The organism is Streptomyces sp. M-16 (assembly GCF_052114405.1).
In the GTDB taxonomy this organism is placed as follows: domain Bacteria; phylum Actinomycetota; class Actinomycetes; order Streptomycetales; family Streptomycetaceae; genus Streptomyces.
Genome location: NZ_JBFRER010000005.1, coordinates 53,054 through 158,802, shown reverse-complemented (window position 1 = coordinate 158,802; position 105,749 = coordinate 53,054). Strand labels below are relative to the sequence as shown.

Here is a 105,749-nt window from a genome sequence, read left to right as displayed (position 1 = left end):
CCGCAGACGCCGCCCCCTTCGGGCCCCTATGCCCAGCCGTCGATGCCACCGGGCTACCCGCCCCAGCCGTCCGCGCCGGGCCGCCCGACCGGGCGGCCGAGCATGGCCGTGGCGGTCGGGCTCGCCCTGGCGCTGCTCGCCGGCGGCGGCGTGTACCTCGTGAGCCGCAACTCCGGCACGGAAGAACAGGCCGCCGGGAAGGGGAAGGGGGCCTCGTCCACCCCGAACGCCTCGCAGTCGCCGGCCGGCGCGACCAAGGCGCCGGAGCCGGTCACCCGCACGGGCATCAACCTGCCGGAAAACTACACCCTGAGGTTCGGCGACGGTGAGCTGCGGCCGCAGGAGTCGGGCGGCTCCGCCGGCGACCTGGAGTTCGGCGGGCACTCGCTCCCGTACCGCGTGCGCACCCAGGCGGGCAACCACCTTGTGCTGCTCGACCCGGAGCAGGCCGGATCCCTGGAGACCTGCCGCGACGAGACGCGCTTCGCCGACTACATCCCCCTGGACAAGCTGTCCCCGGGCGCCCAGTTCTGCGTCCTCACCAAGGCGGGTCACATCGGTCTGATCACCTTCCGGGGGCAGACGGCCAACACCGACCCCGCCTTCCACGTCACCCTCGACGCCACCGTCTGGCGCCGGGCGGTCGCGCCCTCGTAGCCCGACTGACCCGCCCGCCGTAGCCCAGTCAGATCCCCGTCGGGGTACGGATTTCCTCCGCGACCACCGCCACCCGACGGAACAGCTTGAGGGCCTCCTGGCGGGCACGGGTGTGGTCGGTGGTTTCTGCCGTGGGATGCCCCTTTGCATGGTGGTGGTCGAAGGTGTGCCCCCCCACGCTCCCCCGGACAGCCCGTGAGGGGCGCCCGCGTCCGCCTTCGACTCGACGCCAAAGACGTCGGTCCAGGTCTGGAGTCACTCCCTGGCCTTGGCGAGGTCGGTGGTCATCGGGACGGGCGTCCAGGGGGCCGTCAGGGCGTGGTCGGTGAACAGGGTCTCCAGGCGGGTGCGGCGCTCGGCGGGCGGCGCCGCGAGTGCGGGCGGCGGCCCGGCGCTGTAACGCCCCGAACGTCAACCGGCCCTCTCCCGTGTCCAAGACGACCAGCTCAGCGTCCAGGACCAGGCCGCCGGGTCACCGGCCCGGCCGGCCCGGACGGTGTGGAGAGCAGCGTCCGGTGCCGTGGACTTCTGCTCGTAGGACACCCCGGCGCGTTCTCGTGGCGGCCCCCGCGTGCCCCGGTCAACGGGCCGGGCGTGCGTGATCTCCGGTTCCAGCCATGAAGCGGATGCTAGGCCGGGCCCTCGGCAGGAAAGCCGCCGGAGGCCGGCCTGGCCGAGGATTTCGACGGCGTGGCTCAGGACGGACAGGCTGCTGGAGCGGGGAGGATCGTGATCCTCTAGAAACCGCTGCCGCGACAAGTCCTCGCTGGTCAGGCGTGGTCGTCCGATGGCTGCCGGGCAGGCTGGACCGACCAGCTTGGGGGCTCGTCGTTGTCTGAGTCCTCGTCGCGCTCCGCATCGGCGGATGTCGCATGGATCTTGCCCGGCGCGTGGTGGACCGGCGCGTATACGGCGTAGAGCTGCAGGGTCTCGTCCCCGATGTTGGTGACGTTGTGCCACGTGCCGGCGGGCACGAAGATCGCCCAGCCATCCTCGACCTCCCGGTCGAAGTCGAGTTGATCCTTCGTGCGGCCCATCTGGAGGCGGCCCCGGCCCGCGTCGAGTCGCAGGAATTGGTCAGTCTCCGGGTGGGCCTCCAAGCCGATGTCCTTACCCACCGGGATCGACATGAGGGTCAACTGGAGGTACTTCCCGGACCAAGCGACGGTGCGATAGTTCGTGTTCTCGAGTGTCGCCTCCTCGAGGTCGAAGCTTTGAGGTTCCGGCCCGATGTCCTTGATGGTCATATTCTTCTCCCGGTCAACGAAGACGGTACGAGTTCGCGTTTTCGCCTCAGCCCACGTCAGCATTCCCAGAGCCCACCCAGTCTCCCGACTATGTCTTTAAATGTACCTTGCAGGCAAGTCTTCCTTGCCTAGCCTCGGCGCGGTCTTGTACGGCATGGATACGGTGACGGCATGACGACGATCCTGAGGCACCCCCGACCTGGATTCATGTGGGATTGGTGGGCAGTGGATACTCGGGGCTTCCTGGTGCAGTTCAGCGGCGGTCCAGCTCCTGAGCACCTGCTGGCGCAGGTGGATCGTGTCGATGCCGCAGCTGCGTGGGCAGAGGAGAACTGCCCTGCATGGTTCAACGATGGCCCCCCGCCGCTTCACGCCTTCAGCTGCAACGGCGAGCAGCCGACCTGCACACGCAACGCTGTCCCGGAGTCTCCACTACGGCTGTCCGACGCGCCGGCAGCCATCGCAGACGTAACATGACGAGTTTGCTGCTTTGATCATCAGGACCAACTACAACGATGAGACGGCCTGGCAGGCGGTGACAGCAGCCCTGCGTCAGCCATGCGGATACGACGGCGAGTTCGAAGCCGACGTTCATCTCGTCGAAGATCCTGTCTGGGCGGATGCCACGTCCGACGAGGTCCTCGCCGCGGTGAGCCGGGACGAGAACCTCAGTGTGGTGTTCATCGCCGACCGCGTCACGATGCAATCCGCCCATCTGGAGTACTAGGTGTATTGGTTCGACGGCCGAGGACCTGCAGATCGTGGACGACCTGATCGTCGCTGGCTGGCCAGCTGATGACGACACCGCCTTCACCAGTCATCCCAACCGCGTCTGGGCCGTCCACGACGCGACAACGGGCAAGGTCAAGGCGTCGGTCACCTGTGCTACCGACAGCCCCGCAGGAACCAATGCGCGCGACCCCTTCCACCCAGCCGTGGACGCGGACCACCGTTACCTCGTCTACGGCCCGCTGGCCTTCGACCTCGCCGGATGCCGGGGAACCTGCGCGATCGGCAGCTCCACCACCAAGGACGCCGCCTTCGTCTCCGTCGACCGCAACGGCACCGCCTACGGCCACACCACCACCCACAGTGGTGAGTCGGCCCCCGTCACCTTGACGATCGCTTCGGGAAATGTCACAGCCCTGCCTTCCGGCACCAAAATCCCGACCGTGCTCCTCAACGGGGCGGCGGTGTACATCGCGTCCGACGAGGATGACGACAAAGCCCCGTACAGCGTGGTGTCCTACCCGCGGCGCTGAATCCGCCGACGAGCCGCTGACAGTCTCACGACACAGGCTCGAACGTCGATCGGCCAGGAACACGTCCGGCGTGCCCCTGGGACGCCCGATCCGTCGAGGCACTCGTAACCAGGCCATGACCTGGGCGAATGTCGGTGGTCACCGGCCTGGCCGTGGGTGACGGCGAACGCCAGCGGGCGGCAGTGGCTGTCCGCGGCAAGGTGGATCTTCGTCGTCAGTTCTCCGCGCGACCGGCCGAAGGCGTGATCGTGCGGCTCGCCGGCCGGGGCCCCATTTGACGGGCCCCGGCCCTGCCGGGCAGGGCGGGATAGGGACCGATTCGCGCACTGGAGGGGTCCGGTTGGTTGTCCGTGGTCGGTGCGAGGCCTAGTACTCCAGCCGCACTTCGTGATGGGGCGTTGTGGGTCGGCCGGCTCGTATATCGAGGGTTCCTGCGGGTGCGGCTCGGTACGGTCGGGCCGTGCACCCTGATGAGAGCGGCCCTGTCGATCCGACACCTGTCCTGAACTGGCAGGACGGCTCCACGCTGCGCTGGATCGAACGGCCTGAGGCGGTCGATGCTGCGTTCAGCCGGGGCGAGCCGCTCGTTGGGGTGGCTGTGTTCGCGCTCGCTCTCAACCATGCGGACGCGAACGCGATCCTGCCCCGAGTCGGCAAGGCGCTGGAGGCGGGGGACCCGGAAATTCGCCGCCAAGGGGTCATCGCTCTGGCCCACGTCGCCCGTCTGCATCGGACCGTTGATCGACGATGTCTCGATCTCCTGCGCGGTTGCCCGCGTGGCAACGAAGCCGATGATGACCTTTGGTCCTTCGTCGCCCACCGACGGCTTCCCTGGTGGCTCTGGCGGCACCACTTCACGCAGCGGTTGACCTGGGTGTTCCGGGACAGATGGCGGGACTGACGCCGCCAGTGGCATACGGAGGGAACCGGTACAGCATTTCTTATCAGAGCGGTCCCGCCCGCCGGCGACCCACCAGCCGCCCGTAGCGATTGCGAATACGCCGTCCTCGGCTCGGTGGGGCGGTGAGAGCCGCCCGCGTGACGCTTTGCGGCCCCCGCAACCGAACCGGCCCATGCTTCGTGGCAGGGGCCGGTGCGCGTTCTCCGCCGCGTGGGCACGCTTTCGCGGTTCAGTCCTGGGGCGGGAAGAGCTCGACCAGGCGTTCGCGCTGCCGTTCACCCCGGCGCTGCACCCTTCGGCTGTCGGAGATGCCGAGGTCGATGAGGTGGCGGCGGGCACGGACCTCGCCGATGCCGGGAAGGGACTGCAGGAGGTGGAGGGCGCGGGTCTGGCGGGCGATGGAGAAGGTGTCGTGGCCGTCGAGTATCTCGTCCGGGAATGCCGTGTCCTGCTTGAGCGCGAGGGCGCCGCGGCACGGGGGGAGGTCGCCGGGGCACTGGATGCTCGACCAGCGCGGAAACCGGGACGGACGGCTCCGCGAGGCCGGATGGCCACCGAACCGCCTGCATGGCGCCGCTCCGGGGTGCGGGAGTCGGACTGCCGGCCTGCGCCGGTTCGTGCGGGTCGGGGCCACCGCCACGCACCCGCTTGTCCCACACAGGAGGTGTGAGATCCGCCCCGGCCGGTTATTCCGAGGGGAGATATATCAAGATTCCTGGACAAAGGGGCCCAACAGTGGCGCATCCAATGCCGGAGACCCGCTCCCGCGTCGGGCTGCATGTCAACGGCCGGCGACACGAGCTCGAGGTGGACCATCGGGTCACCCTCCTGGACCTGCTGCGGGAGCACCTCGGCCTGACCGGCGCCAAGAAGGGCTGTGACCACGGCCAGTGCGGGGCCTGCACCGTACTGGTCGACGGTCGGCGCGCCAACAGCTGCCTGCTTCTCGCCGTCGCCCACGACGGGGCGCGGGTCACCACCGTGGAGGGACTGGGCGGCGACGGAGCGGGCGGCCTGCATCCGTTGCAGGAGGCCTTCATGGAACGGGACGCCTTCCAGTGCGGCTACTGCACGCCCGGCCAGCTCTGCTCCGCCGCCGGTCTGCTCGCCGAGGCGGCCGCCGACCCCGGGGCCGCGGACCTCAGCCGCTCCGGGATCGCCGAGGCCATGAGCGGCAACCTGTGCCGCTGCGGCGCGTACCCCCGCATCGTGGACGCGGTACGGGACGTGGCCGCGATGCCACAGGCCGCTGCCCCGGTCCGAGCCCAGGCCCAGGCTCCCGGTGACGGGCAGGTGGGCGCGTGAAGCCGTTCGCGTACGTACGCGCCACCGGGCTCCCCGAGGCGATCGCCGCCCACGGCGCGCGGCCCGGCTCCCGCTACCTCGGCGGCGGCACCAACCTCGTGGATCTCATGAAGCTCGGGGTCGAGGCCCCCGACACCCTCGTCGACCTCGCCGGCCTACCCCTCGACTCCGTCGAGGAGACCGCGGACGGCGGTCTGCGGATCGGGGCCGGGGTGCGGGGCACCGATCTCGCGCTCCATCCTCTCGTCCGCACCCGCTACCCCGCCCTGTCCCAGGCGCTCCTGGCCGGTGCCTCGACCCAGTTGCGCAACGTCGCCACCACCGGCGGCAACCTGCTCCAGCGCACCCGCTGCCCCTACTTCCAGGACCTGGCCAAGCCCTGCAACAAGCGGGAGCCCGGCACCGGCTGCGGCGCCCGCGACGGAGTCCACCGGGACCACGCCGTTCTCGGCCACTCCCCGCAGTGCATCGCCACCCACCCGTCCGACATGGCCGTGGCACTCGTCGCGCTCGACACGGGCGTCGAACTCCAGGGTCCCGACGGCGCCCGTACGGTGCCCGCGACCGCATTCCACCGGCTGCCGGGCGACCAACCCGAACGGGACACCGTCATCGAGCCCGGCGAGATCCTCACGGCGGTCACACTCCCGCCGGAGCGCGCCGGCCTCCCGTCGCGCTACCGCAAGGCCCGCGACCGTGCCTCGTACTCCTTCGCGCTGGCCTCCGTCGCCGCCGTGCTCGACATCTCCGGGGGGCGCGTCCGCCATGTCGCGCTCGCGTTCGGCGGGCTCGCCCACCGTCCCTGGCGCGCCACGGCCGCCGAGGAACGGCTGCTGGGCGCCGCCCCCACCGAGAGCGCCGTACGGGAGGCGGTCGAAGCCGAGCTCGACTCGGCGGAGCCGCTGCGCGACAACGCGTTCAAGGTTCCCCTCGCCCGCAACCTGGCCTGCGACGTGCTCAACTCCCTCTCCGGGAGTCCCCGCTCCGGCGACTCCCGCTCCTGAAACGCCCCTCCGCCCCTCCGCTCCTCAGCCCCTCCCCCGATCGCGAGGACCGCCATGGACCCCAGCCCCGCCGCCCCGGCGCCCTCCCTCGGCAGCCCCACCCCCCGCCTGGAGGGCCGGGAGAAGGTCACAGGAAGAGCCCGCTACGCGGCCGAGTACGCACTGCCGGGCCGGGCGTACGCATGGCCGGTGCCCGCCACCGTGCCCCGCGGACGCGTCACCGCCGTCGACACCGCCGGCGCGCTCGCGCTGCCCGGCGTCCTCGCCGTTCTCACTCCCTCCGACGCGCCCAGGCTGGGCGCCTGCGACGACCCCACCCTCCGCGTGCTCCAGGACCTCGAAGTGCCCCACCGCGGCTGGTACGTGGCCCTGGCCGTCGCCGAGACCCCGGAGGCCGCGCGGGCCGCCGCCGCGGCCGTCCGCGTCCGCTACGCCGCCGAGCCCCACGACTGCGTGCTGCACACCGGCCACCCGGACGCTTACACCCCCGAACAGGCCAACGGCGGCTATCCGGCACACCGCGAGAAGGGCGACGCGGCCGCCGCGTTCGCCGCCGCCCCGGTACGCGTCGACTGCGCCTACTCCGTACCGCCACTGCACAACCACCCCATGGAACCGCATGCCGCCACCGCCCACTGGGACGCCGCCGCCAGCACCCTCACCGTGTACGACTCCAGCCAGGGATCCGGATTGGTACGCACCACCTTGGCGGACCTCTTCGCCCTGCCCGCGGACCGCGTCACGGTGGTCTCCGAGCACGTCGGTGGCGCCTTCGGCTGCAAGGGCACCCCGCGCCCGCACGTCGTCCTCGCCGTGATGGCCGCACGGCACACCGGCCGCCCCGTCACCCTCGCCCTGCCCCGGCGCCACCTCGCGGCCGTCGTCGGTCACCGCGCGCCGACTCTGCACCGCGTGCGCCTCGGCGCCCGTACGGACGGCACGCTCACCGCCCTCGCCCACGAGGTCACCACCCACACCTCCCGCGTGCGGGAGTTCGTCGAACAGGCAGCCGTCCCGGCCCGCGTCATGTACGCCGCGCCCGACCTTCTCACCACGCACCGCGTCGTGCCCCTCGACGTGCCCACTCCCTCCTGGATGCGGGCGCCCGGCGAGTGCCCCGGCATGTACGCCCTGGAGTCGGCCATGGACGAGCTGGCCTGCACCCTCGGCATCGACCCGGTCGAGCTGCGCGTCCGCAACGAGCCCGGCGCAGAACCCGACAGCGGCCACCCGTTCAGCAGCCGCCATCTCGTGGAATGCCTGCGCGAGGGGGCCGCCCGCTTCGACTGGGCCGCGCACCGCACGCCGCGCCGGGACGGGCCGCTGCTCATCGGCACCGGGGTCGCGGCCGCCACGTACCCGGTGTACGTCGCGCCCTCCTCGGCGCGGGCGTACGCCCTCCCCGACGGTACGTACCTCGTACAGACCAACGCCACCGACCTCGGCACCGGTGCCCGCACCGTCCTGGCGCAGGTCGCCGCCGACGCGCTGCGGGTCGCCCTGGACCGGGTGACGGTGGAGATCGGGCACTCCGCGCTGCCGCAAGGGGCGGTGGCCGGCGGCTCGGCCGGGACGGCTTCCTGGGGCTGGGCGGTCCACGACGCCTGCACGAGCCTGCTCGCCCTGCTCGCCCGCCGCTCAGGCCCGATCCCGGAGACCGGGGTGTCCGTCCCCGCCGATACGACGGCCTCCGCGAAGCAGAAGTCCCCGTACGCCAGGCACGCGTTCGGCGCCCACTTCGCGCAGGTGCAGGCCGACACCGTCACGGGCGAGGTCCGGGTCCGCAGACTCCTGGGCGTCTTCGCCGCGGGCCGCATCCTCAACCCGCTCACCGCCCGCTCCCAGTTCGTCGGCGGCATGGTCATGGGCCTGGGCATGGCCCTCACCGAACACAGCACCATGGACCCGGCTTTCGGGGACTTCACCGAGAACGACCTCGCCTCCTACCACGTCCCCGCCCACGCCGACGTGCCCGACATCGAGGTGCACTGGCTGGACGAGCACGACAAGCACCTCAATCCGGTGGGTGGCAAGGGCATCGGCGAGATCGGCATCGTCGGCACGGCGGCGGCCATCGGCAACGCCTTCCACCACGCGACCGGCCGCCGGATCCGCGAACTCCCGCTGACCCCGGACCGCGTCCTGGCGGCCCTCGGCTGAGGAGGACCGGCCGCCCGCGGAGCCGGCCCCGGTTCCGAAGGCCTCGTCGGCCTCGCACCCCTCACGCGTTGGCCCGGGCAGGCGCGGCCTTCTCCGCTCTCCTCAGACGATGGGACCGGCGTACCCGGGTTCTCCCTCGCGGGGTCAACCCTCGTAGCGGGTCGCCAGGGTCCGTGCGGTTTCGGCGATGCGGTCGCGCAGCCCGGCCGGTGCCATGACCTCGACGTCGGTGCCCATCCGCAGGAATTCTCCGTGGGCGTGGTCGATCGACTCGATGGGTACCCGGGCCTGCGTCCATCCATCACCCGTGGGCGTCACGCCGAGGCGGCGGGCCCCCTGCGGGGTGAGCCGCACCAGGGCCTCTCCCGTGTGCAGCCGCGCTCGGAAGTCGGCCAGGTGACTGTTCCAGTACCCGGCCAGGCCGAAGCCGTCAGGAATGGCGAACTGCTCCTCCAGCGGCCGGAGTCCGAGGATCTGGTCGATCCGGTAGGTGCGGATCCCGGACGGTCCGCCGGCGACCAGATACCAGCGGCCGGCCTTGAGCACGAGCCCGTACGGCTCCACCCGCCGCTCGATCTCTTCCGGAGCCCGCCAACGCCGGTACCTCAGTACCACCGCCCGCCGTGCCCACACCGCGGCGGCGACCGGGGCCAGGTGAGGCGTGCGGTCGGCATCGCCGTACCAGCCTGGGGCGTCGAGCAGGAAGTTCGTCTACTTCCTCATCACGTATCTCACGGGCCTGACGATGTTCTGGATCAAGTACCGCTGCGTGGTCGTCACCCAGAACGCCATCTATGTTGGAGAGCAGCAAACTCTCGGGTGGCGCCAAGCCGCGGTCGCTGGTGGCCACGCTGCCGCGCCACACGCCACTCGGCCCGGTGTCCGGGCGATGGGGCCGGTTGAACCTCCTCGGCGAGCGCCACTGGGTCCACAAGCACTTCCACGAGGAGGTCGCTGCCGCTGACCGTGAAGCCGGCCTGTCGCAATGAAGGAGCCGGCGAACCAGGCCTTCGGCCGGCCCGGCGCGGCCCGGCGGTGCCGGCCACGTCGTCGTCGTTACGGCGCCGCCGTGAGGAACTCTCGCAGGTCCACGGCCGCGTACCCCGCCTCCAGGGCCGCGTCGATGATCGGTGGCAGGGCCTCGGCGTCGAGTACCACCCCGTCGCCCGTGCTGCTCCCGACATGCAGCTGCAGGACGGCCCCGGGCTCCAGCGAGTCCACCGCCCTGCGGACCGCCTCGTGCACGGTCATGCCACCGGCCGACCCCAGGTAGCCGTTCGTGTCGTTGGTGAACTCGATCGCCGCATAGCCCAGGTCGTTGACGTCGGCAACCGAATCCTCGGTCGTGGAGCTGTACGGGAACCGGAAGAACGGCAGGGGCTCGGCCCCCGACGCCGTACGGATCGCCGCATCCGCCGCGCGGACCTCCCGCGCCCGCTCCCGCGTACTCAGGTCGTCGAAGTACGGGTGGCTGTAGGAGTGGTTGCCCAGCCCGTGCCCTGCCCCGGCCATCGCACGCACGGCCGCCGGACGGGCCTCGGCGTACATTCCCGTGGGGAAGAACGTGGCGGGTGCCTTCCGCCGGCACAGCTCCGCCAGGACCGTGTCCAGGCCGCTCTCGTCCCACGCGGCGTTGAAGGTGAGCGCCACCGCCCTGCGGGACGTGGGCAACCGCCGGATCTCCTGCCCGAGCAGCGCCGCCGGCGGCCGGGGACCCGCCACGGTATCGGCCCCGCGCCCCCGGGCGGCCGGCGAAGCCAGAGCGCTCGGGCCGGGCACCAGCCCCGCGGCCGACAGCGCCGCCGACGCGGCACGTCGTCCCACATCCACCACGGTCACTCCCTCGGACACCGCGCCGCACCGACGGGGCGGGCCCGGTGTGCCGGTGCGCTGACGTCTGCACCGGCGTTACGCGCGCAAGGCCGGGCACTTCCTCGGCGTTCGAGGCGAAGGTGCGCCCACGGGGCCGGCGCGGGCCGGCGAGCGCCGCCGTTCGCCGACCCCGTCGGGGTGCCCGCGTCCGACTAGCGGTTCACGGGCGCCAGTCGGCCTCCAGGTCATGGGAGTCGGTCTTGGTGAGCTGGGTCAGCGCGGTGCCGTCGGCCCGTACCAGGTAGAGGTGTTCGGGGTCCGCATCGTCAACGCCGCCTCTGGTGAAGACCAAGCTGTTGCCGTCCGGCGACCAGGACGGGTTCTTGTCGTTGGCGCGGGCCGCGGTGATGCGGTGGAGGCCGGTGCCGTCGGGGCGGACGAGGTAGAGGTGGGCGAAGCCGGAGGAGTCCACTCGGCTGAAGGCGATCCGGTTCCCGTGCGACCAGTCGGGCGTCCAGTCGTGGGAGCTCGGCCCGGTGACCGGCGTCTGGGCCAGCGTGGACAGCCGGATCTTCATCACCCGGCTGTGTCCGCCCGCGTCCGCTCGGTTGAACGCCAGGTACTTGCCGTCCGGGGACCACGTCGGATGGAGGTCGTCAGCCGCGGTATGAGTGAGCCGGGTGGCAGGAGTGCCGTCGATGTCGGCCACGTATATCTCGCGCTGGGTGCCGACCGGCTTGGCGTAGGCGATCCGCTTGCCGTCCGGGGACCACGCCGGGTCGGAGGCGCCCTTGGTGCCGGGGACGGCCTTCAGGTCGCTGCCCGTGGTGTTCATCGTCCAGATGCCGTCGATGGCGCCACCGGATCCGTAGCGGACGAAGGCGACCCGTTTGCCGTCCGGGGACCAACTGGGCATGACCTCGCTGACGGTGGGGGTGTGGGTGAGCTTGACGGTCGTGCCGCCACTGGGGGAGATCGCGTAGAGGTCCTCCGTGGGGGCTGCCGCGGTGTAGCGGGCGAAGACGATCGGGTGGTCCCCCGCCGCCCCCGCGTCTCCTGCGGCGCCGAGAGTCAGGGACGCGGCCATGGCGATTGCCGTGGCGGTCACCACCGCCCAGCTGCGCCGCGTCGTGCCGTTTGCTCTGGTCCGGCAGATTCCCTGCGCCCTTCCGGAGGTTCTTCCCTTACCAGTGGTGCGGTGTTGGCGGCGTGTCAAGGTGCCCACCCCATCCCTCCTTGCGGCCTGCGGCGGGCCGCTCCGGCCTGAAACATCCCACCGATGGGGCTCCGGGGAAAGCAACGGAACCTGGCCGTACGAGCCCTGTGACATGTTCCGTACACCGCTGTCACACGCGATGTACCAACCGACGGACAGCCGGCGCGACCCCGCCGGCCTCGATTCCCCCGGAGCACTCCAAGCGTGGTGCAGTCGACTCATCGGCCCGACCGCCGCGGGAGCATCGCCCGGCTGCGCCGGTTCGACCGGGCCGGTGACGACTTCCGACCGGCCCCTGCCGCAGTTGCCGAAGCCCGAGTTCGTCCTGATCCGCGTCGAGGCTCCACCCGAGGCGCCCGCCCAGGTCACTGTCGATCTCCGTGAGGTCGGCATCTCGGCAGGGTTGATCGGGTACGAGTACCGGCCGCTGAGTGAGCCGGTGTTCCTCGCGGGGGTCGGTGAGCGGGGGCTGGTCGCCATCGCGACGAGTGGCCTGTTCGGACGCAGACCCTGCACCCTAGCCTCTGATTGAAACGTTACGGAACGTTTCCTTGATCTCTTCGCGCAGAGAAGAAGACTACCCATGCACGTCATCACCGTCACCCGTCGCTGTGAGGCCCCGCCCGAGGCTGTCTGGCAGCTCTTCGCGGACGTGCCGGGCCGCACCCGGTGGGACGACGAGCTCGAACGCGGCAGCATCGACGGACCGTTCGTCAAGGGCGCCCGCGGCACGGTCAAGCTCAAGGGCCAGCCCGAGCGGAGGTTCGAGATCCTGGAGCGCGAGACGCCGGTGCGCTACACCGACCGCTACTTCCTGCCCATGGGAGGGAAGATGGACTGGGTGCACGCCGTGCGCGCCGTCGACGGCGGCTGCGACATCACCTTCGACATCTCGGTCAGCGGCCCCACCAGATTCCTCCTCGCGCCGATCACGAAGAAGATCCTCGGCCGCGCACTGCCGCCCACGGTGGAGAAACTGGCCGCCGTCGCTGCAAGGATGGACTCCTGATCATGTGATCACCTCCGAGTGGGTGTCGGAGTCCACCCACCGGCTTCGGGTCGATCGGCTTGGGCGTCACTTCGGCTGGCTGCTCGGCTGGGACGGCATCCTCGTGTCGGCCGGACGGGGCCGGCTCAGGTGTTGGTGTGCTGGGGCAGCCGCAGCTCGGCCAGCGTCCCACCGCCGGACGCCAGGGAGAGCCGGGCGGTGCCGCCGTGGAGTTCGGCCACCCAGCGGACGATGGCGAGGCCGGTGCCGGTGCCGGTGCTCGCCGGCCCGGTGACGCGGCGCTCGAAGACCCGGGTGCGGTCCTTGGCCGGGACACCGGGGCCGTGGTCCCGGACGACGACGCGGCCCGGGGTGACACGCACGTCGACCGGGGTTCCGCCGCCGTGTCGCAGGGCGTTCTCCACGAGGTTGCGGACGGCCTGGGCGAGCAGTTCGGGGTCGCCGTCGACGATGGCGGCCTCGGTGGTGAGGGTGACACCGGTGTGGTCGGGGAGTTCCTCGACGGTCTGTTCGACAAGCTGGTCGAGCCGTAGCGGGGTCAGCTCGATGTCCTGGGTGCCGGCCTCGATGCGGGCGCGGGCCAGCAGGCCGGTGACCAGGCGGCCCAGGCGGTCGATCAGTCGCACGGCCTCGTCCAGGGCGTCCGGTGCCCGGGCCGACGAGGTGCTGCCGCCTTCGACCACCAGCCGCAGGGTGGCCAGCGGGGTGCGCAGTTCGTGGGCTGCCTCGGCGAGGAACTGTTCCTGCTGTTCGAGTCCGCGCAGGGCGGGTCGCATGGCCACCCGCGGCGACCTCGTCGCCGACCTCAAGCGCCAGCTCGACGACGGCAGCTCCCGCGCGGCCAAGGACCCCTTCCGGGCCGGCGCCGTCTACACCGACTTCGACTCCGTGCCCTACGCCTTCGGCCTGGCCGCCACCGCCCAGCTGTACCAGCGTGTGACCGGCGACTCCCACTACGACGCGTTCGCCACCCAGCAGCGCAACTGGACGCTGGGCGCCAACGCCTGGGGCTCATCCTTCGTCATCGGAGCCGGCAGCACCTTCCCGCACTGCCCCGAACACCAGCCCGCCAACCTCGCCGGTGACCTCAACGGCGAAGGCGACATCCTCCGCGGCGGCGTCGTCAACGGCCCCAACGCGGCAGACAAGCTCAAGGAGCTCAACTCCTTCCCCGGCATGCGCAAGTGCCCGGCCAACGACGGCAACCCCTTCGCCGCGTTCGACGGCCGCGGCGGCGGCTTCATGGACCACGTAGGCGCCTGGCAGACCGTCGAATCCGCAGACGACTTCACCGCCACCGCACTGCTCTCCTTCACCCGCTCCGCCGCACCCGGCCCCGAGACCGCCCACCGCTGACACCGAGCCACAAGCAACACACCACCGCGCACCGGACGAGCTGATGTAACACCGCGGCAAGCCGATCCGGCCCTGTGCGCAACCGCATCAGTGAATGTGTGAACTGGCACGCCTGTGGCGGCCGGCCGTCCTCCTGATTGGCACCGGACGGCAGCAACTTCGTCACCTCGTGACAGCCATGATCACTACAACCGCCCAGCCTGAGCAGAAGACAGTCATCCCGCCCTGGCTGACGCCCATCCAGTGCCACCGCCGCACCCATTCACACGATCGGGCATGCCCGCGCACCATTATCGTCGATAGGACGATAATGAGCTATCGTCGCCACATGAACGAAGAACCCAACGAGAACACCGGCTCCATGGACGGCTCAGCAGCCGAGCACGCACAGCGGGTAGCGGCGCAGGTCACGGCCGAGGCGGCGGGTGACACGGCATGGAACCTGGCCGACGACCGCCTCAAGGGCATGTCCGATCCTCCGTGCGGATTAACTGGCCCAGGCGGACCGGCTTGGGAGCAGCTGCAGGACTGCGTCCACGGCGAGGGCTCCAGCAGCGGCCTGAGGGTCTTCGTCCTCATCGACGACGCTCGGCTGTTGCGGCCCCTGCCGGATCGCAGCTGAGGAAGAGCGCTTTGGGGACGTACCGCGGAGGGGGTACAGGCGCCCATTGCCGCGACAGCCAGGCATACGCCGCGCCCGAAAGGTCGAACACTGCTCCGATGTCAGTGACATCTGCCCTGCAGCTCTGTCTGGCACACCTGCTGACCACGCGGTGCTGGTCGCACCATGGCTGACCGCAACGCTCCCGTGTGGCCATGCCCGAGACCGGCATCGGCTTCGTCCCCGACGTCGGCGGCACCTGGCTGCTCGGCCGGGCGCCGGCGAGCTCGGCACCGACATGGCCCTCACCGGGGCCGCGTTGGGCGCCGCGGATGCGCTGCTGTGCGGGCTCGCCGACCACTTCGTACCGGCACCCCGGCTGCCGGAGCCGGTCGCCGGGCTGCGTCGGGGCACGGCCGCCGGGCTGCTGCCGCGGTACGGCGTGCCCGCCCCGGCGGGGGGGGGGGGAACTCGCCGCCGCCCGCGAGGAGATCGACCCCTGCTACTCCACCGACACCGTCGAGGAGATCGTCGAGCGGCTGCTCGCCCACGGCACGCCCGCCGCCAAGGAGGCGGCCGAGACGATCCCGGCGGAGTCACCCACCGCCCTGAAGATCACCCTCGGGAGACTCTGGAGCAGGAGTTCACGGTGTCCTGCGCGGCCCTGCGGGGCCTGCCGGACATGGTCGAGGGCATCCGCGCCCAGGTCATCGACACGGACCGGCACCCCCACTGGTCCCCGGCCACCCTTCAGTAGGTTGACGAGGCCACCGTGACGGCCTTCTCCACCCAGGCCGAGGGCGCGACGCGCGTCGCGCCGTGGCGGCCCGGGACCTGCCCTGTTCCGGTCCGGCCGGGAGCACGGTCGCTGAAGGGGTGTCAGGCCGCCTCCATTCGGCCGTGCCCCCTCCCGCATAATGACGGGGCCGCGGAACAGGAGGCGTCGGGTGCAGGTACGGGAACGGATCGAAGACCGTTATGAGCTGGAGGAATTGCTCGGCCGCGGAGGCTTCGGGGAGGTGTGGCGGGCATGGGACAACCGGGTCGGCCGGTGGGTCGCCGTCAAGATCGGATACCCGGGTACCGCCGATGACGTCCGCCGGCTGGAGCGGGAGGCGAACCTCGCAGGGAACCTCTCGCACCCGAACATCGCCACCGTCCACGACGTGGGCCGCGGCCTGCGGGAGGGCCAGGGCATGGTCTTCCTGGTCATGGAGCTGGTCCAGGGAGACACCCTCGCCACCGTCCTGAGAGCCGGCCTTCCCGAGGTCGCGGACGTCCTGGAGTGGGCCGTGCACATCGCCGACGCGCTCGGCGCCGCACACCGGGCGGGCATAGTGCACCGGGACGTCAAACCCGCCAACGTGATGGTCACCAAGAGCGGGATCGTGAAGGTCCTTGACTTCGGCATCGCCAAGGCGCAGGGCGGACCGGCGCCAGCCCTCACGAACCTGACGGCCACCGGCATGATCATCGGCTCGTTCCCCTACATGGCTCCGGAGCGCTGGACCGGCGGTGCGGACGGGGTGCCGGTGGACGGGCGGGCCGACCTCTACGCCTTGGGCTGCGTCCTGGCTGAACTGCTCACCGGACGGCTGCCGTTCACCGGCGGCGAGCTGCACGAGCTGCTGGCCCAGCACCTCCAGGTCCCGCCGCCCGCCCCGAGCGGCCTGCGTCCCGGGATTCCCGCCGCGCTCGACCGGCTGGTCCTGGACCTGCTCGCCAAGGACCCCCGGCAGCGTCCCGCCGACGCGGAGGAGGTGGTCCGCCGCCTGAGGAACATCGCGCACGCGCAGGCCGCCGCCCCGGCCGGGGCTGCTGCCGGCCTCCCGCCCGCGACCGTTGTGAACGCTCCCGGACCGATCCCGCCGCGCCCCGCCCACCTTCCGACGGTCCACGAGGCCGCACTCGACGTGCACGCCCCGGCCGACCCTGCAGGCAACCCGATCCGCCTCCTGCTGGACCGGCGTCTCGAGCAGCTCGTGGCGACCCGTCACGACAGTCCGGCCGATTACGGCGACCGGCTGCGCATACTCGCGCAGGACCTCACCGCAGAGCTCGGCCCCGACGACTGGCTGACCGTGGAGGCCACGACCCTCTGGGCGTGGGCCGTCCGCCGCGAGATGCCGGACGAGCTGGAACGGATCCTGCCGCGCATGATGCGGGTCTTCGGAGTGGACCACCGGGAGACCATCACCGCACGCGTCGTGTGCGTCGGCGAGGCGGCGGCATACGGCCCCGGCGACGGCCTCCGGTACGAGGGGGAGCTCCTTGAGATCATCGAGCAGGCCACCCGGGTGCTCGGCGCCTCCAACTCCGTCACCCTGGCGGCTCGCTACTACCTGGCCTGCGCCTCGTACCGCGGTTCCGGAGTTCTGGACGAGACGTGGGCGCGGCGCACTCCCGAGGAAGCAGCCCGGCAGTACGCACTGCTGGCGCCCCTCGTGCCGGAGCTGCTGCTGGCGGAAGACGGCCGGGGCGCGTCGGACGACCTGCGCTACCGGGTGGTCCACAACGCCTGGCTGACAGGCGATTTCCACACGGCCGCCGCCCTGTACCGCCAGATCTACTTGAACCTGGACGAGCTGGCCGAGCGGGGCGACGAGGAGATGGCGTACCGGGTGGCCCGCAGCATCGGTGAGGCGGGTGACCCGGAGCAGGCCCTGGCCATGATCCAGCCGCTGCTGCACCGGGTGGAAACCGCCTTTGGCGGCAGCCATTGGCTGACCCGGGAGGTGACGGAGGCCCGCAAGCAGTTCCGCAAGGCCATGCGGGAGCAGCGGCGTGCTTCCGGCTCGGGCCGCTCGTGGGGGTTCGGCCTGCGCTGACAGCATGGTCGATTCCCTCCCGGGCTCCAGGCACGCTCGAAGCCCCGCAGGTGTCCAGGCCCACGTGGGTGATCGCGTATCGACGCTCTGGCCCGCGCGCTGACATACGGATCACCCGAGACCCTGTGCGAACTGGCTGCCCGACGCCAGGAGGCGGGCGTCTTCGCTGAGACAGGACAGGGGGACCAGGCCGGTGACCTCGGCGGGGCACTCGCGCAACCCGCGCCCGTCCCGACCGGACCCTGCGTCCGCTGCCACGCCCAGACATGCAGGTACGGGGTGGATGCCTCTCCCTTGTACGCGTCGTGCAGGGACGCGCGAGCGGCGCAGTACGGGAAGCAGCGATGTCCAGCGCACCGCCTCCCGTCGGCGGTCCGCGGCTGGAACTTCTGCGTTTCCTTGAACGCGTCCAGCTCCAGGATCTCCAGCGGACCCGCGACTGGATAGCTGCCGAGGAGCAGCACCCTGTGGTCGAGGCGGCGCGCAGGCCTGCGCCGCCGTCTCCGGAGTGGCTGATCGAGTACGGGATCGGTGCCGGACGGCCGGCTGCTCGGGTGCACGTCGGCAGCTGCTGGGACACCCGCACCCGCTGCAAGGCCGCCACCGCCGATCTTGCCCGGCGCGCCCTTTCCGAGGGTGTAGAGGCCCGCCCGGCCTGCCGTCCCGACACCGCCCTGGGGGTGCTGGAATGACCGGCCGCCCCCGCGGTGGAGGAATAGGCCCAGGTCAGAGTACGACGGGGACCGGCACGCCGAGCGCGACGGCCGCACGGCGGCACCCGGCGCGCGCGGCGGCAAGCTCCGCCCGTGCCTCCGCCCCCGGCCGGCCCCGGGCGGCCGCCAACGCCCTGACGGCCGCCGCGTGGAGCTCCGCCCGCGCGAGCGGCCCGTCCCCGGGAAGAACCGTGAGCCCGGCGGCATCCGCCACCGCGGCCACCAGCCGCGCCACGTCCGCAGGCCCCCGCACCGACCGGTGCACATGAGCGCCCAGCAGCCGGGGCACCCATCCCGCGAGGGCGACCCGGACCTGCTCGCACAACCCGTCGAGACCCGCGTACCGGCAGACGGGCGCCATGCCGTCGTTCATCTCCCCATGGTCACTCCCACCACCGACACCACCCCCTGGGGGCGGGCGGACCGAGGCCCGCCCGGGGCGCTGGTTTCACCGCCGAAACGCCCCCTGCGCACCCTGTTACGGACCTCAGCTGGTGAGCTTCTCGGTCTTGCGTGCCGGTGTCTGGGCCCGCGTCCGGGCCCGCGCTGCCGCGCGCTGCGCCTCTCGATGGCGGGCGAGCGCGTCGGTGTTCGCCGCGTACGCCGTCTCCAGCCGCTCCGTCGCGGCCCGTGCGTCTTCCTCGGCCGCCGTCAGGGCAGCGGCCGCGCGGACCGCCAGCGCCTGCGCTGCGGTCTGCTCGGCCTCCAGGCGTTCCGCTGCGGCCAGCGCCTCGGCCGCCTCCGCCCGGGCCGCCTTCACGCGCTCGCGGCGTGCCTGCTCAGCCCGTGGGCCCGGCGCCGGAGGAGGCTGAGTGGGTTCTGCGGCGGGCCCGGCGGGCCGGGCCTGTGTGCGGCGGGGTGGGGTGGTGCCGGGCAGCGGTTCGAGGCCGGTGAACCCTCTGACCGCCTGCGGGGCCTTGACCAGACGGCCGGCCTCCCACTGTGCGGCACCCCCGCATCGGCGAGCACCGCATGCAGGATCTCCTCGACCTCGTGCAGCACCGGCTCACTCACCGCCTGACCGGCCTCGGCCGCCAGAGCGCGCGCCGTACGGGCGAGGCGCCCGATCACGACATGCTGATCATGCGAGAGCTTCCGCAGCTGCCCGGCGCCCAGCGTCTGGTGCGCCGCACGGAGCGCCTCGCCAAGCTCGGCCAGGCCATGCGCTTCCCTGGGCCGGCTGCGGGCCAGCTGCGCGGCCGTCCACGCCGCGAGCGTCGGCTTGCGCAGTGCCGCGGGACGACTCCCCGCAGTTCGAGCAGGTCCTGGAAGCAATCCGGGTGCCCAGGCTGCGCCTCGGCAGGACGCGCAACCGGCCGGACCGCGTCCGGGCCGACAAGGCGTACGACTCCCGCAGCAACCGCTCCTATCCTGCGCAGACGCGGGATCAAGGCCACCATCCCGGTGCCTGCGGACCGGGTCCGCAACCGGCTGAGGCGCGGATCGCGCGGCGGGCGGCCGCCGAAGTTCGACAAGAACCACTACAAGCAACGGCACGCGGTCGAGTGCGGCATCAACCGGCTCAAGCGCCACCGTGCCGTCGCCATGAGGTACCACGAACTCGCCGTCCGCTACGAAGCGACAGTGCTGGTCGCAGCGATCAATGAATGGCTGTGACCAGCACTGTCACAACATGCCCTAGGCCGAGACAGGCGTACGGGACAGGGCTGTGCGCAGCGCGAAGACGCCGAGCAGGCCACCTGCTCCGTACCGCTGGGCGGTCATCACGCGGGGCCGGGCGGCCAGGAGTCCCGAAACGCGTGCTGCCCCCAGCATGATCAGAGCGTTCACGGAGAGCCCCACGATGATCTGCACACCACCGAGTTGGAGCAGTTGTGCCCAGTCCGGACCCGCCTGCGGATCCATGAACTGGGGCAGAAGGGCGGCATACATGAGAGCGATCTTGGGGTTGAGCAGGTTGGTCAGGAGCCCCATCGAGAACAGGCGGACGTCGGAGACCACAGGCAGGTCCTGGGCCGGCGCGAAGGGCGAGCGGCCGCCCAGCTTGAGCATGCCCCAGGCCAGGTAGGCCAGGTAGGCGGCTCCGGCGAGCTTAACCACGGTGAACGCCAGCGGCACGGCGGCGAACAACGCGGACAATCCCGCGGCCGCGGCCAGCAGGTAGCACAGGAATCCAACGGCGGTCCCGCTCAGGCTGACCAGGCCCGCCCTACGGCCTTGGGTGATCGCTCGAGAGGCGAGGTGGATCATGTTCGGTCCCGGGGTCACGGCCATGCCCAGTTCGACCAGGGCCACTCCCCCTGCTGCGGCCAGACTGATCACTGGTCAACTCCTGATCGCTTGACGGGTATCTGATACCCGCGGTGGGGCACCGCCGTCTGCGACACACGGTGCGACGCGTCGGTAGTCCTTACGTCCTCCGCCTCAGGATACGGTCCTGCCATTCGCCATCTCCGTGCCCCCCAAGGGTTGTGCATCTCGCTAGCGTGTGCCCATGAGTGGGGACATGTGGGTGGGAGTACGGGAGCGGGTGCTTCGGGTAGTCGTTCTTGTCGAACTTCGGCGGCCGCCCGCCGCGCGATCCGCGCCTCGGCCGGTTGCGGACCCGGTCCGCAGGCACCGGGATGGTGGCCTTGATCCCGCGTCTGCGCAGGTAGGGCGGTTACTGCGGGAGTCGTACGCCTTGTCGGCCCGGACGCGGTCCGGCCGGTTGCGCGTCCTGCCCAGGCGCAGCCTGGGCACCCGGATTGCTTCCAGGACCTGCTCGAACTGCCGGGAGTCGCCCCGCTGCCCTGCGGTGATCACCACCGAGAGCGGTTTCTGTCCCTGCTCGACGGCACGGTGGATTTTGCTGGTCAGCCCGCCGCGGGACCCTCCGAGGCCGTGGTCGGCCGGCTCGACGAACACTCCGCCGGGCGGTTCCTTCTGGAGATCCCCCTTTCGCCGCCCCGGCGGCGTGCTGGTGGGCTCGGCAGACGGTGGAGTCGACGTTGACGTCCCGGGTGATCAGGCCCTTGGCATCCGCCTCGGCCTTGAGCCGTGTGAGGATCCTGGCCCAGGTCCCGTCCCGCTGCCAGCGCCGGAACAGGTCATAGACGGTCCCACGGCCCATGGCGTTTCGGCAGATCGCGCCATGGAGCACCGGAGCGGGTCCGCCACCGTATGCCGTCTGTCAGCTGCCGTCGCGTCCACACCTGCGGACGGCCCGGCTTGATACCCAAGGGCGGCGACGGCTCAAGCCGGGCTCACTGGCCGTTCGTCAGATCTCCACGTCCCACGACAGGTGATCACCAACGAACAAGATCCACTTTCGCAACAGGCCCTAGCCGCGCGGCCGTCCGCCCCGACCCCGACGGAGCCGCAACGCGAACCCACACGGCTGTGACCTCCCGCTTTCGTGACAGTGCGCGACGTGCGCATCTCTCACCTGATGGCAGTGGACAGTTCCCGATCTCTCACCTCAGTGACAGTGAGCACGAACGGCAGAAGGCTGTTCTGACCTGCACTTCAGTCGCAGCCAAGTGTGAACTGGCACGCCCATGGCAGCCAGCCGGCCGTGTGATTGGCATCGGACGGCAGCAGCTTGGTCACCTCGTGACAGCCATGATCACGACAGCTGCCGAGCCTAAGCAGGTGACAGCCACCCCACCCTGAGTGACGCCCGTCCAGTGCCACCGCCGCGCCCATTCACAACCAGAAATCCGCGTTCCGGAAGCGGGTCGGATTCCCTGCAAGGTCACCTGTGCCCCCGCAAGGAGCCCGGAGCCATCGTCTCCGCAACCGGATCGGGCAAGACGATCACCGCCACCGCGAGGGTGAACCAGCCGGTGCAGGGAATGCCCGTGACGGGACGGCCCGCGGCGTTCCCGGCAAGCAGGCGCGTCTTGCCCGTACCGGACATGCCGAGCAGCACCCGCAGTGGCTCCCCCCGTGGGTGGGGCTACCTGGGGTTGACTGCCACCACCGTGCTGACCACTGCGACGAACACCCCAACGCCCGTGAGGGCAAACGTCAGTGGCTGTGTAAGCACCGGGTAACGGTACGCCAGGCACGCAAGTCCACTGACGAACAACAAGCAGACCAGGGCCAGAAAACACGCACACCAAAGCAGTGACATCGGACACGCAAAGGCTCCTCTCTCATCGGGTGCCCTCTACCTACTGATCTTTTCGTAAGTTCGGTGGGTGTGGTGGGTGGATGGTCAGGCCGGCATGGGCGAGGAATGACCATGGCAGTCGGTTGGCGATGAGGGAACTCAGGTTGCCGAACTTCCCGTCGATGTCGGAGTTCACGACGATCACCAGGGTGGCACGGTCCTGCGGGAGGCGGACGGCGATGGTCTCGTAGCCGGGTAGCTCGCCGTTGTGGCCGATCCAGCCGGCGAAGTCGGCGATGCCGAGCCCGTAGCCCAGTCCTGGGTGCCCGGGGGGCAGCATGCGCAGCCGCTGGGCCTGGACGGCCGGTCCCAGCAGCCGGTCGCCGTCCGGCAGCCGCCCGCTGACCATGGCCGGAACCCAGGTGTGCAGGTCGTCGATGGTGGAGATCATCGCGCCGGCCGCCCAGCCCCAGGACGGGTCCCAACCGGAGGCGTCGACGGTCGCGCCGTCGGGGGTGAAGTTCGTGTGGCCGTGCACGTACGGGCCGGTGATCTCGGCGCCGGTCGGCAGCGAGGTCGCGTCCATGCCGGCCGGTGCGAAGACGTGCTGCTGCAGGTAGGTGTGCAGGGGCTGTCCGCTGATCTTCTCGACGAGCAGGCCGAGCAGGACTGTGTTGGTGTTGGAATACTCCCAGCGTGCCCCGGGCGGGAACTTCGCCGGGTGCCGGAAGGCAATGTCCAGCAGCTGCTGCGGGGTCCAGGCACGGTACGGGTCGGCCTTGAAGACGGCCAGCCAGCGCGGGTCCTCGGTGTAGTTGTAGAGGCCGCTGCGCATATCGGCGAGCTGCCGGACGGTGATGCGGTCGCCGCCGGGGACCCCGTCGAGGTACGTCGAGATCGGCGCGTCGAGCCGTACCTTCCCGTCGTCGACGAGCTGGAGGACGCCGGTGACAGTGAATGGCTTGGTGACGCTGCCGATGCGGGTGTGCATGTCGGTCTTGACGGGGGTGCCGGTGGTCTTGTCGGAGGTGCCGAAGGCGCGTACGTAGTCGTCGTCGCCGTCGATCTACAGGCCGACGCCCACACCGGGGATGCCGGCCTCGCGCATGGCCGCGGTGATCGCGTGGTCGAGCTTCTCGGCGATCACGTCGTCGATGCCGACCCGGCCCGGCGGGGTGGCGGCGGGGGCCTGGCCCGCGCACAGCGCGGTCAGCAGGAGGGAGGCGTCCCCTAAGCGCAGTTCGGTGGGCAGGTAGTCCACCGCCACATGCCCCGGCGGAACCCGCACCGCGGCCGGCCGAGGTCGCGGGGGGCCATCAGCGCGAGCAGTAGGTTCACACCAACGCGCTTGTGTCCCGAAGTGCTGCCGCCAATCGGCCGGACGAAGCGGTGGGCCGACGAGGCCGGCCAGGGTCGGGTCCGACGGCACGTACGTCCGCCCCGGGTACGGCCGGTGGAGGCGCTATTCGGCGCGATGGGCCTTGTGCGGGGCCACCCGAAGCTGCGCCTTCGCGGGAAGCTTCCGACCGGTGGACCGGCGGGCGCGTTCCAGCGGCCCTTCGCTCAGCGCCCGCAGGACGGGGCCGAGCTCGCTGCCGGGGGTGAGGGTGAGGTCGAGTTGGGCTTCGGGCCGGCTGGGCGGGCCGACCATGCGTGCACGGGCCTGGTGGACGCCGGGCAGGTGCCTGGCGTCGGCTGCGAGAGCGTCGCGGAGGGCGCGCTCGCGCAGTTCCACCCCGTCCACGGCAGGGGGGCCGCCCACAGGGGTGTGGCCGGGGCGGGCACGGCGCAGTTGCGCCAGCAGCCACCAGAGGGCGAGCAGGAGGACGACGGCCAGGACGGCGATGACGGCGGGCCACCACCAACTTTCGTCCGTCCAGCGGGTGCGGTCGGCGTCGTCGAGCAGGACTCCGCCGGGCGCGGTCAGGGGCCAGCCGTCGGGTGGTGTCAGGTGCCAGCGCCGGTACAGGTCGAAGCTGCCCGTAAGGACGAGGAGGCCGGTGCCGAGCAGGACGATGCCTGCCAGGGCCAGCAGGACTCGGTTGACGGCGGATTTCTTCTCCATGGGATCCCACTCCTGTCACTGGCTCGCCGGCGGCCGTCCGCGGACGGAGTACTTCAGGCCACTTCAGATCATTTCGGTCGGGTTCGGACCTGCACGGCGAGCCGAGGAGCGCGGGCAAGGGCGAACCGGTCGAGTTCCTCCCGCAGAGCCATCACGAGATCGCCCTTTACCTCAGCGGCGGGGCGGAAACGCACGTCCGCGCGCGCCCGGACACGGTGCTGGAAGACACGGATCCTGGCAGCGCTGACGCCGGGGACGCGCATCGCAGCGTCCCGCAGCAGGAGTGCCGCGGCGTCGCGGTCCAGCACGGCGCGCATCTGGGCGTCGGGAGTCTTCAGGGGGAGCTGGTTACGCAGGCCGGGGGTGAGTGCCAGGACGACCAGCCAGAGGCCGAGGACGGCGATGACGGCGGCGCCGATCCGTATCGAGACGTCATCCAACGGGCGGGTGGCCAGTTCGTCGGCCAGGCGCGTGCGCCAGGCCGCGGCCGGCCGGCCCGCCCGGACCCTGACGACGTCGAACAACAGGGTCCCGGCCGCAGCTGCGACGAGCAGGGCCGTCAGGGCGGCGGGTATGCGGCGCGCGGACCACGGGCGCCTGGCAGTCGGCTGCGCGCCGGCCGAAGGCTGCTTGGACAGCTGCCCCACGGTGCGGGAGGTGACCTGGTCGGCCGGGGTGTGCTGCTCGCCGTCGGTCGCGGTGGGCTGCTGGCGGTCGGTCGCGGTGGGTTGCCTCCGGTCGGCCGGGCGGTCTTGGTCCCGTTCCATGCCGGGCTCTCCTTCCGGTGGGGATGCGGACCGGTTCACTCCACGCGTCGATGTTCCAGGCCCTCGGAGGGAACCAGTCGCTCGATGGCGAGAGTGACTTCGGTGATGCGCATCCCGGTCAAATGGGCGACCCGCTCGGTGACGTACTGCTGCACCTCACGGGAGGCAGCGGCGAGGTCTATCGGGTAGGGCATCTCCAGAGTCAGTCCCAGCCGTGCCGTGCCGCTGCCGGCCGTGACCGACGCGTGGGGAGCGGCCAGTTTCGCGTGAACGGCTGAGGTGTCCGTCTGCGTGGCCAGTGCCTCCTGTGTGGCGCGGACGGCGATGCGGGCCACCACCTTGTCCGGGATCACCGTGGCACCGCGTTCGGCCAGGGACAGGACCGGCCGGGAGGGGCCTGGAACTCCCCGGGAGGGGGCGGGGGCCGGTTGCGGGGTCACAGCCGGTTCCGGGAACGCGTGAAGTCGGACATCTCCAGGTCACCCTGCAGCACGCGGCCGATGATCAGGCCCACCAGGCCCAGGAACGCCACGAGCAGGAACGCCCAGAAGCCGCCGAAGAATGCGGCGAAGCCCAGGGCCATGCCGGCCAGCAGGCCCACGGTTGCTGCGCTCATTTCACTCACCTGAATTTCGCGTCGGTTGTTTCTCGGCTTGGCGAGTCCGGGGGGATGCGAGGGTCACTGAACGCGCCCCTCGCCCGCCTCCTCGTCCTCGTCGTCGGGCAGGTAGACGTCGTCGACCGCGATGTTCACTTCCACGACCTCAAGGCCGGTCATACGTTCCACGGCGGTGATGACGCTGGTGCGGACGTCGGCAGCGATGTCCACGATGGCCACGCCGTACTCCACGACCACGTCGAGATCCACGGCGGCCTGCCGTTCGCCCACCTCGACCTTCACGCCGCGGGACACGCTGGGACGCCCGCCGGCGACCTTGTCGCTCACCGCCCCGAGCGTGCGGGCGATACCGGAGCCGAGGCTGTGAATGCCCGGTACCTCGCGGGTGGCCATTCCTGCGATCTTTTCGACGACGCTGTCGGCGATGGTCGTCCGACCCCGCGTCTCGGGGGCCGTCCCTGCGCCGGTGCGGCCCGTGAGGGTGCTGCCGGCAGCAGGTGACACGCTCCCGCCCGCGGTGGGGTTGATGGTGTCCGACATGAGAACCTCCCCAGGGGTCCATCCGGGCGCCGGTACGGCGCCCTCATTCCTTAGGACACCTCGCGCCGTCATTCCTCACACGGCTCGCGCAGCGCACACCGCCTACCATCGAGGAGTACGTGCGCGGGCCGCGACAGGCGTCTTCGGTAGGAAGCGAGCGGCAGATGCGTAACCGGATCGGCCCCCAGCCCCCACGCGGCGCAAGCCCCCCAACGCGGCCGCCAACGCTGCCGTCCGCCGGCGTCGCCGCAGAGCAGGCCCTTGCCGACGCCCTGGACGACGGCACGCTGGCGGTCCGGGCCTCGGAAGGGGATGAAGACGCCTTCGCCGTCCTTGTCCGCCGCCACAGCGGCCGACTGCTCGCCCTCGCCCAGCATCTCCTCGGCAATCGGACGGACGCCGAGGACGCGGTCCAGGAAGCCTTCCTCAGCGCCTGGAGGCGGCTGCCGGAATTCCGGCACAGCGCCTCGTTCGGCACCTGGATGTACCGGATCGTGACGAACCGATGCCTCAACACGCTGCGCCACCCGCCCCACCCGCTGCCCCTGGACACCCTCCCCGAACCCGCTGCCGTGGCCGCGGACAGCTCACCGCCCCGAATCGCCGAAACGGACGCAGCGGCGGCCGCCCTGACGAAAGCGCTCCTGGGATTGCGCCCCGAGCTTCGGGTGTGCTGGGTACTGCGGGAACTGCACGGCCTGCACTACGACGAGATCGCCCACGTGGTGGGCAGCAGCGAACAAACGGTGCGCGGCAGACTCTTTCGCGCACGACGCGCTTTGATGGAGGCGATGCGCCCATGGCGCTAGACGACCCGCACCCCACCTCCGGCGACGAGCCCGAAAGGGTGGGCGCCGCCAGGGCCGAAGCGCCTCTGCGCCCCGACGCCGAGCATCTGGCCGGCGCCGAGCTGCTGCCCTGCGGACGCCCCCTCGGCCGTGCCTGGAAACAGGCCCGCGACGCGGCCGACGCCGCAGATCCGCACAGCAGCCACTGCCCCTACTGCCGCGACGCAATCGAAGGCCTGACAGCCCTGGACCGGGCGACCAGGGCTCTGCGCGCCGAGGAACAGCCTGACGGCCAAAGCCTCGCCACCCGGGTCATCAATGCGGTCCGCTCCGAGGTGCGGCTGGGCACCGTGCTGCTACTGGACGACCCCGATCACGACCTGCGCATCTCCGAGAGCGCCGCCGCGAAAGTCCTGCGCCGGGCTGCCGACACGGTGCCCGGCGTCCGCGCCGCCAGCTGCCGCGTGATCCCCGCGAAGGGCAGCCACGCCGTCGCCATGACGTTGGCAGCCACACTCGACCAGCCATTGCGAGGACGAGCGGAGGGAGTACGCCGAGCCGTCCTTCATACGGCTGAGCACGTCCTCGGCATCGCCGTCACCACCGTGGACGTGGAAATCAACGCCGTGCTGGAACCCTCCCGCGTGCCGGTGGCGAACGGGCGGAGCTGAGCCGATAATGACCACCTCCCACCGCGAGAACATCCACCGAGCGGCAGCGAGGGCCGCCCTGGACGCACCCGGCGTGGCCGCGCTCCAGCCCACGCTCGCCGACCGGCTGGCGCTGGCGGCGTTGCACGTGCACCGGTCCCGGGCTGCAGGAACCACCCCGCACCGCGAGGCGGCCGGCATCCGCTGCGAACTCACTCCGGACAGCGGTTGGAACGTGGAGGTGCGGTGCGTGCTGCACGCGGACCGCCGCGTCGTCGATGTCGCCCGGCAGGTCCGCGAAGACGTGCGGACCGCCGTCACCGCCTACCTGGCCTGGCACGGCCCGGCTGTACCCGTCACCGTCATGGTCACCGTCACCCGCACCGTCTAGACCGATCGGTCGCGTCCGCTTGTTTTGTTGCGGGTCCGTGATCAGCGGACCGGTGTGGAGCGGATGCGCTTCTTGCCCGTCGGCTTCTTTTTCTCGGCCCACGCCAGCGGGGCGGCACTCCGGGCGCGGGCGGACCGGTAACCCGCAGAGGTACGGCTAGGGCGTGCGATCGCCGTGCGCCTGCCCGTCAGCCGACCCGGCGACCCTGCTTCGGCCGTGGAAGCGGGGCGCCGCACGGCGGGTGGACCTGGCCGGCAGTGCCCTCGTGGGTGAAGGGCCTGGCATGTTTGCAGAGGATTCGACGGGACAGTCGCCTCTTATGGAGGACACCCCGGCTCCCTCGAACAGGGACATGCGCGATGACAGCCGTCGGCCCGGCCCCGAAGCGGGCCCCGAGCAGCCCGCCCACGGCCCCGGCCCCGAACCCGATGTCGAGCGGAACGCTCCCGACGACCCTACGGACCTCCCGAAGAAGTCCTGGTCAGCGGTGCTGAAGCGGACGCTGAAGGAGTTCCAGGGCGACGAGCTGGCCGATCGGGCCGCCGCACTGACCTACTACAGCGTTCTGTCCCTCTTCCCCGCCCTTCTGGTGCTGGTGTCGCTACTCGGAGTGGCCGGCGCATCCACCACCCAATCCGTCCTGGACAACCTCCAGCGGCTGGCCCCGGGCGCCGCGCGTGACATCGTTTCGGGCGCGGTCCGCCAGCTCCAGGGCGGTCCGGGCGCCGGGTCGGTCCTGGCGGCGGTCGGCCTGGTCGCCGCGGTGTGGTCCGCCTCCGGATACGTCGCGGCGTTCATCCGTTCCTCGAACGTCGTCTACGACATTCCGGAAGGCCGACCGGTGTGGAAGGTGCTGCCCCTGCGGCTGGCCCTCACCGCCGCCCTGATGGTCATGGCGACGGTCAGCGCCCTGATCGTGGTCTTCACCGGCAGCCTCGCCCGCCGTGCGGGAGACATCCTCGGGCTCGGCGAAACGGCGGTCACCGTGTGGTCGATCGCGAAATGGCCCGTGCTGGTACTGCTGATCACCGTCATGATCGCCGTGCTGTACTGGGCGGCTCCGAACGCCAAGGGACGCGGCTTCCGCTGGGTCACCCCAGGCAGCTTCCTCGCGCTGGTGATCTGGATGGCCGCCTCCGCCGGCTTCGCCCTTTACACGGCCAACTTCGGCTCGTACAACAAGACGTACGGCACGTTGGCAGGCGTGATCATCTTCCTGATCTGGCTGTGGATCAGCAATCTCGCCATCCTCCTCGGCCTGGAATTCGACGCCGAGATGAGCCGCGAACGCGCCATCGTCGGCGGACTGCCCGAGCAGGAAGAGCCGTACGTGGAGCCGCGCGACACCCGCGAGTGGGATGAAAAGGAGAAGCAGCGTGCCATGTGACCGGGCCGAGCCGCTCGCTCACCGTGTCACCGGGCCGCGATCGGGGGCCTGGCCCGTATATGGAGCGCGCAGGCTGTCGCAGGCCGCGCACGGGACCGGGCGCCATCCCCTCACCCGGGTCGACCAGGATGCCGTCTTGCTGCGGCGGGCGGATGGGACAGGACCATCACCGTTCCGGGGCGCCGGCCCGATATATGATCTTGCTGTAGCTGGCGTGATCACGGCCCCCGAGCTGTCATGGACAGCTCGCTGTCATGGCAGCCAGGTTTGATAACCTGCGACGATGGACGAGGTATTGGACGAGGGGCCGTTCTTTCACGGCACAAAGGCCAAGCTACGGGTCGGCGATCACCTCACCGCGGGTTTCCGCTCCAACTACCGGCCCGACATCGTGATGAACCACATCTACTTCACTGCTTTGCGCGATGGCGCGGGACTCGCCGCCGAACTCGCCTCCGGGGAAGGGACCCCGCGAGTGTATGTCGTCGAACCGACCGGGAAGTTCGAGAACGACCCCAACGTCACCGACAAGAAGTTCCCTGGTAATCCCACCCGCTCCTATCGCAGCAGGGATCCGCTCCTGATCGTCGGCGAGGTCACCGACTGGAGGCGACAGACGCCCGAAGCTCTGCAGATGTGGCGAGACCGGCTGGCCGCAATCCGTCTGGATGACCGCGCCGAAATCATCAACTAAAGGTTGCCCCGTAACTGCTGGCCACGAGTGAGGTGATCTTGCTGTGGCTGGTGTGATCACGGCATCGGAGCCGTCCTGCATAGCCCCGTTCACCAGGCTGAGCCCGCGTGCCTTCGGGAAGCTGGTGCCGGTTTTGCGGCGTGAGGGTGCGGACGCGGTCCGCAAGGGCCGGCCATGGAGCCTTCCGCTGGAGGACCGGGCCCTACTGGCCCCCTCGGCACACGCTCGGATGGCCTGGACCAAGGAGTCGGTACGAGCCGCCGCGCGCGCCGCGAACGACACCGTCTTCGCCGGGCAGCTGCCCCACGCTCTGGAGGATGGAAGCGCCTAGCTGCTCCTGCACCATGTCACCCAGTGGATCTGGAGACTCTCAGGCGATATGGCTCGGCTCAGTTCACCGGACAAGAGCAGTGTGTCGGCGACCAGAGTCACTCGCTTCGCCAAGTCCTCGAATGCGGCAACATCAGCGGAGACCCCTACGTAATATCGGGACCGCGAGAGATTCTTCTGGTCCGTCAGTCTGGATCCGGCACGCCCCCACATGCGGCTCCGGTAGCGCACGGCAACTAGCTCAGAGTCATCTCGCTCGTCCGAAGACAGCTGGAGAAGAAACTCCGCATCGTCCGGGCAACGCAACGTCCTTGTCCTGAACCGGCTGGCGGCGTCGCATCATGGAGCGATTGTGCAGGACCAGTTGCGATGCTGGCGTCAGCTCCCGGTTCACGGCCCGGCACAACGCAGGTCCGCCCGAGCGAGTGCCCCAGCAGACTCCCGCCCGCCAGGGCACTGGCAACACCACGTCGTCCCCGTGGGTGAACTGGCACGCCCTTGGCAGCCGGTCGTCCTCCTGATCGACACCGGACGGCAGCAACTTCGTCGCCTCGTGACAGCCATGATCACTACAACCGCCCAGGCTGAGCAGGAGACAGTCATCCCGCCCTGGCTGACGCCGATCCAGTGCCACCGCCGCACCCATTCACACAGACTCTGTGCAGATTCGGTGATCCAGCACAGTCGGCAAGTCGCTCAGCCAACCTACACAACCCCGGGTCAGAAGCGTGACGACTACTCAGTTCACTGACCGGCCGCAGTCTCCGATCGGTGACGCTGCTCAACGCCCGGCTGCTACTCGGCGAAAATCACACCGCAGTTCGGCACTCATCTTCAGTACATCCTCGGCACCAACCCTTCAGGCACACTGCTGGAGTCCGGCGATCACGAGACCACCGTTAGCACGATCTTGCCTTGGAGGTGGCCCTGCGCGGCTCGTGTGTGTGCGCTGCCCGCCTCGGGCAGCGGGTAGGTGCTGTCCACCCCGACCTGGAGCTTGCCCTCGTCGAACAGGCGCCCGATCTCGGCGAGCTGGGGGCCGTTGGAACGCACCTGAGTGTCCGAGACTGTGATGCCCAGACTCGCCGTCTCTTCCGGGTCGTACTGGGCGAAGAACACCGGAAGCATGGTGCCGCCGCGCTTGAGCACGGTCAGGAAGCGTGAGCTGTGCGGGCCACCGACGGTGTCTATCACCAGGTCGACGCCGCTGACCACGTCCGCGGCCTGCGTCCTGGTGTAGTCGATGAACTCATCGGCGCCGAGCTTGCGCAGGAACTGCTCGTGCCGCCCCGAGGCCACCGCGATCACGTGTGCCCCCTTCCATTTCGCCAGCTGCACCGCGAAGTGGCCCACTCCACCGGCGGCCCCGTTGACCAGCACGGTCATCCCCGGCGTGATCGGCACCGGCTGGTGCACCTGGCCGGTGAAAGGAGACGGCACGTCGTGGCCGAGATCAACCAGGTACTGCCAGGCCGTAAGCACGGCCATCGGCGCCCCAGCCGCCTGTACGTGGTCGATACCGGTCGGCTTGTGAGCCAGGTCCGAAGCCGACGCGGCCACGTACTCGGCGTACGTCCGGCCGTCGAATCCGGGGAACCGCAGCATGCCGAAGACCTCGTCACCGACGGCGAACCCCAGCACGTCCGGAGCGACCGCCTGGACCACGCCTGACATGTCCGTTCCGGGGATCAGGGGGAACTCCAGCGCCGGCCTCATCTCGGCCGGCATGACCTTCATCCCCTCACGCAGGTACAAGTCCGGCGGGTTGATGCCCGCCGCGTGCACCCGGACGAGCACCTCGCCCGGGCCGATCTCGGGAAGCGGCACCTCGTCATACTGCAAAACTTCCGGGCCGCCCGCTTCGTGGAGCTGGATCGCCTTCATCGCACCTGTCGCTTTCTTGGGGAAACGTTGTTCCTTCAGTCAAGGCCCAGGACGGCATGGCCGTCCAAGACCGGTTCGGCAACTAGTCATTCCGAAACGGCATAACGCGTAGGCTGGAAGGGTGAACGATCTCGGACAGGACCTGGAACTGCGGCTGGTGCGCTACTTCACCGTGGTGGCGGCGCACCAGCACTTCGGCCGGGCCGCCACCGACTTGCACGTGGCCCAGCCGGCACTGAGCCGCCAGATTCAACGGCTCGAGAAGTATCTCGGCGTACGACTGCTGGACCGCGTACCCCAGGGGACCCGGCTCACTCCGGCTGGCCAGAGGTTCCTCCCCCAGGCCCAAGCCCTGCTGCAGGCCGCCCGCCAGGCCGAACTGGCCGTGCGTGAACAAGCCGAGACCGAACGAATCACCATCGGCTACGTTGAAGACCTGGTGATCACTGCCGCCGTACGGGAACTGCGCCGCCGTTACCCGGACGCCGAGATCGCCACCCGGTACCTGAGCTGCCGCGACGTCGGGGCGCTGGCCGACAAGCGCGTCGACGCCCTGATCGCGCGGGCCCCGCTGCCGCTTGCCGCCGACGACGTGTTCACCACTCCACTGTACGAGGAGCCCCGGATGCTCGTGGTCCCGCGCGGCCATCCCTTGGCCGACCGCGCTTCGGTGACCGCGGAAGAACTGGCCGGCGAGAAGGCGGCGCCGTGCGCGTTCGAAACCGCGGACTGGACTTCCTACCGGATCCTCGGAGCCGGCGTGCCGCCGGTCGAGAGCTACGAGGACAAGCTCGAACTCATCGCGAGTGGCAGGGCGATCGCCGTGCTACCGGTCGGCGATCGGCGTAGCTCACTGCGTCCCGACCTCGTCACCGTCCCGATCAAGGGCGCTCCCCCCAGCCAGGTCGTCCTGGTCAGCCGCAAGGGCGACCCGAATCCGATGGTCAGGAATCTCCGGCCGGCGGCCAAGGCCGTCCTGACCTCCCCGGCAGCCTGACCGGAAACAGCCGAGCCGCTCGGCGCTGAACTGCACCAAGCGGTGCTCACGCGCGCCGTGTTCGTCGCGCATCTGCCGGTATCGCTCGGGGCAAGCGTCGTACGTCCCCTGACCTGATGCATCTGTGTTCGTCGAGGGCTTCGGCTGGTGTCGAGCAGCCTTTTCAGAAGTGGAGCAAGGCCGCTTGCTGAGGAGTTCGAAGCCGACACGGCCGAACATCTGGCGCTTCAGCATCTTGATCCGCTTGACGTGCCCCTGGACGACTCCGGAGTTCCACTGCTGTGAGAGTCCGGCGGTGACGGAGCCGAGGTCCCGCTCCAGGTGCCGGCCGAATCGCTGGAGGCTGGGCAGGTCTGAGGTGGTCGCCGCTTCGATCCATGCCGGCAACCGGTGGCCCTGTAACTGGGTGAGCATGTGGGCGAAGGAGCGGACGTGTCCGGCGAGTGCGTCCAGTTCGGGGAGGTTCGCCAGTACGTCCTTGAGTTGGATCCGGTCCCTCTCGGTCAACCGCTTCGGGACGGGTGAGGGTCCAGCGGTGACGGCTCGGGCGGATGGCGGGCGGGGGCCGACTGGCTGGGTTTGTCGCGGAGCTTTCCGGCTGACGCAGGAAGCGCCGGACCCGCGCTCTCGTCGAGTGACCCGGTGACGCTGACCATGAGGAACAGGGCAGCATGATCCGCCGCTAGATCATCTGGCGAACAAGCGCGCTGCCGACGAACGCCTCCGCCAAGTCGCCCCCGGGGCGAACGTCGCCTGGCGCAGCCCTGGAGGGTCTGTCTCGCTGATGCGGCTGGGCCGCAAGCGAGACAGTATGTAAACTCTGGTTCCCATGCGAGGATTCGGAAACTATAGTTGTCGCATGATGGTCTCTGAGATCACCCCGGAAGAGCAGGCAGAACTCCACAAGGCGCTGTACGACGCCTTGAATCCGCTGGCCTCGGCGATTCGCTCCCAACAGACCGGATCGCCCGCAGACCGCATGTGGGAAGCACATCCCGTTGACGTGGCACTGTCCGTCCTGGCCGCTTGGAAGGTGATGGATGCCGAGGTCAGGCGATTGACCGCGCACGCGGCAGCAACCGCCGGCTCCTACGGTGCCAGTTACGAGCAGATGGGGGCTGTCTGGGGCATCACCCGGCAGGGTGCCCGTAAGAAATGGCCCGACGCCGTCAGCCGCTCAGCGCCCGCGACGGCGGGCAGGAGCACGCTCGCACTCTACGGGGGGACGGCCGAACTGGTGCAGGCGCCGTCCGGTGACTGGAGTTGGACAGGTGTGGGCGCTGATGGAGCATCCGCCGCGGTCACCGATGGGGCGCGCTACGCGACCGCGGAGGAAGCCGCAGCCCATGCGGGAGTTTTCCTCAAAGAACACGCCCTCGACGCAGTCGACCGTTCCTAGGGTCTGTCTGACAAACGGTCTTGGGCGGGTTCGCGGAGCCGGAGGATCAGTGAGGCGAGGTGGACTCCGGCCTTGTAGCGGGTGGCCAGTTGGTCGAAGCGGGTGGCGATCGCGCGAAACTGCTTGAGGCGGTTGAAGCAGCGTTCGACCACGTTGCGGGCCTGGTAGAGCTCTCGGTCGAAGGCCGGCGGCCTCCGCCGGTCTGTCCGCGCCGCACACGGTTGGCCTTCTGATCCGCCCGCTCCGCGATCACCGGCTTGGCGTGGAACCGCTACGCACACTGTCTTCCGAATCCGGCTCTACAGCAGGAGTCGCAACACCGGACTCCTCACCGTGGCAACAACCATTGCGGGGGTGACTGTGACGGCTGCGATCCTGCCCTTCATACAGTCACTCGCCACGCAGGCCGGTCAGCGAGCGTTCGAAGCAGCACGGCGACCGCCCGCCGCATGATCGGCCGACATGCAGGCGACGCCCCAGCCATCCATCGACAAGTGCAGGTAACCGTCGAGGAGACGGCCACTGGCTGCGCTTCCATCGTGCCGCCGCGTCTCCCCGACGTGCTCGCCGGTCTCAGCGGTCAACTCGGCTATGTACTGGTTGACTTCGTCCTTCAGTGCGGCGGCCGGCATCCGGCGGGCGCCCTCGCGGACGATCTCATCGATCAGGGAGCCGGAGTGGATGGAGCCGTCATCGGTGACTACGTTGAGCGCGGGCGTGTCTTCCCGACCCGCGCTGCAACGCGGGCCAACTCGGAGACCATCACAGGATCACTCGGGAAGGTAGGCCTCCCGCGTGCATTGCTCCGAGCCACGGCCAGCTCCTGATGCGGAGCGTCGGGCGCCCTGACGAGCCTGGCGGGCCCGAGACAACGATGGACCTTCTGTTCAAGCCCGTCGCAGTGGTGAAGGTCAGTACCGGCTACCGCGGCTCGGCGATCAGGTGCGCGACCGAGGCCGAGAGCGCGGAGGTCAAGGCCGACCACGCCAGCATTTCCTTCGGCCGGGAGCCGATCAGGCACCCAGAGCGGCTGCCTCCTGGGCGGTCCGGTTGAAGGTGTGGATGTGAGCGGTCGTGTCCATCGTGTTCGAGGCGAGCCAGGTGGGGATCCACTCCAGGGGCGGCGCATCGCTGAGGGGCACGCAGGCGACGCCGGAACGGGCGTAATAGAGGGCTGCCTGGGCGCCCACCACGAAGGCGCCGTGGCCGGCGCCGATCAGGGCCAGGGCCTCCTGGAACGTCTCGAAGTCCGGGCCGGTCTCGATGGGGTGGCCGGCCGGGGTCCTCAGCGGTGTACGCGCCTTGCGCCAGTAGTCAGGGACGGTCTGGGCCACCTGGAGGAGCCTGACCTGTACGAGATCCTCCATCGAGACGCTGTCCCGGCGGGCCAGGGGGTGGCCGTCGGAGACGGCCAGCATCCGCGATTCGGAGAACAGGACCGGACCGTTGATCATCCCGGGCTCCTGGTGGGGCAGGGAGACGATGAGCAGGTCCACGTCCCCGCGCCGCAGCCGGGGGAACCCGTCGACGATCTGAAGCTCTCTGGGTACGGCCCGGGCGCCGGGGTGGCGCTGGGCGAACAGTTCGGCGGCCTGGACCATGAGTTGTCCCGCGGCGGCACCGACGAAACCGACCCGCAGCACGCTCTGAACGCCCTGCGCGGCATTGATCGCCTTCACCAGCCCGGCCTCGATCTGCCGGTAGGCCGGAAGCAGATCGTCGTGGAGTTGCTGTCCGGCCGGGGTGAGGCGGACCCGGCGGCTGGTGCGTTCGAACAGCGGCGTGCCGATCCGACGCTCCAGCCTCTTGATGGTCTGACTGATCCGGCCAGTGGTCAGGTGTAGGCGTTCGGCGGTGCGCCCGAAGTGCAGTTCCTGGGCCAGTGTCAGGAACGCTTCCCATTCCAGCCGTTCCAGCACCAGTCCTCCTTGGTTGTTGAACCCCGCTAAACAAACGTTCCAGTATGACGCCTTGTTGGCGGCTCCGTCACCCCGCAGGGTTGGTACGCAACCTTCGATCCCGGGAGAACGACATGACGCACCCTGGCACGCACCAGCACCACCACGCGGGCCATGGCGCCGTGCACGGTGGCGGGGCGAGTCGGCGGACGGCCGCGCAGGCAACCCTGCACTGCCTGACCGGCTGCGCCGTCGGCGAGATCCTCGGGATGGTGCTCGGCACGGCCCTCGGCCTGCACAACGGCGCGACCGTGGTGCTGTCGGTGCTACTGGCCTTCGCCTTCGGCTACGCCCTCACCATGCGCGGCGTACTCAAGGCCGGCCTGGACGTCCGGGCCGCCATGACGGTCGCGCTGGCCGCCGGCCCTGTGTCGATCCTAGTAGTGGAACTGATCGACGATACCGTGATGGTCACCGTCCCCGGTGCGATGGACGCCGGCCTCGGCGACCTCCTGTTCCGGATCGCGCTGGCGGGCTCGCTCGCCCTCGCGTTCACCCTGATCGTTCCGGTCAGCAGGTGGATGATCGGCCGCGGTCGCGGCCACGCCGTGGTTCACGCCCCCCACCAGCACTGAACGGTGGTCGACTTCATGTTCCGTGATCGTCCTGTGGACACCGAGCAGCTGCATGCCGAGATCCGAGCCCTGACCGACCGCGCCGAGATCACCGATCTCTTCGACCGTTACCTCCGGTCCCTCGACGACCGGCAGTTCGACGAGGCGTGGGCCGAGTCCTTCTTCACCGAGGACGCCAGCACCAAGACCCCGGCCGGGTACGTCCGGGGGCGGGACGCCATCCTGGGCAACGTCCGTACCGCTCTCGGCCTCTTCGACCGCACCGTGCACTTCGGTTCCAACTACGTCATCGAGGTGGCCGATGACCGGGCCACCCTGCGCGGAAACCAGCTCAGCACCCACGTACTCGCCGCCGGCCGGAGCCTCTTCCTGTCCGGCGGACGTACCGTCAACGAGCTGCTCCGTACGGCCTACGGCTGGCGGCTCAAGCGAGCCGACCTGCACGTCACCTGGACCCAGGGCAACCCTCCCGTGCTCCCGCCCGAGCTCATCCAGGGCCAGCCCTGATCGCCTTGACCTCAAGTCAACTTCATGTTTGAGGCTCTACGCATGCCGAACCAAACCGCCTCCCGCCGTCTCCCCGTCCCCGCCGCTCCGCACCCCACCACCGCCGACGCCCGCCCGTTGCCCGACGCCCGCCCGCTGTCCGCCGCTCTCCCGTTGTCCGGGGCCCTGCTCGACGGGATCGCCGGGCGGCTCGCCGCCGCCACGGTGGTCGGCATCGGAGAGTCCACCCGCTTCTCCCACGAGACCTTCGGGGTGCGGGACCAGTTGTTCCGCCGGCTGATCCGGGAGCACGGGTTCCGCGCGCTGGCCGTTCAGGACAGCGCTGGTGCGGCGGCGGCCCTCGACGCGTACGTGCGCGGCGGCGAGGGCACGGCCGCGTCCGCGCTGGCGGGGGCCTGGGGGCCGTGGCGCACGGCGGAGATGGCCGCCACCCTGGAGTGGATCCGGGCGTTCAACCGGGACCACGCGAACGACGCGGTCCGGGTCTTCGGTGTGAAGCCCGTTCAGGCGCGGAGCGCCGATTACGACGCCGTCCTGGACCACGTCCGCGGCACGGCGCCGGATCGGCTCGCGGAGGTGGCGTCCCACCTGGATCCCATCCGTACCGCCCACGAGACCGAGGAGCACGTGCAGCGCGCGCGGGGGATCCACCCGGGGCGCCCGTTCGCCGAGCACGCCCGCGATGCCCTCGCCCTGGTCGCGTCCCTGCCCGGTGCCGACGAGGTGCGGGGGAAGATGCGGTTGATCGTGGACTTCCACGAGCACAGCGTCGCCGGGCGGGCCAACTACGTGGGCGAGGCCGAGGCGTGGGCCGGGGTCGTCGCCGCCTTCCAGCGCCGGACCGGCCTGCGCACGGTCTACTGGGACGGCATCGCGCACACGTCGGCGGCCGAGACCCTCCTGGGTGTGGTGCCCGAGCGCGGCCCGCAGGCCACCGTCGGCAGCCTGCTGCGCAAGGGCTACGGCGGGCAGTACTCCTCCGTGGCGATCGGCGTCCACCACGGGGACCTCGGGATCGCCGTCCTGCCGGAGCCGGCCGCCGGCCTGGTCGACGCGAGGCTCGGCACGGACGACCTCCCCGCCCGGTGGCTGGACCTGCGCGACGAGGACACCCGCCGCCGATGGGACGGACCGGCGAAGGCCCGGGTCATCAGCGGCGTCTACACCCCGGCCCGGGATGCCGCCGAGTACCTGGCCGTCGCCTCCCTGGCCGACGCCTTCGACGTGCTCATCCAAGTCCGCCAGGCTTCCCCGGTGCGGCGCCTGCCCTGACCACCTCAGGGCCCGGGGGTGGGAGCCGGACCCGCCGGCCTCCTCCGTCCGGCTCCAACACCTCGTACGCGCCACCCAGTCCCGCTCGATGTCCTCGCCGGAGCAGTCGGAGTCACCCACCATTCTCTGGGGCTTCATGGGTGTGCGATTGGAGTTTCCGCAGCTCAGGAGCGGTCACGAGCACCGTAACGGATGCAACAGGTGTGGTGCAGGGGCTACTCGCCCTCGCCGTCCGCGGTGCATCGGGCGATCTTGAGGCGGGACCGGAATACTCAGAAATCTGCCGTGCTGATCGGTAAGCGCTGGTCAGCAGGCAGCCGAGCCTGTGAGGGAGCGCCGGCCACAAACCGGGGCGGTGGCGGTCGACCGGCCTGGTTCGCGGCCCGGAATCGCGAAATTGCCGACCAGATCATGCCGTTACGGGAAGGCACTCGGCGAGCAGGTCGACGATGTCGTGCCAGGCTCTCTGCGCGTGGCGTGGGTGGTAGCCAACGCCGGGGACCACGAGGTGGTCGACCGGCGGGTGGTGGAAGGCGTGCAAGGCGCCGCCGTAGACCACGAGGCGCCAATCGACACCTGCGGCCTGCATCTCGGCGGTGAACGCGTCCCGTTGCGCGGGCGGCATGATCGGGTCATCCGATCCGACCCCGGCCCACACCGGGCAGCGGATGCGCGCCGCCTCGCCCGGTCGGCCCGTGGTAGTTGCGTTGACTGTCCCGATCGCCCGCAGGTCGACGCCGTCGCGTCCGAGTTCCAGCGCGATGGCGCCCCCGGTGCCGTAGCCGACGGCGGCGATCCGGTCGGGGTCGGTCCGCGGTTCGGCGCGCAGCACGTCGAGCGCCGCGTGGCCGATGCCCCGCATCCGGCCGGGATCAGCGAGCAGCGGCAGGCAACGGGCCAGCATCTCCTCGGGGTCACCCAAATAGCGCCCGCCGTGAAGGTCGAAGGCCAGCGCTACATATCCCAGCTCGGCAAGAGCATCGGCCCGACGGCGCTCGACGTCACTGAGCCCCATGCCCTCTGGCCCGAGCAGCACCGCGGGCCGGCGGTCGACACCGGCCGGGACGGCGAGGTGCCCGATCATCGTCCGACCGTCGGCCTGGTACTCGACCGTGCGCGTCGTAATCGTCATGAGACTGGACCGTAGTGATTGTCGAGATCGGTCGGGACGGTGTTCACCGCTGGCAGAACAGCGCGGGTATGCCTCTGAAATGCGGCGATGGCTCACAAGATCCGTCACAGACCCCGTTCGCGACAACCCGGTTCCCGGCCGCGAGAGACCGGGACCGGGTTGTTGCGGGCGCGTGCGCTCACCCGGGCGGGTTGGGTGAGCGGTCGACGTGGCGGTTGAGCTGGGCCATGAGCTCGCGGTTGGCAGCGCGGGTGGCGGCGAGGTCGTCGTCGCGTACCTGGGGTTGCAGTTCCAGGTCGATCGCCTGCTGTTCGAGGGTGGCGATCCGGGCCTTGAGCTGCTCGCTGTCATCGGGGCCGCCGATGCCCACCTCGCGCCAGACCTGCTCGCCGAGTGCTTGGCTGAGGCGCTGTTCGAGGTGGCGGACCTGGGTGGCGAGGCGGGCGGTGCGGGGCGTCAGCGGCTGCGAGATCGGCCTTGAGCGATGCACGGCTGACGGTGGGGCCGTTGCCGCCGGGGGTGGTGGCCGGTTCAGCGGCCTGGGCGTGAATGTGGGCGAGGAGGTCGCGGTGGCGGTAGAGGAAGGTGCGGTCGACGCCCGCGTGGCGGGCGATCGCGGCGACGGTGATGTCCGTGCCGTTCTTCGCGGCGTCAGCGAGGGATGCCAGGACGCGTTGGCGTCGGCGTCCGGTGTCGGCGCGGCGGCCTTCGATCACGGCCTGTCGTAGCGCACCCGGCGCCAGCCCTGTTCGTCGTGCGCTGGCGGTGCGCGATCGCGATGGGCCAGCCGAGCCGGTGGTAGGCGGCGGCGCTTTCGATGTGTCGCGGCCGTGCAGGGCGTGCAGGGTGTCACCCATGTCGCCCCGTATCCGCTCGGAGTCGCCAGGAACCGGACGTGCCGGCTTCCCCTCCACACTCGGCGTCGGACCGCCGGGGCGGAGGCCCGACAGGCCCTGCCACGGGGGACGTCACTCCATGGACGGGCGAAAAAACCATTCCCCGGACGGCCGCCCGGCCTAGTGCTGCCCCGCGCATGTTCTCGGAGGGGGCCGGAGGACGAGCCTGGACGCGTCGGTCGTGTCAGGCGGGTGCGAAATGCGCGGCGGCTTCGGCGGGCGTGGTTGTTTGGCGGCGTCAGGGAACGTCGTGGACGGCGGTTGCGCCGTCGGAGCACAGTTGGTCGGCGGCGGTGTGTCGGGCCATGATCGCGGCGTAGGCACGGATGTCTGCGGCGGTGATGTCGGTGCGGCCTCGCTCCGCGTGCTGCTGGAGGAGGTCGGCGAGGTCCGGGTTGAATCGCAGTGTGGTCACCGGGGCGTTGAAGCGCCTGGCGATGGCGATGAGTCGTGCGCGCGCCTGGACCTCACGTTTGATCCGAATCCTCAACGCCTTCGATGATGCGGAAGTCGCGCTCGACGGCGTCGGACAGGGCGAGCAACGCCTGCTGGTACGCCTCACTCGCGCGAGCGGCGACAGCCTGTTCGAAGCTGTCGAACTCGACCAGGATGACGCGCTCCGCGACGCCGTCCTCGTGGGCGACGACCCGCCCGCCGCGGGCGAGCGTCCGTCCGCCTCCGGCCTTGACGGCCGCAGCGGCCAGCTTGTTGTAGGCCGCCAGCTTCTCGGGGTCGGAAATGGTGCGGTAGACGCTGACCCAGTAGCCCTTGGCCACGAGAACCTCCAGTGTTCGGAAAGTGCGCGTCCGAGAATGCACGTCGGAAAGTGCACGTCTGACGCCGGATGCACTGCTGCGAGCGAGCGTACCCGGCGGAAGATCACCGGGGTGGTTCAGGGAACGTACTGGTCAGCGACGCACCGGAGCCTCGCCGTCGAGCAGGGGTTGTAGGAGTGGGATGTACAGATCGGCGACTTCGTCGGGGGCCAGGCTCGTCAGCTGGTCGGCCTGGACGGTCGCGTACAGGGCCCCGAGGCCGAGCAGCACGCCGATGGCCAGTTCCGCTCGCAGCCCGGCGTCCGGCCCGGGGAGTCGGGCGGCGAGGGCGTCGATGACCTGCGTGCGGAAGTTGGCCCGGGCCTGTCCGCCGAGTTCCAGGTGGTGACGGGAGAAGGCGATGCGCAGGATCGGGTCGCGGGTCTGGCCGCGCTGGGTGGCGAGCAGGTGCAGGACCATGTGCCGGGCGAGGCCGTCCAAAGGGGCGTCGAACAGGGCGGTGGCGTCGGCGTCGAAGGTGAAGACCTGGTTGAACAGGTGCTCCTTGGAGCCGTAGTACTTCATCACGAGCGCCGGGCTGACGCCCGCGTCATCGGCGATGGCGCCGATGGTCGTGTCGGCGTAGGCATGGCGCGCGAACGCACGCCGGGCGGCGGCGAGGATCTCCGCGCGCCGCGCGTCGGCGTCACGCGGTCGTGCCGCCCGGTCCTCCGGTGCCGGGCCGGGCGTCGGCGGCGCCGGCACCGGTGCCGGTGCCGGCGGGTTCCTGGACGTCGTTCGCGGGCGGCCGCTGCGGGGGGAGACGGAGCTCGGGCCGGGCATCGTGTTCAGCCTCCTGGAGGGGGGACGGCGCGGGTCGGGGCTGGCGCGGGATGAGGCGGGCGGCCGCACAGGCCAGCAACGCGACCGCCCCCGCCGCGGCGAAGGCCCCGCGGTACCCGTCCAGGGTAGGCGCCGCCACGGCCGCGCCCGACACGCCGGCGAACACGCGGGTGTGCTGCGCCAGCACGGTGGCGACCACCGCGCTGCACAGGGCCTGCCCGATGGTGCGCATGAGGACGTTGAGGCCGTTCGCCGCGGCGGTCTGCTCCAGCGGCACCGCTCGCATGATCAGCATGGGCAGCGCGGAGTAGGCGAGCGCCGTGCCCACCGACACCACGGCCGCACCGGCGATGACCGCCCACAACTGCCGACTGTCGGCGAAGCGCAGCCCGTACCCGGCCGCGATGACCACCGTGCCCAGGGTCAGCGTGGCCTTGGCCCCACGGGCGGCGGACAGTCGGGCGGACAAGGAAGCGCACAGCACCATGATCACACCACTGGGCAGCAGGCACGCACCCGCCGCCACCACCGAGAGACCCAGACCGTACCCGGTGATCCGAGGCGTCTGGATCAGCTGCGCGGTGACGAGGGAGTTGGCGTAGAACGCGAACCCGGCCAACAACGCGGCCACATGCGGCAGCAGAACCGCCGGACGCATCGCGAGCCGCACGTCCACCAGCGGCCGCGACACCCGGCGCTGCTGGACGGTCCACCCCGCCAGGATCAGCAGCGCCGCCCCCGACAGACCCAGAACCCGCCGACTGCCCCACCCCCACTCACCCGCCTTGGACAACGCCAACAGCAGAAGCACCAGCCCCACACTCAGCCCGCACGCCCCGACCAGGTCGAACCGCCCCGGCGACCGAACCGGCTCCTCCCGCAGCACCCACCACGCGAGCACGAGCACCGCCGCCGAGAGCACGGTCATCGCCCAGAACATCGCATGCCAGTCCGCGAACTGCACCAGCAGCGCGGCCAGTGGCAGACCGAGAGCAGCACCGATCCCCACCGTCGAACTCATCAGCGCCACCGCCGAACCCGTCCGATGCGGCGGCAGCACGCCCCGCAGGAAACTGATCGACAGCGGCACCACCGCGGCCCCCACCCCCTGCAGTCCACGGCCGGCCAAAAGCCACGGGAGGGTGGAGGCGAACGAGCACACCAGCGACCCGACGGCGAGCGCACCGAGCGCGACCAACAACATCCGCCGCTTGCCGTACATGTCCCCGGCCCGCCCCAGCAACGGCGTCGCGACCGCCCCGGTCAGCAACGTGAGCGTGACCACCCACCCGACATCGACCGGCGCCGCGCCGGTCAGCCGAGGCAACTGCGGCAGCAGCGGTACGACTGCGGTCTGCACCAGCGTGGTGACGATACCCCCTGCCGCCAGAACGGCCATGACGCGGCGATCGCCGGACGGGGACGGGGACGGAGATGGGGGCGGCGAATCAGTGGGCACCGCGAAACCCCCTTGAAGGTGAATGACGTTCACCACTGTAGGTGAACGTCATTCACCTCGCAATGCTTCCGTGGTGGTGGAGCAGGGCGAAGGTCTGCTCGACGACGTAGCGGAGCATGCCCAACGGCGAATTCACCGCTGGTGGGGTCGTCGATCCAGCTCCTTGCCAGCCGATCGAGGCCCACTTCTTACGGATCTCGCCCATCACGGAGGGGGCGCCAGTGTCGGTTGTGGTGGTGGTGCTTGAAGGCGCCGCGCATCACGTAGACCACGGCGGCGACGTCGACGACGGCCAGCGCTATGTCGACGACCGACCGCACCAGCGCCCACACCGCCGCGACCGCCCCCGCCCGGGCCCCCTCGGCGAGCCGGTAGACGGTGCAGGCGCCCAAAGCGGCGATTGCCGAGGCTCACCAGCGTTCTCGCAGCTCGGTCAGCGACAGCGACAGCGACACCGTGCGCCTGGGCGAGCGGGTCTGGTCGACAGCCTGACAGGCCAGCGCATGGGCGGCCCTCTCCCCCGGCGCGTGACCCTGCCGCTCCTCGTACTTGGCCGTGAGAACAGACAGCGCATCCTCGATCTGCCGGCGCCGGGTCGACTGCCAGCCGATTAGCCGCTGGTCGATCCCGGCGATCTCCATGACCGGCCTGCGGCCGGGCGTCACCTCGCGCGGCTCCCACGCCCATCCGAGCCGGGCCGTGACCTCCTCCCTGAAGTGGAGGGAGGGTGTCGGCCGCGACGATGTGGGCCAGCGTCGAGTCCGCCGACAGGTTGCCCCACCTCCAGGCCCCGTCCGGCCGCCGGGCGCGGATCGACACCACCGCGTGATCGTGCAGGAGCGGTTTCATCTCGGCCGCCCGGCACTCGTAGAGCCGGAACACCGCCACGATCAGCCCGTCCCGGACCGACTTGCGCTGCTTGGGATTCGATTTCTCGTGAATCACCCGTGACTCCAGGGCGGAGCCCCGGCGACCTCGCGGAATGGTCAGCCGCGCCTTCCGCGTGGCGGGTTGGCGGAGCGCCAGCCAACCCGACCCTCGCTCCTCCGCTGTGCCGAGGGTCTTCAGCCCACGTCACCCGGCCGCCTGCCCCACGAATGCGCGGGTGTTGCTCCGGGCGGTGACGTGCGCGGGCGGCTCGACGCCGTCCGCGAGCAGGGTATCGGGCTCCGGTTCACCCCAGGTGGCGACCAGGGGGAGGACTCCGGCCCAGATTCCGAGGGCGGCGTCGGGGCCGTCGCCGTCCTCCGGGCCGCCGGTGCTCGTCTTGACCGACGCCTCCTCGAGCGACATGCAGAGCAACGCGGTCGCCGCCATCTCCTTGGCGCTGGGCTGCCGCGCGTAGTCCCACTGCCCGGGTGTGGCCTGCTCGGTCAGGCAGCGCAGACCCTCCAGCTTCTCCTCCGTGTCCGTGACCAGGCGCGGGACGCCGTAGATCATCGCGCTGCGGTAGTTGACGCCGTGCTCGAACACCGACCGGGCGAGCACGAGGCCGTCCACGTGCGTCACCGTCACGCACACCGTCGCCCCAGGTGAGGCGACCAGGCTTCGGCTGGCCACGGACCCGTGGAAGTAGAGGTTGCGGCCGTCGCTGCCGTAGACGGTGGGGACGACCATGGGGTAGCCGTCGACGACCACCCCGAAGTGGCACATGAAGCCCGCGTCCAGGATCGCGTTGAGTACGGCACGGTCGAGACTTCCCTGAGCCCTCAGGCGACGGTGACGGGTTCGGTCCATCTCCGGCAGCGTGGAGGGAAGTTGGCTGTGGTTCACGTACGCCTCTTTCACAAGTGCGTTATCAGTCTGGGGACTTCACGAAACGGCGGACGGGCCGGGGCGTGCGGCAGGAGCCTGCGGACCCGTCGGCGCGATGCACCCGACGCTAACGATATCGCCACTCGTTCGCCAGTATTCAACGAAATCAGTTCAGTGAAGGGTGCAGCACAACGGAAACCCTCGCGCACTGCCATCGCAGGCCTCCCGCACTGACGGACGACCCCACGCGTGCCCGACACCGCCGGCACCGCCCTGCAGCATCTGCGTGACGTGCACGCCTTCCACTGGTACGTCATACCGCTGCTTCTGATCGTTCTGTACGTCTACGCCACCGAGGCGGAGCGGCGTAACCGGAACGGGCATGGACTGGTTCAACGAGATCTGGAACGCCCCGGTCCTCCACTTCACCGGACGGGCCCCGGTATGGGGCGCGCCGGGCGGTGATTCGGCCTACCTGATCCTGATCGGCCTGAACATCGAGATCTGCTTCATGTTCTCCGTGCTCGGCGTGGTCGCGGCCAAGTTGCTGCCGGCCGACAAGTCATTGCGCGTGCTCAGCCTGCCCAACCGGTGGGTACGAGGTGGGTTCACTGCTCACTCTGGACGCCGTCGCACTGGTCGTCTTCATCTCTCTCGAATGGATCTGACATGCTTCGCTCCTTACTGGCCGCCTCCCTCCTTACGGCCGTGACCCTCGCCCCGGCACCCCGGCCGCAGCCACCACCGATCCGTGCCAACGGGCCGGACCCGCGGGCCTGGCCGGCCTCATACCGGACCGCAGCAGCCTGGGGCTCTTCGCGCTGCAGCCGGCAGCCGTCGACCTGCCGTCGCAGATCCACCTGCGGGGGGACCACGGGCACCTTCAACCGACGGTGGTCCTTCGCCCTGCGCAAGGGCCACCTCGACTCCTACCGCCCCGCCCTGCGCGCCCCTCGTCCGCGACCGGCTCAAGTCCGCCCGGTTTCACTGACGCCCACGTCACCGTCAGCGTCACCGACCAGACGAGGACCGTCGCCCGTCTCGACCTGTCCCTGAACCGCACCTGACGAGCAAGCACCACCTACCCGGGCGGGGGCGGCCCGGCATGCTCAAGGGGGTTGGGGGATGTAAGAGAGCTGAGGACAGCACTCGTGGCACTGACGGCGAGAGAGCTGCCCGCAGCGCCCGCTTTGCAGGCGTTCGCCCGGCCCAGGGGCGCGGGCCGGCTGGTCATCGCACGGAAGACGGTGGCTGAGGCCCGGGAGGGGCCGGCCGTTCAGCCCAGGAGCTCCCGGCGCAGGGCGCGGAGACCGTGGCCGGGTGATGATGGCGCCCAGCCAGTTCTGCCCGGGCCCGATCCCGTTCGGCGTCGGCTCCGGCGTCGGCGTGCCGGGCGGCTTCCAGGCGCCGCTCGTGCTCCCGCGCCCGCCGTGTCCCGCGCCGGGTCGGGCGGCGGCCCCGACGGGCGCCGGTGGGGTACGAGGGGCCGCGGAGGGCACGATGGCGCCCGGGGCGGGCGCCACGCCTGCGAATCCGTTGTGGTCGACGTCAGCCGCAGGCCGTGTAGGCCATCAGCTCGCCGCCGGAGGACGGGACGTGGGCGATGGCGAAACGGGGGTACCGTTCACCGGTTTCGGAGTCATACCCGGACGGGTCGGAAGGTCGTGGGGCGCCTCCTGTGGTCGCGCGGAGCGGGGCCGCTACGGCGGCACGGAGGAGGTCGCTGCGTCGGTAGATGCACCGTTTCGACTTTCCTGCCGGTGGGTTGTGGGCCGCGCCCGTCGCTGGAGGAACAGTACCTACGCCGCCGCGGTGGCCGGAGGCGGGCAGGCGCGGGCTCGCCGGGGCGGGCCGGTGACGAAGCACGGGCGGGGTGTGGGGGGATCATGGACGGGTGCGAAACCTTCCAGGGCGCGACCAGGGGGCCGAGCCGCCCGAGCCCTCCGGACCCACCGAGGGCATCGAAGGGGCCGGTCAGCGAGCACTCGGCGAGGCCCTGATCCAGGTCTGCGCGACTGCGGGGGCGTCCATCGGCATGCTCTACCTGCCCGACCCCACCCGGCGCGTCCTGCATCTGGCAATGGCCCTCGGCCTGGCCCGTGAGTTCGCGCTGCCCTGGTCCCGGGTCATCCTGGAAGATGCCTTCCCGGTGGCCGACGCGGTCCGCGAAGGACGGTTCGTCTGGCTGGGCGGCCAGGAGGAGACTGCCCGGCGCTACCCGCGCCTCGGCCTCGTCCTCCCGTACGACTTCGCCCTCGCCGCCGCCCCGCTCATCCCCGACCCGGTGCCCGAGGCGGCGGAGCCCACGGGGGCCGGTCTCGTCCTCATGTGGCCCGGCTCCCACGCGCCCTACCTGACCGCCCGGGAACGCGACGCCGTGGACTCGGCCTGCGGCCGTCTCGCGAACCACCTGCGCCGGGCCGCCGACGCCGGACACCCCGTCCGTCCGCCGGCGCACCCGGTCATGCTGAGACCGCTTCCCCCTCCCACGCCCGGACCGGCCGAGGCGGCCGCCGCCATGGCCTTCATCCGCCGGCTGCCCGGAGGCAACTGCGCACTCGATCTGAACGGCACCATCACCTTCATCACCGCCGAGGCGGCCGAGATGCTGGGCGCACCCGTCTCCCGGCTCCGCGGAGCCCTGCCCTGGGAAGCACTGCCCTGGATGGACACCCCCGTCATCGAAGACCACTACCGGGCCGCAGCGATCAGCCGGCTGCCCCGCAGCTTCACCGCCGCGCCCCCGATCGGCCGCTACCTCCGCTTCGACCTCTACCCGGACGACACCGGGATCAGCGTCCGCATCACCCCGGTCACCGCCGACGAGCCCGTCCCGCCGCCCACCGCGCCGACGGCCGTCCCCGCGGAGCCCTCACCGAGCCGGGCCACCGCCCTCTACCAGCTCATGCACCTGGCGGCCGCCCTCACGGAGGCCGTCCACGCCCGCGACGTCGTCGACCAGGCCGCCGATATGCTCGTCCCCGCGCTCGGCGCCCAGGCCCTGGCCCTCATGGTGGCCGAGGAGCAGCGCCTGCGCATCGTCGGCTTCCGCGGCTACACGGCCGAGCTCATGGCCCGCTACGACGGCATCCCGCTCGGCGTCCACACGGCCAGCACCCATGGCCTGCGCACGGGTGAGCCCCTGTTCTTCGCGAACGCCGGCGAACTCGCGGCCGCCTTCCCGAACGTCGTGATCGGGGACGACATGGCGGCGTGGGCCTTCCTGCCCCTCACCGCGTCCGGACGGCCCATCGGCACCCTGATCCTGGCCTACGCCCGTCCCCATCCGTTCGTCCCCGGTGAACGGGCGATCCTGACCTCCCTCGCCGGACTCATCGCCCAGGCCCTGGACCGCGCCCGCCTCTACGACTCCACCCACCAGCTCGCCCACAGTCTGCAGACCGGCCTGCTGCCGCGCGCCCTGCCCGGCGTCCCGCACCTCGAAGTGGCCGCCCGCTACCTGCCGGCGGCGCACGGGCTCGACATCGGGGGCGACTTCTACGACCTCATCCGGATCGACGACACCACCGTCGCCGCCGCCGTCGGCGACGTCCAAGGCCACAACGTGAACGCCGCCGCCCTCATGGGCCAGGTCCGCACAGCCGTCCACGCCTCCGCCGGAGCACATCCGGCGGAGGTCCTCGCCCGCACCAACCGCCTCCTGACCGACCTCGAACCCGGCCTGTTCACCAGCTGCGTGTACGCCCACATCGACCTCGCGGCCCGCACCGCCCACCTCGCCACCGCAGGCCACCCGCCCCCGCTGCTGCGCCATGCCGGCGCCCCGGCGAAGATGCTGCACCTGCCGCCCGGACTGCTCCTCGGCATCGACGCGGACGCCTCCTACACAGCCGTCGAGATCCCGTTCGAGCCGGGCACCCTGCTCGCCCTGTACACCGACGGGCTGGTAGAGGTTCCCGGCGAGGACCTGGAAGATGGCATCGCGGCCGTCGCCGCCCGCATCACCGCGACCCACCCACGCCACCCGGTGAGCACGCTGGCGGACGACCTCATCGGCCAAGCCCGCGGCGGAGCCCCCCGTACCGACGACATCGCCCTGCTCCTGCTGCGCCACGCCCAGGAGGGGCGGCACACCTGACAGGGCCCGGGGGTACATCCGGCTCCGGGGCTCCGGTTCGCCGCCCTATTGCGCAGTCCAGCGGTTCTCCGCGTTGCGCGTCCGTGCCCGAGTCGTCCCTCCGGATCGTGTACGACGCTGCAGTAGCCGCTCATGGCCGGATCACTTCCTCCGGGGAGAGCCCGACGGGCAGTTCGGTGGGCTCGGTGGCCATGACACCAAACCGCACTCTCTGCTTGGTGCCTACTCGCCCCCCGCCTCGGGAAAATAGGGCGGCGTCCAGGGGAGTCGTCTCCTCCGGAGAGTCCCTGCCCGCTCGGGGCGCCTTGGCCTCAGGCCCAGCCAGGCGACGAGGGGCGACGCGGGCAACGGCGTCAAGCGATGCACAAGAGCCGATTGACGACATCGGGCGAACCGACCGCACGCGAAGGCGTCCAGCCGTGGACAGCCGACGAGGCCACAGCCGGGGCGGCCGGTGTCCCGGTACCCGCTTCCTGCTGGTACAGGCCTACCAGGCGCGGGCCCGGTGGCCTCAGTCGTCGCTTCCGAGGCCGCGATCGGGTGCGCTCATGTCCCCCGTCGCGGGAATGCCGCCGGCGAGTCCGTAGCGCAGATAGACGGTGCCCTTGGGGCTGGCTGCCGGGGGTGCGAGGAGCCTGACGTTGGTGGGCACCGCGCCGTCGTCGAACACCTTCTTGCCGACGCCGAGCACGATCGGGTGCAGCCAGAGGTCGAGACGGTCGAAGAGCTTCTCGCGCAGGAGGGTCTGCACGAGGTTCAGGCTCCCTACGACCTTCACGTGCTCGTGCCGGTCACGGATCTCTCGCACCGCGTCGGCGAGGTCCGGACCGAGCTGCGTGGACCCGGCCCATGAGAGGTCGGGCTTGCCGCGAGAGGCCACGTACTTCGGGACGCTGTTGAAGAGCGTGGCGAACCCGTTGTCCTGACCGCCCTCTTGGTGGGGCCAGTAGGCGGCGAAGATGTCGTACGTCCGCCGGCCGAGCAGAAGGGCGTCCGTGCCCTCGTACGCGGCATCGACCTGTGCCCCGGCGACCTCGTCCAGCAGGGGCGCCTGCCAGCCGCCGAACGGGAACCCCACCGGGTCCTCGTCGGGGCCGCCGGGCGCCTGCCCGACGAGGTCGAGGGTCGCGAACATCTCGATGTCGATGAGGCCCATGGCTTGCTCCTGGTGAGTGGATTGTCTCCGTCAAGAGATAGACCAGCGGGCCCCCGCAAACTCATCGCCGCGACGCAACCGACTTCGTTTGACCCACCGCCGGGCCTTCCCGCCGGTGCCTGCCCCAAGGCGCGGCAGCGACCGCGGCGTGATGCGGGCCGGGCGTGTCTCGGTATCGTGGAAGGGAAAGAGGGTGGCGGACGGGGCATTCCCACTTCGATGGAGCCTGTGCCATGTCGTATGTTCGAAGCCTTTCCGCGGGAATCGTGGCCGCGTCCCTGACCTGCGGCTTGCTGCTCGCGCCGGTGGCCGCCTCGGCGCAGGCGGCCTCGCACCAAGGAGGCAGGGCAGTCGCCTCCGGTCTGCGGCTGGCCGGCGAGGTCACCACCCTCACCAGCCGGAAGGACTTCGACGAAGCGCTCGCCGAAGGCGGCCGCTTGACGGTGGTCGCGGCTGGGGCCGAATGGTGCGGGCCGTGCAGGGCGTCCGCGCCCGCATACGCGGCACTCGCCGAGAAGTACCCCGAAGCCGGCTTCTACCGGTTCGACGCCGACGACCTGCCCGACGTGGCACGGGCGCTGGCGGTCGAGTCGATACCCGCCTATTACCTCTTCCGGGACGGAAAAGAGCTCGGGTCGTACGTGAACGCCGCCCCCGCGAAGCTGAACGACGCCGTCCGGGCCGCCTACGACGTCGGCGGAGCAGCAGCCCTGGCACCGGCCCGGCAGCGCTGACGCCGGGCGCGCGGAAATCGCTCACCATGGACGGGCCCTGTCGTGGCGGGCCAGGTGCGCGGCGGCGAGCGTGACCAGCGCCGGGCCGCTGTCTTCATAGGCGAGCGGGGCGAAATCCGAGGGCGGGGCGTAGCCGTCGGGCACCGGTGCCGCAGCCGTCCCCGTCGGGGAGCCTCCGCTCCGGCGCGGGCGCGGACCTGCTCCCGCCACGTCGGCCACATCCGTGCCGCCACCACCGCCAACTCGGCCCGCAGTCGGCCGGCCCCGGGACCGCGCCGCGTGCTCGGGGACCTCGCCCAGCGCACAGAGCATCACCCCCGCGGCGTCCGACGCCGTCGCCCCGCCGGCATCCCCGGCCGCACCACCCGGACCGAAGACTTTCGTCGCCGCGAGCGCGAACGCCGGCGAGCGGCCGACCACCCCGGCCCCGACCACGAGCCCACCGGGCGAGCCGGTCTGCTTCGGGCCCGACAGGCCGGCAGGGCAACCAGAGCCGTCAGGACCCGGCCGCGTGTGGCGCTGCCGGGGTGCGGCTTCGGCCGGATCGACATCTGGCCGGACCGTGCGGGCGGCTGCGGGCGGTGCGCAGGCCTCGTACCCGGCCGGACCCTCGTTGGGCGGTGTCGCGCGTACGACTGGCGGCAGCGGTAGGGCACTTACAGGCTCTTCGTGCCCCAACGGGCCATCCGACGTGTGGGAGTTGCGGGAATGTTCCGAGGTGACCGTGCCGGACCGGGGCCTGTTCCACGTCATCGTTCCGGACGCGACACCCTGCTCGGTGACGCCGCACACCCGAGGTTCCCGATGGGCATGAACGGCGGTTCGCAGTCCGTCGTCGATGCCCGTGTGCCGGCCTGGTGCCCGGCACGGGAACGCGACACCGTGGCCGCGCTTCGCCGCTACGACCAGGTGGGTCGGCCGACGGCCACTGCGGTCGTACTGGCCAACGGGGATTCGGGGCCGGGAGAGATCACCGCACGAGCCGCGGCGCGCGGCGGAGACCTGCCCGACGGCCGGGCCGAGAGGATCGCGAACCGTTACGAGGAGTCGGCCAGGCCGGCGTGGCGCAGGTCAACGCCCACCCGTCGTAGACGGTCCCGGTCTTGCCGTCGTAGACGGGCTTGAGCCGGGAGTCGATCACCATGGGGCGCCGCGCCCGCGTCGCCGGCGGAAGCGTCGGACGCAGGACTGCCGTATACGGCGTACGCCTCTTGCGTACACCGTCCCCGATGCGTACAGTGTTCACACAGAGAGAACATTGTACGCATCGGGTGGGAGCAGGCATGCTGAAGAACGTGAGCTGGGACGAGCAGGGCAACTGGGACGCCACGGGCGCGTGGGGTTCCCGGGATTCCGCGGGGCGGAACCTGGACCCCGCCCACTGGCAGGCGCGCCTCGACGCCCTGCGCGCCAAGCACCACGTCCCGGGCGCATCCCTCGCGCTCCTCGTCGACGGAACCGTCCACGAACTGGCCAGCGGTGTGCTGCACCGCGGAACGGGCGTGGAGGCGACGACCGACACGGTCTTCCAGATGGGCTCGATAGCCAAGGTCTACACCGCCACCCTGATCATGCAGCTCGCCGAATCGGGTGAACTGGACCTGGACGCCCCGGTCGTCGACGTACTTCCGGAGTTCTCGGTCGCCGACCCCGAGGCGACCAGGGCGATCACCACACGTCAGCTGCTCAGCCACACCGGCGGTCTCACCTGCGACTTCACCCACGACAGCGGGCGCGGTGACGACTGCCTCGCCAAGTACGTCGAGGCGGCGAAGGGCGTGGCGCTCGACTGCCCGCCCGGCACCGCGATCTCCTACAGCAGCGTCGGCTACAACGTGCTCGGCCGGATCATCGAGGTGGTGACCGGCAAGGTCTGGGACCAGGCGCTGAAGGACCTGCTCCTGACCCCCCTCGGCCTCACGCACACCATGACGCTGCCCGAGGAGGCGCTACGGTTCCGCGCGGCGATGGGGCACTTGGGCGAGCCGGGCCAGGACCCGGACCCGGCACCGGAATGGGACATGATGCCGCGCTCGGCGGGCCCCTACGGCAGGGTCATCGCCACCGCGGGGGACCTCGCCCGGCTCGCCCGGATGCACCTGGCCGGCGGCGTGGCCGAGGACGGCACGCGCATCCTCTCCGAGCAGGCGGTCGCGCTGATGCAGCGCCGGGTGGTGGACTGTCCCGACAAGTGGACGGTCAGCTCGGACGGCTGGGGCCTGGGCTGGACCCTGTACGACTGGAACGGCGTCCAGGGCTACGGGCACGACGGCGCCTCCATCGGGCAGTACGGCTACCTGCGCGTGGTGCCGTCGGCGGGCGTCGCGGTCGCGCTGCTCACCAACGGCGGCGGCGCGCGGGAGGTGTACGCGGCGCTCTACCGCGAACTCCTCGCCGAACTGGCCGGGGTGACCATGCCGGAGCCCTTCGCCCCGCCGGCCCAGCCGCCTGTGGTCGACTTCGCGCCGCTGGTCGGCACCTACCGACGCGAGGGCGTGGTCATCACCGTGACGAAGCGGGACGGCGCGGGCCACGCGGTGTACGAATTCGTCGACGGCATGAAGGACTTCTCCGAACCGCTCCGGATCGACCTGCTGCCGGTGACGGAGACGGTCTTCGCCGGTACGGGGGTGGGCGCGGCGTTCAGCGAGGACTACATGCCCGTGGTCTTCTCCACGCTGCCCGACGGCACCGGCTGCGTCTACATCGGCATGCGCTGCGGCCCCAAGATCGCTTAGCACGACGAACGCGCACCGGGGTGGCCGTTCCGTTCAGGGGGCGCTCGGGGGCGTGAAGGCCGGGGCCGGGGCATCGAGCCCGCGCACCAGGTACTTCGTCAGGAGGCGCCCGCTCGCCCTCTCCGCCACGGGGTCGGCGGGCAGCGGCCATCGGAGCTGCTCGTACAGGTCGATCCGGTACAGGTCGATGGCCGCCTCGACCAGGTCCGCGAAGGTACGGGCCCGGGCGGGGAGGAGGATGAGGCAGGTGCTCGTGACGACCGCGAGGCTGACCGGCAGGGCCCACGGGGTCCAGACGGTGAAGGCCGAGAACAGCAGGCCCCACAGGAAACCGGCGACCGCGCCGTCCAGGGCCGTCCGGGCCGCGATGAGGTCCGCCCTCGCCTGGCCGGGGAGGAGCAGCCACATGTGGGGCCAGACCGCCACCGGGTCCAGGCCGTACTTGTCCACCGGACGGCTCTCCCCGGCGCGGAGGATGTTGCCCACCCGGGTCGGCATGTAGCGGTCCGGCCGGCTGGGCCAGTCCCGGCGCCGGCGGTCCAGGTGCTGGAAGCGGGCCCGCTGCTCCGGCGTGGCCCGCCCTTCCGCGACCTCGTCCGCGAGCTCATGGAGCTCGGTGAGGACGCGTCGTGCCGATCGCCTGGTCCCCCACAGCAGCAGCGGCCGCAGGAAGGCGACCGGCCGGGGCAGATACCCCTCGATCAGCCGCAGCGTGCCCTCGACCGCCCAGCCCACCACCACGCTGCTCGTGGCGACCCCGACGAGCAGGGCGAGGAGCGCCGCGATCTGACCCGCGGCGGACTGGCGCTGGAGCCAGGTGCCGAGGTCGGAGAGCCGGTGCCAGCCTCCGTGTGCGAGCAGCCAGGCGAGCAGCCCGCCCGCCCAGAACACCAGGGCCGGTCCGGCCGCACCCGCCCACCGGTCGGCGAGTTTGCCGCCGACCGACTCCCAGAACTTGCCGATCACGCGGGGCCGGCTTGCGAGCGCGTCAGCCGCCGACCGTGACTGGGGCATTCGGGGATCTCTTCCCCGACCTCGAAGCGGTACCAGATGAGGTCGCCCCCGGGGCAGTGGAACCGGTCGACGTCGACGATCTCGCCGTCGCCGGAGAGCCGCACCTCTCGGACGCGGGGCGGGCGGTGCTCCGGATCGGCGAGAACGGCCGACGCGAAGGCGCGCAGTGTCGCGTCGGCCGAGAAGGCGGTCGCGAGCTCCTCGTCGACGTCTTCGCCCCGCGCGGCCCGGACCAGCAGCGAGTCGAGGAGCTGGTCCGTTCGGCCGGCTTGGTCGGCTCCGAGGAGTTCCTTGAGGTATCCGCGGACTGTCCTGGCGGTCATCAGGAGATCTTCACTCACACTCACCCACCCCCGGACATTCCTACCACAATCCCGTTTCGGACAAGTGGGGTTGAGGGACAATGACGACGTCGTATGCGGGGTCGTCCACCGGGGGGAACCTTGAACGCTCCCAGCCGTCGCGTGCCGGTGCAGTACGAGCCCGCGGCCGTCGCCGCGGTACTCGCAGAGATGCTGGTACAGGGTCCGTACGACGTCGACGGGTTCGTCGCCGGCCACACCTTGCTCCTCGACCGTTACGACCTGGCCGCGGCGGTCCGGCTGGCCTGCGGGCTCGAGCCCGGTGCCGCCCTGGATGCGCTGACCGCACGGCAGTGGACCAACATGGGCCTGCTCCACCTCTACCGGGGTGAGGTCGAGCAGGCGGTCCGGGTGCTCGACCGCGCGCGCTCCCTGGGCGACCCGCAGGAGCGGACCGTCGTCGACATCTACCTCGGGTCCGCGCACCAGGCCCTGGGTGACGACGCGGCGGCGGTCTCGGCCCTGGAACGCGCGGTGGCCTCCGGCACCCGGGAATCGGGCTTCGCCGCCCAGGCGCTCGCGATGGTGGTGGAGCACCACGATCCGCACCGGGCCGTCGAGTTGCTGTCGTTCGCGGCTCGCCAGGAGGGTACTGCGGGCGGTCAGGCGGCCTTCAACCTGGCCGTGCTCCTCGCCAAACGGGGTGATCGGGAGGGAGCGGAACGGGCGTACTGGCAGGCGGTCGAGGAAGGGCCCCGCACCGCAAGGACGTGGGCCGCGAACAACCTGGGCAATCTGCTCAAGAGGGCCGGCGAGCCGGAATCCGCCGAGGCGGCCTTCCGGATCGCGATCGCCGAGGGCCTGGCCGACTCGGCGGTCAATCTCGGTCTGATGTTCGCCGAGCTCGGCAGGGACGACGACGCGCTCGCCGCCTACCGTACGGCCGTGGCCATGCCCGATCCCGACCAGCAGGCGCGGGCCCTGACCAACATCGGTGAACTGTTCCTCGCAGCCGGGCACTTGGAAGAGGCCGAGCACGCCCTTGAGGAGGCCCTCGCCACGGGTCACCCCGAGCATTCCTGGCGCGCACGGTTCGATCTCGGCTCGGCAGTTGCCCACCTTGGGCGGCGCCGGGAGGCGCGGCGCCACTGGGAGATCTGCCTGGCCTCTCCCGTGCCCCGGGTGGCGGAGATGGCCCGCGCCTGTCTGGCCGATCTGGACCGTGGCGTGGTGCCGACCCGGCCGTCCGACGAGACGCACCCGGAAGTGCCCGAGCCCGGGCAGCTCGCCGAGCGACTCGCACACCAGCTGTGCGGCACGGAGACGTGGACCGATGCGCGGGCCCTGTTGCTGGCCCACCCGGAGAACACGCGGGCCATCGCGGAGGCCCTCGCCCGGAACGCGGCGAAGGCCGAGGCGGAGGGGCACGACGGCAACGCGTATGCATGGCGCCAGCATCAGCGGCTCGTGGAAAGGTGCCTGGAGACCGGCATCGACTCGGCCTTCGCCGAGAGGTCCGGCATCGCGGGCATGGCGGACGACGAACTCGCCGTACGGTGCCTGGCCCTGACGGATGCGATCGAAAGCCACCGTGCCACCGGTACGCGCGCCGAGAGCGCCGCACGGGCGGCCGCCGCGCTCCTGGATGATCCCCGATGGCATGGTGCCTCCGAGGAATTCAGGGCCCGGGCCCTGGTGCTGGCCGCCGAGGCGACGAACATCGGTGGACTTGATCTCCCGCACGAGCTCCGCCGGCGGATCATCGTGGAGATGCGGGACCTGTGGCAGCGCTGCCGGCCCCGGTTCATGGGTCTGCTGCCCCACAACCTCGCCGCCGCGCTGCTCACGTACCGTACGGGCAGCGTTTCCCTGGCGGATGCCGACGAGGCGGTCAAGCTGCTGGACGCCCTCGAATTCGCGCAGGACGCGGCTCCCGACGGACAGGCACTGATCCACAGCCTGCTGGCGGAGGCCCTCGCGTACCGCGCCGGCGCGAGTGTCGAGACGAGGGCCGAGGATTTCGAGCGTGCCCTCGCCCTCGCGGAAGCCTCGGTCCGGCACCTCGCCGCGGCGCGGCAACTGGGCCCGAGCGAGCGCTCCCAGGTCCGCGGCAGGGTGAGCCAGGTGCTCGAACTCCATTACGACCTGACCCGCGAGCGGAACTCCCTCGACCGGGCCATCGCACTGAGCCGCGAAGTGGTCGACGCCTGCGGCCCGGCACATCGGCTGACAGCCGTCTACAAACTCTCCGGACTGCTTCTGGACCGGCGCAACGTCGGGGACACGGCGGCTGCCGTCGCCCTGCTCGGCGAGGCGGCCGAGCTCGCTCCCGGCGGCAGCGAGCTCCATGAGCACGTCGTGTACCGGCTGTGCGAGACGCTCCTGGAAGACGGCTACGCCGCGGGAGCCGACGCCCTCCCCGCACGCCGCGTACACGCGCTCATCAACCGCAGGCTCATGGAGATCGACGGCGCCACGACCAGGAGCCGCTGCCGCACGGCCATCCTGCTCGTCCGCCTTTTCGAGCACACCGGGCAGGCCGCCCTCGTGCACAAAGCCGTGCAGATCCTCGAGGCGACACTCGACGCCGGGCTCGACGGGGAGGACGCGGCCCTGGCGACCCAGGTCCACGGGCTCACCCTCGGCGTGCTCTACGAGGCGACCGGTGACGTGGACGCTCTGCACCGCTCGGCAGCGATCCTCCAGGAACTGGCGACCGGGAATCCTCCGGATCCGGAACTCGTCCAGCAGTACGGCACCGCGCTCTACACACTGGGGATCGCGACGGGGGAACTCTTCTACTTCGACCAGGCGATCGACGTCCTCAGGGCCGGATGCGGGGAACGGACCGAACCCGAATTCGTCAGGCAGCTCGCCATCGCCCTGGAGAACCGGGGCCACCGGCTCAACGACATCGGCGATCTCAGCGAAGCGGTCTCCCTCCACCGCGAACTGTACGAGGCGACCGACCCGCAGTCGGCCCTGCGGTGGCGCCACGCGGCCGACCTGGCGACCGCGCAGCTCCGACTCGACGACCTGGCACCCGATCCGGCCATGCTCGACGAGGCGATCACCTCACTGCGCGATGCCGTCGACGGCCGCCCCACCGCGCAGGTCGGGACACGCCCCCTGCACAACCTGGCGTCCGTACTGATGCGCCGGTACGAGCAGACCCGCGCGCCGGAGGTCCTCGACCAAGCCGTCCCCCTGATCGAACGGTGCGTGGCCCACGAGAGCGCGGCCTCGGCGCTGCTGCCCCTGTACCTGGCCACCCTCGGCGAGGCGCTGACGCTCAGGCACGCCCGGGACGGTTCGGAGGAGGACGCCGCCCGCGCGACGGCGACCCTGCGATCGGCCTGCACGCTAGCGGTCGAACAGGGCTTCCCGCTCCGACGGGGGGCCGGGATCTGGGCCCGGTGGGCCGGTGACCGCGGTGCGTGGGCCGAAGCGGTCGAGGCGGCCGAGCTCGGACTGGCCCACCACGAGACCTCCGTACGGACCCAGTTGGTGCGCGTCCACATGGAGGCCGTCGTCGCCGAGCTGGGCTGGCTCAGCTGCCTGGGCGGGTACGCGTACGCGCAGCTCGGCGACACGGCGGCGGCGGCCGTCATCGTCGAGCGCGGACTGGCGGCGATGCTGTCCGATGCCCTGGAACGCGAACCGGCCGACCTGGGCGGGCTCCAGGACGCCGGACGCGGCGATCTCGTCCGCCGCTACCACGACCACACCCATGCCATCGCGGAGCTCGCGACGCTCCTCGATCCTTCGAACGGGGGCGTGCGCCGGGCCGGCGCCCCGGCCGCGGCCGGCCAGTGGGCGGAACCGCTCAAAAGGCGGCACGAGGCCCTGAAGAGCCTCATCGACGAGATCCGCGAGGTCGACGGATTCGGCGACTTCCTCAAACCGCCGGGCCTGCAGGACATCTACGCCGCGGCCGAGGCGCAGCCCCTCGTGTACCTGCTCGCCACGCCCTGGGGCGGGCTGGCCCTCACCATCGAGCGGGGCAAGGACCGCCCCGGTCATGTCGAGCTGCCCCTGGAGCGCGACAAGGCCGACCTCCTCGCGGCGCATCTGCTCAGCGCGAAGGGGCCGGCTGTCCTGCCCGCCATCAGCGTCATCACGGCCGCCCTCTGGACGGCCGTGATGAGGCCGGTGCTGTTGGCCATGGCCGGCCACCGGGCCATCACGCTCGTCCCCGCGGGGTCACTGTCCTTCCTGCCCTTCCACGCGGCGCGGGCGTCCGCGAACCTGCGGGCCGCGCCGGACGACACGTACGCGCTGGACCTGATGCGCGTCACCTACGCGCCCAATGCCCGAACACTGTCCCAAGCCGCCCACCGCGCCCGCGGGCAGCGGGGCCGGGCCTCGCGGCTGCCCACGCGGCTCCTCGCCGTCGACGATCCGGAACCGGGCGCGGCGTCGCTGCGCACCGATGCCGAGATGGCCGCCGCGCTCCGGCGCTTCCCCGACCACGTCCGTCTCCGGGGCGGCGAGGCCACCGCGGCCCGCACGCTGGAGCACCTGCCCGCGTGCGACGTGCTCCACTTCGCCTGCCACGGAGACGTGTCCCTCTTCCGCCCGCTGGACAGCTCACTGCGCCTGTCCGGCGGAGAACGCCTCAGGATCGGCACCCTCATGGACACCCGGATCGATGCCAGACTGTCCGTGCTCTCGGCCTGCTCCACCAACGTATCGGGGATCGAGTCGTCGTACGAGTCGGTCAATCTGTCCTCGGCGTTCCTGGTCATCGGCGCCGCCGGCGTCGTCGCGTCCCAGTGGCAGGTCCCGGACGAGGCGACCAACCTGCTCATGGCGGCCTTCTACGGGTACTGGGAGGAGGACACGGAGCCGTCGGAGGCACTGCGCCAGGCGCAGTTGTGGTTGAGGGACAGCACGAACCAGGAGCTTCGGGAACGTTTCCCGGACACGGTGGGCCCCGGCCCTTCGGAGACCGTCCCCCGGTTGCTGTGGCTGGGGACGAGGCCCTACGCACACCCGTACTTCTGGGCGGGCTTCACGTACACGGGGCGCTGAGCGAGTGCCGGTCCCAGGTCGGGCGGGCGAGGTTCCGGACGGGTTCTCGACCAACTCGGCGGGTTCGTCACGGCTTCAGCTTGTCGGCCTCCCGGATTTCGTGGAGGTGGATGAGGAGGTCGAAGGACTTGGCGATCGCGACGTCGCGGGGCTTCTCGGGGAACTGCGTGCCGATGTTGAGGGTGGGCCGGGCGACGTTCAGCCAGGCGCGCGCGGCGGCGGGGGCCTTGCGGAGGTCGAGGTAGAAATCCTGGTAGCGGACCTGGTCGAGGGTGTGCTCGTTCCTGCCGGGCTCGGCGGCGCCCACGGTGAATTTCTTCCAGTCGCCGCCGAGGGCGGCGTCCTTCGACAGGAACGAGCCCTGGTTGAAGGTGAAGCCGATGGGCAGGTAGTTCTTGCCCATGGTGTCCCGCAGGAATGACCCCTGCGTCTTCGAGTAGAGCTCGGGGTTGTCGGAGACGTAGCCGACGTGGTTGTTGTGCGCCGACACCAGGATCTTGTCGCCGGTGCGCTTCTGCCACCATGCGACGTTTTGCGCCATCACCTCATCGCGGAACCGCTGAAGGCTGTTCAGGGACTCCCGGTCGGCGGGGTTCAAGGTGAGGAATTTGGCGGTCTGGGCGATCGAGCGGGCGTTCTGCTCCGCCCAGTCGAAGGCGTCCGTGCCGGAGCCCTTCTGGCTGCTGACCAGTTCCAGGCCCTGCTGTGCCTTGGCGGCGAGCTGCTGCCGCTCTTCGAGCGGCTTGGCCAGGTAGGCGAAGACGTCGTCGATGGGCCGCAGGCCGGCGTAGAGCTCGTTCAGCCGCGGGAGCGCCTCGGGGTGGTTCTTCTCCACGTAGCCGGTCACGCGTGCGAAGAACGCGTCGTTCAACGAGGGGGCGCCGATGTCGTCTCCCATGAAGTGCACGGGGCGGTCGGGGTGGTTGCTGTTGTAGTCGCGCATCCACTCGATGAGACTTACGAATTCCTCGCGTTCCCAGGGAGAGTTGGCCAGCGTCTGTGCGGCGATCTTGCGGGCATCGCCCTTACCGGTCTGGAGGTAGTCGTCGATCTGGAGTCCCGCGGACCAGCTCAGCTCCAGGGCGAAGGTGGTGAAGCCCTTCTCTTCGACGAGGTGGCGAAAGACCCGCTCTTTCATGGTGAAGAACTCGTGGGAGCCGTGGGTGGCCTCGCCGAGGCCGACCACCTTGGTGTCACCGATCATCCCGGACAGGGCTCGCAGGTCGGCCGTGTTTCCGCCGGGCTCGGTCGCCCGCAGCGGGTGGGCCGCCTGCTCCAGTCCGCGTATCGGGTTCTGCTTCCCACCGGCCGTGGGGACCTCGTTGACGGTGGCCGCATGGACCACCACCGGGGTAAGGGCCGCCCCCGCCGCAATCGCCACCGTCGCCATCAGCCACCGGCGACTGATGGTCTTCGTGTGCATAGCCATGCGTTCTTGCCCTTCGATCAACTTGTGTGTGAATCCTTGAGAAATTCAATGCTCGCGATCCCATGGCCGCCCGCTGAGGCAGCCGCAGGCCCCTTCCGGTGACCCGGTTCATCAGCGCCTGGCCCACCGACACCCGTCCGATTCCCAGCAGCACCCAGAGGGAGGATCTCCATGGATGTCTCGTGGAGAATCCGGTCCGAGCACGAATCACGGGGACTTCCGTTCGGATCGATCTCGGACAGTGCCCTTACAGCGAATCATCGGATTTCGCGGAGATCGTCCGAGCGTGGGATGAGAAGCCGCATGGGGCCATGGGCCTGCTCGTCTACCGGCCCGGGACCCGGGTCCTGGTCCTGTCTCGGCTGGAGGGCGGATTCAGGGGCGGGCTGACCCGCTGTCGGCGTACAAGTGAAACGTGGGCCGCACCGGCACGCCGTCGCCCAGGGAATAGCCACCGCATACAACTCCGGGGTCAACGAGGGCCGTCACCGATCTCAAGCTGCAGAAACGCCTGATGGCCGGACGCGCCGGCGTCCCGCTCCTGCGCCCCCGCGTAGTCCTCATCGCCCACCTCCACTTCGCGCAGGACTCCGGCGAGGCCTGCGAGAGGGACCAACCCGGCGTTGGCCAGGTCGCTGGGGCAGCCCGGGAGGTCCCGTCGCGTTCAGGATGCGTTCAGGCTCAACGTGCCACGGTCGGAGACGTTGCCCCCCTGGCGGCAGAGTCATTCACATGCCACCCGTCCGGCTTTCAGGATGGGCCCCATGTCGTTCGATCGACAGGAGACGTTGGGTTGCAGAACTCGGAGGTCCTCACCGACCCCGGCGTGCCGGGCACGCCGAGTACGACCAAGTCGGTGATGAAGAAGCTGCCCGAGGTGACGCCAGCCTTCTGGATCATGAAGATCGCCGCCACCACCCTCGGCGAGACCGCGGGCGACCTCTTCGCGCAGACCCTGAAGCTCGGCTACTTCCTCACCACGAACGCGCTGTTCCTGATCTTCGTGGTGACGCTGGTGGTCCAGCTCCGGTCCAGCAGCTACAACCCGTTCTTCTACTGGACAGTCATCCTGTCGACGAGCACGGCGGGCACCACGATGTCCGACTTCGCGAATCGCGATGCCAGCTCGAAGTACCTCGCGAGCGGCGCGGAGAAGCTCGGCTGGGGTCCGCAGGGCCTCGGCCTGGGCTACCCCGCCGGAGCGGCGATCCTGATCTCGATCCTCCTGGGGATCTTCATCGCCTGGAAGCGGAGCGGGATGACGTTCCAGATCCGCGACATCGTCACCCTCAAGGGCGAAGCGCTTTTCTGGGCGGCGATCCTCGTCTCCAACACCCTGGGCACCTCCCTGGGCGACTTCCTTTCCGACAGCTCGGGACTCGGCTACGCCGGCGGCGCCGTCCTCGTGACCGGCGCGATCGCCGTGCTCGCGGCGCTGATGAAGGTGCCAACCGTGCCGAACGTGCTCCTGTTCTGGATCGCGTTCGTCCTGACCCGCCCGCTGGGCGCCACGGCGGGCGACTTCCTCACCAAGCCGACGGCCAAGGGTGGCCTGGACCTCGGCACGGCGGGCTCCTCCGCGGTACTCCTCGCCGTGCTCTTCGGGCTGATGGCGTACGCAATGGTCCAGGAACGACGGGCGAGCGCACGATAGGCGAACGGCGCGCCGCACTCGTCTGCGCAGCCGGGCAGCCACGCCGCGGGCCGATGGTTGCCGCCCTCGCCCGTCGGCGCGGCCGGAGCGGATGCGCGTCAACCCTCGGCCGCGCGCCGTCCCACCCGTTCGGGGCTGCTCCTCCCACTCCTGGTGGGTGCGGTGCAAAGCCGGCCGCCCGGTGCCACCCGGGCGGGCCCGACCTGCAGGCTGCGCCAGCTCGCAGGGCGGAGTCGATCGTCGTCACCCACTCCATCGTCTACAGTTCAGCAGACTGTCTACTTGCCTGTAGTCACTGAGGGGTCCTCCGGGCTATCCCCCCTTTGTCCGAACCAGTAAGAGAGGCCGATCCCGTCCATGGCCACGCCCGCTTCCGCCGCGCTCGCGGTGAACCTCCTCGATGCCCATTCGCTGCTCGCGACGTTCGGCGTGATCGGGATCGCGGTGGTGATGTTCGCCGAGACCGGGCTCCTGGTCGGCTTCTTCCTGCCCGGCGACTCGCTCCTGTTCACCGCAGGTCTGCTCTGCGCCGGCGCGGCTGACAAGAGCGTGGCCCTGTCCCTGCCGGCGGTGTTGGCCGCCTCCGTGGTCGGCGCTCTGGCCGGCGCCCAGTGCGGTTACCTCATCGGCCGCAGGGCGGGCCCCGCCCTGCTGGCCCGCAGCAGCTCCAAGAAGCTCCACGAGGGTGCCGCACGGGCTGAGGAGCTCCTGGCGAAGTACGGGCACGCCAAGGCGATCGTGCTGGCCCGGTTCGTACCGGTGGTCCGCACGGTCCTGAATCCCCTCGCGGGGGTCTTGAACATTCCGGCCCGTGTCTTCACCTTCTGGCAGGTCGCGGGCGGCCTGCTGTGGACGGTGGGGCTGGTCCTGGCCGGCTACGCCCTCGGTTCGTCGATCCCCAGCGTCGACACGTACCTCCTGCCGATCGTGGGCCTGGTCGTCGCGGTCTCACTGCTGCCCGTGGCGATCGAACTCCTCCGCTCCCAGCGGAGCGGCAAGCAGCGGAACGGAACGGCACAATGACCCGCGGCTACGACGGATCCGGCGTCGACGGCAACGCCTACACCGACGTCACCGACCTCGCCCACCGGACCCCGGGCTGGCTCGACGACGTCATTTCCGCCTGGTCCCTCTATGGTCTGGCGCTGTTCGCCGTGCTGATGCTGGTGGCGTGGTGGCGGGCCCGCCGCACTGGATCACCGTCGGCCGTCACCGCGCTGGCCGTACCGCTGATCACGCTCGCGGGCTTCGGCGTCGATCTGCTGCTCAAGCTCGTGGTCCGCGAGGACCGGCCCTGCCAGAGCCTGCACGTGGCCGTACTGGAGGCCTGCCCCGCCCCTGGGGACTGGTCGTTCCCCAGCAACCATGCCGCCATCGCGTCCGCCGCCGCGGTCGCCCTGCTGTTCGTCTCGCGGCGCCTGGGCCTCGTGGCCCTGGGGGCGGCGGTGCTGATGGCGGCCTCCCGGGTCTGGGTCGGCGTGCACTACCCCCACGACGTCCTCGCCGGATTCGCGCTCGGCGCCCTGGTAGCCGTTCTCTGTGCACGAGCAGTCCGGCGCAGGCAGGGCGTACTGGCCGACCGACTCTGCCACGGCCGGCTGCGCCCGCTGCTGACCGCCCCGTGAGCCACCCCCGCATCTCCGGCCCCACCGGCCCGGCCACTGCCCGCCGGGCCGGCCGGCTGGCCGTGGCCGCCTTCGTCCTCCTGTCCGCACTCACCCTCTGGGTGAGCCGAGCCCCGGGCCTCCTCCTGCCGGGCGATGCGAGCCGGCACCGCTGGTCCGTGGCGCACCGCCCGCCGGTCGGCGACCGGTCCGCACCCGCCCCGGGCTGGTCCTTCCCCCCAGGTCACGCCACCACCAGGGCGATGACCGCAGCCCTGGTTCTCGCCGCGCTGGCCCTTGGTGGCAGGGGCGCTTCCGCCTCGCCGTCGTCGTGGGTTTCCCTCGTTGTCCGGGCCTACCTGCGATCGGCTCCGACCTCAGTCCGAGAGGAGGAGTGAGGTGAACCGCCGCATCCTCGTGGTCGAGGACGACCATCCTTTGCGGAACGTGATCCTGAGAGGGTTGCGTGAAGAGGGCTTCGACCCGGTGCCCGCGCCGGACGGCGCCGCCGCCATGCGGCTGGCCCGTGACCCCTTCGACGCCGTCGTACTGGACGTCGGCCTGCCCGACGCCGACGGCAGGGACGTCTGCCAGGCCCTGCGGGCCTCGGGTTTCAGCGCACCGGTGATCTTTCTGACCGCCCACCACCACCTCACCGACCGCCTCTCCGGCTTCTCCGCCGGCGGGGACGACTACCTGGCCAAGCCCTTCCACCTCACCGAGCTGGCGGCCAGACTGCGAGCCGCCATCAGGAGGGCCGGCCCGCCGCCGACGGCGGCTCAGGGCGACATCGTCCTCGACCCGGCACGGTTCACCTGCACCGCGGCCGGCGGACCCGTCGACCTCACACCGACCGAGTTCCGACTGCTCGCCGTACTCCTCTCCGCAGCCGGTGCTCTTGTCTCCCGCCGCGAACTCCTCCGGGCGGGCTGGCCCGAGGGAGCACAGGTCAGCGACAACACCCTCGACCAGTACCTGAGCCGCCTGCGCCGCAAGCTCCGCGCCGTCGGCAGCGAACGGACGATCACCACCAGCCGGGGAATCGGACACCGCTTCACATGACGGCACACATCCCCGCCGGGCGTCGGCCGCTGACGCTGCGCAGCCGGCTCTCACTGATCGCCGTCTCCATAGCGGCACTGCTGATGGCCGTCCTGATCCTGGCCTCCAACGCCATCGTGCGCCACCAGCTGGACCAGCGGGCGGACGACCATCTGCACACCCGGGCCGGCGCGGTGGCCTCGACCGTGGACACCACCGGCCGACAGGCCCGCGTCGTCGAAGTCCCCAACGACGACGCCCTGGACTCCGACGTGTGGATCTACGCAGGCACGGAGCGGCTCGAGGCCCCTCCCACCGCAGCCGATGACGGACCGCTCAGCCAGATCGCCGACACCCTCGCCGCCGGCCGCCGCCCTCACTGCGTCACCGCCGGCGACCGCGACCCGGTCCGCCTGTGCGCCCTGCCCGTCCCTGGACAGGCCCCCGCCACGGTGGTCGCCGCCGTCAGCCTTGTCCCCTACCGGACCTCCGCGGACACCGTGCTCCACGCCACCCTGGCCCTGGGCGCCGCCATGCTCGTCCTCACCTACGCCCTGACCCGCCTCGCGGTACGCCGCGCGCTGCGCCCCGTTCAGGCCATGACCGAGCAGGCCGCCGCATGGAGCACGCAGGACGGCGACGACCGGTTCGGCACCACGGCGCGCCCCGCCGAACTCGCCGCACTCGCGGCGTCGCTGGACACGCTCCTCGACAAGATCCGGGCCGGTATGCGCCACGAGCAGCAACTGACCCGAGAGCTGTCCCACGAACTACGCAATCCCCTCGCCCGGATCGTCGCCGAACTCGACTGGTGGCGCAGCCGCCCCCGTTCGCCGGAGGAGACCCGGAGCGCCCACGCGGTGATCGACGACGCGGCAACGTCCATGGGGACGATCTGCGACACCCTCCTGGACGAAGCCCGAGGAGCGGCCGCGACCCATCGGGGCCCGGCCGACGTCCACGCCGTCCTGGCCTCCTTGGCCGACCGGAGCAGCCCACCGCCGCCGGTCGAACTCCGGGTCGCGCCCGCGGCGGAACACCTGATGGCAGCAGCGCCGGGGGCGATCGTGGAACGGGCGGTCAGCCCTCTGATGGACAACGCCCTGCGCTACGCGCACTCCCGTGTCAGTGTCACCGCTTGGCTGGACGGGGCGTCCATCCACATCGAGGTCACCGATGACGGACCGGGTGTCCCCGCGGCCTTCGGCACCGAGCTCTTCCAGCCCGGGCGGCGGGCCGATCCCGGTGACGGGCACGCCGGAGCGGGTCTGGGACTGTCGCTCGCACGACGCCTGGCCCGCTCCGCCGACGGCGACGTCGCCCACGACGCGGCGTACGGTGACGGCGCCCGCTTCGTGGTCACCCTGCCCAGCGGCTGACCTCTCCTCGGAGGCCTTGGCCGTGGCATACAGGGAAACTGCGGGGGCGAGGGCCATGGTCGCTCCCGCGTCGAACAGGCTGCCGGACGATCCGGCCTTCGCGCTGCCCGCCCCGGTCCGTGCGGAGCCGGTAATGAGCTGAGCCACAGGCCTGAGAGCAGGACGGCGCCGACGCAGACCATGGCAACGGTGCTGAACCGGCGCCAGATCTCCGCCCCAGCACGCCGGCTCCGTCTCCGAGACGTGCGCGGGCCCGGGACGAACAAGGCGATCATCGCTGCCGACTCGACGCAGAGAGCGAGGTTCTGCACGGGATGGACGGTTCCCTGGGCGATGCAGCCAGCCGCTGCCCGTTCGCCGTCGCGCGGCGGACGGAACCGCGGATCGGTGACGGGTCCGCGTACCTGCGCCACGGCTGGTACCTCGTGCGCGGCCAGGTGCAGGTCGATACCGCGTGCCACCCGGAGCGGTGGGCGGAGAAGTCCGTCGGGTAGGTCACGGCCGGGACCGTGAGTCTGTCTGCCAGGCAAAGAGGGCCGAGCACGTGACCTGCGGCGCGCCGGTGGTCACGCGCCGTGTGCCTCTCCGCCGCGCGCCCGGGCCCGGAAGTGGCCGTAGGCCATGAAGGCGAAGAGGATCGTCAGGAGCACGGCCGAGGAGCCGGCGGTGCCCAGGTCAAGGCCGCCCTTGGCGGTGGGCTTGGTGAGGAAGTCGCCCGCGGTGGCACCCAGGGGGCGGGTGAGGACGAAGGCGATCCAGAAGAGGACGACGTTGGGGACGGCGGGCACGCGGATGAGGGTGACGAGGACGAGGAGAATCCCGGTGATCAGCAGGGCGCTGCCCGCGTAGCCGAGTCCGGAGCTGTCGGAGAGGAAGTCGCCCATGGACGTGCCCAGGGTGTTCGAGACGAGGATCGCGGACCAGAACAGTGCCTCGCCGCGGAAGGTCACGATGTCGCGGATGACGAAGGTCTGGCCGGTGAAGTTCCAGGCGACGAAGATCGCGATGAGCAGCGAGATGAGGATGGCCGCACCGGCCGGGTATCCGAGCCCCAGGCCCTGTGGGCCCCATCCCAGCGTGGTGGCGCCCTTCGCCAAGTACCTGGAGCTGGCGTCGCGGTTCATGAAGTCCGACACGGTGGTGCCGACCATGCTGGTGGAGACGATGACGGGCCAGTAGAAGAACGGGTTGTAGTGCTTGGCCCGCAGCTGTACCAGCAGGGTCACCACGAACATGAGGAACAGGGCGATGGTGGTGAGGAAGTAGCCCAGGCGCAGGGTCTGCGCGAACAGGTCTCCCGCCGTCTCGCCCAGGGTGGTGGCGGCGATCTTCATGATCCAGAAAGCCAGGGTGACCTCCGGAAGCTTCCGCACGACGTACTGGGCGGTGTCGGCCTCTTCGGGCAAACCGGGCGCGGAAGGCTTTGCCGCCGCCTTGGCCGGGGGCAGCGGGCGGGGCGAAAGGTGCAGCCGCCCTTCGTGCATCGCCCACCGCTTTCGGAGTCTTCCGGCGACGGCCGGGTCGTGGGTGGTCACCACCAGGGCGGCTCCCGCCTCGTCCGCGGCTGCGAGGAGCATGTCGATGACCCGTCGGCCGGTGGCGCGGTCCAGGTGGCCGGTGGGATCGTCCGCCAGGATCAGTCGGGGGGACGTGGCCAGGGTGCGGGCGATGGCCACGTGCTCGGTCTGGCCGCCGGAGAGCTCGGTGGGCATTTTGTGGGCCAGGTCGGTGGCGGCCACCACGGAGAGGCAGTGCAGGGCCCGTATGTGCGCCCGTTCCCGGGGAACACCGGCCAGTACCAGGGGCAGCGCGGCGTTCTCCGCCACGTTCAGCGCGGGAACCAGGGCGGGTTCCTGGACCACGACTCCGACCTGTCCGTGCGCGGGTATCCGGGGCAACCCCGGCCAGGTGATCTCGCCGGCCGTGGGTTGTTCGACGTCTGCCATCAGATGCAGCAGGGTGGACTTCCCGGAGCCCGAAGGGCCCGTGATGGCTATCCGGTCGCCGACGTGGACCTGGCAGGTCGCGCTGTTCACGGCGACCACGGCTTCCGGACCGTGGCCGTAGGTGCGGGCGGCCTCCTGGCAGCGCAGAAGCAGGGTGTCCGCGGTGGTCACGGCAGGGCCTCTCGACGGCCTGCCTGGTCGACCCGGCAGGCGGTCCCGATGACTCCGGGGGTGTCGAAGGGGAGGGCGGCTCGCCGCTTTCCGGAGTGCGCGCGGGTCTGGGCGGGGGTGGGTCGCATGATCATGGCGCCTTTCGGGAGACTGAACGGAACCACGGGTCCCCTCCGACGCTAGGCAATGGCTGGTTAGCGCCCGGCACGGCCATGGTGAGAGGACGGTAAAGCGCCAGATCACACCCCTCTGGCCTGCCACGGGAACCCCGGCGCATGTGCGCGCGGGCGCGGCACACTCCACCAGCTCGCCGACCGCCCCGGCACATGAGGATGTGCTGGGGCGGTCCGCCATCTGTCGTCTGGTCAGCCGAGCGAGGTCAGAAGCGTGTTGAGTGCGTTGACCTCGCCGGCCTTGTCTGGGTGCGGGGCGCGCAGTGCCTTCAGTACCTGATCGATCTGACCGTCGAGGAAGTTCCACGCCTTCTCGCTCTTGGGCTCAAGGGTGGACTGGTCGTCGTCCCAGGCGGTCTCCAGGTCCTTGACTCGACTGGTGGCGGCTCGCTGATCACCCGCGTTCACTTTCGCCAGGGTGTCGGCCGTGATGGTGCGGAACTTCGCGATCTCGGCCGCAGGGAACGGTGACGTCGCCTCCTGCGGGGTGATCTGGCTGGTCACCGGCGCGGGCGTGTCCTCTTCGCCGGTCGGGGTGGCGTGCGGCTGTTGGTGCGCCCAGACGAGGAGCGCAGCGGCTGCGACCGCTACGACGGCGTAGTACGCGAGCATGCCCCGCTCACGAGCCGTTGCCCGGTTCAGCGCCCGTGGGCTACCGGTCGGGTCCTGGGCCGCGATGACGTCGCTTCGGCTGAGCGTGAGGTACACGACCGTGGCGAGGATGGCGACCAGGAAGATCACACTGGTCAGTGCGGTGCCGAGGCCCAGACCGCCGTCGCCGCCGGGCGATCCGAACCAGTCGCCGAGGTTGGCGCCGAGCGGGCGGGTGAGGATGTAAGCCAGCCAGAAGGAGAGCACGGCATTGGCGCCGAGGCGCCATCCGACGATGATCGCGACGATCAGGCCGAGCGGCAGGAGCACGGAGACGCCCGCGGTCCAGCCGGTCAGCTCCAGGGTCCAGTCTCCGGTGGCGGTGCCGAGGGCGAAGGTGACCAGGACCGCGAGCCAGTAGAAGAGTTCACGGGGCCGGGTGGTGATGCTGTGGACCGACAGGGTCCGCTCTCGCACGTACCAGACGCCGAAGACCACGGCGAGGACGCCGGCGAAGGCGGTACTGCTCAGGGCGAGCGGCACTCCCTGGCTGTCGGTGAGGATGTCGGTGTAGAGCGTGCCGGTCACACTCACCACCACGACGGTGAGCCAGTACACGAACGGGATGTAGCGGGCGGCGCTCAGCTGCCAGGCCAGGACGGCTGCCAGGGCACCGGTGAAGATCAACGCGGTGTTGACCAGGCCGACACCGAGGTTCATGTTGATCCAGTCGGCGAAGCTTTCGCCGACCGTGGTGCACAGGATCTTGATGATCCAGAACCAGATCGTCACCTCGGGAACCTTGTTCAGCATCTGCCTGCCAGGCGTCCGTACGCTCTCGCCGGTTCGCCGCTGGTCACCTGGCTGGGCACCTGTCCCTGGAACCGTGGGACTCTCGGACGTTTCGTAGGTCATGCGGCCCGACTGTGCCATCGGGAACCTGAACGCATCCTGACCACCTGGCCGGGCACGACGACAGCGACGTACCGGTCGCCGTACTCGACGGTGCGCGGAGTCGGCGGAGGACGAGCCCACCGCCGGCCTCGACCCCGGCCCTGCGCGACGAGATCCCGTGCTGCCGGTGGGCGGGCTCATGATGACCCTGCCGGCCCGGCTACGAACCGAGCGAGGGCTTGCGGTCGTCCTTGTCTCCGGTCGGGCCGGCGAAATCCTCGACCCCACCCCCTCCGGACACCCCACACCCACCGCGGGCCGAAAGAAAAAGGTGATCCGCAGCTGAGTCTGTGCTCGTCCCCGACTCCCCCCGGCGGGTCACCCCTCTTCGTGCAGCGGCAGCAGGAGCGTGAACCGGGTCGGAGCGGTCGAAGCCAGCGCGAGTCGCCCTTCGGCCGCTCCGGCAAGCTGTCGTGCCAGCGCCAATCCGATGCCCGAACCGTCGCCGATACCGCGCTCGAAGATCGTCCGAGAGTCCAGGGGCATTGTTCCCTCATCGGCGACATCCAGCGCGAGAGCGGTCCCGAGATCGCGCAGGGTCAGCGTGACGGTTCCCTGGCCGTGATGGTGGGCGTTGTCCAGGAGGACGTCGAGGATCTGGTCGACCGTGCGCCCGGGAACGGGCAGTCGGCCTGCCTCTGGTTCCCAGACCGTGGTCAGGCGGCGGCCTTCGCCGGCGAACACGCCGTGCCAGCGTCGATCGGCTGCTTCCAGCAGCTCCCCCGCCGGCTGGTTCGCGACGAGCGGGAGCCTGCCGATGCCCGCCCTGGCGAGACGCAGGACCTCGTCGATGGTGTGATCCAGGTGCCGGGAGCGTTCGGCCGCCTCGGCGAGCGCGGCACGAGGGTCCGCCTCCGGGTCGGCCAGGGCTGCTTCCAGGCCGAGCTGCAATCCGGTCAGAGGGGTGCGCAGCTGGTGCGAGGCGTTGGCGGTGAAGTGCCGTTCGTGTTCGAGGAGCCGTGCCAGATGGGTGACCATGGCGTTGTGGGCGCGGGCCACTTCGTCGATCTCCGCGATCGTGCTGTGTCCCGCCCGCGCGGTCAGGTCTCCGTCGGCGATGGCGAGCGAGGTTCGTGCCAGGGCCTCCAGGGGCGCGGCAAGGGCGGCCGCCTGTTTGCGGGCGACGACAACGGCCGCGCCGAGCGCCAACAGGCACAACGCCAGAAGTGCGGCCCAGCCCCACAAGACCCGCGTCCACACCGTGCGGGAACCGGTCGAAGCGCGGATCGCCCCGATGACCCGCTCACCGCTGGAGACAGGTACCGCGACGACGAGTTGTCCGTCCGACTGGCTCTGGGCCACGCTCCCGGCGAGAGCGCGGTGCACCGCACCTCCTCCGGTGGCCGGCCCGGAGCCTGATCGGAGCCTGGCTGCGGTGTCGTAGAGGGCGAGTGCCTCTCCGGGCTGGGCGCTCGGGAGTTCCACCGGGTCCCCCGCGGAGAAATCGGGGCCCACCTGGACGACGGCTGCCATGGCGTCACGTTCCAGCTCCCCGCGTTCGTCGGCGAAGAATGCGTAGCGAACGGCCACCGCCAGCGGGACGGCAAGCAGGACCAGGGCCACCGTCGCGGCCACCAGGGCCACGCGGACCACGCGTGCTCTCATGGCGCCCATCATGAGGGCGGCGGGCGCCTGCCGACGGCTTCGGGCACGGCGGGTTTTGCCGTCCTCTCACCGTGAACGGTGCGGGCGCTAACCGGCGCGGTCCTAGCGTCGTGGACAGAGCAGTCCGCCCTCCTGCGAAGGAGCACGAGGATCATGCGACTCACCCATGCTCTTCCCCTGCCCGTGATCTCACTGGTAGTGGTCGGCTCCGCACTGGCCGGATGCGGTTCCACGCACGCCCCCGCTCCCCCGGCCGCCGTCACCACGACGGCACCGGCTCCCGCAGAGTCCAACCCGGCCGGCGACATTCCCGACAACCAGGCCTACGTCACCTACCGGTCCGGCGCGGGCGGTTTCAGCCTGAAGGTTCCGGAAGGCTGGTCACGTACCGACGCGGCCAACGGCGACGTCACCTTCACCGACAAGCTGAACCGGATCGCCATGCACACGGCCACGGCCGCCGCGCCCGCCACAGTGCAGAGCGTGAACGCGGACGTCGTCCCGGAGCTGCGCGGTCAGGTACCCGGCTTCGCGGCGGGCAAGACCACCACGGTCGCCCGGCCGGCCGGGAACGCCGTCCTCCTCACCTACCGGGGGAATGCTCCCGTGAACCCGGTGACGGGCAAGGCGGTGCGCGACTCCTTCGAGCGGTACGCCTTCTTCCACGCAGGACACCAGACCGTGCTCACCCTTTCCGGGCCGGTCGGCGCCGACGACGTCGATCCGTGGCGCACCGTCACGGACTCCTTGCGGTGGCAGTGATGGGCCTGGCCGGCGGTGAGGCGGAGGTACTCACCGCCCGCGACCTGTACCGGTTCTACCGCTCGGGAGCGGAGGAGACCCTCGCCCTGCGGGGAGTCAGCCTGGAGGTGAAGCGCGGAGAAACGCTCGCCGTCATCGGTCCGTCCGGATCGGGCAAGTCCACCCTGCTGGCCTGTCTCGCCGGGCTGGACGAGCCCGACGGCGGCTACGTGTACGTGGGCGGCGAGCGTGTCAGCCACCGCCCGGAAGCCGAACGGGCACGCGTGCGAGCCCGACGCATCGGTGTACTGCTCCAGTCCGGGAACCTCCTGCCGCACCTGGACCTGGGAACCAACATCCTCCTGGCCCGCTCGGCGGCCCGGTCCGACCGTACGCCGTCGCGGCCACCCGGCGTCGCTGAACTCCTCGATCAAGTGGGGCTGGGCGGCCGGCGACTGGCCCTGCCCCGCGCGCTGGCCGGAGGCGAGCGGGCCCGCGCGGGCCTGGCCGTCGCCCTGGCCAACGCACCCGATGTCCTGCTCGCCGACGAGCCCACCGGGGAACTCGACAGCCGGACCGAGCAACTGATCCTCGGCCTGATCCAGGACCGTGCCCGGGCCGGTGCCGGGGTCCTCCTCGTCACCCACAGCAGGCAGGCCGTCAAAACAGCCGACCGGGTCATCACCCTGCACGACGGAAGGATCCGGTCATGAGCACCGCCGGCGTCCTCGTGCGCTGCCGGGCAGCGGCCCGAACCTACGGCGCTGGCCCCACCGCTGTCGTCGCGGTCCACGGCGCCTCCTGCGAGATCCGCGCAGGAGACCGCATCGCGATCACCGGGCCGTCCGGATCCGGCAAGTCCACCCTGCTCCACCTGCTGGCCGCCCTCGAAGTCCCGACCACCGGCGAGGTCACCTGGCCCGGTCTGGCGGAGAAGCCAGGCCCGAAGACCGTCGGGGTCGTCTTTCAAGGCCCCAGCCTCATCCCCGCACTGGACGTCGCGGAGAACACCGCCCTTCCCCTGGTCCTCGCCGGGCAACCGGAGCCTGCGGCCCGACGGCGCGCCCTGGACTGCCTGGACCTCGTGGACGCCGCCCACCTGGCGGACAAGCTGCCCGAGGAACTGTCCGGTGGCCAGGCGCAGCGGGTCGCCGTCGCCCGGGTACTGGCGGCGGCCCCCCGGCTGATCCTCGCGGACGAGCCGACGGGGCAGCTCGACCAGGGCACCGGCAGCCGGGTCATCGACGCGCTGGTGGCCACCGCCGACGCCCTCGGTGCCGGCCTGGTCGTCACCACCCATGATCCCCACGTCGCCCGGCGCCTGCGTGAGCAGTGGTCCATGCACGACGGTCGCCTGCAGCCGGGTCCTCCCACCCCCCAGGACTCTCAGCCGCCTTCGCCACAGGGAGACGGGCAGTGATCGCCGCCTGGGTCCGGGGACTCCTGCGTCACCGGACGGGACGCCTCGCCGCCACTGCCGCGGGCATCGCCCTGACCGTCGCGCTCGTCACGGCTCTGGGTTCCTTCCTGACCGCCTCGAAGTCCACGATGACGGCCCGCGCGGTGCGTTCGGTGGCCGTCGACTGGCAGGCTGAAATCCAGCCGGGCGCCGACCCGGACGCGGTCCTCGCGGCGATCCGGGCCACCCCGGGGGTCCGCGCCGGTGAACCCGTCGGTCTGGTCCGCAGCACCGGACTGCAGACCACCACTGCGGGCAGCACCCAGAGGACCGGGCCGGGCGTCGTCCTCGGCCTTCCCGACGGCTACCGCCGTACCTTCCCCGGCGCCGTACGCCTGCTCGCAGGCACCGGCGCCGGGGTACTGCTCGCCCAGCAGACGGCAGCCAACCTGCACGCCGCGCCCGGAGACACGGTCACCGTCCAGCTGCCCGGCGCCGCACCAGCCCCGCTGACCGTGGCGGGAGTCGTGGACCTGCCGCAGGCCGACTCCCTGTTCCAGAAGGTGGGTGCCCCGCCCCAGTCCCAGCCTTCCGCTCCGCCGGACAACGTGGTCCTCCTGCCGCGAGACCTCTTCACCCGGCTGACCGCACCGGTCTCCGCCACGGACCCGGCCGCCGTCACCGCCCAGATCCACGTCGCCCGCGACGCACCGCTGCCGGCGGACCCCGCAGCCGCCTACACCGCCGTCACCGCCGCCGCCCGCAACCTGGAGGCCCGTACCTCCGGCGGCGTCGTCGTCGGCGACAACCTGGGCGCCGCGCTCGACGCCGCGCGCAAGGACGCCCTCTACGCCCAGGTCCTCTTCCTGTTCCTCGGTGTTCCCGGCGCGGTGCTCGCCGCCCTGTTGACCGCTGCGGTGGCGGGAGCGGGGGCGGACCGCAGGCGCCAGGAACAGGCTCTTCTGCGCACCCGCGGGCTGCCGCCGCGCCGGGTGGCAGCCCTGGCCTCGGCCGAGGCCGCAGTGGTCGGCATCACCGGCGGTCTGCTGGGAATCGGGATCGCCGCACTCGCCGGCCGGGCCGCCTTCGGCAGCGCCTCCTTCGGTGTGGGCGCCCGGGCCGCCCTGGCCTGGTCCGCCGCCGCACTCTTGCCGGCCCTGGCCGTGGCCGGCGCGTCCGTTCTCGTGCCGGCCCTGCGTGACCTGCGCTCCAGCACGGTCATGCAGGCCCGACGGGAGGTGCGCCGGGCCCGTTCACCTCGCTGGATGCGCTACGGCCTGGACTTCGTCCTGCTCGCCGTCTGCCTCCTGGTGTTCAAGGCGTCCGCTTCCAACCAGTACGCCCTCGTGCTGGCTCCCGAGGGAGTGCCGAGCATCTCCGTTTCCTACTGGGCCTTCCTGGGGCCCGCACTGCTGTGGCTGGGCGGTGCCCTGCTGCTGTGGCGCCTGACCTACCTCGCCCTGGCACACGGCAAGCCGCTCCTCTCCCGCCTGACCCGGCCCCTGACCGGCACACTCGCCACGACCACGGCGGCGAGCATGTCGCGCAGGTGCCGGCCGCTGGCACACGCGGCCGTCCTCCTGGCCCTCGCCCTGGCCTTCGCCGTTTCCACCTCCGTTTTCAACGCCACCTACCGGCAGCAAGCAGAGGTCGACGCCCGCCTGAGCAACGGTGCCGACGTCACCGTCACCCAGCCGCCCGGCACCAGTACGGGACCCGGAGCGGCCTCGGCTCTGCACGTCGCCGGCGTCCGGCAGGTCGAACCGCTCCAGCACCGCTTCGCGTACGTGGGAGCAGACCTCCAGGACCTGTACGGCGTCCGGCCCACCACCATCGCGAGCGCCACCTCCCTCCAGGACGCCTACTTCGCGGGCGGCACCGCCCGCGCCCTGCTGGACCGTCTCGCCGCCCGGCCCGACGCCCTCCTGGTCAGTGAGGAAACCGTCAAGGACTTCCGCCTGGCGCCGGGCGACACGGTCAATCTGCGCCTCAAGGACAACCGCACTCAGGCCCTGCACACCGTCCCGTTCCACTACGCGGGCATCGTCAAGGAGTTCCCCACCGCCCCGAAGGACAGCTTCCTGGTCGCCAACGCCGACTACGTGGCCCGCACGACGGGCAGTGACGCCGTCGGAGCGTTCCTCCTGGACACCGGCGGGGCACACCAGCACGGCGTCGCCGCCGCGCTGCGCCAGAAGCTGGGCCCGTCCGCCACGGTCACCGACATCACCCAGGCCCGCTCCACCGTCGGCTCCAGCCTCACCGCTGTGGATCTGGCAGGTCTCACCCGGATCGAACTCGCCTTCGCGGTGCTGCTGGCGGCCGCCTGCGGGGGCATCGTGCTGGCCCTGGGGCTGGCCGAACGCCGGCGCACCTTCGCGATCACCACGGTCCTCGGCGCCACCGGCCGCCAGCTCCGTGGGCTGGTCCTCTCCGAGGCGGCCACGTTGACCGCCGCAGGACTCGCGGGCGGCACCCTCGTCGGCTGGGCCCTCTCCCAGATGCTCGTCAAGGTCCTCACCGGTGTCTTCGACCCACCGCCGGCCACCGCCGCCGTCCCGTGGGCCTACCTGGCCGTCACCGTCGCGGCCACCGTCACGGCCCTCGCCTCAGCCGCCCTGAACGCCGCCCGACGTTCTGCCCGCCCACCCGTCGAAGAACTGCGTGAACTGTGACGCACAGGCCTACGCTGCTTGCCATGCCCGCCCCTCACGAGCGTCGTCACTCTCTCTCCCTCCTCGTCATCGAGGACGACGACACCATCGGACGCCACCTCGAAACCGGACTCCGGGCACACGGTTACACCACCACCTGGTGCCGCACCGGCAACGGGGGCCTTGCAACGGCCCAGACCGCAGCGCCGGACGTCGTCGTGCTCGACCTCGGCCTCCCCGATGCCGAGGGGACCGACATCGCACGCGAACTCCGCAGCCGCCATCCCGACCTGCTGCTCGTCATCCTGACCGCCCGTACCGATGAGATCGACGTCATCGCCGGGCTCGACGCGGGTGCCGACGACTACCTCGTCAAACCCTTCACCCTGTCCGTTCTGCTGGCCAGGCTCCGCGCCCACCTGCGCCGCCTGCCTCCCGGGCAGGAGGACCAGCAGGCAGCATTCCGTATCGGGCACCTCGTCGTGGACACACAGGCCCGCACCTGCCGATTGGGCGGCGTAGAGGTCACCCTGCGCCCGAAGGAATTCGACCTGCTCGCCGTGCTGGCCGAGCACGCCGGGACCGCCGTGTCCCGCGAGAACCTGATGACGTGGGTGTGGGACGAGAACTGGTTCGGTCCTACGAAGACCCTGGACGTCACTCTCGCCTCGCTCCGCCACCGTCTCGCCCAGGCGGCGGAGCGGGCCGTACCGCCGACGGAGCCGCCGAGCATCTCCACCCTGCGCGGCTTCGGCTACCGTCTGGAAAGCGGTCCCGGATGACGTACATGCGGCAGTCCGTCGTCATCACGACCCGACCGGAACGGCCCCGGTAGGCGGGAAGCGCGAACGCGTCCACCTCGTCCTGAATCGACGTTGAGCACGCAGTTCTTCGGGGCGGCCTGGTGGTCAGGGGGCTGCGCGGCGGGCGGTGGCGGCCGGGGGTGCTTCGGGGTCGGGGGCGGGGAGTTCCGGTTCCAGGCCTTCGGTCACCGGAGTGCGCCGGCGGCCGGTGTCGGCCCGCCAGGCTTCGAAGACCAGGGTCGTCGCCGTGACGAGGGCGAGGCCCAGCAGCCAGCCCCCCACCACGTCGCTGACCCAGTGGACGCCGAGCGCGACCCGTGTGTATCCGACGCCCACGACCGTGAGCAGCGCGAGCGCCCACGGCAGCGGGCGCCAGGCGCGCGGCACCAGGGGCAGCAGGGTCAGCAGCAGGACGGCGCAGGAGGTCGTGGCCGTCATCGCGTGCCCCGAGGGGAAGGAGAACCCCGGGGCGTGAGCGACGGGGTCCGGCAGGCTGGGCCGTGCCCGTTCCACCGCGATCTTGACCAGCAGCCCGATGAGCCCGCCCGCCACCGCCGTGACGCAGGCCCAGGCGGCGAGCCGCCAGGCGCGGCGCACCGCGAGCCAGATCACGAGCAGGGCCACGAGCAGGCGCAGGGTGACGGGGTCCCAGACGAGGTCGCTGAGGACTTCGAGGGCCCGGACCCGGCCCGGGTGTTCGAGGGCGGTGGCGTGGAGGCGTTCGGCCGTCGCCCGGTCCAGGCGGTACAGGGGTGGCCATTGGGCTTCGACGAGCACCAGGGCGAGGGCGAAGGGCACGGACGCCACGGCGGTGACGGCGGTGGTCAGCACGAGTCTCCTGCCGAACGTCGCGTCGGGTCCGGCGTGCCGTGGCAGCAGGCCGCGCAGCGGTCGGCGTGGGAGAAGTGCGGTGCGCCGTGGCAGCAGGCCGCGCAGCGGTCGGCGTGGGAGAAGTGCGGTGCGCCGTGCCATCTTCGTGGAGCCCCTTACTCGTGCGGTCGGGGAGGGACGGGTGGAGGTCGGGGGGGGCGGGGGGTCGGTCGGGTCAGACTCCGGGGTCGGGCCGGATCGGTTCCTTCACCCCCGCCCGGACGGCTTCCAGTTGGGCGGCGAAGGAGAGGCCGAGGAAGAGCGCGGTCGAGGTGAGGTAGGACCACAGGAGCAGGGACACGATGGCGCTGAGCGGCCCGTACACGTTGGTGAAGGAGCCGCTCGCGCCCACGTACAGGCTCAGGCCCCAGGTCGCCAGGTTCCACAGCACCAGGTGGACGACGGCGCCGAAGGCCAGCCAGGTGTAGCCGGGCTGGCTCCGGCGTGGGGACAGCCGGAAGATCGCGCTGGTGGCGAGGACGGCGAGCAGGACGCCGACGGGCCAGCGCAGCAGCTCCCAGGCCCGTACGGTGCCCTCGTCGAACCGGTACACCTCGGCGAGCGCCCCCGTCAGGTGGGTGCCGAGGACGGTGACGGTGAAGCTGAGGCCGAGGGGGAACCCCGCGAGGGCCGACATCACCAGGCCCCGGGTGTACTTGGCGAGGAAAGGGCGGTCGCGTTCGTTGCCGTATATGCGGTTGGCCCCCCGTTCCACCTGGCACAGGCCGGTGGTGACGTTGACGAGGGAGAACAGCAGCCCCAACCACAGCGCCGCCTGGCCGCCGTCCCCGGCGTGGCGCCGGCTCTCGTCGAGCGCGTCGTCGACCACGGCGTGTCCGGGGCCGCTGGTGAGGCTGCGGATGGTGAGTTCGGTGACGCGGCCGATGTCCTCGGTGTGCAGGACGCCGGAGAGGCCGACGGCGGCGATGGCCAGCGGGACGATCGACAGGACCGTCTGGAGGGCGAGCGCGCGGGCGTGGCTGAACCCGTCGGCGTAACGGAACCGGATGAACGAATCGCGGGCCAGGCGCCAGCCGCCGTAGCGGCGCAACGCGGCCCATGCCTCGTCGGCGGACAGTTCGTCGCCGTCGACGTCGTGCCGTTGCGGTACCCGTCGTGCGGTGCCCATCGGTGTCCTGCCTCCTCTTCGGCGTCTTCAGCGGGACCGGTCCGCCGGCGCGGGCCGGTCGGCCGTCACCGCGGCCCGCGGCGGGTCGTGGGGCGCGCCGGGGGCGCGTGGGAGGTGGACGCGCAGGGCGCCCGGTTCGATCTCGGCGGTCAGTCGGGTGCCGTCGGGCACCGCGTCCCCGTCGAGTTCACGCGGCTGCGCCGTCGCGCAGCGGATGTCGACCCGGGTGGCGCTGAAGTACTCCAGCGCGCCGCCGGCCTCGCTGTGCCCGTCGCGGGTACGGGCCGGCGGTCGCGGGCGGCGGCCGAGGAGACGGGCCGTCAGGTGCCCGGCCGCGGCGAGCCAGCCCGAGGGGCCCCGGGGGGCGAAGAGCACCACCTCCAGGCGGCCGCTGTCCGGTCGCGCACCGGGCAGGAGGGGCAGGCCGCCCTGCAGGGCGCCGACGTTCCCGATGACGGCCATGCGGGCCCGGCGCCTCAGGGGGCGGCCTCCGTCGATGCGCACGGTGAGCGGTACGCAGGGGTCGCCCAGGTGGCGCACCGCCGACAGGACGTACGCGGCCCACCCCATCCGCGACTTGAGCCGCGGTGAGGCGTCGCGGACCATCGCCGCGTCGAAGCCGACGCCGGCCATGACCGTGAACCGGCTCGGCTGGAGGCCGTCGCCCCCGGTCCGGCCGACGTCGATGCCGAAACTGTCGCCGGTCAGGGACTCGGCGAGGGCGGTGGCCGGGTCGATGGGGAGGCCGAGGTTGCGGGCGAGCAGGTTGCCGGTGCCGCACGGCACGACGGCGAGCGGGATCCCGGTTCCGGCCAGGACCTCGGCGCAGGCGCGCACCGTGCCGTCTCCCCCGCAGACCACGACCAGGGCGGGCCGCTCGGCGGCGATCCGCGGCCCCAGCCCGCCGCAAGGCCGTTCGGCCGAGGTCGCGATCCACCGCTGGTCCCGCTCCCGGTGGCCGTGGTCGCGCAGGACGGCCCTGATGCGGTCGGCGAGTTCGTCCGGGCAGCCGTGCGGGTGGCGCACGACGAAGACGGGCCTGCCGACGGGTCCGGTCGCGGGTGCCGGTTCGGGCCGGTCCCCCGACGGCCGGGTGGGCTCCGCCGTCGGCGGGGTACCGGGCCGGGGGGCGGGCCGGGGGACGGACCGCCTCGCGGACCGCGCGTCCGGCCCCGCGTCCGGCCGGGCGCCGGAGCCCTTGGCGGAGGCGCGTCCGTACAGCAGCGCGAAGCCCGTGATGACGAGGGTCACCACACCGTTGAGCAGGCCGGCGGCCACGTCGCTGGGGTAGTGCATGCCGCGGTGGACGCGGGAGAGCCCGACGGCCGGGGGGATCAGCAGCAGGAGGGTCGTCACGACCCAGCGCCAGGGCCCGCGCATGCGCAGGGCGGCGATCACGGCCAGCCCCCCGTACAGGGCGACGGAGGCGCCGACGTGGCCGGAGGGGAAGCTCGACGTCGGTGGGGCCGCGTCCAGTTGGGGGACGGCGGGGCGCGGTCGCTCCACGAACGCCGTGACCACGACGAAGACCGCCGACTGCGCGGCCACGGAGACGGCGAGGAACAGCGCCTCGACGCGGTGCGCGGCGCGCGGCAGCACGAGCAGGGCGATCACGCAGACCAGGGTCACGCCGATGACGACCTCCGTCCCGGCGAGCACCGAGAGCCACTGCGAGAGCGTGGTGGTCGCCCCGTCGCGGTGCGCGCCCGACTCACGGACGGCGCCGGCCTCTTCGGACAGCGGCCAGTGCCGCGCGGCCGGTCCGGTCACGAAGCGGCCCAGGGCGACCATCAAAGCGGCCTGGACCGGCAGGAACAGCAGGAGCCATGCGCCGCGCGCCGTCGAACCGTGCCTTCTCATCATGCGGATCGTTTGGCCCGTCCGGGCCTGATCATGCGCCGGCGTGCCCGGTCAGTCGTCCGAACCCCGGGGACCCCTCGTCAGGGCCGACGGGTCAGGGCGCTGGGGGCACCTGCGGCGGACTGGGCGCCTTCCGCGTCGGGGGTGCCGGGGCCGACCCCGGTCCAGGTGCCGCCCCAGGGGGCGGGCAGGGCGGATCCGGAGGGGGACGGAGCGGCGGCCGCCTTGTCCTCGCCCGGCGCCCCGCCGCGCAGCTGCGTCAGGAGGACGGCCCTGGCGCACCGGGTGCGGCAGCCCAAGCCGTTGCGCCGCGCATCCGCGGCCGATCCCGGGGCATACGTACCGTACAAAACGCCCCGTACCGGACGGTGAAGCCGGACGGGACCCGAACGGTGGGAACGGACCACAGTGAACTCAGTCAAGAGCAGCGCATCGCAGGCCGAGGGTTCGCCGCACCAGCGAACCCGGCCGCCCTCGACGCCGGTACGACGGCGGCTCCTGGCCCTGGCCGGAGCGCGCGGCCAGGTCGCGAAGGGCCGTGATTTCACCCGTCGGGCACTGAGGGACTGGGAACTGGACGGGACGGAGACCTCCGCCGACGCCCTGCTCCTGGTCTCCGAGCTGGTGGCCAACGCGGCCCTGCACGCCGGAGGTTGCCAGTACCTCGCGCTCAGCCGCGGGGACGTGCTGCGCGTGGAGGTGTTCGACGCCTCCCCCGAGCCGCCCCGCCCCCGGTTCGGCGCCCGGCCCGGCGCTCCCGGGAACCACGGACTCCGTATCGTCGACCGGCTCTGCGAGCGCTGGGGCACCGAGGCCCACGCGCCCGGCAAGGTGGTGTGGGCCGAGATCGGTACCTCCCGGCTGGTCGCCGGCAGCCCCGTACGGCGCTGAGCCCGTCGGGGCGCGGCCTCGGCGTGCGCACTTCGCGCTCCTCCCGGAAGACCCGATCCGGCCGCGCGCCGCGCGACCCGGCCGACCGGGCGGCCGCCCTGACCCACTGCTCCGTGTCGGGGGTCTTCGCGGCCCTGCTCGTGCCCGTGTCCCCGCTCGGCGCCGCGGGCGGGTGGCGGAAGGGGCGGGATCAGCCGGCGCAGACCACGAACGCGTGGCCCGCCGGATCCGCGTAGCGGCGCAGCGTGGTGCGGTTGTCGGGCCGGGTCCCGTCGTCCTCCGCGGCCACGGGCCTGGCGCCGAGCGCCACGGCCTCGCGTTCCGTCTCGTCGAGGTGCTCGGGCCGTACCAGGATCTGCAGGTGGGCTTGTTGGGAGCCTTCGGGCAGCGGCCAGCTCGGCGGGAGGTGGTCGGGGTCGCGCCGAACACCGAGTACGGTGCCGGTGTCCCCCGTCACGAGGAAGAGGTCCCCGTCGTTCGGGGCCGGTCGCGTGGTCGCGCCGAGCAGGTCGGCGTAGAACCGTGCCAGGCGTTCGGGCTCGGCGGTGTCGAGGACGACGACGGGTGTCTTGGGTACGGTCATGCGGCGCGCCTGCCCGGCGTCGCCGCCCGTACACGGGGCGGGTTTCGGCCATGCCCGGCGGCTCAGGCGGAGCGCAGGCGCAGGCCGATCTCCTGCTCCTGATCGCCCGATACGCTCCCCGCCTCCTCGACGGCGAAGTGCCCGGCGAGGGCGACCCGTACGCGTTCCACGGCCCGCGGGCCGCCCTGGAGGGTGAGCCCGACGGTGTCGGACAGGGCGACCGCGGCCGGCCGGTCCCGCGCCGGCTCGGCCGCGTCGAGGGTCGTGACCCAGACGGTCGCCCCGTGGCCCCCCTCGGTGGCGCGATCCGTGCCGGGGTTCTGGGGGAAGAGGCTTTCGAGCAGGGTGAGCACGGCGCGTGCGTCCGCCTCCGAGCAGCCCGCCACCGTCACCCCCACCTCGGCGACGGGGGTGTCATTGTCCCGGCGGCTCTCCATGGTCGTCCTCTTCCTCTCGTACCGGGTCGTGCGGGTCGGACCGTCGGGTCCGGCTGCGCCGGCCGGTCCGCCGGGGGCGGGGAACGGCGCGTCCGGAACTGTGCGTCGGGAACGTGCGGCCCGGCCGCGCGACGAGTGCCTCCACGCTCACACGCGCGCCCGCCGCGCGCATCACGGGCGGCTCAGCCGCCGTACGGGGGGCGTGCTCCGGCAGAGGTCCCTCCGCCGGCGCGCTCCCGGTCGCCGGCGCCTTCGAGGACCAGGCGCGGGAGGGCCTGCGGGTGCTTCTCCGAGAGCCAGCCGATCAGCTGCTCCCGTACCGCGCAGCGCACGGTCCACAGGCAGTCGGGGTCCTTGGCCGTGACGATGGCGCGCACGACCATGGTGGAGGGCGTCGTGTCGGTGACGGCGACGTCCCAGCCCCGGCCGTCCCACTGCGGGCAGTGGTCCAGGATCTCGTGCACCTTGTCGCGTATGAGGTCCACGGGGGCGCTGTGGTGGCAATGGAGGAACACGGTGCCGGTCATCTGCGCGCCGCCGCGCGACCAGTTCTCGAAGGGGCGGGTGGTGAAGTAGGAGACGGGCATCGTGATGCGGCGCTCGTCCCAGGTCCGCACCGCGAGGAAGGTCAGGGTGATCTCCTCGACCACTCCCCATTCATTGGCGACCACGACGGTGTCCCCGATGCGCACCATGTCGCCGAAGGCGATCTGGAACCCGGCGAAGAGGTTGCCCAGCGTCGATTGGGCGGCGACGCCGGCGACGATGCCGATGATGCCGGCGGAGGCCAGCACGGAGGTGCCGAGCGCACGGAAGCTGGGGAAGGTCAGGAGCATCGCCGCGACCGCGACGACGCCGACGACGGCGGTCACGACCCGCATGATCAGGGTCACCTGGGTGCGGACCCTGCGGACCCGGGCCGGGTCCCGGGTGCCGGTCGCGTAGCGGGCGTAGCCGGATTCGACGGTGGCGGAGGCCATGCCCACGATGAGCCAGGCTCCCGCGCCGATCAGGGCCAGGGACAGGGCGCGGCCCACGGCCTCCTCGTGGTCCTGGAGGGGCCTCCACACCGTCTGCCGGTACGCCGCCCTGAGCAGCGCGGCGAGCAGCACGATCTGCAGGGCGGTCCGGCAGCGGCGCAGGGAGTTCCACAGGGGCGTTTCGGGGTGCCGCGCGTCGGCGCGGCGCAGCAGCACGTCGATGGCCCATCCGACGACGGCGGTGAGCAGGATCGAGCCCCCGAGTACGGTCAGCAGGCGAAGGGCGCTGTTCATATCTCCTCGGTGGATGCAGACGGCACGGACCCCACCCGCCTGCCCCGATGGGCTGGGCCGACACGGGGTGGCTGCGTTCGTTCGCGGCGACGCGCTGTTCGGTGGCCGAGGTGGTCGGGGCGGCGGCCGCCAGGTCGCAGGCGCGGCTTTCGGGAGGCGTCGCGAGGAGTCGGCCGCACGTCACCCGTATGTCCCCGCAGCGGGGTGGGCCATCCGTGTGCGGCGCCGCTGCGAGGGGTCGGCGTGGCCCGTGGCGCCGGCGGTTGTCCGCCGGCTCTGTCATGGCATGTCTCGAACAGGGTTTGGTCGGTGGGGACCGGGCCATACGCGTAGACAGTGGTCCGGTTCGCACACGCCGTCCCTCCGACGGCGCGACCGGATCACCGGCACCGACGGCCTGCCGTCCGGGATCCGCACGGAAACCGGACGCCTCCCGGCTCCGACCCGTTCGAACGGCCGGCGGCCGAGGCCCTGCCCGGCACTCCCCCGACGACGGCGCTCGGACCGCGGTCCTCGGGCGAGGGACCCGGACGGCAGCCCCCGCGGACCCCGACGACGTCCCCTCGGTGTACGACCCCTCGGTGTACGACCCCTCGGCGCGCGACGCCGAACGGCAGGTCCGCACGGATGTCGACGTCCGTGCCAGGGCCGGCGGCCCGACGCCGAGACCGGCCCTCCGGCGCGGGTGGGAGGGACGAGCCGCTCAGTCGAGGTCGGGGTCGGGATCCAGGTTCAGGTCGAGGTCCAGGCCGAGCAGGGCGTTCGAGACGACCTCGGTGGCGGCGGGGTGGATCCAGTAGGGCGTCCCCGCCAGGGTCGGCGCGCTCACGCCCAGGCTCATCGCCACGACCAGAGGCTGGATGACGGTCGCCGCCTGCGGCCCCAGGACGTGGGCGCCGAGGAGGCGTCCGGTGGTGCGGTCCGCGAGGACCTTGCAGAAGCCCGTGGTGTCCTCCAGCGCCCACCCGTAGGCGGTGTCGGCGAACTCGCGCACGGCGACGGCGTAGTCCAGCGCGTCGTCCCGGCACTCCTGTTCGGTCCGGCCCACCTGCGCGATCTGGGGCCGGGTGAACACCGCCGCCGGGACGGCCTCGTGCGAGATGCGGATCGGGTCGTCGGGGTACAGGAGGTTGTGCGCCACGACGTGCGCCTCCCGGTTCGCCACGTGTTTGAGGGGGAAGGGCGTGCACACGTCGCCGAGGGCGAACACGCCCGGGGCGCTGGTCCGCTGCCGGTCGTCCACCACGATCCGTCCGTCGTCGTGCAGTTCGATGCCGGCGCGGGCCGCGTCGATCCGGTCGCTGCCGGGGGTGCGGCCGACGGCTACGAGCAGGGTGTCCGCCTCGACGTCGGGGCCGTCGTCCAGGATCAGGCGCAGTCGTCCCGGCTCGCCTTCGAGACGGGAGAGCGCGGTGCCCGTGCGTACGTCGTGGCGGGTGGCGGCCAGGGCGGTGTAGGCCCGGGCCACGGTCTCGTCCTGGGCGGGGAGCAGGGTGTCCGCCTGCTCGATGACGGTGACGCGGCTGCCGGCCGCGTGGAAGACGTGGGCGAGTTCGGCCGCGACGTAGCCCCCGCCGAGCACGGCCAGCCGGTGCGGGGGACGGTCCAGGCGCATGACGGTGTCGGACGTCTCGTACGGCAGCCCGGAGTCGGACACCGGCGGCGGGACGGTCGGGCGGCTGCCCGCGGCGACGACGACCTGGCGGGCCCCGAGGGAAACGGGGCCTCGGTCGGTGTCGACGTGGAGGGTCCGCTCCCCGGTGAAGCGGGCCCTCCCTCGGTGGACCGTGACCCCGGAACGGCGCCGTCCGTCCTCCCCCTCGGCGGCCTCCCGGTCCAGGCGCGTGAAGACCCGCTCCCGCAGGTCGGCCCAGCGCAGCCGGGCCGGGCCCGTCTCCACGCCGAATCGGGAGGCCTCGCGGACGGCGGCGTGAACGTCGGCGGCGTGCCCGAGCATCTTGCTCGGAATGCATCCCCGGTTCAGGCAGGTGCCGCCGAAGGGGCCCTGGTCGATGACGGCGACGTCGAGGTGGGAGAAACGCTCGTCGATGACGGCGTTGCCGGAGCCGGCTCCGATGATGACGAGATCGTGGGTGCGCATGCCGGAGTCCTACCCGCACATTCGGCGGATACCGGGACATAACGGCGGCCGTCTGGATGTATCGGCGCGCGGGTGCCCGTGGAACAGCTGTCGAGCCGTGCGGCATCGGGGCGCGTACTCACCGCCGCGGGGGCGAGGGTTCGACCTCAGGGCCGACGGCCCATCGGCGATCGCGCCGGGCGCGGAGAACTGCCCCTGCGCGGATGTGTCTAGTGGTGTCGCCTGAGGCTCGTGATGAGGATGCCGACCGCGAACGCGATCAGGAGCAGGTGCAGCCAGACCGGGCCGGGCGGGGCGCCGGTGGGGGATGCGAGGGATAAGTGCGTTTCGATGTGCCGAATCGGTTCCATGACGGGGCGTATGCCCGTGAATCGCCCTTCGATGCGGGCCGGTTCCCGGTCCTTTTCACCCACGGCCTCACCGGGCTTGCGGGTGGGGGACACGGCGATGCGGGGCCGCTTCGGGGAAACGGCCCCGCACGGGGTGTCGTCCGGAGGGCGCGCGGAGGGGTCAGGCCCCTTCGCCGAGCACCGCCTCGATCAACCGGCGCTGTTCATCGGTCAGGTCGGGATCGCGTAACTCGATCACCTTGCCGTCGACGTGGACGGAGTAGGCGAAGCCGTCGGGCACGGGGCGCCCCGCCGGCGGCGCTTCGGCGCTCAGCGCGCGTTCGGCCAGGCGCTCCAGCTCGGCTCCGTCGGGTCGGCAGTGCGTGTCGGCAGACCCTGTGCGCTCCCTGCCGGCGAACCCGCCGGTCCGGGTGATGACGATCAGCATGGTGGGACCTCCTGGAGGAGTGCGCCCCCTCCCGTACGGGTGGGAAGGCGGCGCATCGAGTAGATCGACACTTCTCGCCTTCCCCCGAAACGCGCGGGCTTGCCTCCTGTGGGCGGCGCCGGCTCAAGACGGCCGAAAAGGGCCGTCGCCCCCGTGCCGTCCGGCACGCTACGGATCACGACGTGCCCGGATCCGGTACCGGCCGCCCGCATCCTGGTGGGCGGGCCCCAACCCCTGTGGCGGGGCGACCGGGTGGGGCGCGTTCCGCCGCCGTCCGGTCCTGCGTGCGGGACCGCCGCCAGGGTGTCAGGGCCGCGTCGAGGGCGGGACCCACGGCCGGCGGCCGGGCGGGCGTTGCCGCTCCGGCGGTGGACTGCGCACGGGCTCGTCAGGGGTGGTGAGAGCATCGACGAGCCGGGCGGACTCGGTGCGCTGCGGGTCGGTCCGGCATCCGGCCCGGCGTACTCTTCGCGCCGTTCCACTACGGGCACGGGGACGCGTCCGCCGGTGCGGGCCCCGATGGCACCGTTCCCGGCCGCGCTGCCTATGGGACCCCCGCCACCGACTGGGACCCCGCTCGCGGACCCCGGCGTCCATGGCCCAGGCTGGCAGGTCCGGGTGGAAGGGCAGGTGGGCGCCCCATGCCTCGTCGACGGTCAGGGTGCCGTAGGGCGTGGGCGTGGTCACCAGCGCCCCGCGGGCATCGGGGTGCTCGGCGAAAGCCGCCTCGAAGGCCTCGGCGGTCGGCGGGTGGGCGAGGTGGCGCTCGGCCGGCCGCGACACGGCACCCGCACGGCCGTTGGGGTGACAGCCGTGTGGCGGCCGACGTAGGACCCGTCACAGGGCTGTCCGAGCGGGCAGGCATGATGCGCTCTTCCCGTCCGGTCCCAGCAGCAAAATGGAGCATTCCGTGAGTGCAGACATGTGGAGCTACAACCCCGATTCGAACTACACGCCGGGCACCCGCCTGATCGGCTTCAAGGTCGAATCCAGTGACGGCCAGATCGGCAAGGTCGACGAGCACACCGAGGACGTCGACGCGTCGTACATCGTCGTGGACACCGGACCGTGGATCTTCGGCAAGCACGTCCTGATCCCTGCCGGCACCATCGTCCGCGTCGACATGGACGACGAGAAGATCCACATCAACCTCACCAAGGAGCAGATCAAGGACTCACCCGAATACGACAGGGAAAAGCACCGCGGCGACGCCGCTTACCGCGGCCGGCTCGGCGAGTACTACGGCCACGACCACAGCTGACCCCGGCCGCCGGCTGCCGCTGCGGCTCCCACCACGCAGGAGAGCCGCAGCACCCGGGCCGGCAGGCAGGGGGCCGGGACCGCGCCTTCAGGACACCGACCGTAGGCCTGGCGGTGGGCAGCGCGCGGCCACCCGGGTGACCTCCGCCCGGCTCACGGCCCTGTACCGCCGTGCACACGCGCGGCAGCGCAAGGATGCACGGGCCGGATCCCCCTAATTTTCGTGGCTGGAGTCTTTCAGTGCTCGAACGCAAGCGGCTCAAGGGCCGTACCCAGGTCACTTTCATCCTTCCCGAGGACACTCCGGGCGGACCCGTCAGCGTCGTCGGGGACTTCAACCACTGGAACCCTGCCGCCCACCCCCTGGCGCCCCGCGGCGACGGAACGCGCGCCGCAACCGTCGTCCTCCCCGCGAACGGCGCTCATTCCTTCCGCTACCTCGCGGTCGGCGACCACTGGTTCGACGACGAACAGGCCGACAGCCACGACGGCATCAACAGCCGCCTGCACACCTGACCTTCGGCCTGCCTGACACGCACGAGCGGGGGGGCGCGTCCCCTCCCTCGTCAGGACCACGGCGACAGCACGCTTGCCGCCCCGATCGCCGGGGCCTGACCAGCACCGAACCGCGGACGGGCCATTGGCTGGACCTCCACGAGCCGGCCTTCGACAGCCCCGAGGGCGCGCGAAGGTACGCACAGCTCTTGATCTTCTGGATGCCGCCGGACGCCAGTGAGCAGGAACCGGTCCCACCCCGCCGCCGACCGGGCGGCGCCGTACCGGCCCGACCGGGGCCGGTACGGCACGGCACGGGTGGACTATCCCGCCGCACCGTTCAAGGTCCGACAGTCCCGTGCCGTCGCCACATCACCCGGTTCACCGGGCCATGCGGTACGCAGCCGCTCCCGCGCCGCGGCCAGCGCGGCTTCGATGTCACGCGTCCCGGTCGACACGCACAGCGTGTAGACCACGTCCTCCATCTGCTGCCGCAGCGGTCCCTGGGGACCTGCGGCCCGGAGCCCCGACTCCCTCTCGTACTCCTCCACCAGACGTGCCAGCAAGGCGGGGTGAGTCATCATCACGATCTCGCTCCTTCACAAGCGTCGCCGTCGCAGGTGGCCAGGTGCCCCCGACGCGTCGCCTGCCCGGGCACGGGCGTCCCATGCGTCACGGGCGTCGCCGCACAACATTCCCCCGCGGCCCACACGGTCACGGCGGGTGAGTGCCGACCGACGCTCCTTACACTGTCGCTCCGTCTGCGCCAGGATCGGCCGGCGGAAGTCCGGCCAGGGCTGCGGCCCGCCGGGTCGGCTGCGGGACGGCACCGAGCCATTCGCAGAACAGCACGGTGGCGTCGTCCTGAAGGTGGCCGTCGTGGTGTTCGAGAACGGCGTGGATGAGGCGGCGCAGGGTTTCGGGGACGGGCAGGCCGGCGGCATGGTGGCGGATGAGGAAGTCGGTGAAGCGGGTCAGGCCGAATTCCTCGTTGCCGGCCCGGCGGGCTTCGGTGATGCCGTCGGTGTAGAACACCAGCCGGTCACCGGGCTCCAAGTGGTGCCGGCACAGAATTACGGGAAGGCCGAGAGCGGTGCCCATGGGGTGGGCGGGCGGGCAGTCCAGCAGGGTGCTCCAGCGGCCACCGCGGATGATCACCGGGGGGTGATGGCCCCGATTGACCCACGTCAGGAGCCCGGTGCGGGTATCGAGGTCGGCAAGGATGCCGGTGACGTAGCGGGACTGACCGTACTGTTCGATCAGAACGTCCTCGATCCTCTCGCTCGTCTCCACCAGCCCGGCGCCTCGGCGGCGCGCATTGCGGCAGGCACCCATCGCCAGGTTGGCGGTCAGCCCGGCGGCCGTATCGTGCCCCATGGCGTCGAACAGCGACAGGTGCACCACGTGCCCGGCGATCGCGTAGTCGTACGCGTCCCCGCTGATCGTGTAGGCGGGCTCCATCGCCGCTGAAATCATCACGCGGCCGTCCGCGTACGTGGGCGGCGGCATCAGGTGCCACTGCATCTCCGCCGCGACGTCGAGCGGCTTGACGCGCGTCAGACGGGCGTACGAGTCGCTGCTGCGCCGCTTGCTGTCGATGAGCAGGGCGAGCAGGGCGGCCAGCAGTTCCATGTCCTCCAAGGCCCGCGGATCGTCGTTGACGGAGGTGATCCGCAGGACGCCCAGGCGTTCGGTACCGTCCAGCAGTGGCACCCACCAGTGGCTCCCCGCCCCGCCCGCCTCGCCGCCGGCCAGGAGCTGACCGTACTGGAAGGCACGCCCTGCCACCGTGCCCTCGATCTTCAGCTCGGTCTCCTCCCCCACCGCCCCCTGCCCGGCGTCCATGCCCTCCCCGGTCAGCAGACGCAGCATGTCACCCTGCAGATCGACCACGTAGATCAGTACCTGGGTGAAGCCGGCCCCGGCCGCATGCTCGGCCGCCTTCGCCGGCAAGAGCTCCAGCGGCATCAGGTGGCTCGCGGCCAGCAGGCTTCCCAGCATGCGCCGCCCCTGTGTGTCCCGGTCCCGGTCGTTCACCGCAGCACCCTTGGTCCTCTGGTCCTCTGATCCTCTGGTCCTCTGGCCCTCGCCTTGAGCCGGCACCCTGCCGATGCCGATGCGCAGGTGCCTTCACCCCCACTCTCCTCCTCCACGGCTCCGAGGAACAGGCAGGCCAGAGCGGTCGGGGGACGCACGGAGGCGGGCCCGACCGCTTCGGTGGTGTTCACCGGCGAGCGACGTCTTCACCGGCCGGGCTCACTCCACACGCCGGGCATCGAAGGTGACGTCGTCCACCGCGCAGATGTCTGCGGACATGTTGCACCGCATCATCCGCAGGGCCGCTGCGGCCAGGTCGGCGTCGATGTGGGCGACCGCGTCGGCCGCTACGACGACGTCGAAGTGGCGGATGTGGGCATCCAGAGCCGAGTACATCACGCACTGTTCGGTCACCTGCCCGCACAGGACCAGGCGCTCGGCCCCCAGTTGGCCCAACAGGTAGGCCAGAGGGGTTTCGTAGAAGATCGAGTGCCGCGCCTTGACGACGAAGAGCGAGTGCTCGTCGGGTGCCACCGGCTCCACCAGATCGCTGTGGCGGCCGTCGAGGGCAGCCCGCAGGATCTCCCCGTGGTGCGAACGCCACTCCCCGAAATTGTCGTTCACGTAGATGACGGGCGAGTCGCTGGCCCGGGCGTGCTTCAACAGTGCCGTGACCCCGGGGAGCGCCTCACGAACGGACGGCACCAGGGCTTCGGCGTCCTCGTGTGCGTAGGTGTTGAGCATGTCGATCACGATGAGCGCTGTGCGAGGCATGGAAGCCGCCGCCTCTCGTCCCGTCCATCCAGCCTGTGACCGCCTGTCGGCGGCGGACCGCCGTGGGCCCGGGCTCGCGAGGTCCGATCCGTCCGCTGATTCCAGTCTCCATCATCCACGGCGGTGCGGCCGATGGGACGGGCTCGCGAGCTCCAGCACCGTGGGGGGAGCGGGTCGGCCCCTGAGGTCCGCACACGCCCCCGCGCCGCGCTGCGCACGTTTGAAAGCGCGAGACGTGTGAAGAAGCGACTCGACCCTGGCCTTACTTCACGAAGCAGGAGGCGCATCGTGGGCATCATCGCGTGGATTCTCATCGGTCTGTTTGCCGGCCTCATCGCCAAGGCGATCATGCCGGGCAAGGACCCGGGCGGCATCATCATCACCATACTCATCGGCATCGCGGGAGGCCTGCTCGGCGGCTGGCTCGGCAAGGTCATCTTCGGTGTCGACTCCATCGACGGCTTCTTCGACCTCTCCACCTGGATCGCCGCGATCATCGGCTCCGTCATACTCCTGGCCCTCTACCGCCTGGCAATCGGAAGCCGGCATTCTCACCGGCACGCCTGATCGCGACTGCGGTCCTCGCCGGCCGCAGCGAAACGGCATGCCCGCTCCGGGCGGGCCGACTGCGTCGGGAGTGCGACCGGCGAGCGGACGATGTGGGGGCCGTCAGCCGCGCCCTGCGCGGATCCCGAGCTCGCCCAGGGGGACCGCCGCTCACGAGGCCCCGTCCGTCTCCCGGTCGGACCGGGGCCATACGTACGGCAGGTCGTCCGGTACCCCCGGGAAGCGCTCCCGGTAGAAGTCCCGGTCCTTGCGCACCAAGGCGGACTGGTGGCTTCGATGGAAGTCCGGTGCGCCCAGCCACGGTGGCAGGTCCCCGTCGGCGGCCAACCGCTCCTGCGTTCGCGCGGCACGCCCCGGCTGCCACGCCCCGAAGTCTCGGACCAGCGTGGCGGCGCAGGTATCGGCGCGCCCCCGGCGGTCCACGCACCGCAGATCTGCAACCCGTACCGGACGAGAGCCTCCTCGTACCCCGCCCACATCCGCACCGCCGGGTGCCTGCGCCATCCGTAGCCCGGTACGACCAGGCCGCGCCGCACCTGCACGGCCTCGACCCGCTGCTTGCCGAGCCTGCGCACGTCCAGCACGGCCGCCGAGGCGTCGAACGACGGAAACGGAAGGAACGTCTGCACAAGGTCTCCCTCCGATACGGCGGTGCGACCGGTACCCGTGTGCCGCGACCCACTGCTCTTCGGGCACGGTGCGAGCCTGGCACACGCCCCGGGGCATCGCGCCCGCACGCATCCCGTCGGACGATCGCAACCCGGCCTCCCCGTGTGCCGCGACGAACGGCACTGCCCGCCCTCGCGCCGAGAGCCACTCGTCCGATTTGCGTGAGATGCGGCGTGGCCGGGGTACGCGCACCATGACCGTGACATCACACCGTCGATGAAGGGTTCCGCCATGCCTCGAGGTTCCAGCCCCAAGCGCGAGCGTCAGTACGAGCACATCAAGGAATCAGGTGAGAAGCGCGGCATGTCGGAGGACCGCGCGAAGGAAATGGCCTCCCGCACCGTGAACAAGGAACGCGCCCGTTCCGGGGAGAGCAAGACGGCGAGCCGCAGCTCCATCCAGGGCAAGTCCGCCTCGCAGCGCGGCGGCGAGAAGTCCCGTGGCGGCGGCAGTTCGTCCGAGCGCACCAAGGAGGACCTCTACGAGGAGGCGAAGAAGCGCGGCGTCGAGGGTCGCTCCACGATGACCAAGCAGCAGCTCAAGAACGCCCTCGGCCACTGACTGCGTGACGCCCCCTCGGGGGCAGGGCCGTCCTGCTCGTCAGGCAGGCAGCGGCGTCGATCCGCAGGATCCGCCCTGAACGCGCAGCGCCGGGTGACTCCCGGGGCGTTCACCCAGCCGCTTCGGCCCACCCGTGGTACGGCCCGCGGTCAGGTGTCCCGGCCGGCAGTCTTGGCGTTCTCGGCGGTTCGGCCCTGCGCATCGCTGCTCGGAGCCGATGCGTCGCCGTCGGCCTCGCCTTCGTGCGTGTCGGGAAGCACGGCTTCCTCCGCCTCCTCGCGGGCCTCCGGGTCACCGCTTTCGCCGGGAGCCTGCGAGGGAGGGGTGGGCGCCGGGTTGTGCTCCTTGGGTTCGGTCATCGCGCACTCCGTTCATCGCTCTTCACCTTCACGTCGGTATCCCCCGCGTCTGCCCAGTTCGGCATCCACATCACACCGGCCGCGGCCACGGGACCTGCCCGAGCCGCCCCGGCGCCTCACGGTTTGACCGTCATCTCCGCACACCGAGTGACGACGGATGCGAGCTCCTGCCCGTCGGCGTGCAGCCGGCGCTGCGCGCGGGCGCCGTTCCCCCGTTCGTGCAGGTGGGCGATGCCTTCCCGGACCCGCTCGTCATCGCCGTGGTCCTTCAACACTTCGCGCACGTGCTGGTAGAGGGCCTCGACCGCGTCCTCGGCAGACGTCTCCCGCATGCTCTCGGGATGGAGCAGGGGTCCGTCCAGGCCTGACCGGCCGGCCCGCCAGGAGGCCAGGCGCAGCAGGCTCGTACCGATCCTGGCCGGAGGCCGCCCCTCCTGCCAGGCGCGGGCCGCCGTCTCGACGAGGCCGCGGATGAGGGCTGCGAGCAGGACCGGCGTGGAGGCGTCCAGGCAGACGTCGGCGACCCGCACCTCCACGGTGGGGTAGGTCGCGGACAGGCGGGCGTCGAAGTAGATCATGCCCTCGTCGCGCAGAACTCCGGTGTCGATCATCGTGCGGACCTGCTCGTGGTAGCGGTCGGCGGAGCCGAAGATGTCCACCGGGCCGGCGGACGGCCAACGGTTCCACACTCGGCTGCGGTAGCTTCCGTACCCGCTGTCTTCGCCCTGCCAGAAGGGCGAATTCGCGCTCATCGCCGTCAGGATGGCCAGCCAGGGCCTGATGCGGTCCAAGACCGCGACGCCTTCCTCGTCCGACGCGACCGACACGTGGACGTGGCATCCGCAGGTCAGCTGCTCCTGCGCGGTCAGTCCGAACTGCTCGCCGAGCCACTGGTAGCGCCGCCCGACGTTCAACGACGGCGTGACGGGCAGCGGGGATGTCGCGACCGCCGCGACCACGGCTCCGGCACTCGCCGCGTGGTGGGCCGCCTCGCGGCGGATGCGGACGATCTCCTCCTGGAGCTCGCCCATTTCGGTGACCGGTTTCGTGGCGAACTCCAGTTGCTCCTTGTGCAGCTCCTTCTCGAACTCGTGGTCCCGTCGACCGTTCGTGCCGGGGCGCTGCAAGGCCGAGCGCTCCGCGGCCGCCAGTACCGCCCCCGACACAGCGAGCGGGGCACCACTGTCCGCGTCCACGAGCAGCAGCTCTTCTTCCACGCCTACGCTTCGCATGTCGCCGCCTGTGGATCGAACCGTCAGATGCCCCGCACCTTCCCTACCCCGCCTCGACCATGCCGCCGCCGGCCGACGCCCCGCTCCGCGCTGATGGTTCCGCCCTCCGCCTGGGCTCGGGCGAGGGCGTGACCAGTGCGCTGCGTTCGTGGTGCCGGACTTCGTGGATGAGGCTCGCGAGGCGGGCTTCGAGCAGAACGGTCGCCGGTCGAGCCTCGCCAGTACGTGAGATCCCTGATTCGGCGTGGCCCGCGTGGTGGGTGAACAGGAGCGGGGTAGACGGGATGGGAGAGACGTCAGCCGTCGAGAGCCGGACGTCGCCCACGGTCGAGTCGTCTACGAGGCCGACCGCGCCAACACCCCCGAAGATGCCACCGCCCGCCGTGGACCGTCCGGTGAAGCGTGGCGTCGGCAAGGACGAACCATGAAAGCCGCTGTGTACGAAGGACCGCGGTCGGTGACCGTCAAGGACGTCCCCGACGCGAAGATCGAGCACCCCTGCGACATCCTGGTGAAGATCACCACCACGAACATCTGTGGCTCCGACCTGCACATGTACGAGGGCCGGACGTCATTCGAAACGGGCCGCACGCTGGGCCACGAGAACCTCGGGCAGGTCGTCGAGGTGGGCAAGGCCGTCAGCAAGGTCAAAGTAGACGACTGGGTGGTCCTGCCCTTCAACATCGCCTGCGGCTTCTGCAAGCAGTGCGAGCAAGGCCTGACCAACTACTGCCTCACGATGCAGCCGAAGCCGGACATGGCCGGCGCCGCGTACGGCTTCGCCGAGATGGGCCCGTACCAGGGTGGCCAGGCGGAACTCCTGCGCGTCCCGTACGGCGACTTCAACGCCCTGCGCCTGGGTGAGGACGCCGCCGAGCGGCAGCTCGACTATGTGATGCTGGCCGACATCTTCCCCACCGGCTACCACGCCACCGAGATGGCGGGCGTCAAGCCCGGCGACCAGACCATCGTCTACGGCGCAGGCCCTGTCGGGCTCATGGCCGCCTACTCCGCGATCCTCAAGGGCGCGGGCCGCGTCTGGGTCGCCGACCACCAGCCCGATCGGCTCCGTCTCGCCGAGGAGATCGGCGCCATCCCGATCAACACCGCCGAACAGGATCCGTCCGAAGTCGTCAAGGAAGCCACCCTCGGCCTGGGTGCGGACAACGGCTGCGAATGCGTCGGCTACCAGGCCCACGACCCCCAGGGGCAGGAAGACGCGGCCTTGACGATGAACGGGCTCATCGACTCGGTCCGGTTCACCGGTGGCATAGGCGTGGTCGGCGTGTTCCTGCCCGAGGACCCGGGAGGCGCCGAGGCCCAGGGCGAGCTGGAGGCCCAGGGAAAGGTACCGCTGGACTTCGGCATGCTGTGGTTCAAGGGCCTGCGGATCGGCACCGGCCAGGCGCCCGTCAAGCGCTACAACCGGGCCCTGCGCGACCTGATCGCCGGCGGCAGGGCCGAGCCGAGCTTCCTCGTCTCCCACGAGCTCAGCCTGGACGAGGCCTCATCGGCGTACGAGCACTTCGACAACCGCGACGACGGCTGGACCAAGGTCGTCCTCCACCCCAACGGGAGCAGTCGCCACGCGTCCGCCTCCAGGCGAGCCAGCCGCAGCACGGGCGGATCCTCCCCCCACACCCTGCAGGAACTGCGCCAGGAAGCGAAAGCGCAGGGCATCGAAGGCCGCTCCCACATGAACAAGCAGCAACTGGAACGGGCGCTCAGTGGCTGAGGGCGACACTCTGCCTGAATGAGCCAGAGCGGATGAGCGGGGGGGCCGGTTACGACATCAAAGCGGGGTGTGCGAGAGGAAACGGGTCCCTGTCTCAAGCACGGGAACTCCCCCCAAGCACCAAGGCCACGAGCTACCCGGGACCGGGCCGCCCTGATCACCGGAGGCCCGACGAGAGCGCAGGGGTCCGCCCCTCGTCGCCCATCCGCAGGCCCGCGGGCGGCGACGAGGGGCGCGGACGTTCGGGAGAGAGGGCCAAGCACCTTGGTCAGTGCTTGGCGCTCGGGACGGCGAGGGGCTCGCCCGGAGCCTTGTTCTTCGCCGCCTCCATCTGTTCGCCGAGTTCAGTGAGGCGGTTGCGGCCCATGGCCTTGCGAACCTCGGGGAACCACTCCTTCTCCTCTTCCTCGACGTGATGGCGGACGTTCTCCATCAGCACGCTCATCTTGGCGTCGAACCGCTCGTCGGCCGCGTCCAGATCCTTCAGCTCGGAAAGCATCCACAACACGACATGGTGCTCCTCGATGCTCTCCAGGACATGGTCCTTGGTATCGGGTGCCGCCTCCCGGGCGGCCGGGTAAAAGATCTTCTCCTCGATCCATGTGTGCGTGGTCAGCTCGTCGATCACCTTGTCGGCAATCTTCCGCTTCTCCACGTGAGCGTCTTCACCGGCCTTCTCGAACTGCTTGAAAAGCTTCTCGACCGTCTTGTGGTCTTCCTTGAGCAGCACGATCCCGTCCACCACAGCCTCCGGAGTCATAGCATCGGGCGACGCGGCCGGCCACCCCACGCCCGTGTACCCGGCCCACCCTCGGATCGCTCGTCGAAACAGAGAATTGGCCAGAACGGGCGACCCGTCTACGCCGTCCGCTTCGGCCCGCCGCGCCGTGCGCACCTTCGCCATCAACCCGTTCGGCGTCTGGTAGGTCAGTGAATCGCGGGTAGGGGCCGCACATGACTGCTATCGAAACGCTCGCGGCCGAGGGCCAGGCCTCGCTCTTCCTCATGTTCGCCGGAGTGGTCCTCGTCGTCCTCCTGATCGGTGCATTTTGGTACGGGAGCAGGCGCAGGCGCCGGGAGGCACCGCCCGCCAATCAGAACCCCGTCGCACAGCGCCGCCGGGACTCCTGGCAGACCCCGGACGAGCATGCGCGCGACGAGAAGGACCAGGAGTATCCCCACCCGTGACCCGGACGGACCGGAGCAGACTGAACGGGACGGCACCCGGCAACGACGGTCAGGAGCCGGTAGTGAACCAGACCAAGCTGACTCCGTCGGCGAGCATCCGCTGGGCGGCGGGTGTCCGCGTCAGCGCCGCCCCGCCCAGGATGATCTTCCAGACGCGCGTTGCCACCTGCAGATTGAGCCGGGTGTCCACATCCGCCAGGTCGCGGTCGCTGATCTCACGGATGCGCTGCAGCCGGTAGCGCAGGGTGCTGCGGTGGACCGTCAGCGCGGCGGCCGCATCGTCGTAGTTGCCTCCGCAGTCGAAGTAGCGCGAGAGCGTCTCCACCGACTCCGTGTCGTGCCGTGCGTCGTAGTCGATCAGCTGGCCGAGCCACTCTCGCACGAAGTCTTCGAGCTCCCGGAGATCGTTTCCGGGCCCCAGGATCCGGTACGGCCCGAGGTCGTCGAAGAACGTCGTCCCGCTGCGCTGGCGGGAGTTCTGCCGCACCTCCAGGGCCCGCAGCGCCTCCTGATAGCAGCGGGGAATGCCGTCCGGGGAGTCGCAGCGGGTGCTCACCCCGATCGCTCCGTCGGGCGTTCCCAGCTCATGGGCCAGCGCCGTGTACACGGCATCGTCGTCGGGCCTCGCTTCGGTCAGCAGGACTGTCCGGTCGCCGCGACGGGTGATCAGCGGACGGGTCGCCGAGGTGGCCGTCGCTTGCTCGACGGCGCGGGTGAAGGAGCTGTTCGCGGCGTTGCCCGGCCAGTGCACCACGACCACGCAGTGGGTACGTTGCAGGTCATGGCCGTAGGCTTCGGCCCGGGCGCAGGCGCTCGCCTCCTCGGTGCCTTCCAGCAGGTCGTCTATCAGCTGACGGTGCGGCCGCAGTTCGACCTCGGTGAGTTCGCGCATGTGCACCAGTTCCCGGGCGAGCGACCACTGGGCGTGATCCAAGGCGAACACCGTGTGCTCATCGGCCCTCGCTTCGGGGTCCTCAAGGGCGAGTACGCCGAGGAGGTCCCCGCGTGGCCGGGCCAGGGCGATCAGCCGGTCCTTGACTTTGACCGGGCCCGCCTCGCGCGCGACCTGCCGCAACATCTCTTCCTGGTCGGTCGAGGACCGCACCGGATAGGGGTCGGGCCGGTCGGGACCGGCCCAGGACCTCAGGTTTCCGAACCGGTCCTCGATGAGCGCCGACAGCCCGGTGAGCTGGTACAGCGCTTGGGTGATGGCGTCCTCACCGCCGCCCCGGGCAGCGACACGGGCGAGGGTCTCGTGCACGGTCTTGTGCAGGTGGAACTCGGAGCGCGTCGTGTCCAGCTGCCGCAGTGCGGTGTCGCGTTCGGTGCGGAGTCGGCTCAGTTGGCCGGCGTTGCCGTGCTGCGCGGCGCGTGCCGCCGTCAGCCACAGGGTCGCCGACGTGAGCCCCACGAGGGTCGAGAGGAGGAAGCGCCCCTGTTCGTCGGGCTCGGAGTGGGAGGAGACCAGGATGTAGCCGAGCAGACCGCCGACCCCGCGCAGGCCGAACGCCCAGGTCCAGGACCGCTCCGGAAGGGATACGGAGCCGTCGGCCTCGCCAAACTCTCTCATCAGTGCGTCGTCGACCGTCGGCGCTCCCGCGTCGTGGCCGGGGACGCGGGACAGGCCGTCGTCCATCGCGAGGTATCCGGCCTCGGCATGGTAGGGACCCGAATTTGAGCCTTGTTCTCTTGGGCCGACCGACTCCCCCGATTTCCGACCTGCTCGGGGCAGGCGGAGCACGCTGTCCTCTTGCCACTCTGGTCTGTCAGGGCCCGCCGGGCGCACCGGTGGTCGTGGAAGGACTGGCCGATGAACCGGCAGGCCCGCAAGTGACCGGCCGCATGGGACACGACGGAGCCGCGCTGCACGGCACGGCGTGGCGAGCGGCGCCTTCCCCGGCGCACTGATCGGGTGGATCTTCGGGCTGCCGAAATGGCTGGACCCGGTCTTTTCGGGACTGCCCCCCCGCCCTGTATACCGGGTATACAAGGATTTCCCCTCGGTGAGCTTCATGCAGCCCGTCCGGTACGACGGCGCCGTCGCCGCAGCGGTCGCCGACGAGGCGGTGCGGCTGCCGGCCGAGCTGCCCAGCGGGACCGGCACCGGCACCGGCAGCGGGGCTTGGAAGAGCAGCCGCCCGCGGAGCGGTCCCGCCGTCACCTGAGCGAGTGCGGAAGACCGGGCGCGACTCCGAGGCGAACGGGGGCCGCCCGTCGCGGAAGGAGTTCCTCATGGCCAAGGCAGTAGGCATCGACCTGGGCACCACCAAGTCCGCACCTGACTGGACATACGCTGATCGACGCACGCGTACGGGCCCTGCTGGCGGACGTCGCCGATCTCGCGCCGCTGCACGTGACCCCTGCCCTGCCTGTGGTCGATGCCGCACGAGAACTCCTGCCCGACGTTCCTCATGTCGCCTGCTTCGACACCGTCTTTCACAAGGATCTGCCGCCACAGGCGCGCACGTACGCCGTGCCGGAGCGATGGCGAGCCGAATACGGGCTGCGCCGGTACGGCTTCCACGGGCTTTCCTACGCGTGGGCACTGCAGAGGACGGCGCAGGCTCTGGGCCGCCCCGTCGAGGACCTCCAGGTCGTGCTCGTGCACTTGGGCGGCGGCTGCTCGGCCTGCGCCGTCCGCAACGGACGCAGCGTGGACACCACCATGGGCCTCACTCCGCTGGAAGGCCTGGTGATGAGCCGGCGCAGCGGCAGCCTCGACCCCGGCGCGCTGCTGTGGCTGCAGCGGCGGCACGGTCTGAGCACGGACGCATAGGATGACGCACTCCACCGGCATTCCGGTCTGCTCGGCCTCTCCGGCACTTCGGGAGACACCCGGGACCTGGTGCGCGCCCGGGCGGAGGGTGATGCCGCGGCCGCGTTGGCGCTGGCGACGTTCACACTGAGCTGCCGCAGGGGCATCGCCTCGATGGCCGCCTCGCTGGACCGGCTGGACGCGCTGGTCTTCACCGGGGAGATCGGCGAAGAGCAACCCGAGGTGCGCGAGGAGATCTGCTCGGCCCTGACCGTTCTCGGTGTACGAGGCGGGCTGCTCGTCCCCGAACTGGCAGATGTGATGCGGGACGGCCTCCGACGCATCGATCGGGCCGGGAGAGGTGTCCCGGTCCTCGTGGTCGCGACCGGCGAGACACAGCAGATCGCCGCCGAGACCCGACGGGTGCTGGGCATGTGACCGGCCAAGGCAACTGGCGGCACATCCACTCCCCCGCGCCCGCCGAGGCGGGCCCTCTGTCAGGAGGGGGGCGTTGCGGTGTGGTCAGGATGGTGGTGAGTGCGGCGAATCGTTTTGAGGCGGGCTTCCAGGAGGTGGTCCCGCCCGCCGGCCACCTCGTCGACGATGTCCCGTTCCACTGCCGCGAAGGGCCGGTAGTAGGTGGAGTTGTAAGCCTCGATGATCTGGAACGTCCAGTGGCCCGGGATGACATTGCGGCCCACGATCTCACGCTCTACCCGATCGGCCTGCTCCTGGTGCCCCGCCTCGCGCAGGAACCGGACCGCGTCGTCGAGCTCGAAGTCCGCGGTCCCGGTCAGCTGGTGGAACCCGTAGAGGTGGCCGCGGGCCCGCTCCGTGGTTTCCAGCGCCTTCGAAAGCGCACCCAGAGCACGCACCGTCTTTTCTTCGACGCCGTCCGGAACCTGGTGTGCCGGATCCATCTCGTGATTGCTGTCCATGGAGGATGTTCTGCCCGTAAGACGCTTCACTTCTTGGGGAATGGGGCCAAGCGGAGTAAAAAGGTCTTTCCGGATGCACCGGCCCCGACATGGGGATAGGAAGCAAATAAAACGAGTGCATGTCCTGGGGGCGGCCGGGCACACGGTGCTTCGGAGGTTGATAACCATGGTTCCCTTGCTTCTCGTTCTTCTGCTGGCCCTTCTCCTCTTCGGCGCGGGTTTCGCGGTGAAGATTCTTTGGTGGGTGGCTGTCGCAGTCCTGATCCTGTGGCTGATCGGTTTCGTCGCCCGACCCGCGGGTGGCAGTGGCCGCTGGTATCGCTGGTAGCCGTAAGACGAAGCGCAGTCAGGGCACTGCGTGGCGGTGGCCGGTCGCCCCTTCCGGGGGTGGCCGGCCACCGCCACGTCATGGTCGGCAGGCCCTCGCAAACCCGGAACGGTAAGGGCGCATATCGGGGGCATCCGAAGGATGGCCGGGACGGTCGCCGTGACGTAGCAGGGGACCTGCTCACCTCCAAGGATCGACGGCCGCCCCGGTCCCGTTCGCCGATCGGGGTGCGTGAAGTCGCAAAGGCGGGGAAGGCGAAGTCCGGGCGGAATGCAGCACGACCGCCGAACACGACGTACGGAACAGGGAGGACCGGTGGAGAGTTCGTTCTTCCGCCGTCCCCCGTTGACCGGAGGAGTTGTTCTTCGCGTGACTGAGCATGTGTGGAGTTACCAGCCGACCTCGGGCCACGTGGCCGGCACGGATCTGACCGGCTACAAGGTCGAGGCGACGGACGGCAGCATCGGCAAGGTCGACAAGCACTCCGATGAGGTGGGTGATGCCTACCTGGTCGTCGACACCGGCGTATGGATCTTCGGCAAGGAGGTCCTGCTGCCGGCGAGCACCGTCGTCAGGGTCGACCCTGAGGACCAGAAGGTCTTCGTCGACCGCACCAAGGAACAGATCAAGAACGCCCCCGAGTTCCACCGGGACAAGCACCTCGGCGACGCCGGGTATTGGGAAGAGCTGGGCACGTACTACGGCACCGGCGCGGGCACGTACTACGGCACCGGCGCGCCCTTCGACGGCCGGCCCTCCTGATCGCCTTCCCGCACGACGACGTCGGTCCCGACGCCCTCCCGGGTGTCGGGACCGACGACGTCGTGCGGTCATCCACCCTCGAATGCGAAGACCTCGACCAGCGCGGCTTCCTGCTCCTTCACGTCTCCCGCACTCCTGGCGATCACCGCATACCGCCAGGAACGGCCGTCGGGCGGCGCGTCCGCGTAGAGAACCACGCCCTCGCCGCGCTCCGGGTCGAACGCGAGGTGGGACGCGCGCAGCCGCAAGAGAGCCGTTTCGAAGTCCATGGGGCTCCGCGTCCAACCCTTCGACACCGACCAGGCCGGGTGGGATTGGGCCCTTCCCGCTGTCAGCCGGGTGACCATGGCGTGGGGGGTGGTGGTGGCCGTACGACGGATGTTGCTCTCACTCGCGTACGCGATGCCGTCCGCGTCGACCAGCCCGTCGAGCCCGAAGGGCCCGCTGTAGCCGTGGTCGGCGAGGTGACGGCCCAGGGCCATCCCCCACTCCTCCATTTCGCCGGCCACGTGCGCGCAGGACGGTGGCAGCGGAGAGGCGTATCCCGTGAAGGATCCCTGAGCCGTGCGCATCGCACCGCTGAAGAGCGCGCGTGCCCCGGTGGCGGTCACCTCCAGCTGGACACTGACCGACTCGGCCACATCGAGGCACTCCTCCACCACCCATAGGCCCTCGGGCCCACCGACCGCATCCAGCAGCAGGCTCGCCCCGCCCCTGAGGTCGTCCCGGGACACGAAGCGCATCCCATGCCCGCCCGCCGAGCGGTCGGGCTTCACCACGACACCCTCGTGGTCCCGCAGCAGCTCGCGCGCCACACCCTCGGCCTCCGGGCGCCGGCACGTCCGCCCCGCCGGCAGCCGCATGCCCAATCGTCCGGCCGTCTCGCGGAATCCGGCCTTCGTGTTGAGCAGCATGGTCACATCCACAGCGGCCTCGGCGGCCTCGACCGTGGGGTACGGGTGCACCGCGATGCCGACGTCCCGGGCGAACGCGATCGCCGACGCGTCCAACGCCGTCGGCAGCAGCGCCGCGCCCCGGTCGCCGGCGAGAGCCCGTACGTGCTCGACGAGGCCGGCCTCGCGCACCGCCCGCGCCAGCGGGACGGCGCCGGCGGGCGGCACCTCGACGACCGCCACCGATTCCGGGGGCACCCCC

Annotated in this window: 108 protein-coding genes and 10 pseudogenes (1 of these 118 cut by a window edge); 55 read left to right on the top strand and 63 right to left on the bottom strand. The window is 71.0% G+C overall.

Annotated elements, in window-relative coordinates:
- A pseudogene (locus AB4039_RS04550) lies at positions 1-657 on the top strand (serine/threonine protein kinase); the annotation flags it as partial.
- 28 nt (positions 658-685) lie between these two features.
- On the opposite strand, the gene AB4039_RS04545 reads toward AB4039_RS04550, so the two are convergent.
- Positions 686-835 carry a hypothetical protein gene (locus tag AB4039_RS04545; RefSeq protein WP_442270026.1) on the bottom strand — a complete coding sequence of 50 codons (150 nt, stop codon included), beginning with the start codon at positions 833-835 and terminating at the stop codon, positions 686-688.
- Between the two features lie 592 nt (positions 836-1,427).
- Positions 1,428-1,904: a cupin domain-containing protein gene (locus AB4039_RS04540; protein ID WP_442270025.1), complete on the bottom strand. Its 477-nt coding sequence runs from the start codon at positions 1,902-1,904 to the stop codon at positions 1,428-1,430.
- Positions 1,905-2,394: 490 nt separating this feature from the next.
- Here AB4039_RS04540 and AB4039_RS04535 point away from each other — a divergent pair, with 490 nt between their 5' ends.
- Together AB4039_RS04535 and AB4039_RS04530 are read left to right on the top strand one after the other, a co-directional pair.
- Positions 2,395-2,631: a DUF6924 domain-containing protein gene (locus tag AB4039_RS04535; RefSeq protein ID WP_442270024.1), complete on the top strand. Its 237-nt coding sequence runs from the start codon at positions 2,395-2,397 to the stop codon at positions 2,629-2,631.
- Between the two features lie 34 nt (positions 2,632-2,665).
- A complete protein-coding gene (locus AB4039_RS04530) occupies positions 2,666-3,166 on the top strand; it encodes a hypothetical protein (protein ID WP_442270032.1) in 501 nt (166 codons plus the stop codon).
- 48 nt (positions 3,167-3,214) lie between these two features.
- On the opposite strand, the pseudogene AB4039_RS04525 reads toward AB4039_RS04530, so the two are convergent.
- Positions 3,215-3,423, bottom strand: a pseudogene (locus AB4039_RS04525) (IS5/IS1182 family transposase); the annotation flags it as partial.
- Positions 3,424-3,626: 203 nt separating this feature from the next.
- Between AB4039_RS04525 and AB4039_RS04520 the strand changes: the two are divergent.
- Positions 3,627-4,067: a hypothetical protein gene (locus AB4039_RS04520; RefSeq protein ID WP_442270023.1), complete on the top strand. Its 441-nt coding sequence runs from the start codon at positions 3,627-3,629 to the stop codon at positions 4,065-4,067.
- A gap of 229 nt (positions 4,068-4,296) precedes the next feature.
- Here the strand turns inward: AB4039_RS04520 and AB4039_RS04515 are convergent, their stop codons facing one another.
- On the bottom strand, positions 4,297-4,701 hold the full coding sequence (locus tag AB4039_RS04515; protein WP_266847444.1) for a hypothetical protein: 405 nt from the start codon (positions 4,699-4,701) through the stop codon (positions 4,297-4,299).
- A gap of 113 nt (positions 4,702-4,814) precedes the next feature.
- On the opposite strand from AB4039_RS04515, the gene AB4039_RS04510 reads away from it, so the two are divergent.
- Genes AB4039_RS04510 through AB4039_RS04500 form a run of 3 tightly spaced genes read left to right on the top strand, consistent with a single transcriptional unit; the run spans position 4,815 to position 8,536 of the window.
- On the top strand, positions 4,815-5,372 hold the full coding sequence (locus tag AB4039_RS04510) for a (2Fe-2S)-binding protein (RefSeq protein ID WP_442270022.1): 558 nt from the start codon (positions 4,815-4,817) through the stop codon (positions 5,370-5,372).
- On the top strand, positions 5,369-6,376 hold the full coding sequence (locus AB4039_RS04505; protein ID WP_442270021.1) for an FAD binding domain-containing protein: 1,008 nt from the start codon (positions 5,369-5,371) through the stop codon (positions 6,374-6,376). Before AB4039_RS04510 ends, AB4039_RS04505 begins: the two co-directional genes overlap by 4 nt.
- Before the next feature lie 54 nt (positions 6,377-6,430).
- Positions 6,431-8,536 (top strand): xanthine dehydrogenase family protein molybdopterin-binding subunit, encoded by a 2,106-nt coding sequence (locus AB4039_RS04500; RefSeq protein ID WP_442270020.1) that lies wholly within the window; start codon positions 6,431-6,433, stop codon positions 8,534-8,536.
- A gap of 144 nt (positions 8,537-8,680) precedes the next feature.
- Here the strand turns inward: AB4039_RS04500 and AB4039_RS04495 are convergent, their stop codons facing one another.
- Positions 8,681-9,190: a helix-turn-helix transcriptional regulator gene (locus AB4039_RS04495; RefSeq protein WP_442270031.1), complete on the bottom strand. Its 510-nt coding sequence runs from the start codon at positions 9,188-9,190 to the stop codon at positions 8,681-8,683.
- 140 nt (positions 9,191-9,330) lie between these two features.
- Between AB4039_RS04495 and AB4039_RS04490 the strand changes: the two genes are divergently transcribed.
- A complete protein-coding gene (locus tag AB4039_RS04490; RefSeq protein ID WP_442270019.1) occupies positions 9,331-9,525 on the top strand; it encodes a hypothetical protein in 195 nt (64 codons plus the stop codon).
- Between the two features lie 67 nt (positions 9,526-9,592).
- Here the strand turns inward: AB4039_RS04490 and AB4039_RS04485 are convergent, their stop codons facing one another.
- Positions 9,593-10,207, bottom strand: a complete 615-nt coding sequence (locus tag AB4039_RS04485; protein WP_442270018.1) for a polysaccharide deacetylase family protein — start codon at positions 10,205-10,207, stop codon at positions 9,593-9,595.
- Between the two features lie 361 nt (positions 10,208-10,568).
- A complete protein-coding gene (locus tag AB4039_RS04480) occupies positions 10,569-11,456 on the bottom strand; it encodes a hypothetical protein (protein WP_442270017.1) in 888 nt (295 codons plus the stop codon).
- Positions 11,457-11,838: 382 nt separating this feature from the next.
- Here AB4039_RS04480 and AB4039_RS04475 point away from each other — a divergent pair, with 382 nt between their 5' ends.
- Both AB4039_RS04475 and AB4039_RS04470 read left to right on the top strand, forming a co-directional pair.
- A complete protein-coding gene (locus AB4039_RS04475) occupies positions 11,839-12,096 on the top strand; it encodes a hypothetical protein (RefSeq protein WP_266844195.1) in 258 nt (85 codons plus the stop codon).
- 51 nt (positions 12,097-12,147) lie between these two features.
- Positions 12,148-12,573 carry an SRPBCC family protein gene (locus tag AB4039_RS04470; RefSeq protein ID WP_266844196.1) on the top strand — a complete coding sequence of 142 codons (426 nt, stop codon included), beginning with the start codon at positions 12,148-12,150 and terminating at the stop codon, positions 12,571-12,573.
- A gap of 125 nt (positions 12,574-12,698) precedes the next feature.
- Here the strand turns inward: AB4039_RS04470 and AB4039_RS04465 are convergent, their stop codons facing one another.
- Complete coding sequence (locus tag AB4039_RS04465; RefSeq protein ID WP_266844903.1) at positions 12,699-13,349, bottom strand: sensor histidine kinase; 651 nt, start codon at positions 13,347-13,349, stop codon at positions 12,699-12,701.
- On the opposite strand from AB4039_RS04465, the gene AB4039_RS04460 reads away from it, so the two are divergent.
- The 5 genes and pseudogenes from AB4039_RS04460 to AB4039_RS04440 all read left to right on the top strand — a co-directional run bounded on the left by AB4039_RS04460 (position 13,348) and on the right by AB4039_RS04440 (position 18,050).
- Positions 13,348-13,929: a glycoside hydrolase family 9 protein gene (locus AB4039_RS04460; RefSeq protein WP_442270016.1), complete on the top strand. Its 582-nt coding sequence runs from the start codon at positions 13,348-13,350 to the stop codon at positions 13,927-13,929. The two genes, AB4039_RS04465 and AB4039_RS04460, sit on opposite strands and share 2 nt — an antisense overlap.
- Positions 13,930-14,257: 328 nt before the next feature.
- Positions 14,258-14,551: a hypothetical protein gene (locus AB4039_RS04455; RefSeq protein ID WP_442270015.1), complete on the top strand. Its 294-nt coding sequence runs from the start codon at positions 14,258-14,260 to the stop codon at positions 14,549-14,551.
- Between the two features lie 176 nt (positions 14,552-14,727).
- Positions 14,728-15,281 (top strand): annotated as a pseudogene (locus AB4039_RS04450) (enoyl-CoA hydratase/isomerase family protein); the annotation flags it as partial.
- 196 nt (positions 15,282-15,477) lie between these two features.
- Positions 15,478-17,358 carry a serine/threonine-protein kinase gene (locus AB4039_RS04445; RefSeq protein WP_266844201.1) on the top strand — a complete coding sequence of 627 codons (1,881 nt, stop codon included), beginning with the start codon at positions 15,478-15,480 and terminating at the stop codon, positions 17,356-17,358.
- 344 nt (positions 17,359-17,702) lie between these two features.
- Positions 17,703-18,050, top strand: a complete 348-nt coding sequence (locus AB4039_RS04440) for a DUF6233 domain-containing protein (protein ID WP_442270014.1) — start codon at positions 17,703-17,705, stop codon at positions 18,048-18,050.
- Between the two features lie 34 nt (positions 18,051-18,084).
- Here the strand turns inward: AB4039_RS04440 and AB4039_RS04435 are convergent, their stop codons facing one another.
- Together AB4039_RS04435 and AB4039_RS04430 are read right to left on the bottom strand one after the other, a co-directional pair.
- Positions 18,085-18,444, bottom strand: coding sequence for a hypothetical protein (locus AB4039_RS04435; protein WP_442270013.1), 360 nt, complete (start codon positions 18,442-18,444; stop codon positions 18,085-18,087).
- A 114-nt stretch (positions 18,445-18,558) separates the two neighbouring features.
- Positions 18,559-18,831 carry a hypothetical protein gene (locus AB4039_RS04430; RefSeq protein ID WP_442270012.1) on the bottom strand — a complete coding sequence of 91 codons (273 nt, stop codon included), beginning with the start codon at positions 18,829-18,831 and terminating at the stop codon, positions 18,559-18,561.
- A gap of 212 nt (positions 18,832-19,043) precedes the next feature.
- Between AB4039_RS04430 and AB4039_RS04425 the strand changes: the two genes are divergently transcribed.
- Positions 19,044-19,688, top strand: coding sequence for a hypothetical protein (locus AB4039_RS04425; RefSeq protein ID WP_442270011.1), 645 nt, complete (start codon positions 19,044-19,046; stop codon positions 19,686-19,688).
- Between the two features lie 21 nt (positions 19,689-19,709).
- Here AB4039_RS04425 and AB4039_RS04420 read toward each other — a convergent pair whose 3' ends face one another.
- The 11 genes from AB4039_RS04420 to AB4039_RS04370 all read right to left on the bottom strand — a co-directional run bounded on the left by AB4039_RS04420 (position 19,710) and on the right by AB4039_RS04370 (position 26,119).
- Positions 19,710-20,354, bottom strand: a complete 645-nt coding sequence (locus tag AB4039_RS04420; protein ID WP_442270010.1) for a LysE family translocator — start codon at positions 20,352-20,354, stop codon at positions 19,710-19,712.
- 159 nt (positions 20,355-20,513) lie between these two features.
- Entirely contained in the window at positions 20,514-20,840 is a 327-nt protein-coding gene (locus AB4039_RS04415) for a transposase (protein WP_442270030.1), read from the bottom strand.
- Positions 20,841-21,121: 281 nt separating this feature from the next.
- Positions 21,122-21,226 carry a transposase gene (locus tag AB4039_RS04410; protein WP_266844904.1) on the bottom strand — a complete coding sequence of 35 codons (105 nt, stop codon included), beginning with the start codon at positions 21,224-21,226 and terminating at the stop codon, positions 21,122-21,124.
- Positions 21,227-21,768: 542 nt separating this feature from the next.
- Positions 21,769-21,945 carry a hypothetical protein gene (locus AB4039_RS04405; RefSeq protein WP_266844208.1) on the bottom strand — a complete coding sequence of 59 codons (177 nt, stop codon included), beginning with the start codon at positions 21,943-21,945 and terminating at the stop codon, positions 21,769-21,771.
- Between the two features lie 244 nt (positions 21,946-22,189).
- On the bottom strand, positions 22,190-23,194 hold the full coding sequence (locus AB4039_RS04400) for a serine hydrolase domain-containing protein (protein WP_442270029.1): 1,005 nt from the start codon (positions 23,192-23,194) through the stop codon (positions 22,190-22,192).
- Positions 23,195-23,389: a hypothetical protein gene (locus AB4039_RS04395; RefSeq protein ID WP_442270009.1), complete on the bottom strand. Its 195-nt coding sequence runs from the start codon at positions 23,387-23,389 to the stop codon at positions 23,195-23,197.
- Positions 23,390-23,590: 201 nt separating this feature from the next.
- A complete protein-coding gene (locus AB4039_RS04390) occupies positions 23,591-24,193 on the bottom strand; it encodes an alkaline shock response membrane anchor protein AmaP (protein ID WP_442270008.1) in 603 nt (200 codons plus the stop codon).
- A gap of 68 nt (positions 24,194-24,261) precedes the next feature.
- Positions 24,262-24,960, bottom strand: coding sequence for a DUF6286 domain-containing protein (locus AB4039_RS04385; RefSeq protein WP_266844211.1), 699 nt, complete (start codon positions 24,958-24,960; stop codon positions 24,262-24,264).
- Positions 24,961-24,995: 35 nt separating this feature from the next.
- Entirely contained in the window at positions 24,996-25,400 is a 405-nt protein-coding gene (locus tag AB4039_RS04380; RefSeq protein ID WP_442270007.1) for an Asp23/Gls24 family envelope stress response protein, read from the bottom strand.
- Positions 25,397-25,576 carry a hypothetical protein gene (locus AB4039_RS04375; protein ID WP_266844213.1) on the bottom strand — a complete coding sequence of 60 codons (180 nt, stop codon included), beginning with the start codon at positions 25,574-25,576 and terminating at the stop codon, positions 25,397-25,399. Before AB4039_RS04375 ends, AB4039_RS04380 begins: the two co-directional genes overlap by 4 nt.
- A gap of 63 nt (positions 25,577-25,639) precedes the next feature.
- Positions 25,640-26,119 (bottom strand): Asp23/Gls24 family envelope stress response protein, encoded by a 480-nt coding sequence (locus AB4039_RS04370; RefSeq protein WP_266844214.1) that lies wholly within the window; start codon positions 26,117-26,119, stop codon positions 25,640-25,642.
- Between the two features lie 164 nt (positions 26,120-26,283).
- On the opposite strand from AB4039_RS04370, the gene AB4039_RS04365 reads away from it, so the two are divergent.
- From AB4039_RS04365 to AB4039_RS04340, 6 genes and pseudogenes are all read left to right on the top strand, one after another.
- Positions 26,284-26,928, top strand: a complete 645-nt coding sequence (locus AB4039_RS04365; RefSeq protein WP_442270006.1) for an RNA polymerase sigma factor — start codon at positions 26,284-26,286, stop codon at positions 26,926-26,928.
- Complete coding sequence (locus AB4039_RS04360; protein ID WP_266844216.1) at positions 26,919-27,578, top strand: hypothetical protein; 660 nt, start codon at positions 26,919-26,921, stop codon at positions 27,576-27,578. The genes AB4039_RS04365 and AB4039_RS04360 overlap by 10 nt, the downstream gene beginning before the upstream one ends.
- A 7-nt stretch (positions 27,579-27,585) precedes the next feature.
- A complete protein-coding gene (locus tag AB4039_RS04355; RefSeq protein ID WP_266844217.1) occupies positions 27,586-27,948 on the top strand; it encodes a hypothetical protein in 363 nt (120 codons plus the stop codon).
- A gap of 319 nt (positions 27,949-28,267) precedes the next feature.
- Complete coding sequence (locus tag AB4039_RS04350) at positions 28,268-29,335, top strand: YihY/virulence factor BrkB family protein (RefSeq protein ID WP_442270005.1); 1,068 nt, start codon at positions 28,268-28,270, stop codon at positions 29,333-29,335.
- A 283-nt stretch (positions 29,336-29,618) separates the two neighbouring features.
- The gene (gene arr, locus AB4039_RS04345; RefSeq protein WP_266844219.1) at positions 29,619-30,029 is read left to right on the top strand and encodes an NAD(+)--rifampin ADP-ribosyltransferase; all 411 of its coding nucleotides are present in this window, start codon (positions 29,619-29,621) and stop codon (positions 30,027-30,029) included.
- A 43-nt stretch (positions 30,030-30,072) separates the two neighbouring features.
- Positions 30,073-30,237: pseudogene (locus AB4039_RS04340) on the top strand (IS5/IS1182 family transposase); the annotation flags it as partial.
- A gap of 1,007 nt (positions 30,238-31,244) precedes the next feature.
- Here the strand turns inward: AB4039_RS04340 and AB4039_RS04335 are convergent.
- Entirely contained in the window at positions 31,245-32,243 is a 999-nt protein-coding gene (locus tag AB4039_RS04335) for an NADP-dependent oxidoreductase (RefSeq protein WP_266844223.1), read from the bottom strand.
- A 121-nt stretch (positions 32,244-32,364) separates the two neighbouring features.
- Here AB4039_RS04335 and AB4039_RS04330 point away from each other — a divergent pair, with 121 nt between their 5' ends.
- Entirely contained in the window at positions 32,365-33,240 is an 876-nt protein-coding gene (locus tag AB4039_RS04330; RefSeq protein WP_442270004.1) for a LysR family transcriptional regulator, read from the top strand.
- A 171-nt stretch (positions 33,241-33,411) separates the two neighbouring features.
- On the opposite strand, the pseudogene AB4039_RS04325 reads toward AB4039_RS04330, so the two are convergent.
- A pseudogene (locus AB4039_RS04325) lies at positions 33,412-33,747 on the bottom strand (transposase); the annotation flags it as partial.
- Positions 33,748-34,099: 352 nt separating this feature from the next.
- Between AB4039_RS04325 and AB4039_RS04320 the strand changes: the two are divergent.
- Positions 34,100-34,639 (top strand): hypothetical protein, encoded by a 540-nt coding sequence (locus AB4039_RS04320; protein WP_266844225.1) that lies wholly within the window; start codon positions 34,100-34,102, stop codon positions 34,637-34,639.
- Here AB4039_RS04320 and AB4039_RS04315 read toward each other — a convergent pair.
- From AB4039_RS04315 to AB4039_RS04305, 3 genes and pseudogenes are all read right to left on the bottom strand, one after another.
- Positions 34,636-34,898, bottom strand: a pseudogene (locus tag AB4039_RS04315) (IS5/IS1182 family transposase); the annotation flags it as partial. The gene AB4039_RS04320 and the pseudogene AB4039_RS04315 overlap by 4 nt on opposite strands.
- A 151-nt stretch (positions 34,899-35,049) precedes the next feature.
- Complete coding sequence (locus AB4039_RS04310) at positions 35,050-35,271, bottom strand: hypothetical protein (protein WP_266844226.1); 222 nt, start codon at positions 35,269-35,271, stop codon at positions 35,050-35,052.
- A gap of 381 nt (positions 35,272-35,652) precedes the next feature.
- Positions 35,653-36,558: a LysR family transcriptional regulator gene (locus AB4039_RS04305; RefSeq protein WP_442270003.1), complete on the bottom strand. Its 906-nt coding sequence runs from the start codon at positions 36,556-36,558 to the stop codon at positions 35,653-35,655.
- A gap of 113 nt (positions 36,559-36,671) precedes the next feature.
- On the opposite strand from AB4039_RS04305, the gene AB4039_RS04300 reads away from it, so the two are divergent.
- The 3 genes from AB4039_RS04300 to AB4039_RS04290 are packed head-to-tail and all read left to right on the top strand — an operon-like array spanning position 36,672 to position 38,951.
- Entirely contained in the window at positions 36,672-37,172 is a 501-nt protein-coding gene (locus AB4039_RS04300; protein ID WP_266844230.1) for a DUF4396 domain-containing protein, read from the top strand.
- A 33-nt stretch (positions 37,173-37,205) separates the two neighbouring features.
- Entirely contained in the window at positions 37,206-37,679 is a 474-nt protein-coding gene (locus tag AB4039_RS04295) for a nuclear transport factor 2 family protein (RefSeq protein WP_266844232.1), read from the top strand.
- Between the two features lie 42 nt (positions 37,680-37,721).
- On the top strand, positions 37,722-38,951 hold the full coding sequence (locus AB4039_RS04290; RefSeq protein WP_442270002.1) for an erythromycin esterase family protein: 1,230 nt from the start codon (positions 37,722-37,724) through the stop codon (positions 38,949-38,951).
- Positions 38,952-39,360: 409 nt separating this feature from the next.
- Here AB4039_RS04290 and AB4039_RS04285 read toward each other — a convergent pair whose 3' ends face one another.
- Together AB4039_RS04285 and AB4039_RS04280 are read right to left on the bottom strand one after the other, a co-directional pair.
- Complete coding sequence (locus AB4039_RS04285; protein WP_442270001.1) at positions 39,361-40,083, bottom strand: dienelactone hydrolase family protein; 723 nt, start codon at positions 40,081-40,083, stop codon at positions 39,361-39,363.
- Between the two features lie 178 nt (positions 40,084-40,261).
- On the bottom strand, positions 40,262-40,573 hold the full coding sequence (locus AB4039_RS04280) for a hypothetical protein (protein WP_266844237.1): 312 nt from the start codon (positions 40,571-40,573) through the stop codon (positions 40,262-40,264).
- Between the two features lie 79 nt (positions 40,574-40,652).
- Here AB4039_RS04280 and AB4039_RS04275 point away from each other — a divergent pair, with 79 nt between their 5' ends.
- Positions 40,653-40,811, top strand: coding sequence for a hypothetical protein (locus AB4039_RS04275; protein WP_266844239.1), 159 nt, complete (start codon positions 40,653-40,655; stop codon positions 40,809-40,811).
- A 406-nt stretch (positions 40,812-41,217) separates the two neighbouring features.
- Here AB4039_RS04275 and AB4039_RS04270 read toward each other — a convergent pair whose 3' ends face one another.
- From AB4039_RS04270 to AB4039_RS04245, 6 genes and pseudogenes are all read right to left on the bottom strand, one after another.
- Entirely contained in the window at positions 41,218-41,394 is a 177-nt protein-coding gene (locus tag AB4039_RS04270; protein ID WP_442270000.1) for a hypothetical protein, read from the bottom strand.
- A gap of 52 nt (positions 41,395-41,446) precedes the next feature.
- Entirely contained in the window at positions 41,447-41,755 is a 309-nt protein-coding gene (locus tag AB4039_RS04265; protein WP_266844242.1) for a DUF1330 domain-containing protein, read from the bottom strand.
- Between the two features lie 132 nt (positions 41,756-41,887).
- Positions 41,888-42,499, bottom strand: coding sequence for a TetR/AcrR family transcriptional regulator (locus AB4039_RS04260; RefSeq protein ID WP_266844244.1), 612 nt, complete (start codon positions 42,497-42,499; stop codon positions 41,888-41,890).
- Positions 42,441-43,976 (bottom strand): MFS transporter, encoded by a 1,536-nt coding sequence (locus AB4039_RS04255; RefSeq protein WP_442269999.1) that lies wholly within the window; start codon positions 43,974-43,976, stop codon positions 42,441-42,443. Before AB4039_RS04255 ends, AB4039_RS04260 begins: the two co-directional genes overlap by 59 nt.
- Before the next feature lie 293 nt (positions 43,977-44,269).
- Positions 44,270-44,966, bottom strand: a pseudogene (locus AB4039_RS04250) (relaxase domain-containing protein); the annotation flags it as partial.
- Between the two features lie 144 nt (positions 44,967-45,110).
- On the bottom strand, positions 45,111-45,773 hold the full coding sequence (locus tag AB4039_RS04245) for a pyridoxamine 5'-phosphate oxidase family protein (RefSeq protein WP_266844247.1): 663 nt from the start codon (positions 45,771-45,773) through the stop codon (positions 45,111-45,113).
- A gap of 400 nt (positions 45,774-46,173) precedes the next feature.
- On the opposite strand from AB4039_RS04245, the gene AB4039_RS04240 reads away from it, so the two are divergent.
- On the top strand, positions 46,174-46,503 hold the full coding sequence (locus tag AB4039_RS04240; RefSeq protein WP_266844249.1) for a hypothetical protein: 330 nt from the start codon (positions 46,174-46,176) through the stop codon (positions 46,501-46,503).
- A 1,182-nt stretch (positions 46,504-47,685) separates the two neighbouring features.
- On the top strand, positions 47,686-49,890 hold the full coding sequence (locus AB4039_RS04235; protein WP_442269998.1) for a SpoIIE family protein phosphatase: 2,205 nt from the start codon (positions 47,686-47,688) through the stop codon (positions 49,888-49,890).
- Between the two features lie 511 nt (positions 49,891-50,401).
- Here AB4039_RS04235 and AB4039_RS04230 read toward each other — a convergent pair.
- Positions 50,402-51,046, bottom strand: coding sequence for a dihydrofolate reductase family protein (locus AB4039_RS04230; RefSeq protein ID WP_266844251.1), 645 nt, complete (start codon positions 51,044-51,046; stop codon positions 50,402-50,404).
- A 233-nt stretch (positions 51,047-51,279) separates the two neighbouring features.
- Between AB4039_RS04230 and AB4039_RS04225 the strand changes: the two genes are divergently transcribed.
- Positions 51,280-51,780: a thioredoxin family protein gene (locus tag AB4039_RS04225; protein WP_266844253.1), complete on the top strand. Its 501-nt coding sequence runs from the start codon at positions 51,280-51,282 to the stop codon at positions 51,778-51,780.
- A gap of 21 nt (positions 51,781-51,801) precedes the next feature.
- Here AB4039_RS04225 and AB4039_RS04220 read toward each other — a convergent pair whose 3' ends face one another.
- Positions 51,802-51,924, bottom strand: a complete 123-nt coding sequence (locus AB4039_RS04220; RefSeq protein ID WP_266844255.1) for a hypothetical protein — start codon at positions 51,922-51,924, stop codon at positions 51,802-51,804.
- Positions 51,925-53,063: 1,139 nt separating this feature from the next.
- On the opposite strand from AB4039_RS04220, the gene AB4039_RS04215 reads away from it, so the two are divergent.
- Positions 53,064-54,518, top strand: a complete 1,455-nt coding sequence (locus tag AB4039_RS04215) for a serine hydrolase domain-containing protein (protein WP_442269997.1) — start codon at positions 53,064-53,066, stop codon at positions 54,516-54,518.
- 33 nt (positions 54,519-54,551) lie between these two features.
- Here the strand turns inward: AB4039_RS04215 and AB4039_RS04210 are convergent, their stop codons facing one another.
- Together AB4039_RS04210 and AB4039_RS04205 are read right to left on the bottom strand one after the other, a co-directional pair.
- Positions 54,552-55,484 carry a hypothetical protein gene (locus tag AB4039_RS04210; protein ID WP_442269996.1) on the bottom strand — a complete coding sequence of 311 codons (933 nt, stop codon included), beginning with the start codon at positions 55,482-55,484 and terminating at the stop codon, positions 54,552-54,554.
- Positions 55,481-55,855 (bottom strand): hypothetical protein, encoded by a 375-nt coding sequence (locus AB4039_RS04205; protein WP_442269995.1) that lies wholly within the window; start codon positions 55,853-55,855, stop codon positions 55,481-55,483. The genes AB4039_RS04210 and AB4039_RS04205 overlap by 4 nt, the downstream gene beginning before the upstream one ends.
- 120 nt (positions 55,856-55,975) lie before the next feature.
- Here AB4039_RS04205 and AB4039_RS04200 point away from each other — a divergent pair, with 120 nt between their 5' ends.
- Positions 55,976-60,868, top strand: a complete 4,893-nt coding sequence (locus AB4039_RS04200) for a CHAT domain-containing protein (protein ID WP_442269994.1) — start codon at positions 55,976-55,978, stop codon at positions 60,866-60,868.
- Positions 60,869-60,935: 67 nt separating this feature from the next.
- Here the strand turns inward: AB4039_RS04200 and AB4039_RS04195 are convergent, their stop codons facing one another.
- Positions 60,936-62,297, bottom strand: coding sequence for an erythromycin esterase family protein (locus tag AB4039_RS04195; RefSeq protein ID WP_266844263.1), 1,362 nt, complete (start codon positions 62,295-62,297; stop codon positions 60,936-60,938).
- A gap of 793 nt (positions 62,298-63,090) precedes the next feature.
- Here AB4039_RS04195 and AB4039_RS04190 point away from each other — a divergent pair.
- The 6 genes from AB4039_RS04190 to AB4039_RS04165 all read left to right on the top strand — a co-directional run bounded on the left by AB4039_RS04190 (position 63,091) and on the right by AB4039_RS04165 (position 68,469).
- Positions 63,091-63,951: a COG4705 family protein gene (locus tag AB4039_RS04190; protein ID WP_442269993.1), complete on the top strand. Its 861-nt coding sequence runs from the start codon at positions 63,091-63,093 to the stop codon at positions 63,949-63,951.
- A 357-nt stretch (positions 63,952-64,308) separates the two neighbouring features.
- Positions 64,309-64,974 carry a DedA family protein gene (locus AB4039_RS04185; RefSeq protein ID WP_266844266.1) on the top strand — a complete coding sequence of 222 codons (666 nt, stop codon included), beginning with the start codon at positions 64,309-64,311 and terminating at the stop codon, positions 64,972-64,974.
- Complete coding sequence (locus AB4039_RS04180; protein WP_442269992.1) at positions 64,971-65,576, top strand: phosphatase PAP2 family protein; 606 nt, start codon at positions 64,971-64,973, stop codon at positions 65,574-65,576. Before AB4039_RS04185 ends, AB4039_RS04180 begins: the two co-directional genes overlap by 4 nt.
- 378 nt (positions 65,577-65,954) lie before the next feature.
- Positions 65,955-66,617 carry a response regulator transcription factor gene (locus AB4039_RS04175; protein ID WP_442269991.1) on the top strand — a complete coding sequence of 221 codons (663 nt, stop codon included), beginning with the start codon at positions 65,955-65,957 and terminating at the stop codon, positions 66,615-66,617.
- Positions 66,614-67,975, top strand: coding sequence for a sensor histidine kinase (locus AB4039_RS04170; RefSeq protein ID WP_442269990.1), 1,362 nt, complete (start codon positions 66,614-66,616; stop codon positions 67,973-67,975). Before AB4039_RS04175 ends, AB4039_RS04170 begins: the two co-directional genes overlap by 4 nt.
- A gap of 314 nt (positions 67,976-68,289) precedes the next feature.
- Positions 68,290-68,469, top strand: a complete 180-nt coding sequence (locus AB4039_RS04165; protein WP_442269989.1) for a hypothetical protein — start codon at positions 68,290-68,292, stop codon at positions 68,467-68,469.
- 72 nt (positions 68,470-68,541) lie between these two features.
- Here AB4039_RS04165 and AB4039_RS04160 read toward each other — a convergent pair whose 3' ends face one another.
- From AB4039_RS04160 to AB4039_RS04145, 4 genes are all read right to left on the bottom strand, one after another.
- Entirely contained in the window at positions 68,542-70,092 is a 1,551-nt protein-coding gene (locus tag AB4039_RS04160; RefSeq protein WP_442269988.1) for an ATP-binding cassette domain-containing protein, read from the bottom strand.
- Positions 70,089-70,220 carry a hypothetical protein gene (locus AB4039_RS04155; protein ID WP_442269987.1) on the bottom strand — a complete coding sequence of 44 codons (132 nt, stop codon included), beginning with the start codon at positions 70,218-70,220 and terminating at the stop codon, positions 70,089-70,091. Before AB4039_RS04155 ends, AB4039_RS04160 begins: the two co-directional genes overlap by 4 nt.
- A 237-nt stretch (positions 70,221-70,457) precedes the next feature.
- Complete coding sequence (locus tag AB4039_RS04150) at positions 70,458-71,669, bottom strand: COG4705 family protein (protein ID WP_442269986.1); 1,212 nt, start codon at positions 71,667-71,669, stop codon at positions 70,458-70,460.
- Positions 71,670-72,128: 459 nt separating this feature from the next.
- Positions 72,129-73,415: a HAMP domain-containing sensor histidine kinase gene (locus tag AB4039_RS04145; protein ID WP_442269985.1), complete on the bottom strand. Its 1,287-nt coding sequence runs from the start codon at positions 73,413-73,415 to the stop codon at positions 72,129-72,131.
- A gap of 153 nt (positions 73,416-73,568) precedes the next feature.
- Between AB4039_RS04145 and AB4039_RS04140 the strand changes: the two genes are divergently transcribed.
- The 5 genes from AB4039_RS04140 to AB4039_RS04120 are packed head-to-tail and all read left to right on the top strand — an operon-like array spanning position 73,569 to position 78,991.
- On the top strand, positions 73,569-74,177 hold the full coding sequence (locus AB4039_RS04140) for a hypothetical protein (protein ID WP_266844277.1): 609 nt from the start codon (positions 73,569-73,571) through the stop codon (positions 74,175-74,177).
- Positions 74,177-74,869 carry an ATP-binding cassette domain-containing protein gene (locus AB4039_RS04135; protein WP_266844907.1) on the top strand — a complete coding sequence of 231 codons (693 nt, stop codon included), beginning with the start codon at positions 74,177-74,179 and terminating at the stop codon, positions 74,867-74,869. Before AB4039_RS04140 ends, AB4039_RS04135 begins: the two co-directional genes overlap by 1 nt.
- The gene (locus AB4039_RS04130; protein WP_266844279.1) at positions 74,866-75,576 is read left to right on the top strand and encodes an ATP-binding cassette domain-containing protein; all 711 of its coding nucleotides are present in this window, start codon (positions 74,866-74,868) and stop codon (positions 75,574-75,576) included. The genes AB4039_RS04135 and AB4039_RS04130 overlap by 4 nt, the downstream gene beginning before the upstream one ends.
- Positions 75,573-78,230 carry an FtsX-like permease family protein gene (locus AB4039_RS04125; RefSeq protein ID WP_442269984.1) on the top strand — a complete coding sequence of 886 codons (2,658 nt, stop codon included), beginning with the start codon at positions 75,573-75,575 and terminating at the stop codon, positions 78,228-78,230. Before AB4039_RS04130 ends, AB4039_RS04125 begins: the two co-directional genes overlap by 4 nt.
- A gap of 23 nt (positions 78,231-78,253) precedes the next feature.
- Positions 78,254-78,991, top strand: a complete 738-nt coding sequence (locus AB4039_RS04120) for a response regulator transcription factor (RefSeq protein WP_266844282.1) — start codon at positions 78,254-78,256, stop codon at positions 78,989-78,991.
- A 126-nt stretch (positions 78,992-79,117) separates the two neighbouring features.
- Here AB4039_RS04120 and AB4039_RS04115 read toward each other — a convergent pair whose 3' ends face one another.
- From AB4039_RS04115 to AB4039_RS04100, 4 genes are all read right to left on the bottom strand, one after another.
- A complete protein-coding gene (locus tag AB4039_RS04115; protein ID WP_442269983.1) occupies positions 79,118-79,843 on the bottom strand; it encodes a phosphatase PAP2 family protein in 726 nt (241 codons plus the stop codon).
- 214 nt (positions 79,844-80,057) lie between these two features.
- Complete coding sequence (locus AB4039_RS04110) at positions 80,058-81,011, bottom strand: YihY/virulence factor BrkB family protein (RefSeq protein ID WP_442269982.1); 954 nt, start codon at positions 81,009-81,011, stop codon at positions 80,058-80,060.
- Between the two features lie 27 nt (positions 81,012-81,038).
- Positions 81,039-82,874: a diacylglycerol kinase family protein gene (locus AB4039_RS04105; RefSeq protein WP_442269981.1), complete on the bottom strand. Its 1,836-nt coding sequence runs from the start codon at positions 82,872-82,874 to the stop codon at positions 81,039-81,041.
- Positions 82,875-82,951: 77 nt separating this feature from the next.
- Positions 82,952-83,170, bottom strand: a complete 219-nt coding sequence (locus AB4039_RS04100) for a hypothetical protein (RefSeq protein WP_442269980.1) — start codon at positions 83,168-83,170, stop codon at positions 82,952-82,954.
- A 109-nt stretch (positions 83,171-83,279) separates the two neighbouring features.
- Here AB4039_RS04100 and AB4039_RS04095 point away from each other — a divergent pair, with 109 nt between their 5' ends.
- Positions 83,280-83,762, top strand: coding sequence for an ATP-binding protein (locus tag AB4039_RS04095; protein WP_442269979.1), 483 nt, complete (start codon positions 83,280-83,282; stop codon positions 83,760-83,762).
- A 190-nt stretch (positions 83,763-83,952) separates the two neighbouring features.
- Here the strand turns inward: AB4039_RS04095 and AB4039_RS04090 are convergent, their stop codons facing one another.
- From AB4039_RS04090 to AB4039_RS04065, 6 genes and pseudogenes are all read right to left on the bottom strand, one after another.
- Positions 83,953-84,345: a VOC family protein gene (locus tag AB4039_RS04090; RefSeq protein ID WP_266844289.1), complete on the bottom strand. Its 393-nt coding sequence runs from the start codon at positions 84,343-84,345 to the stop codon at positions 83,953-83,955.
- A gap of 62 nt (positions 84,346-84,407) precedes the next feature.
- Positions 84,408-84,782 carry a hypothetical protein gene (locus AB4039_RS04085; protein WP_442269978.1) on the bottom strand — a complete coding sequence of 125 codons (375 nt, stop codon included), beginning with the start codon at positions 84,780-84,782 and terminating at the stop codon, positions 84,408-84,410.
- A 182-nt stretch (positions 84,783-84,964) separates the two neighbouring features.
- Positions 84,965-86,056 carry a mechanosensitive ion channel domain-containing protein gene (locus AB4039_RS04080; RefSeq protein WP_266844290.1) on the bottom strand — a complete coding sequence of 364 codons (1,092 nt, stop codon included), beginning with the start codon at positions 86,054-86,056 and terminating at the stop codon, positions 84,965-84,967.
- 703 nt (positions 86,057-86,759) lie between these two features.
- Positions 86,760-88,157, bottom strand: a complete 1,398-nt coding sequence (locus tag AB4039_RS04075; RefSeq protein WP_442269977.1) for a mycothione reductase — start codon at positions 88,155-88,157, stop codon at positions 86,760-86,762.
- Positions 88,158-88,667: 510 nt separating this feature from the next.
- Complete coding sequence (locus AB4039_RS04070; protein WP_266844293.1) at positions 88,668-88,934, bottom strand: protealysin inhibitor emfourin; 267 nt, start codon at positions 88,932-88,934, stop codon at positions 88,668-88,670.
- Positions 88,935-89,519: 585 nt separating this feature from the next.
- Positions 89,520-89,705, bottom strand: a pseudogene (locus AB4039_RS04065) (ornithine decarboxylase); the annotation flags it as partial.
- A 139-nt stretch (positions 89,706-89,844) separates the two neighbouring features.
- Between AB4039_RS04065 and AB4039_RS04060 the strand changes: the two are divergent.
- Complete coding sequence (locus AB4039_RS04060) at positions 89,845-90,195, top strand: PRC-barrel domain-containing protein (protein ID WP_266844294.1); 351 nt, start codon at positions 89,845-89,847, stop codon at positions 90,193-90,195.
- A 239-nt stretch (positions 90,196-90,434) separates the two neighbouring features.
- A complete protein-coding gene (locus AB4039_RS04055) occupies positions 90,435-90,710 on the top strand; it encodes an isoamylase early set domain-containing protein (protein ID WP_266844295.1) in 276 nt (91 codons plus the stop codon).
- Between the two features lie 302 nt (positions 90,711-91,012).
- Here AB4039_RS04055 and AB4039_RS04050 read toward each other — a convergent pair whose 3' ends face one another.
- The 3 genes from AB4039_RS04050 to AB4039_RS04040 form a co-directional block, all read right to left on the bottom strand.
- A complete protein-coding gene (locus tag AB4039_RS04050; protein WP_442270028.1) occupies positions 91,013-91,273 on the bottom strand; it encodes a DUF5133 domain-containing protein in 261 nt (86 codons plus the stop codon).
- A 160-nt stretch (positions 91,274-91,433) separates the two neighbouring features.
- Positions 91,434-92,690: a PP2C family protein-serine/threonine phosphatase gene (locus tag AB4039_RS04045; RefSeq protein ID WP_266844298.1), complete on the bottom strand. Its 1,257-nt coding sequence runs from the start codon at positions 92,688-92,690 to the stop codon at positions 91,434-91,436.
- Between the two features lie 255 nt (positions 92,691-92,945).
- Positions 92,946-93,500 carry an isochorismatase family cysteine hydrolase gene (locus tag AB4039_RS04040; RefSeq protein WP_266844300.1) on the bottom strand — a complete coding sequence of 185 codons (555 nt, stop codon included), beginning with the start codon at positions 93,498-93,500 and terminating at the stop codon, positions 92,946-92,948.
- 288 nt (positions 93,501-93,788) lie between these two features.
- Here AB4039_RS04040 and AB4039_RS04035 point away from each other — a divergent pair, with 288 nt between their 5' ends.
- Positions 93,789-94,067, top strand: a complete 279-nt coding sequence (locus tag AB4039_RS04035; RefSeq protein ID WP_266844301.1) for a GlsB/YeaQ/YmgE family stress response membrane protein — start codon at positions 93,789-93,791, stop codon at positions 94,065-94,067.
- A gap of 150 nt (positions 94,068-94,217) precedes the next feature.
- On the opposite strand, the pseudogene AB4039_RS04030 reads toward AB4039_RS04035, so the two are convergent.
- Positions 94,218-94,696 (bottom strand): annotated as a pseudogene (locus AB4039_RS04030) (MSMEG_6728 family protein).
- Positions 94,697-94,967: 271 nt separating this feature from the next.
- On the opposite strand from AB4039_RS04030, the gene AB4039_RS04025 reads away from it, so the two are divergent.
- Positions 94,968-95,297 carry a plasmid stabilization protein gene (locus tag AB4039_RS04025; RefSeq protein ID WP_266844304.1) on the top strand — a complete coding sequence of 110 codons (330 nt, stop codon included), beginning with the start codon at positions 94,968-94,970 and terminating at the stop codon, positions 95,295-95,297.
- A 149-nt stretch (positions 95,298-95,446) separates the two neighbouring features.
- Here the strand turns inward: AB4039_RS04025 and AB4039_RS04020 are convergent, their stop codons facing one another.
- Positions 95,447-95,656 (bottom strand): hypothetical protein, encoded by a 210-nt coding sequence (locus tag AB4039_RS04020; RefSeq protein ID WP_266844305.1) that lies wholly within the window; start codon positions 95,654-95,656, stop codon positions 95,447-95,449.
- A gap of 116 nt (positions 95,657-95,772) precedes the next feature.
- Positions 95,773-96,888 carry a glutamate--cysteine ligase gene (locus AB4039_RS04015; protein WP_442269976.1) on the bottom strand — a complete coding sequence of 372 codons (1,116 nt, stop codon included), beginning with the start codon at positions 96,886-96,888 and terminating at the stop codon, positions 95,773-95,775.
- Positions 96,889-97,312: 424 nt separating this feature from the next.
- On the opposite strand from AB4039_RS04015, the gene AB4039_RS04010 reads away from it, so the two are divergent.
- Entirely contained in the window at positions 97,313-98,623 is a 1,311-nt protein-coding gene (locus tag AB4039_RS04010; protein WP_266844308.1) for an alcohol dehydrogenase catalytic domain-containing protein, read from the top strand.
- 268 nt (positions 98,624-98,891) lie between these two features.
- On the opposite strand, the gene AB4039_RS04005 is transcribed toward AB4039_RS04010, so the two are convergent.
- Complete coding sequence (locus AB4039_RS04005) at positions 98,892-99,527, bottom strand: hemerythrin domain-containing protein (protein WP_442269975.1); 636 nt, start codon at positions 99,525-99,527, stop codon at positions 98,892-98,894.
- A gap of 50 nt (positions 99,528-99,577) precedes the next feature.
- On the opposite strand from AB4039_RS04005, the gene AB4039_RS04000 reads away from it, so the two are divergent.
- Positions 99,578-99,811 carry a DUF6479 family protein gene (locus AB4039_RS04000; protein WP_442269974.1) on the top strand — a complete coding sequence of 78 codons (234 nt, stop codon included), beginning with the start codon at positions 99,578-99,580 and terminating at the stop codon, positions 99,809-99,811.
- Positions 99,812-99,860: 49 nt separating this feature from the next.
- Here the strand turns inward: AB4039_RS04000 and AB4039_RS03995 are convergent, their stop codons facing one another.
- Positions 99,861-101,447, bottom strand: coding sequence for a PucR family transcriptional regulator (locus AB4039_RS03995; protein ID WP_442269973.1), 1,587 nt, complete (start codon positions 101,445-101,447; stop codon positions 99,861-99,863).
- Between the two features lie 367 nt (positions 101,448-101,814).
- Between AB4039_RS03995 and AB4039_RS03990 the strand changes: the two genes are divergently transcribed.
- Positions 101,815-101,976, top strand: coding sequence for a hypothetical protein (locus AB4039_RS03990; RefSeq protein ID WP_442269972.1), 162 nt, complete (start codon positions 101,815-101,817; stop codon positions 101,974-101,976).
- A gap of 113 nt (positions 101,977-102,089) precedes the next feature.
- A pseudogene (locus tag AB4039_RS03985) lies at positions 102,090-103,004 on the top strand (acetate/propionate family kinase).
- 59 nt (positions 103,005-103,063) lie between these two features.
- Here the strand turns inward: AB4039_RS03985 and AB4039_RS03980 are convergent.
- A complete protein-coding gene (locus tag AB4039_RS03980; protein ID WP_266844316.1) occupies positions 103,064-103,504 on the bottom strand; it encodes a hypothetical protein in 441 nt (146 codons plus the stop codon).
- A gap of 166 nt (positions 103,505-103,670) precedes the next feature.
- Here AB4039_RS03980 and AB4039_RS03975 point away from each other — a divergent pair, with 166 nt between their 5' ends.
- Positions 103,671-103,832 (top strand): hydrophobic protein, encoded by a 162-nt coding sequence (locus AB4039_RS03975; protein WP_266844317.1) that lies wholly within the window; start codon positions 103,671-103,673, stop codon positions 103,830-103,832.
- A 369-nt stretch (positions 103,833-104,201) separates the two neighbouring features.
- Positions 104,202-104,594, top strand: a complete 393-nt coding sequence (locus AB4039_RS03970) for a PRC-barrel domain-containing protein (RefSeq protein ID WP_442269971.1) — start codon at positions 104,202-104,204, stop codon at positions 104,592-104,594.
- A gap of 68 nt (positions 104,595-104,662) precedes the next feature.
- Here AB4039_RS03970 and AB4039_RS03965 read toward each other — a convergent pair whose 3' ends face one another.
- Positions 104,663-105,749 carry the 3' portion of a peptide ligase PGM1-related protein gene (locus AB4039_RS03965; RefSeq protein ID WP_266844319.1) on the bottom strand. 194 nt of this gene lie beyond the right edge of the window, so 1,087 of the gene's 1,281 nt are visible here — the last part of the coding sequence; its start codon lies off the right edge, out of view; it ends in the stop codon at positions 104,663-104,665.

What these genes read in the sequence shown, in the direction of transcription:
- AB4039_RS04540 (WP_442270025.1), bottom strand. Translation starts at nt 1,904, where the DNA reads ATGACCATCAAGGACATCGGGCCGGAACCTCAAAGCTTCGACCTCGAG.
- AB4039_RS04510 (WP_442270022.1), top strand. Translation starts at nt 4,815, where the DNA reads ATGCCGGAGACCCGCTCCCGCGTCGGGCTGCATGTCAACGGCCGGCGA.
- AB4039_RS04500 (WP_442270020.1), top strand. Translation starts at nt 6,431, where the DNA reads ATGGACCCCAGCCCCGCCGCCCCGGCGCCCTCCCTCGGCAGCCCCACC.
- AB4039_RS04490 (WP_442270019.1), top strand. Translation starts at nt 9,331, where the DNA reads ATGTTGGAGAGCAGCAAACTCTCGGGTGGCGCCAAGCCGCGGTCGCTG.
- AB4039_RS04470 (WP_266844196.1), top strand. Translation starts at nt 12,148, where the DNA reads ATGCACGTCATCACCGTCACCCGTCGCTGTGAGGCCCCGCCCGAGGCT.
- AB4039_RS04460 (WP_442270016.1), top strand. Translation starts at nt 13,348, where the DNA reads ATGGCCACCCGCGGCGACCTCGTCGCCGACCTCAAGCGCCAGCTCGAC.
- AB4039_RS04465 (WP_266844903.1), bottom strand. Translation starts at nt 13,349, where the DNA reads ATGCGACCCGCCCTGCGCGGACTCGAACAGCAGGAACAGTTCCTCGCC.
- AB4039_RS04455 (WP_442270015.1), top strand. Translation starts at nt 14,258, where the DNA reads ATGAACGAAGAACCCAACGAGAACACCGGCTCCATGGACGGCTCAGCA.
- AB4039_RS04440 (WP_442270014.1), top strand. Translation starts at nt 17,703, where the DNA reads ATGTCCAGCGCACCGCCTCCCGTCGGCGGTCCGCGGCTGGAACTTCTG.
- AB4039_RS04435 (WP_442270013.1), bottom strand. Translation starts at nt 18,444, where the DNA reads ATGAACGACGGCATGGCGCCCGTCTGCCGGTACGCGGGTCTCGACGGG.
- AB4039_RS04425 (WP_442270011.1), top strand. Translation starts at nt 19,044, where the DNA reads ATGCAGGATCTCCTCGACCTCGTGCAGCACCGGCTCACTCACCGCCTG.
- AB4039_RS04390 (WP_442270008.1), bottom strand. Translation starts at nt 24,193, where the DNA reads ATGGAGAAGAAATCCGCCGTCAACCGAGTCCTGCTGGCCCTGGCAGGC.
- AB4039_RS04385 (WP_266844211.1), bottom strand. Translation starts at nt 24,960, where the DNA reads ATGGAACGGGACCAAGACCGCCCGGCCGACCGGAGGCAACCCACCGCG.
- AB4039_RS04375 (WP_266844213.1), bottom strand. Translation starts at nt 25,576, where the DNA reads ATGAGCGCAGCAACCGTGGGCCTGCTGGCCGGCATGGCCCTGGGCTTC.
- AB4039_RS04370 (WP_266844214.1), bottom strand. Translation starts at nt 26,119, where the DNA reads ATGTCGGACACCATCAACCCCACCGCGGGCGGGAGCGTGTCACCTGCT.
- AB4039_RS04365 (WP_442270006.1), top strand. Translation starts at nt 26,284, where the DNA reads ATGCGTAACCGGATCGGCCCCCAGCCCCCACGCGGCGCAAGCCCCCCA.
- AB4039_RS04360 (WP_266844216.1), top strand. Translation starts at nt 26,919, where the DNA reads ATGGCGCTAGACGACCCGCACCCCACCTCCGGCGACGAGCCCGAAAGG.
- AB4039_RS04355 (WP_266844217.1), top strand. Translation starts at nt 27,586, where the DNA reads ATGACCACCTCCCACCGCGAGAACATCCACCGAGCGGCAGCGAGGGCC.
- AB4039_RS04350 (WP_442270005.1), top strand. Translation starts at nt 28,268, where the DNA reads ATGGAGGACACCCCGGCTCCCTCGAACAGGGACATGCGCGATGACAGC.
- arr (WP_266844219.1), top strand. Translation starts at nt 29,619, where the DNA reads ATGGACGAGGTATTGGACGAGGGGCCGTTCTTTCACGGCACAAAGGCC.
- AB4039_RS04335 (WP_266844223.1), bottom strand. Translation starts at nt 32,243, where the DNA reads ATGAAGGCGATCCAGCTCCACGAAGCGGGCGGCCCGGAAGTTTTGCAG.
- AB4039_RS04320 (WP_266844225.1), top strand. Translation starts at nt 34,100, where the DNA reads ATGATGGTCTCTGAGATCACCCCGGAAGAGCAGGCAGAACTCCACAAG.
- AB4039_RS04310 (WP_266844226.1), bottom strand. Translation starts at nt 35,271, where the DNA reads ATGCCGGCCGCCGCACTGAAGGACGAAGTCAACCAGTACATAGCCGAG.
- AB4039_RS04300 (WP_266844230.1), top strand. Translation starts at nt 36,672, where the DNA reads ATGACGCACCCTGGCACGCACCAGCACCACCACGCGGGCCATGGCGCC.
- AB4039_RS04290 (WP_442270002.1), top strand. Translation starts at nt 37,722, where the DNA reads ATGCCGAACCAAACCGCCTCCCGCCGTCTCCCCGTCCCCGCCGCTCCG.
- AB4039_RS04285 (WP_442270001.1), bottom strand. Translation starts at nt 40,083, where the DNA reads ATGACGATTACGACGCGCACGGTCGAGTACCAGGCCGACGGTCGGACG.
- AB4039_RS04255 (WP_442269999.1), bottom strand. Translation starts at nt 43,976, where the DNA reads ATGGCCGTTCTGGCGGCAGGGGGTATCGTCACCACGCTGGTGCAGACC.
- AB4039_RS04245 (WP_266844247.1), bottom strand. Translation starts at nt 45,773, where the DNA reads ATGGACCGAACCCGTCACCGTCGCCTGAGGGCTCAGGGAAGTCTCGAC.
- AB4039_RS04240 (WP_266844249.1), top strand. Translation starts at nt 46,174, where the DNA reads ATGGACTGGTTCAACGAGATCTGGAACGCCCCGGTCCTCCACTTCACC.
- AB4039_RS04230 (WP_266844251.1), bottom strand. Translation starts at nt 51,046, where the DNA reads ATGGGCCTCATCGACATCGAGATGTTCGCGACCCTCGACCTCGTCGGG.
- AB4039_RS04225 (WP_266844253.1), top strand. Translation starts at nt 51,280, where the DNA reads ATGTCGTATGTTCGAAGCCTTTCCGCGGGAATCGTGGCCGCGTCCCTG.
- AB4039_RS04215 (WP_442269997.1), top strand. Translation starts at nt 53,064, where the DNA reads ATGCTGAAGAACGTGAGCTGGGACGAGCAGGGCAACTGGGACGCCACG.
- AB4039_RS04205 (WP_442269995.1), bottom strand. Translation starts at nt 55,855, where the DNA reads ATGACCGCCAGGACAGTCCGCGGATACCTCAAGGAACTCCTCGGAGCC.
- AB4039_RS04195 (WP_266844263.1), bottom strand. Translation starts at nt 62,297, where the DNA reads ATGGCTATGCACACGAAGACCATCAGTCGCCGGTGGCTGATGGCGACG.
- AB4039_RS04185 (WP_266844266.1), top strand. Translation starts at nt 64,309, where the DNA reads ATGGCCACGCCCGCTTCCGCCGCGCTCGCGGTGAACCTCCTCGATGCC.
- AB4039_RS04180 (WP_442269992.1), top strand. Translation starts at nt 64,971, where the DNA reads ATGACCCGCGGCTACGACGGATCCGGCGTCGACGGCAACGCCTACACC.
- AB4039_RS04170 (WP_442269990.1), top strand. Translation starts at nt 66,614, where the DNA reads ATGACGGCACACATCCCCGCCGGGCGTCGGCCGCTGACGCTGCGCAGC.
- AB4039_RS04165 (WP_442269989.1), top strand. Translation starts at nt 68,290, where the DNA reads ATGGACGGTTCCCTGGGCGATGCAGCCAGCCGCTGCCCGTTCGCCGTC.
- AB4039_RS04155 (WP_442269987.1), bottom strand. Translation starts at nt 70,220, where the DNA reads ATGCGACCCACCCCCGCCCAGACCCGCGCGCACTCCGGAAAGCGGCGA.
- AB4039_RS04150 (WP_442269986.1), bottom strand. Translation starts at nt 71,669, where the DNA reads ATGCTGAACAAGGTTCCCGAGGTGACGATCTGGTTCTGGATCATCAAG.
- AB4039_RS04145 (WP_442269985.1), bottom strand. Translation starts at nt 73,415, where the DNA reads ATGAGAGCACGCGTGGTCCGCGTGGCCCTGGTGGCCGCGACGGTGGCC.
- AB4039_RS04140 (WP_266844277.1), top strand. Translation starts at nt 73,569, where the DNA reads ATGCGACTCACCCATGCTCTTCCCCTGCCCGTGATCTCACTGGTAGTG.
- AB4039_RS04135 (WP_266844907.1), top strand. Translation starts at nt 74,177, where the DNA reads ATGGGCCTGGCCGGCGGTGAGGCGGAGGTACTCACCGCCCGCGACCTG.
- AB4039_RS04130 (WP_266844279.1), top strand. Translation starts at nt 74,866, where the DNA reads ATGAGCACCGCCGGCGTCCTCGTGCGCTGCCGGGCAGCGGCCCGAACC.
- AB4039_RS04120 (WP_266844282.1), top strand. Translation starts at nt 78,254, where the DNA reads ATGCCCGCCCCTCACGAGCGTCGTCACTCTCTCTCCCTCCTCGTCATC.
- AB4039_RS04110 (WP_442269982.1), bottom strand. Translation starts at nt 81,011, where the DNA reads ATGGGCACCGCACGACGGGTACCGCAACGGCACGACGTCGACGGCGAC.
- AB4039_RS04105 (WP_442269981.1), bottom strand. Translation starts at nt 82,874, where the DNA reads ATGATGAGAAGGCACGGTTCGACGGCGCGCGGCGCATGGCTCCTGCTG.
- AB4039_RS04090 (WP_266844289.1), bottom strand. Translation starts at nt 84,345, where the DNA reads ATGACCGTACCCAAGACACCCGTCGTCGTCCTCGACACCGCCGAGCCC.
- AB4039_RS04085 (WP_442269978.1), bottom strand. Translation starts at nt 84,782, where the DNA reads ATGGAGAGCCGCCGGGACAATGACACCCCCGTCGCCGAGGTGGGGGTG.
- AB4039_RS04080 (WP_266844290.1), bottom strand. Translation starts at nt 86,056, where the DNA reads ATGAACAGCGCCCTTCGCCTGCTGACCGTACTCGGGGGCTCGATCCTG.
- AB4039_RS04075 (WP_442269977.1), bottom strand. Translation starts at nt 88,157, where the DNA reads ATGCGCACCCACGATCTCGTCATCATCGGAGCCGGCTCCGGCAACGCC.
- AB4039_RS04070 (WP_266844293.1), bottom strand. Translation starts at nt 88,934, where the DNA reads ATGCTGATCGTCATCACCCGGACCGGCGGGTTCGCCGGCAGGGAGCGC.
- AB4039_RS04050 (WP_442270028.1), bottom strand. Translation starts at nt 91,273, where the DNA reads ATGATGACTCACCCCGCCTTGCTGGCACGTCTGGTGGAGGAGTACGAG.
- AB4039_RS04045 (WP_266844298.1), bottom strand. Translation starts at nt 92,690, where the DNA reads ATGCTGGGAAGCCTGCTGGCCGCGAGCCACCTGATGCCGCTGGAGCTC.
- AB4039_RS04040 (WP_266844300.1), bottom strand. Translation starts at nt 93,500, where the DNA reads ATGCCTCGCACAGCGCTCATCGTGATCGACATGCTCAACACCTACGCA.
- AB4039_RS04025 (WP_266844304.1), top strand. Translation starts at nt 94,968, where the DNA reads ATGCCTCGAGGTTCCAGCCCCAAGCGCGAGCGTCAGTACGAGCACATC.
- AB4039_RS04020 (WP_266844305.1), bottom strand. Translation starts at nt 95,656, where the DNA reads ATGACCGAACCCAAGGAGCACAACCCGGCGCCCACCCCTCCCTCGCAG.
- AB4039_RS04015 (WP_442269976.1), bottom strand. Translation starts at nt 96,888, where the DNA reads ATGCGAAGCGTAGGCGTGGAAGAAGAGCTGCTGCTCGTGGACGCGGAC.
- AB4039_RS04010 (WP_266844308.1), top strand. Translation starts at nt 97,313, where the DNA reads ATGAAAGCCGCTGTGTACGAAGGACCGCGGTCGGTGACCGTCAAGGAC.
- AB4039_RS04005 (WP_442269975.1), bottom strand. Translation starts at nt 99,527, where the DNA reads ATGGCGAAGGTGCGCACGGCGCGGCGGGCCGAAGCGGACGGCGTAGAC.
- AB4039_RS04000 (WP_442269974.1), top strand. Translation starts at nt 99,578, where the DNA reads ATGACTGCTATCGAAACGCTCGCGGCCGAGGGCCAGGCCTCGCTCTTC.
- AB4039_RS03995 (WP_442269973.1), bottom strand. Translation starts at nt 101,447, where the DNA reads ATGGACGACGGCCTGTCCCGCGTCCCCGGCCACGACGCGGGAGCGCCG.
- AB4039_RS03980 (WP_266844316.1), bottom strand. Translation starts at nt 103,504, where the DNA reads ATGGACAGCAATCACGAGATGGATCCGGCACACCAGGTTCCGGACGGC.
- AB4039_RS03975 (WP_266844317.1), top strand. Translation starts at nt 103,671, where the DNA reads ATGGTTCCCTTGCTTCTCGTTCTTCTGCTGGCCCTTCTCCTCTTCGGC.